Below are 115,343 nucleotides of genomic sequence, written 5' to 3' on the forward strand. Positions count from 1 at the left end.
GGACGTCCGAGAGCCGCTTCGACAGGCGGTGCGCCAGGAAGACGGGCAGCGGCATCAGGGTCGGCGTCTCGTCGGACGCGTAGCCGAACATCAGGCCCTGGTCGCCCGCGCCCTGCTTGTCCAACTCGTCCTGCTCGCCCGTGGCGGCACCCTCGACACGCGACTCGTACGCCGTGTCGACGCCCTGCGCGATGTCCGGGGACTGCGCGCCGATGGAGACGGAGATGCCGCAGGAGGTGCCGTCGAAGCCCTTGGCCGAGGAGTCGTAGCCGATGCCGAGGACCGTGTCGCGCACCAGCTGGGCGATGGGTGCGTACGCCTTGGTGGTGACCTCGCCGGCCACGTGCACCAGGCCGGTGGTGATGAGCGTCTCCACGGCGACCCGGGAGGACGGGTCCTCGCGGAGCAGCGCGTCGAGGATGGTGTCGCTGATCTGGTCGGCGATCTTGTCGGGGTGACCCTCGGTCACGGACTCCGAGGTGAACAGGCGGCGGGACATGGTCGTTCCTCCAGGGAAGCGGGGCAGCAGGGCGGCACGGGAGAAGGGCAAGGGGGAGGGCGGGACTGCGGGGCGGGCTCGTGGCCGCTCAGTCGTGGTGGGTGAAGCGGTGGCGGGCCGTCCAGGCGCCGGGGGCGCGGTAGCGGGTGCCGGGGGTGTACGGGGACGGGCTCGCCGGAGCGGGCCGGTGCGGGTGCGCCGCTCCGGGCGGGGCCGGGGTCGTGGCGGACGTACGAGACGACGGACCTGGTGCCGGTGCGGGGCCGGGCGGGTGCGGAGGACCGCGAGCAGGGCCACCGTGGCGGCGGCCAGCTCGTCCGCGCCGGGCCGGCCGCGCACAACCCTGAGCAGGGGGCGGGCGGGCCCGGCGGGGGGCATGCGGCTTGTCATGGGTACCGCGGGGCGCGTCATCGGCCCTGCGGAGGTCGTCATCGGTCCTGCGGGGCGCGTCATCGGCCCTGCGGGGGTCGTCATGGTTCGCCTGCCGCGGGGTCAGGCGGCCCAGACCAGGCCGGCCGGGGCGGGGTGGTCACGGGTGTCGTCCGTGGCACACAACAGGACCGGCGCGTCCGGGAGTTCGTGCAGTACCCGGGCGAGGGCCAGGGTGGCCAGGGCGCCGCGGGGCGCGGCATCGCCGTCACCGCCGGGGGTGGCGTCGGCGTCCAGCAGCGAGAGGACGCCGACCGGGCCGGTGTCGGCGATCCCGGCGGCGAGTGCCTTGACGAGCGACTCCTCGTCGCTGCCGAGGTCGACGTTCTGGACGGTGACCTGGGCGCCCTCGGCGCCCAGGGCCTCGACCGCGGCCGTGACGAACGGGTCGTCGCCGAAACCGTCCGGTACGAGCGCGAGCCAGCCGCCGTCCCGGGGAGCGGACGGGCGGGCCACGGGCAGCCAGTCGACCGACCGGCGCTGCCGTACGGTCCGCTCCGGGGCGCCGAGCCAGTAACGGTCGTGCTGGAAGGCGTAGGTCGGCAGATCGAGGGGCTCGGCGGGCGGCAGGGGGGCGCCCACCGCGGTCCAGTCGACGTCGGCGCCGTTGGCGTAGGCGTGCAGCAGGCCGGTGAGGACCGAGCCGCCGGGCAGCAGTTCGACGTAGGTGACACCGTCGCCGGTGTCCTCCGGGCCCTGGCCGGCGGGGGTGCGCAGCCACAGCCAGGTCGGCTGGGCCGGGTCGGGCTCCTCGCCCAGGGCGGCGGCGCGGGCGGCGGCGTCCAGACCGAGAGCGCCCGCGAGACAGGCGGCCGCCGGGCCGTGCACCGGGTCGCCGGCGAAGGCGTCCACGCGGACGCCCAGCTTGCGCCAGGTGCGGACCAGCGCCACCGTCACAGCGAACAGCGCACAGCGGGCGGCCGGTTCGGCGGTGCCGGACGGCACGCTCACGGAGTCGGCCCACTGGGCGCGTACGTCCCCGATCCGCAGATGCGGGCCGAGCCCGGTCAGGCAGGCGTCGAGATGCTCGGCGAACACCGGGCAGGAGTCGAGGAGTTCACGGGTCGCACGACGCCAGGGGCCGGCCGGGTCGGGCAGGACGTATCCGACGCGTTCCTCGCTCTGGACGCCCTGGACCAGGTGCGGGGAGTCCTGGCCGTCGGCGAGGGCGGCGAGTCCCGCGAGCAGTTCCCCGCGACCGGTACCCGTCACGACACCACGGTGGGACAACGCCGCACGACCCGTCGCCAACGCCCGCCCCACCGCGCCCGGTTCCAGCTCAGCGCACCGCTCGGCGAACTCCAGCAACCGCGCCGCCTGCGCCCGCAACGCCTGCGCACCCCGCGCCGACACCGGCCACACCCACGGCACCGAACCCAGCACACCCTCCGCCACGCCATCCCCGCCCTGCGCCTTTGGCGCCTGTTCGAGGATCACATGCGCGTTGGTACCACTGATCCCGAACGACGACACCGCCGCCCGACGCACCCGGCCGGCCTCAGGCCACGCCCGCGCCTCCGTGACCAGCTCCACCGCACCCGCCGACCAGTCCACATGCGGACTCGGCTCACCCACGTGCAGCGTCGCCGGCACCACACCGGCCCGCAGCGCCATCACCATCTTGATCACACCACCCACACCGGCCGCCGCCTGCGTGTGCCCGATGTTCGACTTCAACGACCCCAACAACAAAGGCCGTTCAGCCGGACGCCCCTGACCGTAGGTCTCGATCAACGCCTGCGCCTCGATCGGATCACCCAGCTTCGTCCCCGTACCGTGACCCTCGACCACGTCCACGTCTGCGGTGGTCAGCCCGGCGCTCTCCAGGGCGCTGCGGACCACCCGCTTCTGGGCGGGGCCGCTGGGCGCGGTCAGGCCGTTGCTCGCGCCGTCCTGGTTGACCGCGCTGCCCCGCACCACGGCCAGCACCCGGTGCCCGTTGCGCACCGCGTCCGACAACCGCTCCAGCACCAGCACACCGACACCCTCACCCCAGCCGGTGCCGTCCGCGTCCGCGGAGAACGCCTTGCAGCGCCCGTCCGGAGCCATCCCGCGCTGCCGGGAGAACTCGACGAAGATGCCGGGGGTCGCCATGACGGTGACCCCGCCGACGAGGGCGAGCCCGGTCTCGCCGGAGCGCAGCGACTGCATGGCCAGGTGCAGGGCGACCAGCGAGGAGGAGCAGGCGGTGTCCACCGTGACCGCCGGGCCCTCCAGACCCAGGATGTAGGAGATCCGGCCGGACAGGACGCTGGCGGTGCCGCCGGTGAGGAGGTGGCCGTCGGCACCCTCCCAGGGCTGGTGCAGGGGCGGCCCGTAGTCCTGGGCGATGGCGCCGACGTACACCCCGGTGCTGCTGCCGCGCAGCCGGGTGGGGGCGATCCCGGCCCGCTCCAGCGCCTCCCAGCCGGTCTCCAGCAGCAGCCGCTGCTGCGGGTCCATGGCGAGGGCCTCGCGCGGGGAGATGCCGAAGAAGTCGGCGTCAAAACCGGCGGCGTCGCGCAGGAACCCGCCCTCGTGGGCGTAAGAGGCGCCGGGGCGGTCCGGGTCCGGGTGGTAGAGGTTCTCCAGGTCCCAGCCGCGGTCGTCGGGCAGGTCCCCCACGACGTCGCGGTCGCCCGCGACCAGTTCCCACAGCGCTTCGGGCGAGCCGGCGCCGCCGGGATAGCGGCAGGCCATACCGATGATCGCGACGGGTTCGCTGTCGCGTTCCTCGGCCTGGCGCAGCCGCTTCTTCAGGTCGCGCAGCTCGGTGGTGGCCCGTCGCAGATAGTCGCGGAGCCGGTCCTCAGTTCCGGTGCCGGGTGCCGGATGCTCGTCGGCGCCGCCGTGCGCCGTGGCCCCGGCGGCGCCGGGGGTGTTGCTCGAAGTCCCCATGGGGGTGTCACCCTTCTTCGCGTGCAGCGGTCTGGAGGCCGTCAGGACAGGCCCAGTTCCTCTTCGAGGGCCGCGAACAGTTCGTCGTCCGTCGCCTGCCCCAGGTCGGTGTCCGGCGGGGTGTCGGTGGTCTCCGGCGCGCAGCGGCGCAGCAGCCCACGCAGCCGGTCACCGATGCGGCGGCGCTCCCCGGCGTCGGACGCGGTGATCAGCAGGGCCTCGAACTCGGCCTCCAGCCGCACCAGTTCGTGCTCCTCCACACCGCCGGACGACAACACCGCGGAGTTCGCCGGTTCCGGGCCGCCGGCCAGTGCGGGAGCGAGGCGTTCGTGCAGGTGGTCGGCGAGGGCGGCCGGGGTGGGGTGGTCGAAGACGAGGGTGGCGGACAGTTTGAGGCCGGTGGCGTCCTTGAGCCGGTTGCGCAGCTCGACCGAGGTGAGCGAGTCCGAACCGAGCTTGCGGAACACCTGGTTGGGGCCGATGTCCGCGGGTGCGGCCAGCCCGAAGACCACGGCCGTGTGCTCTCGCACCAGGTCGAGGAGGGCCTGTCGCCGCTCCGCCTCGGGCAGGGCCGCGAGCCGCTCGGCGGGGGCGGGCCCGTCGGCGAGGGTGCCCGCCCTGCGGCGGGTCGCGGGGCGCCGGACCAGGGCCCGCAGCAGGGGCGGTACGTCGGTTCCGGTGCGGGACGCGGTGGTGAGCCGGACCGGGACCAGGTCGGCGCGGACCGCGGCGAGCCCGGCGTCGAGCAGGCCGAGCGCCTCGGGCGTGGGCAGTGCGGCGACGCCGGTGCGGCCGAGCCGTTCGAGGTCCTGGGCTCCGAGGGCGCCGGTGAGTTCGCTGGCCTGCGCCCACAGCCCCCAGGCGAGGGAGACGGCCGGCCGGCCCTCGGCCCTGCGCCGCCGGGCGAGGGCGTCGAGGAAGGCGTTGGCGGCGGCGTAGTTGGCCTGCCCGGCGGTGCCGAGGGTGCCGGCGGCCGAGGAGAACAGCACGAACGCGGACAGGTCGTGGTGACGGGTCAGCTCGTGCAGGTGCCAGGCCGCGTCCGCCTTGGGCCGCAGCACCCGGTCGATCCGGTCGGGGGTGAGCCGGTCGACGGGGGTGTCGTCCAGGGTGCCGGCGGCGTGTACCACGGCGGTCAGCGGGTGCGCGGGGTCGATGCCGTCGAGCACCGCGGCGAGCGCGGCACGGTCGGCGCTGTCGCAGGCGACCACGTCGGCCCGCGCGCCGAGCCCGGCCAGCTCGGCCACCAGGGCGTCCGCGCCCGGTGCTGCGGGGCCGCGCCGGCTGGTGAGCAGCAGTCGGCGGATGCCGTGCGTGGTCACCAGGTGCCGGGCGACCAGGCCGCCCAGGGTGCCGGTGCCGCCGGTGATCAGGACGGTGCCGCCGGTATCGAGCGGGCGGGGCACGGTCAGCACGAGCTTGCCGGTGTGCCGGGCCTGGCTCATGTGCCGGAACACGGCCGGGGCCTGGCGCAGGTCCCGGGCGGTGGTGGGCAGCGGACGGCAGCTACCGTCCGCGAACCAGGCCATGACGTCGGCGAGCATCTGCCGGACGCGGTCCGGGTCGACCAGGTTCAGATCGTAGGCGTGGTAGGTGATGCCGGGGTGGCGGGCGGCGATCCGCTCGGGGTCGCGGATGTCGGTCTTGCCCATCTCCACGAACCGGCCGCCGGGGGCGAGCAGGCGCAGCGAGGCGTCGACGAACTCGCCCGCGAGGGAGCCGAGGACGGCATCGACCCCGCGGCCGCCGGTGGCCTCGTGGATCCGGTGCTCGAAGTCGAGGGTGCGCGAGTCGCAGATTCGGTCGTCGGGCAGGCCCATGGCGCGCAGGGTGTCCCACTTGCCGCGGCTCGCGGTGGCGTACACCTCGGCGCCGAGGCGGCGGGCCAGCTGTACGGCGGCCATGCCGACGCCGCCGGCCGCGGCGTGGATCAGCACGGTGTCGCCGGGGGCGAGGCCGGCCAGGTCGGTCAGGCCGTAGCAGGCGGTGAGGAAGGCCACCGGCACACCGGCGCCGCGGGTGAAGTCCCAGTCGGCGGGCAGCCGCGTGAGCAGCCGGGCGTCGGCGACGGCCAGGGGTCCGAAGCCGTCCCGGACCAGGCCGAGCACTCGGTCGCCGGGGGCCAGGGCGTCGACCCCGGGCCCGGTCTCGACGACGACGCCCGCGGCCTCGTAGCCGAAGCGGTCCTGGTCCTCCTCGATCATGCCGAGGGCGAGGACGACGTCGTGGAAGTTCAGCCCGGCGGCCCGCACCGCGATCCGCACCTGACCGGGGGCGAGCGCGGCCGCGGCCTCCGGGGCGGGGGCGAGGGCGAGATTCTCCAGGCTGCCCTTGCCTTCGCTGACCAGCTTCCAGGTGGCCGTGCCGGCCGGCGCGGACAGTTCGCCCGCACCGGTCGCCCGCGTCAGCCGGGGTATGAGGAACCGGCCTTCGCGGACGGCGAGTTCGGGCTCGTCGGCGAGGAGCGCGGCGAGTCCGTCGGGCAGCGTGTCCGGGTCGTCCAGGTCCAGCAGCACGAACCGGCCGGGGTGTTCGCGCTGCGCCGAGCGCACCAGCCCCCACACGGCCGCGTCCACCGGGGCGGGCAGCTCGTGCGGCCCGGTGGCCACGGCCCCGCTCGTGACGAGGACCAGCGGCACGTCCTCGAACCGCTCCTCGGCGAGCCAGGCGCGCAGCAGCTCCGTCACCGTCCCCAGTCGGTCGCGTACGGCGCCGAGCAGGCCCGTGCCGCCGGGGCCGCCCTCGGGGTCCGGGGGCGCCGGGGCGGTGAGGACCGCGGCGGGGCGCGGGCCGGAGCCGAGGGCGTCGAGCAGGTGCGGGACATCGGCGTGGGTGGGCAGCGGCCAGTGGCCGCCGAGGGCGACCGGCCCGTGGTCGGGACCGGCTCGCGGCACGTCCCGCACCGGCAGCCAGTCCACCGCGTACAGGGAACGCCGGGCGGCGGCGCCCGCCGCGGTGAGCGCGCCGGGGGCGAGCGGGCGGACGGTGAGCCCGTCGGCGGTGAGGACGGTGGCACGGTGGCGCCCGCCGGGTCCCAGGCCGTGACCGCCACGGTGTCCGGGCCGCGCCGGGCGAGCCGGACGCGCAGCGCGGTGGCGCCGGTGGCGTGCAGCCGGACGCCGGACCAGCCGAAGGGCAGGACGGCCTCCCGCTCGGGCTCGTCGGGGCCGCGCACGATCAGCGGATGCAGGGCCGCGTCCAGCAGCGCCGGATGCAGGGCGAAGGCGGCCGCGTCCTTGTGCCGGTCGGCGCCGAGCGCGACCTCGGCGTACAGGTCGTCGCCGTGCCGCCAGGCGGACTTCAGGCCCTGGAAGGCGGCCCCGTAGGCGTACCCGGACGCGGCGAGCCGCTCGTAGGCGCCCTCGGTGGGAATCCGCTCGGCACCCCGCGGCGGCCATACGGCGGGCGCGGCCTCCTCGGAAGCGGCCGGGCCCGGGACGAGCCGGCCGACGGCGTGGCAGGTCCATTCGCCGTCCGGGTCGTCGTCACGGCACGCGTGCACGCCGGCGTCGCGGCCGCCCGAGGCGTCGGGCGTGGACACGGTGACTTGGATCCGGACCCCGCCGTCCGCCGGGAGGGCCAGCGGAGCGGCCAGGTCGAGTTCCTCGACGCCCGCGCAGCCCACCTGGTCACCGGCGCGCACCAGCAGTTCCAGCAGGGCGGTGCCGGGCAGCAGCACCGTGCCGGACACGGCGTGGTCGGCGAGCCAGGGGTGGGTGCGCAGCGACACCCGGCCGGTGAACAGGGTCGTACCGTCCTCCGCGCAGGCCACGGCGGCGCCCAGCAGCGGGTGGTCCAGGGCCTCCAGGCCGAGTCCGGCGGCGTCCCCGGCCGCGGCCGGGGCGTCCAGCCAGTAGCCGGCGTGCTGGAAGGCATAGGTGGGCAGCTCTGCGGGGTCGGCCGACCGGCCGCCGCCGAGGACGGCGCGCCAGTCGACCGGCGCGCCGTGCACATGGGCGCGCGCCAGGGAGTGGCTGAGCCGGGCCGTTCCGCCGTCGTCGCGGCGCAGTGTCTCCAGGGTGACGGCGGGCAGGTCCGCGGCCTCGGCGATCTCCTGGACGGCGGAGGTGAGCAGCGGGTGCGCGGTCGGTTCGACGAACACCCGGTAGCCGTCGGCGAGCAGGGCGCGGGTGGTGTCGGCGAAGCGGACGGTGGAGCGCAGATTGCGGTACCAGTACGCGGCGTCCAGGGCGGTCGTCTCGTACGCCTCGCCGGTGACGGTCGAGTAGAAGGGGATCCGGGAGCGGCGCGGCGCGACCGGGGCGAGCGCGGCCAGCAGTTCCTCCTCGATCGCCTCGACGTACGCGGAATGCGAGGCGTAGTCGACGGGGATACGACGGGCCCGTACGCCCTCGGCCTCCCACTGGGCGAGCAGCGCGTCCAGCACCTCGGGGGCGCCCGCCACCACGGTGGCCGCGGGGCTGCTGACGGAGGCGATCTCGACCGGCTCGGGGTGGGTGGCGAGCTGCTCGGCGACGCGGTCGGCGGGCAGCGCCACCGAAGCCATCGCGCCGGTCCCGGCCAGCCGGTCGCGGGTGATGAGGCTGCGCAGCGCCACGATCCGCACGGCGTCCGTCAGGCTGAGCGCCCCGCACACGTAGGCGGCGGCGATCTCGCCCTGGGACTGCCCGATCACGGCGGCGGGCCGCACGCCCGCGGCCTGCCAGACCTCGGCGAGCGCGATCATCATGGCGAAGATCGCGGGCTGGACGACGTCGACCCGCTCCAGCGACGGCGCGCCGGGGGTGCCGCGCAGCACGTCGGTGAGCGACCAGTCCACGAAGGGGGCCAGCTCGCGGGCGCAGTCCTCGATGGCGGTCCGGAACACCGGTGAGGTGTCGAGGAGTTCGCGGGCCATGCCGGTCCACTGGGAGCCCTGGCCGGGGAAGACGAAGACGGTGCGGCCGCCGGTGGCCTCGGTGGCGCTGGTGACGAGGTGCGGGGAGTCCTGGCCGTCGGCGAGGGCGGCGAGTCCCGCGAGCAGTTCCTCGCGACCGGTACCCGTCACGACACCACGGTGGGACAACGCCGCACGACCCGTCGCCAACGCCCGCCCCACCGCACCCGGTTCCAGCTCAGCACACCGCTCGGCGAACTCCAGCAACCGCGCCGCCTGCGCCCGCAACGCCTGCGCACCCCGCGCCGACACCGGCCACACCCACGGCGCCGAACCCAGCACACCCTCCGCCACGCCATCCCCGCCCCGCACCTCGGGCGCCTCTTCGAGGATCACATGCGCGTTGGTACCACTGATCCCGAACGACGACACCGCCGCCCGACGCACCCGGCCGGCCTCAGGCCACGCCCGCGCCTCCGTGACCAGCTCCACCGCACCCGCCGACCAGTCCACATGCGGACTCGGCTCACCCACGTGCAGCGTCGCCGGCACCACACCCGCCCGCAGCGCCATCACCATCTTGATCACACCACCCACACCGGCCGCCGCCTGCGTGTGCCCGATGTTCGACTTCAACGACCCCAACAACAAAGGCCGTTCAGCCGGACGCCCCTGACCGTAAGTCTCGATCAACGCCTGCGCCTCGATCGGATCACCCAGCTTCGTCCCCGTACCGTGACCCTCGACGGCGTCGACGTCCTCGGGTCCGAGGCCCGCATCGGCGAGCGCCTGGCGGATCACGCGTTCCTGGGCGGGGCCGCTGGGCGCGGTCAGGCCGTTGCTCGCGCCGTCCTGGTTGACCGCGCTGCCCCGCACCACGGCCAGCACCCGGTGCCCGTTGCGGACCGCGTCCGACAGCCGCTCCAGCACCAGCACACCGACGCCCTCACCCCAGCCGGTGCCGTCCGCGTCCGCGGAGAACGCCTTGCAGCGCCCGTCGGGGGCCAGGCCGCGCTGCCGGGAGAACTCCAGGAAGATCGTCGGGGACGGCATCACGGCCGCGCCGCCGGCCAGGGCGAGTCCGCACTCGCCGCGCCGCAGCGCTCGCACCGCCATGTCCAGGGCGACCAGCGAGGAGGAGCAGGCGGTGTCCACCGTGACCGCCGGGCCCTCCAGGCCCAGGACGTAGGAGATCCGGCCGGAGGCCACGCTGGAGGAGCCGCCGGTGACGCCGTAGCCCTCGTACTCCGCGGGCAGCGGGCCGATGCGGGCGGTGTAGTCGTGGTACATCAGGCCGATGAACACGCCGGTGGCGGTGGAGCGCAGGGCGGTCGGGTCGATACCGGCCCGCTCCAGCGCCTCCCAGCCGGTCTCCAGCAACAGCCGCTGCTGCGGATCCATCGCCGTCGCCTCACGCGGCGAGATCCCGAAGAAACCCGGATCGAACTCGGCCGCCGAGCGCAGGAAAGCACCCTCACGGACATACGACTTCCCGGCCCGGCCGGGCTCCGGGTCGTACAGGTCCGCCAGGTCCCAGCCCCGGTCCTCGGGGAACCCGCCCACCGCGTCACCACCACCGACCACCAGCCGCCACAGATCCTCCGGGGAACGCACATCACCCGGGAAACGGCACCCCATCCCGACGATCGCGACCGGCTCCTGGTCGCGCTCCTCGCGCTCGCGCAGCCGCTGCCGGGTGGCGTGGAGGTCGGTCGTGACCTTCTTCAGGTAGTCGCGGAGTTTGTCCTCTTGAGACATCCGGCCAACACTCCTCATGAGATGCCGAGTTCGCTTTCGATGAACGAGAAGATTTCGTCGTCGCTGGCCGACGCCAGCTGCTCCAGGACCGCTTCCGTTTCCGGCGCCCCGGAGGCCGCGGCGGGCAGCAGCCGGTCGAGCACCCGGTCGGCGACGGCGGCCGGGGTCGGGCAGTCGAAGAGCAGGGTGGTGGGCAGCCGCAGGCCGGTGGCCGCGTTCAGCCGGTTGCGCAGTTCCACCGAGGTGAGCGAGTCGAAGCCCAGCTTGGCGAAGGCCCGTTCGGGGTCGACGGCGTCGGGGCCGCCGTGTCCGAGGACCACCGCGGCGCACTGGCGGACCAGCTCCAGGACGGTGTGCCGGCGGCTCTCCGGATCCAGGCCGCGCAGCCGCTCGGCGAATCCGTCCGGGCCCTGCTCGACGCCGTCCGCCCGGCCTGCGGCCCGTTCGGCGCGTCGGGCCGGTGTCCGCACCAGGCCGCGCAGCATCGGCGGTACGGCCTCGGCGGCCGATCCGGAGCGCGGCGCCGCGGTGTCGAGGGCGGCCGGCACCAGCAGCGGGGCGTCGCCCACGAGCGCGGTGTCGAGCAGTCGCAGCGCCTCGCCGGTGGGCAGTGGCGCGACGCCTGAGCGGGCCATCCGGGCCAGGTCGGCGTCGGACAGCGCGCCGGTCATGCCGCTGGCCTGCTCCCACAGGCCCCAGGCGAGCGAGACCGCCGGCAGCCGCTCGGCCCGTCGGCGGTGCGCGAGGGCGTCCAGGAAGGCGTTGGCCGCCGCGTAGTTGGCCTGACCGCCGAGGCCGAGGGTGCCGGCCACGGAGGAGAACAGCACGAACGCGGACAGGTCGTGGTCACGGGTCAGCTCGTGCAGGTGCCAGGCCGCGTCCGCCTTGGGCCGCAGCACCCGCTCCAGCGCACCCGGGGTGAGCGCGGGCACGGTGGCGTCCTCCAGCAGTCCGGCGGCGTGCACGACGGCGGTGAGCGGGTGCGCGGCGTCGATGCCGTCGAGGGTGGCGCGCAGCGCGTCCGGGTCGGCCGCGTCACAGGCCACGGCCCGCGCCCGCGCACCGAGCCGGGCCAGCTCGGCCACCAGTTCCGGGGCCCCGGGCGCGGCCTCGCCACGGCGGCCGGCCAGCACCAGGTGCCGTACCCCGTGCTCGGTGACCAGGTGGCGGGCGATGAGCGCGCCCAGGGTGCCGGTGCCGCCGGTGACCAGGACGGTGCCGTCCTGGTCGAGCACGCGGCGGGCCGGGTCGGCGGGGGGTGTGGCGTGCGTCAGACGCGGGACCGCGGCGCCGCCGTCGCGCAGCACGAGCTGCGGTTCGGCCAGGGCGAGCGCGGTGGTCACCGCCCGGGGCAGCAGGGCGGCGGAGGCGTCGTCCGTGTCCAGCAGCAGGCAGCGGCCGGGCGTCTCGGTCTGCACGGTCCGCAGCAGGCCCCAGGCGGCCGACTGGGCGAGTGCGGGGGTCCCGGCCTGGGCGGCGGTGGCCACGGCGCCGGAGGTGACCGCCACCAGCCGGGTCCGGGCCAGCCGTTCGTCGGCGAGCCACCGCTGGACCGTCTCCAGCAGCCATCCGGTGAGCCGGTGGGTGGCGCTGACGGGATCGGGGGCGTCGTCGCCGGGCAGCGCGAGGAGCAGCAGCTCGGGCGCGGCGGCACCGGCGTCCAGGGCCTTCAGGAGCCCGTCCATGCCGGCGTGCGCGGTGGTGTGCGGCAGGGCGGCGGGCGCGGTGCCCGGGTGGCACAGGGCCACGGCGGTGCCGGGCGCGTACGGTTCGGCGGCGAGCGGTACGGGCGTCCAGTCGACGGTGAACAGCGCGTCGGAGCGGTGTCCGAGACCGGCCAGCCGACGCGGGTCGACGGGCCGCATGACGAGACCGTCGGCGCTGAGGACCGGCTGTCCTGCGGGGTCGGCGAGGGACACCGCGACCGCGTCGTCGGCGCGGGTCAGCCGGACGCGCAGGGTACCGGCGCCCAGGGCGTGCAGGCGGACACCGGTCCAGACGAAGGGGAGGAGGGGGGCGGGGGCGCCCTCGGTGCCGGACCCGGCCGTCGGCCCGGCGCCCGGCAGCAGCCCGATCGCGTGCAGCGCCGCGTCCAGGGCGGCCGGATGGATGCCGAAGCCGTCGGCGGCCGGGGCCGAGGCGTCGAGGACGACCTCGGCGAAGACGTCCTCCCCGCGCCGCCAGGCGGCCGTCAGGCCCTGGAAGGCGGGGCCGTACTCGTAGCCCTGGGCGAGCAGGGCGGGATAGCGGTCGGTGAGGTCGAGCGGGGTGGCGCCCTCGGGCGGCCAGGCTCCGCCGTCCGGTGCGGCGGGCGCCGCGGCGGCGAGGCGGCCCTCGGCGTGCCGGGTCCACGGCCGGGCGGTGCCCGTCCCGTCCGGCTCGGGGCGGGAGTGCACGGAGACCGGGCGGCGGCCCTCGTGGTCGGCGTCCCCGACCAGGACCTGGAGCTGTACGGCCGTGTCGGGGGTGAGGGCCAGGGGGGTGTGCAGCACCAGTTCGTCCACCGCGGGCAGGCCCACGGCCGCGCCGGCGTGCAGGGCGAGGTCCACGAACGCGGTGCCGGGCAGCAGCACGGTGCCGAGCACGGCGTGGTCGTTCAGCCAGCGGTGCTCGCGCGGCCGGATCCGGCCGGTGAAGACGGCCGGGCCGCCGTCGGCCAGATCGACACGGGCGCCCAGGAAGGGGTGCCCGGCCCGCTCCACGCCGAGGTCGCGCGGGGCCGCCGACCGCCGTTCGGGCAGCAGCCAGTACGGGGCGGACTCGAAGGCGTACGTCGGCAGGTCCACCGGGGCCGGGTGATGCTCCCCGTACAGCGCGGCCCAGTCGACCGGGGCGCCCCGCACCCACGCCTCCGCGGCCGAGCCGGCGAACCTGCGCGGACCGCCGTCGTCACGGCGCAGCGAACCGACGGCGAACACCGGCTCGGCGCCGGTCGCGGCCTCCACCGTCTCCTGGACGGCGGCCGAGAGCACCGGGTGCGCGGACGCCTCCACGAAGCAGCGGTGGCCCTCCTCGGCGAGCAGCCGCACGGTTTCGTCCAGGCGGACGGTGCCGCGCAGGTTGCGGTACCAGTAGTCGGCGTCCAGCGGCTCGCCGTCGATGCGGGTGGCCGACAGGGTGGAGTAGAAGGGGATCTCGGGAGTCATGGGGGTGATGGGGGCGAGCGCCGTGCGCACCTCGTCCTCGATCTCCTCCACGTGCACGGAGTGCGAGGCGTAGTCGACGGGGATCAGACGGGCCCGTACGCCCTCGGCGGCGCACCGCTCGACGAGTTCGGCGACGGCCTCGCGCGGGCCGGAGACGACGGTCGTACGGGGGCTGTTGCGGGCGGCGACGCCCACTCCCCCGCCGACGGCGGCGATCCGGCTCTCGGCCTCGGCCGTCGGCAGGGCGAGGGACGCCATCGCGCCGCGCCCCGCCAGACCACGCGCGATGACCCGACTGCGCAACGCCACCACCCGCGCCGCATCCTCGAGCGACAACGCACCCGCCACACACGCCGCCGCGATCTCACCCTGCGAATGACCCACCACAGCCGCGGGCTCCACACCCCACGACCGCCACACCGCCGCCAACGACACCATCACCGCGAACGACACCGGCTGCACCACATCCACCCGCCCCAACCCCGGAGCACCCGCAACCCCCCGCAACACATCCACCAACGACCAGTCCACGAACGGCGCCAACGCCGCCTCACACAAACCGATCCACTCACCGAACACCGGAACCACGTCCAACAGCTCCGCACCCATCCCCACCCACTGCGCCCCCTGACCCGGGAACACGAACACCACACCCTCACCCACACCGGAAACCACCCCACCACGCACCACCGCGACCGACTCCTCACCCCCGGCCAACGCCCGCAAACCACACTCCAGTTCGGCACGCCCCTCACCCACCACCACCGCACGCCGCTCGAACACCGAACGCGACGACACCAGACCACACGCCACATCCACCGCCGACACCTCCGGACGCGCCGCCCACCACCGGAGCAACCGCCCGGCCTGCGCCCGCAACGCACCCTCAGAACGCCCCGACAACGGCAGCACGCGAACAGGGTGGGCGGGCTCCGGGCCGGTCGTGGGCGTCGCGGGTTCGGGACCCTGTTCCAGGACGACGTGCGCGTTGGTGCCGCTGATCCCGAACGAGGAGACCGCGGCCCGGCGCACCCGGCCGGTCAGCGGCCACGGCCGCGCCTCGGTGACCAGCTCCACCGTGCCCGCCGACCAGTCCACGTGCGGGGTCGGTTCGGCGGCGTGCAGGGTGGGCGGTACGACCGCCTCCCGGACGGCCATCACAGCCTTGATCACTCCGCCGATGCCGGCGGCGGCCTGGGTGTGGCCGATGTTGGACTTCAGCGAGCCGAGCAGCAGCGGGCGCCCGGCGGGCCGGTCGCTGCCGTAGGTCGACAGGAGCGCCTCCGCCTCGATGGGGTCGCCGAGGCGGGTGCCGGTGCCGTGCGCCTCGACCAGGTCGACATCGGCGGGGCCGAGGCCCGCGTCGGCGAGCGCCTGCCGGATGACCCGCTCCTGGGCGAGCCGGTTGGGGGCGCTGAGGCCGTTGCTCGCGCCGTCCTGGTTGACCGCGCTGCCCCGCACCACGGCCAGCACCCGGTGCCCGTTGCGCACCGCGTCCGACAGCCGCTCCAGCACCAGCACGCCGACACCCTCACCCCAGCCGGTGCCGTCCGCGTCCGCGGAGAACGCCTTGCAGCGCCCGTCGGGGGCCAGGCCGCGCTGCTGTGCGAACTCCACGAACATGCCGGGCGAGGCCATCACGGCCGCGCCGCCCGCCAGCGCGAGCGAGGACTCGCCGGAGCGCAGGGACCGTACCGCCAGGTGCAGGGCGACCAGCGAGGAGGAGCAGGCGGTGTCCACCGTGACCGCCGGGCCCTCCAGGCCCAGGACGTAGGAGATCCGGCCGGAGGCCACGCTGATGGTGCCGCCGGTGAGCAGGTGCCCCTCGGTGCCTTCCTGGGGCTCGTACAGCCGGGGGCCGTACTCCTGGGCCATGGCGCCGATGAACACGCCGGTGGCGGTGGAGCGCAGGGCGGTCGGGTCGATACCGGCCCGCTCCAGCGCCTCCCAGCCGGTCTCCAGCAACAGCCGCTGCTGCGGATCCATCGCCGTCGCCTCACGCGGCGAGATCCCGAAGAAACCCGGATCGAACTCGGCCGCCGAGCGCAGGAAAGCACCCTCACGGACGTATGACTTCCCGGCCCGGCCGGGCTCCGGGTCGTACAGGTCCTCCAGGTCCCAGCCCCGGTCCTCGGGGAACCCGCCCACCGCGTCACCACCACCGACCACCAGCCGCCACAGATCCTCCGGGGAACGCACATCACCCGGGAAACGGCACCCCATCCCGACGATCGCGACCGGCTCGTCGGCGGGGCGCTCGACGGCCGTGCCGGTGCCGGGTTCCGCCGCCGGTGCCGGCGCGGGGGCCGCCGGGTCGCCGAGTGCGTCCGCCAGATGACCGGCCAGATCGCGCGGGGTGGGGCGTTCGTAGACGAGGGTGGTGGGCAGGGTCAGTCCGGTGGCGGCGCACAGCCGGTCCCGCAGCTCGACGGCGGTGACGGACTCCAGACCCTGGCTCTTGAAGGGGAGGGCGGGCTCGACCGCGTCGGGACCGTCCAGACCCAGCACGGCGGCCGCGGCGGAACGCACGAGCCGCAGCAGGTGCCGCCGCCGCTCGGCGGGCGCGAGGCCGGCGAGCGCGGAGCGCGGGGAGGAGTCCTCGGCGGTCTCGTCCGGGAAGTCCGCCGGGGACCCGGTGGCGGCGGATCCGCTGCCGCCGTCCGCGGGCAGGGCCGTCTCCGGCTCCGGCAGGCCCGGCAGCCAGTGCCGGCGGCGCTGGAAGGGGTACGTCGGCAGGTCCACGATCCGCCCGCCCGCCACGTACGGCGAGAGGTCCACGGGCAGGCCGAGGGTGTGGGCCCGGGCGAGGGTGCGCAGCAGCCGGTCCGGGCCGCCGTCGTCGCGGCGCAGGGTGCCGGTCACGGCGACGGGAAGGTCCCGCTCCCCGGCGATCTCCTGGACGGCGGCGACGAGGATCGGGTGGGCGCTGCACTCCACGAAGGCGGCACGGCCGTCGGTGAGCAGCGCCTCGACCGTGTCCTGGAAACGGACGGTGCCGCGCAGGTTGCGGTACCAGTAGTCGGCGTCCAGCGGCTCGCCGTCGATGCGGGTGGCCGACAGGGTGGAATAGAAGGGGATGTCGGGAGTCATGGGGGTGATGGGGGCGAGCGCCGTGCGCACCTCGTCCTCGATCTCCTCCACGTGCACGGAGTGCGAGGCGTAGTCGACGGGGAGGCGGCGCACCCGCACACCGGTGCGCTCCAGGTCGGCGGCGAGGGCGTCGAGGGCGTCGGGCCGCCCGCCGACGACGGTGGAAAGCGGGCCGTTGACCACCGAGATCTCGGCACCGGCGTACCGCTCGTCGCGCAGCAGCTCGGCCACCTGCCCGGCGGGCAGGGCGAGGGACGCCATCGCGCCGCGCCCCGCCAGACCACGCGCGATGACCCGACTGCGCAACGCCACCACCCGCGCCGCATCCTCAAGCGACAACGCACCCGCCACACACGCCGCCGCGATCTCACCCTGCGAATGACCCACCACAGCCGCGGGCTCCACACCCCACGACCGCCACACCGCCGCCAACGACACCATCACCGCGAACGACCGCACGCCGCTCGAACACCGAACGCGACGACACCAGACCACACGCCACATCCACCGCCGACACCTCCGGACGCGCCGCCCACCACCGGAGCAACCGCCCGGCCTGCGCCCGCAACGCACCCTCCGAACGCCCCGACAACGGCAGCACGCGCATGGCCGGAGCGGGGGGTGCCGGGGTGGCCGGGGTGGCCGGGGACAGGGTCGCGGGGGCCTCGGAGACGATCAGGTGGCAGTTGGTGCCGCCCATGCCGAAGGAACTGACGCCGGCGTGGCGCGGGCGGTCCGGCCGGGCGGGCCAGGGGGCCGGGGCGGTGGGGACGCTCAGGCCGAGCAGGTCCAGCGGAATCGCGGGGTTCGGGGTGTGGTGGTGGAGGGTGGCCGGGACGGAGCCGTGGGTCAGGCACAGGACCGCCTTGACGAGTCCGACGATGCCCGAAGCGCCCTCCAGATGGCCGACGTTCGTCTTCGCCGAGCCCACCGGGAGGGGGCCCGCCGCGCCGCGCGCGGTGCCGAGCACGGCACCCAGGGCGGCGGCCTCGACGGGGTCACCGGCCGGAGTACCGGTGCCGTGCAGCTCGACGTAGCCGATGTCCTCGGGGGTGACGCCGGCGCGCCGCAGGGCGGCCCGGATCACGTCCTCCTGGGCGGCGCGCTCGGGTGCGGTGAGGCTGGTGCCGCCGCCGTCGTTGTTGACGGCGCCGCCGCGGATGACCGCGTGCACACGGTCGCCGTCGGCGAGGGCGTCGGCGAGCCGCTTGAGGACGACGACGGCCCCGCCCTCCCCGCGGACGTAGCCGTCGGCGCCGGCGTCGAAGGTGCGGCAGCGGCCGTCCGGGGACAGGGCGCCCATGCGTTCCATGCCGAGGGTGCTCTCCTCGGCGAGGATCAGGTTGACACCGGCGGCCAGGGCGAGGCCGGACTCGCCGCGCCGCAGGCTCTCGCAGGCCAGGTGGACCGCGACCAGCGAGGAGGACTGGGCGCAGTCGACGGTCAGGCTGGGGCCGCGCAGTCCCAGCAGGTAGGAGACGCGGTTGGCGACCATGCCGCGGTGCAGACCGGTGGCGGTCAGGCCGGAGACGGCGGCCGGGCCGGTGCGGCGCACCAGGGTGGCGTAGTCGTCGTTGATGACCCCGGCGAAGACGCCCGTGGGGGTGGCACGCAGGGTGGCCGGGACGATCCGGGCCTCTTCCAGCGCCTCCCAGGCGAGTTCGAGCATCAGCCGCTGCTGCGGATCCATGGCGGCGGCCTCGCGCGGGGAGATGCCGAAGAACGCCGCGTCGAACCGGTCCTTGTGCGCGATCCGGCCGGCCCGGCGCCCGGTCGCCTCGTCACGGCCGACCGCGTCCGTGCCGCTCGCCAGCAGTCGCCAGAACTCCTCCGGCGAGTCTGCGCCCGCGACCCGGCAGGCCATGCCCACGACGGCGACGGCCTCGTTCTCGACGCCGTGCCCGGGGGGCGTGGTCCCCTCTCCTGTACGCATCTGAACTCGTGTCCCCTTGGCTGTCGTGGGCTTGGCTGTGGTGATGGGTGCGCGGGTGGTACCGGGCGACGGAGGTCCGGTCAGCTGGACAGGACCGCCTTCAGCACCGACTGTCCTGCGACGGCGCTCAGGGCCGCCTCGTGCTCGGCCAGCGGGAAGGAGGTGACCAGCGCGCCCAGGTCGAAGCGGGCGGTGAGGGCCGGCAACAGCCGGACGTACTCGGTGAGATGGGCGCCGGTGAACGCCCAGGAGCCCACCACGTCCAGCTGCCGGTACACGATCTGGTGCGGGTTGAGCAGGGTGTCCCCGGCATCCGTGTACTGGCCGATGATCAGGTACGAGCCGCCGCGCCGGGCCAGCGTCAGCCCCTGGGCGACGGCCGCGGGCACGCCCGCGCACTCGATCACCAGGTCCGCGCCCCGCCCGCCGGTCTCGGCGAGCACCCGCTCCAGCGCGGCCTCGACCCCGCCGGGCCCGGTGATGTCGATGTGCACATGGCCGATGCCGGCCCCGGCCGCGAGGGCGCGTGCCCGCCTGGGTCAGCTTCCAGTTGGTGACCGCGAAGTCGGCCGGGTCGAGGGTCTTGTTCGCGGTGACGTAGTCGATCATCATGGCGCCGCCGACCACGATCACCTTGGCGGCGCCGGCCAGCTGGGCGAGCGCGGCGGCGGCCAGGCCGACCGGGCCCGCGCCCTGGACCACGACGGTCTCGCCGAGCCGCACCGGGCGCCGCTCGTACAGGGCGTGCACCACGGTGGGTCCGGCGCAGGCGAAGGCCATGGCGGCGAGCGGGTCGACACCGTCGTCGAGCCGCACCACGGTGGCGCCCTCGTGCAGCACGATCGCCTCGGCCCAGGCGCCGGCGAGCGAAGAGCCGTCGGCGAGGGCGCGGTTGACGCCGTAGGTGCGCCGGTTCTCGCACAGCGTCGGCTCACGGTGGAGCCGGCAGGGCACACAGGTGCCGCAGGCGATGGAGGACGCCCACATCACCGTGTCGCCCGCGCGCAGTTCGGCGCCGGCGGCGTCCCGGTGCGGGGTGCCGGGCCCGAACTCCTCGACGGTGCCCAGTCCTTCGTGGCCGAGGACCAGCGGGGTGGGGATGGCGAGGTGGCCCTGCTGGAGGTGCAGATCGGTGCCGCAGATCCCGCCGTGCCGGCAGCTGACGAGCATGCCGCCCGCGGGTGGCTCCGGGACCTCGAACTCCCGCAGCCGCAGCGGTTCCCGGAAGCGCTCCAGCACGACCGCGCGGGCCTTGTCCCCGACCTTGCTCATACGAGGGCCCCCTCGAGCGCGTCGAGGAAGCCGGCGGCCAGCGGGACCAGCGGTTCGGTGTCCCGGCCGACCACGTACTCGGGGCGCGGCTCGCCCGACCAGCTGGGCAGGTTGGCGGTGGAGTTGTACGTCATGATGGCGAGCCGGCGCGGCGACGGCGACATGTTGGGGGCCGAGCCGTGCACGATCTCGGAGGAGAACAGCACCACCGAGCCGGCCGGGCCCTTGGGGCTGGCCATGCCGCGCTCGGCGACCAGGCCGGCCAGCTGCTCGGGGGTGAGGGAGATGTCGTCCGGGTCGAGGTGCTGCTCGGAGCGGGTGGCGTGCCGGCCGGACTGGACGAGTCCGGAGCGGTGCGAGCCGGGCAGGAAGATGACCGGGCCGTTGAACTCGTCGACGTCGTCGAGGAAGATGGCCACGTTGACCTGGCGGGGGGCGGGCAGGTTGTCGGCGATGCGCCAGGCCGCGTAGTCCTGGTGCCAGGCCCACTTCTCACCGCCGAAGGCCGGCTTGGCGTTGATCTTCAGCTGGTAGAGGTAGACGTCCTCGGCGAGCAGCTGGTGCGCCGGGACGAGCAGCCGGGGGTCGCGGATCAGGCCGGCGTACTCCGGCTGGCGCTGGTGGGAGGCATAGACGGCGCGGACCCGCTCGCCGTCCTCCTCGACGACACGCTGCGGGCCGGGGACCGCGGCGTCCCGTTCGAACGTCGCGCCGAGCACCGCGGTCTCGTCGGCTGAGAAGAGGGATTCCAGCAGAAGGAATCCGTCCTCGTGATAGCGGTCTGTCTGTTCCTGGGTCAGACGCATGGAAATCCTCTCCGAGCATTGGCGGAATTCTTTGGCGAGGTGAGCGGGCGGGCCGTTCCAGGGAATTCGGGGAGCGGCGGCTATCCCATGAAATTCCCGCCGTCCACGATGATCTGCTGGCCGGTGACATAACCGCTCGTGGCGGTCACCAGGAATTCCAGGGCATCGGCGACGTCCTGTGGGGTGCCGATGCGCCCGGCGGGGATCGTGCGCAGGATCTCCGCGCGCCGGCCCGGATCGTCGAGGCGGTAGCGCTCCACGACCTCGGGGGTGTCGGTGAAACCGGGGATCAGGGCGTTGACCCGCACGGTCGGGGCCAGTTCCAGTGCCAGGCACTTGGTCAGCTGCAGCAGTCCGGCCTTGGCGGCGCAGTAGTTCGCGCCGTTCGCACGGGGCCGGATCGCGGTGGTGGCACCCACGTTGACGACGGTGCCACCGCCTGCGGCGAGCATCGCCGGGGCCAGCGCCCGGGTGAGCCGGAACGGGCCGGACAGGTTGACCGCGAGGACCTCCTCCCAGTCCTCGTCCCCGAGGTCGAGGAAGGGCCGGTCGCGGTTGACGCCCGCGTTGTTGACGAGCACCTCGGGGGCGCCGCCCGCGGCGAGGATCCGCTCACAACCCGCCCGCACCTGCTCGGGCCGGGCCACGTCCAGGCGTACCGGCTCGATCCGGCCGCGGCCGGCGGCCGCCGCCTCGTCGGCGGCGGCCTTGTCTCCGCGGTAGAGGGCGTAGACGTGGTGGCCGAGCCGGGCGAGGCGCAGGCTGAGGGCCAGCCCGAGGCCCCGGGTGCCGCCGCTGACCACCGCTGTGCGCCGTCCGGTCATGTCAGGACCAGTACGTGAGCGTGCCGTCGGCGGTGAGGCCGAGGAAGAACGACAGGGCGACCCGGCGGCCGGGGCCCTCGTTGCCGCGCACCGTGTGGTAGTTGCGGGGGTCGAAGAACACCGCGTCGCCGGCGCGGGGGGTGACCACGACGCCGGGCTCGCGCTCGGCGAGTTCCTCGGCGTAGCCGTAGCCGTCGCGGTAGGCCTCGTCGCCCGGCAGCCAGCGGCGGCGGAAGATCTTGGTGGAGCCGCCCGCCGCGGGCATGGACAGGTACCAGTTGAAGCCGAGCTGCGCGATGACCGGCTCGTCGAGGGTGCCGGGCATCTCACGGCCGATCTCGTCCCAGTGCATCTTCATGCCGCCGGTGGTCTCGCGGATCATCCCGGCGTACATCTCGCGGCCGTCCGCGGTGGCGGGGCGCATCGCGCCGCCCCAGGCACGGTGGATGCGGTCCACGGCCGGCCGCACCGGGTCGCCGCCGTCGAGCAGGACGGAGCGGTGGCGCGCGGACTCCTCGGCGTCCTGCCAGTAGGCGCCGCCCAGTCCGTGGGCGTCGTAGTGGTCGTACGCGGCCGGGCCCAGCTTGGGGATCCGGGGTACGACGATCTCCTCGTCGTAGGAGCCCATGGGGCAGGTGTCGAGACCGCGCAGGACCCCCGCGTTCTCCTCGGCGGAGGCGAAGTTCCGCACGACGACCGCGCCCAGGGTGCCGGCGGCGAGCCGGACGAAGTGATCACGGGTCAGTTTCTCGGGGGATTCGACGGTTTCCGCGTCGAAGAGGACGTAGATAGGGGTTTGATTGCTGCTGACGTTTTCCCGCCCCGGGGCGGTGGCTGTTCCCACGTGTTTCTCCAGGATGATTACTCAAGGAACAGGTCTTCGAGTGGTCCGTTGTTCCGACCGTACGAGGGGGTGTTTGACGGCCACACCCCTATCCCGCCCCTAGGTCGTCGCCCGCAGGGCGTCGACGTGCGCGGTGACGGTGGCGAGGACCGCGTCGAGCTGTTCGCTCAGATAGAAGTGGCCGCCGGGGAAGACCCGCAGGGCGAAGCCGGCGGTGGTGTGGTCGTGCCAGGCTGCCGCCTGCTCGGCGGTGACCCGCGGGTCGCTGTCGCCGAGCAGGGCGACCACCGGACAGCGCACGGCGGCGCCGTCCTCGGGGGTGTAGGTCTCCACGGCGGTGAAGTCGGCACGGACGGTGGGCATGACCAGCTGGATCAGTTCCGGCTCTTCGAGCATGCGGGCGTCGGTGCCGCCGAGCCGGGTCAGCTCGGCGAGCAGCTCGGCGTCGGGCAGCCGGTGGATGCCGTCGTCGCGGCTGAGCGCGGGCGCCCGGCGGCCGGAGGCGAAGAACAGATCCGGGGAGCGGGGCGCGCGGAAGCGTTCCAGGTGCCGGATCGTCTCGAAGCCGACGACGGCGCCCATGCTGTGCCCGAAGAGGACCAGCGGCCGGTCCGCCGGCACGGTCGCCGCCAGCTCGGCGGCGAGGGCCCCGGCGAGGGCCCCGATCTCGGTGAGACAGGGTTCGCGGTGCCGGTCCTGACGGCCCGGATACTGCACGGCGAGCACGTCGTAGCGGGCCGACAGGGCCTCGGACCAGGGGTAGTAGAAACTGGCCGAGCCGCCGGCGTGCGGCAGGCAGACCAGGGTGGCCGCCGCCCGGACCGGCCGCCCGTGGTAGCGGCGCAGCCAGGGTCCGGGGTGGTCGAGGGGCAGCGCCCGCCCGGGGGCGGGCAGGGGGGCGCCGATCATGAGGCGACGAGGTCACCGCGCAGCAGCGGGGCGCCCTCGGGTACCTCGGCCGGGTCGGAGCCCTGGTGCAGCACCCGGTTGTCGCGGTCCACGAACACCACGTGGGGCTTCAGGGCGCGGGCCTCGGCGTCGGTGACGGTGGCATAGGCGATGAGGATGACCAGGTCGCCGGGGCTGATCAGGCGGGCGGCGGCTCCGTTGATACCGATGACGCCGGTGCCGCGCGGGCCCTCGATGACGTACGTGGACAGGCGGTTGCCGTTGTCGATGTCCACGATGTCGACCTTCTCGCCGGGCAGCAGGTCGGCCGCCTCCATCAGGTCGGCGTCGATGGTGACGGAGCCGACGTAGTGCAGGTCGGCCTGGGTCACCGTGGCCCGGTGGATCTTGGACTTGAACATGGTCCGGTACATGGGTGTCGTCTCCTGTTGTCCTTGGCGAAGCGGTCAGGCGGCGCTCATGCGGCGGCGCAGGCTCGCCGGGCGCAGATCGGTCCACTCGGCGGCGATACGGGTCAGGCACTCCTCCCGGCTGCCGGTGAAGCCGAGGGTGCGCCAGCCGGCCGGGGGTTCGCTGTCGGCCGGCCAGACGGAGCGCTGCTCCTCGTCGTTGACGACGACGGCCCAGGTGGTGACGGCGGTGCTCATCGGGCGTCACCGCCCGGCTTGGTGCCGGAGAACATGAAGAACACCAGCATCATGGAGGCGTCGGGGCGGGCCACGAACTCGTCCATGGCGTCCGCGACGATCTCGCAGGGCCGCTCGGCGGCCGGGTTGACGGAGACCATGGCGTGCGTGCGGGAGCGGATGTCCAGCTGGGGCGCGAGTACGTCCATGCCGACCTCCTCGCTGGAGATGGCGACGGCCTCGACCTTGATGTCGGTGAACCCGGCGTCCCGCATCAGGCCGCCCAGCTCCCGGCCGATCAGCCGGTTGCCGCCGCGGCTGGCCTGCAGCTCGATACGCAGCCGCACCACCTCGTCGAACTCGGGCAGGTCGGGCTGCGGGTGCAGCAGCCCCCACAGGGCGTCGTCGACGTCGATGACGGCGAGCCGGCCGCCGGGGCGCAGCACCCGGTGGGCCTCGGCGAGCACGTCCGGGGTGCCGGGCACGTGCTGGAGGACCAGCCGGGCGTGCACCAGGTCGAAGGAGTCGTCGGGCAGCCCGCTGTCCAGGACCGAGCCCTGCACCAGCCTCAGCTGGTCGGGGCGGGCCGGGGTGAGGTGGCCGCGGGCGTGCTCGATCAGGTCCTCGTTGAGCTCCAGGCAGGTGAGGGTGCCCTGCGGCACCTCCTGGAGCAGCCGCTCGGTGATGTAGCCGGGGCCGGAACCGACCTCCAGCACGTCGGAGGACTCGGTCAGCCCGAACTCGCGCAGGACGCGCAGCTCCTTGTTCCAGGACGCGGCGACCTGCTGGCGCAGCCGGTGGATCTCGTTCTGGGGCGCGTGGTGCTCGCCGGGCTGGTAGTAGGAGGACGGGCGCTCCGGGTCCGCGCCGGGGGTCTGGGCGAGGTCGGCGGCGGCGGGCGGGGTCACGGTGGTCATGGGTCTTCTTTCCGGGTCGTCGTTCTGGTGGTCGATCGGGACGTACTGGGCCGGGACCGGCGGCTCCGCCGGTCCCGGCGGCCGGTCAGCGGGGTGCCGGCAGATAGCCGGAGGAGGCGAACCAGCGCAGGTAGGTGCGGATCAGGTCCGCGTCGAGCGGCGGGCAGCCGATGCCGGTGCCGGGCAGCAGGGCCCGGGTGGCGTCGTCGGCGAACCGGACGGCGGTGAAGCCGCCGCCGGCCGGGTCGAAGAGGCTGAGCAGCGGGTACGCCGCGTTGTCCGGGTCGGCCTGGATCCGCGCGACCCAGTCCACGAGCGGGAGTTCGTCCAGTCGGTAGCCGAAGTCCCTTACCCGGCCGAGGAGTTCGACCAGCGACACGGGGCGGGTGTTGACCTGGTGGTGGATGCCGCCGAGCGCCTCGGGCCGCTGGGCGACGGCGACGATCGCGCGGGCCACGTAGTCGACGGGCACCAGGTCGGCCTCCGCGGTCAGCCCGGCCGGGGCGGCCCCCGCCTGGACGCAGCCCTTGACCACCCGCCACAGCAGATCGTCGCTCTGGCAGGCGCCCGTGGCCGTGTGCCCGGCGATCCGGCCGGGCCGGTGCACGGTGACCGGCACGCCGCGCTCCCGGGCGACGGCGATGAGCTGCTCGGCGACCCACTTGCTCTGTGTGTAGCCCTGGCGCAGCAGTTCGGGCGGCCCGGCCACGGCGGTCTCGGTGACCGGGGCCCCGTCGGCCGGGGGCCCGGCGAACACGCCGACCGTGGACACATGGTGGACGGCGGCCCGACCGGAGGCGGTGGCCAGGCGCAGCACCTCGCGGGTGCCGTCGACGGTGGCGGCGCGCAGCTCCTCGTACGGCAGCACCAGATTCACGGCGGCGCCGCAGTGGTAGATCGCGTCGATCCGGCCGGCCAGCGCCCGGTAGGTGTCGTCGTCCAGGCCGAGCCGGGGCGCGGCCAGATCGCCGGTCACCACGCGGACCCGGTCGGCGCGAGCGGGGTCCCACAGGCCGTAGCCGGACAGCGTCTTCTCCAGCCGCCGTCGCGCGCTCACCTCGTCCTCGGCCCGCACCAGGCAGTGCACGGTGGCTCCGGTGGCGCGCAGCAGCTCGTCCAGGAGGAAGGCGCCGAGGAATCCGGTGGCGCCGGTGAGCAGGACGTCCCGGACGCCTCCCGGCCGCTCCGGGGCGGGATAGCCCGCGATGCCGACGCCGAGGTGGATGTCGGCGCGCATGGCTGCGACGGGTGCGGCGGCCGGGGCGCCGGCACCGGCCTGGTCCAGGACCGCGGCGATCCCGGCGACGGTCGGCTCGGCGAACAGCACCCGCAGCGGCAGTTCGGTGGCGAACTCCTCGCGCAGCCGGAACACCAGCCGGGTCGCCAGCAGCGAGTGGCCGCCCAGGTCGAAGAAGTTGTCGTCGGCGCCGACCGCGTCCAGGCCGAGCAGTTCCCGCCAGACGGCGGCGACCCGCTCCTCGGTGGAGGTGCGCGGGGCGGTGAACGCGGTCCCGGCCGCCGTACGGACCGGCTCGGGCACCGGGAGCCGCTTGCGGTCCACCTTGCCGTTGACGGTCAGCGGCAGCGCGTCCAGCACCACCACGGCGGCGGGCACCATGTAGGCGGGCAGCCGGTCGGCGACGTGTGCGCGCAGCAGCGCGGCCGTCTCCTCGGGATCCGCACCGGCGCGGGCGTCGGGCTCCAGGGTGACGTAGCCGTACAGGCGCGGTTCGCCGTCGCCGCCGGGCCCCGGCCGGACGACCGCCGCGTGCACGTCCTCGTGGTCGAGCAGGGCGGCCTCGATCTCACCGGTCTCGATGCGGTAGCCGCGGATCTTCACCTGGTGGTCGGCCCGGCCGACGTACTCGAACTCGCCGCGCGCGGTGAGCCGGGCCAGGTCGCCGCTCTTGTACAGGCGCGCGCCGGGCCGGCTGTCGAAGGGGTGCGGCACGAACCGGTCGGCGGTCTTGTACGGGTCGCCGAAGTAGCAGCGGGCGAGTCCGGGACCGCCCACGTACAGCTCGCCGGTGACGCCGATCGGGACCGGCTGGAGCCGCTCGTCCAGGGCGTACAGCTCGGTGTCGGGCATCGGCCGGCCGATCGGGCTGCGCCGGTTGAGACGGACGTCCTGGAGGGTCATCTCGCGGATGGTGACGTGGATGGTCTCGGTGATGCCGTACATGTTCACCAGGCGCGGCGAGCGGTCGCCGTGCCGCTCGAACCAGCTGGCCAGGGTGCCGGACTCCAGCGCCTCGCCACCGAAGATGATGGCGCGCAGCGGCAGTTCGTCCGGTTCGTGCCGGGCGTCGACGGCGGCGAAGTGCACGAACGCGGACGGCGTCTGGTTGAGGACGGTGACGCCCTCCTCGCGCACCAGGGCGTAGTACGCCTCGGGGTCGCGGGCGGTCTCCACGGGTACGACGATCAGTCGGCCGCCGTGCAGCCACGCGCCCCACATCTCCACCACGGAGACGTCGAAGGCGTAGGAGTGCAGCATCGGCCACACGTCGTGCTCGTCGAAGTCGTAGGCGGGGGTGGCGGTCATCGCGGCGAACATCCGGGCCACGGTGGCGTGGCTGACCTGGACGCCCTTGGGGGTGCCGGTGGAGCCGGAGGTGTAGATGACGTAGGCCGCGTTGTCCGGGGCGAGCGGTGCGGGGTCGCGCTCGGGCACCGGTCCTGCCGGGTCGGGGAACGGCAGCTCCGGCCGGTCCAGCACCAGCAGATGGCCGTCGTACCCGGGCAGTTCCGCACGCAGCGAGGCGTGGGTGATCAGCACGTGCGGGGTGGCGTCGGCGAGGATGCGGGCGAGCCGCGCGGCCGGGTACAGCGGGTCCATCGGGACGTACTGGCCGCCCGCCTTGAACACGCCCAGGATCGCGACGGCGGTGTCCGGCGAGCGTTCCAGGAACAGGCCCACCCGGGTCTCGCGGCCGACACCGGCGGCGCGCAGCCGGACCGCGAGCGCCTCGGCGCGGGCGTCCAGCTCGGCGTAGCTGAGGTGCTCGCCGCGGCAGCTGAGGGCGATGGCGTCGGGCCGCCGCCGGGCGTGCCGGGCGAACGTCTCGTGCAGACACTCGGTAACCGGGAACTCCGCGGTGTGCCGCCCCAGTTCGAGGACCTGGCGGCGCTCGGTGCCGCTCAGCAGCGGCAGCCGGGACAGCGGGGTCTGCGGCGCCTCGACGGCGCCTTCGAGAAGGGTGACGTAGCGGTCGACCATCCGCTCGGCGGTGCCGCGTTCGAACAGGTCGCTGTCGTACTCCAGGGTGGCCGCCCAGCCCTCGGCCCGCCGGCCGACGATCAGCTGGAGGTCGAAGCGGGAGGTGCCGTTGTGCGTCTCGACGGTCCGCACGCTCAGACCGGGCAGTTCCAGGGTGCTGGTGGTGGCGTTCTGCAGCACGAACATGGTGCCGAACAACGGGGTGAGGTGGCTGCCCCGGTCCGGCCGCAGGTCCTCGACGATCCTCTCGAACGGCGTCGCCTGGTGGGCGTAGGCGCCCAGCGCGGTGGCCCGGACCCGGCGCACCAGGGTGGTGAAGTCGGGGTCGCCCGTCAGGTCCAGGCGCAGCGGCAGGGTGTTGACGAAGAGCCCGATGAGTTCCTCGGTGTCCAGGTCGGTGCGGCCGGCGATCGGGGTGCCGACCAGGATCTCCTCGTCGCCGGTGCAGCGCCGCAGCAGGGCGGCGTAGGCGGCGAGCAGCACCATGTAGGGCGTGACACCGCGTGACTTGGCGAGGGCGCCGACCCGTTCCACGAGCGCGTCGGGCAGGGCGCGCCGCACCCGGGCGCCACGGTAGCCGGGCTCCTCGGGGCGGGGGTGGTCGGTGGGCAGTTCCAGGGTGGGCAGCGCCCCGGAGAGCCGGTCGCGCCAGTAGTCGAGGTCACCGGCCGGCTCGCCGGCGTCGAGGCGGGCGCGCTGGACGCGGGCGAACTCGGCGTAGCGCACGGCGGGCGGGCCCGGCTCGGGCTCGTCGGCGCCGGTGACAAGCCGGGTGTAGGCGGCGCTGAACTCGCGCACCAGGATGTCCAGGGACCAGCCGTCGCACACGATGTGGTGGACCGTCACGGACAGTACGTGGTCCTCGTCGCCGAGCCGGGCCACGGCGGCGCGCAGCAGCGGGGGCCGGTCGAGCGCGAAGGGGCGGGTGGCCTGCTCGCGCAGCCATTCGGCGAGGGTCCCCGCAACTCCGGTGGTGAAGTCCGTGAGCGGCACGTCGACCTCGGCCGCCTCGGCGGGGCGCACGGTCTGCCCGGGGCTGCCCTCGCGGACCCCGAAGGCGGTGCGCAGGGTGTCGTGGCGGCGCACCACGGCCCGGAACGCGCCGCGCACGGCGTCCAGGTCGAGTCGTCCGGTGAGCCGTACGGCCAGCGGGATGTTCTGCAGCGCGGTGCCCGGCACCAGTTCTTCCATGAACCACATGCGCTGCTGGGCGAAGGACAGCGGTTCGAAGGTGCCGGGCCCGCCGGTGGCCGGCGGGGCCGTCGTCTCGGTGATCTCGGTGGTCACTGTTGCACCGCCTCGGCAGTGTCGTGGGTCTGGGCGCGGACGGCCAGTTCCGCCATCCGCCGTACGGTCGGTTCGTCCAGGAACTCCTCCAGCGGCAGCTCGGCACCGAAGTGCCGGCTCGCCCGGGAGATCAGCTGGGAGGCGTTCAGGGAGTCGCCGCCGAGCATGAACAGGTCGTCGTCGGGGCCGATGCCTTCGATGCCGAGCAGTTCCTGCCAGAGGGCGGCGACGCGCGTGGCGGGGTCGCCGGGGGTGCCGCCGTCCGGGACGGGGTGCTCCGGGGCGGGTCCGGCCGGGGCGGTACCGCTCGCCGTCGCACCGGCCGGGCGCGGTCCGGTGGCCGGCTCCGGGCGGTCGTGGGGCGGCCAGATCGGAAGAGCGAGGCCATCGGCGCCACGCTGTCCAACGCGGTGCCGATCGTGCTGATCACCGCGGTCGTGATGGTGCTCGGCCTGTTCATCCTCGGCGTGGTCACCCACACCCTGGCCCGCCAGCTCGGCGGCGCAGCATCGGGTGACCGGGCAGGTCCGCCACCCGGGGCCGGGCGTCCGGTGTGCCGGTGTCGCCCGGCGCGTCGGGCAGTTCGACCGGGACGCCGCGCGTCCACGCCTGGCCCAGGGCACCCAGCAGATACCGCCGGTCGGAGCCTTGCTGCCGGGCGCCGCGCAGCACGGTCACGGGCCGTACGGCGGGCCCGGCGACCTGGGCGGCGAACCGGCCCAGCGCCCGGCCGGGGCCCAGCTCCAGGAGTACGGCGTCCGGGGTGGCGGCCAGCAGCTCGCTCACCCCGTCGCCGAACCGCACGGCGGCACGGGCCTGGCGGGCCCAGTACGCGGGGCTGGTGGCCTCGGTGTCGGTGATCCAGGTGCCGGTGACGTCGGATATGAACGGGATGTCCGGGGTGCGCAGCGGCACCCGGGCGACCAGTTCGGCGAACGGCCCGGTCATCGGGTCGAGCATCGCCGAGTGGAAGGCGTGCGAGGTGTCCAGTCGGCGGGTCTGCACCCCGCGTCCGGCCAGTCGTGCCTCCACCGCGCGCACCGCCTCCTCGGTGCCGGACAGGACACAGCGCCGGGGCGCGTTGAGCGCGGCGATGCCGAGATGCGGCCCGGTCAGTTCGGTGGCCTCGGTCTCGCTCAGCTCCACCGCGAGCATGGCGCCGCGCGGCAGCTCCGCCATCAGCCGCCCGCGGGCCGCGACCAGCCGCACCGCGTCGGGCAGGGTGAACACCCCGGCCAGACAGGCGGCCGTCCACTCCCCCAGGCTGTGCCCCAGCAGGGCGACCGGGTGCGCGCCGCGCGCCTGCCACCAGCGGGCCAGCGCGTACTCGACGGCGAACAGCGCGGGCTGCGCCAGCCGGGTGTCCACCAGCGGGTCGGCGGTGCCCTCGGCGGCGGGCGGGTCCAGCAGGGCGCGCAGCTCGATGCCCTCGGCGGCCAGCAGCGCGCCGACCTCGTCGAGGTGGCGGGCGAACTCCGGCTCGGTGCGCAGCAGTCCGGCGGCCATGCCCTGGTACTGGGTGCCCTGGCCGGGGAAGAGGAAGGCGACCGGGGCCGTGCCGCGCGCGTGCTCCGCGGCGGCCCGGCGCAGGGCGTCGGCGGCCTCGGCGGGGCCCTTTGCGACCACGGCGGCGCGGTGCGGGAAGCGGCGGCGCCGGTGGGCGAGGGTATGGGCGACGTCCCGCAGGTTCCGGCCGTCCCCCGCCGCCGCCTGCCCGGCGGCCGGCGCGAGGGCGTCGGCGAGCCCGGAGACGGCCCGGCTCAGCGCCTCCTCGCTGTGCGCGGAGACCACGAGGAGCTGCTCGCCGCCGCACTCGGCGGCCCGCGCGCACGGCGGCCGCGGCGGCTCCTCCAGCACCACATGGGCGTTGGTGCCGCCCACGCCGAAGGAGCTGACCCCGGCCCGGCGCGGGCCCTCGCCGGCCGGCCAGGGGGTGAGCCGGTCGACCACGGCGAACGGCGACTTCTCGTTCGTGCGGGGGTTGCGCCGCCGGTAGTGCAGGCTCGCCGGGAGCAGGCCCTCGCGCACCGCGAGCACGGTCTTGATCAGGCCGATGACGCCCGAAGCGGCGTTCAGGTGACCGATGTTGGTCTTCACGGAGCCGACCGGGACCGACTCGGGCGCCATCCCGTGCGGGGCGAACACCTCGTCCAGCGCCGCCAGTTCGACCGGGTCACCGATGGCGGTGCCGGTGCCGTGCGCCTCGATGTAGCCGATGGTGGCGGGGCTGACCCCGGCCGTCGAGTAGGCGTCGTGCAGCACCTGGACCTGGCCGTCGACGCTGGGCGCGGTGTAACCGGTCTTGCGGGCACCGTCGTTGTTCACGGCCGCGCCCAGGATCACCGCGTGCACCCGGTCGCCGTCGGCGAGGGCGTCGGAGAGCCGCTTGAGCGCGACCACGCCGACCCCGCTGCCGAAGACGGTGCCCGCGGCGTCGGCGTCGAAGGCCCGGCAGTATCCGTCCGGGGACTGGATGCCGCCGGTCTCGTGGACGTATCCCCAGTCCTGCGGCAGTTTCAGGGAGGCACCGCCGGCCAGCGCGAGGTCGCACTGGTAGTCCAGCAGGGCGCGGGCCGCCTCGGCGACCGCCACCAGCGAGGTGGAGCAGGCGGTCTGCACGGTGACGGCCGGTCCGGTCAGACCGAGCCGGTGGGCGACGCGGCTGGTCAGGTAGTCCTTGTCATTGCCGTGCAGCAGGGCCGCCGGGTACTCGCCGAGCAGCTTGTCCCGGTCGAGTCCGGGCAGCACGTTGAGCACCAGGTAGGAGTTGAAGGAGGTACCGCCCCACACCCCGATCCGGCCCTCGGCCCGCTCCGGGTCGCAGCCGGCGTCCTCCAGGGCCGCCCAGCACTGTTCCAGGAACAGCCGGTGCTGCGGGTCGGCGAGCTCCGCCTCGCGCGGTGTCATGCCGAAGAACCGGGCGTCGAAGTCCTCCGCACCGCGCAGCGGGGCGACGGCCGGGACATAGCCCTCCGGCGCGTCCTGCCGTACGGCGGTGCGCTCGATGGACTCGACCCCGTGTGTCAGGTTGCCCCAGAACCCGGCCACGTCGTCCGCGCCCGGGACCCGGCAGGCCAGGCCCACGACCGCGATCCGCTCGATGTCCTCGGACCCACCGGACTCCGCGTGCTCCGAGTGCTCCTCGTACTCCTCCATGGTCTTTCTCGGTCCCCCCGGTTCAGCCATCAGTCCGTCCCTTTCTCATGCGGCGGCGCCGGTCGGCGGCCCGGCGGGCCCGCTCGTCCGCCTCCCGGCGCGGGGCGTCCGCCCGTGGCACGGCCCTCGCGGCGGTGTCCGGGGCGCCGGTGAGGCCGTCCAGGTGGCGGGCGAGCGCGGCGAGCGTGGTGTGCCGCATCAGGTCCACCACCGGTACGTCCACGCCGAGTTCGGCGCGCAGCCGCAGTTGCAGCGCCACGAGTTGCAGCGAGTGGCCGCCGCGGCCGAAGAAGGTGTCGTCGGGGCCGATGTCCTCGGCGCCGAGCAGTTCCCGCCACAGGTCGCGCATCCGCCGCTCGGTGCCGGTCGCCGGGCGGCGCGCCGGTGCGGGGGTGGCCGCGGTGCGGGCCCGGGCGTGCAGCGCGGCCACGTCGGCCTTGCCGTTGGCGGTCAGCGGGATCGCGTCGACCGGGTCGACACGGGCCGGTACCGCGGCGGCGGGCAGCCGGTCGGCGAGATGGGCCCGCAGCTCCTCCCCGGTGACCGGACGGCCGGTGACCGCCCACGCGGCCAGCAGGGTCTCGCCGGTCGCGTCCCGGACCGCGGTGACCACGGCGTCGGTGACGGCGGGGTGTGCCCGCAGGACGTGCTCGACACCGGCCGGGTCGACGCGGTGGCCGCGCACCTTGACCTGCCGGTCGGCGCGGCCCGCGAACACCACGGTGCCGTCGGTCCGGTGGCGGCCCAGGTCACCGGTGCGGTACAGCCGTACACCCGGCCGACCGGCCGGATCCGCGGCGAACCGGCCCTCAGGGTCGCCGTCCAGATAACCGTCCGCGAGGTACGGCGAGCGAACCACGATCTCGCCCAGTTCCCCGGCGGCGGCCGGCGTGGTGCCGCGCAGCACGAGGAGCTGGGTACCGTCGACGCCGCGGCCCAGCGGCACGGACTCGTCCGGGGCCGTCTCGCCGACCGGGTGCCAGGCGGGGGCCTGCGGGGTCTCGGTGGCGCCGTAGAAACCGACGAGCCGGACATCGGGGGCGAGCCTGCGCAGCACGGCCGTCTCACGGCCGCCGAGGACGTCACCGCCGAGGAACGCGTACCGCAGATCGGGCAGGCAGCCGTCGCCGAGCCCGCTCAGGAAGCGCACGGTCGGCGGGGTCAGGTGCAGCACCGTGATCCGCTCCCGGCGCAGCCACGCCCCGTACGCCTCGGGCGTCGCCAGATCACCGGCGCCGGGGATGTGCAGCCGGGCGCCGAGTACCAGCGGCACGAACAGGTCGCGCAGCAACGGGTCGTGGCTGAGGCCGGAGGACAGCGCGAACCGGTCACCCGCCGTGACGTCGAAGGTGGCGGTGTACCAGTCGGCGAAGTGGGCCAGCGGACCGTGCGGGCCGACGACCCCCTTGGGCGTTCCGGTGGTTCCGGAGGTGAAGGCCACGTACGCGGTGTCCGCCGGGTGGGCCGGGACGTCCGCGGCCGGCGCGGGGCGCGGCGCGGGGCCCGCGCCGGAGCGGCGCGGCCGGGTCGGGCAGCGCGGCGCCGCGGGGCGCGTCCGTACCGGCCGGGGTCCGCTCCGGGTCGGTGGCGGCGGCGCTCAGCAGCGCCTCGAACTGGTCGAGGAAGGCGGCGATCGTCGGGGCGTCGAACAGCGCGGCGTCGTAGACCAGGTCCAGGCCGAGCGAGCCGTCGGCGGCGGGCTTGACGTACAGGGTCAGGTCGAAGCGGGCGGCGAGGTCCTCGCTCTCCACCAGCCGGGTCCGCAGGCCCGGCACCGGCGGCAGCGAGTCGTCCAGGTTGAGCATGTTGAACAGCACCTGGAAGACCGGCGTGCGGCGAGTGTCACGGGCGACGGACAGCCGCTCCACGATCCGCTCGAACGGCACCGCCTGGTGCGCGTCGGCGTCCAGGGCACCGCGCCGTACCCGGTGCAGCAGCTCCCGGAAGGAGGGCGCGCCGGACAGGTCGGTACGCACCGGCACGGTGTTGACGTACAGGCCGACACCGTCCTCCAGGTCCCGGCGCACCCGGCCGGCCACGGGCATGCCGACCACGATGTCGTCCTGCCCGGACCAGCGGGCGAGCAGCGCCTTGTACCCCGTCAGCAGGGCCATGGACAGGGAGGCGCCCTCCGCGCCGGCCAGGGCGCCGAGCCGTCCGGCCAGGGGGGCGCCGAGGGTGCGGCGGGTCCGGGCGGCCGGTCGCACGGCCTGGTCACGGCGGGGCCGGTCGGTGGGCAGCGACAGCTCGTCCGGTGCCCCGGCGAGCGCCTTGACCCAGTGCTCCAGCTCGGCCGCGCCCTCGGGGCCGTCCTGCCGGAAGCGCTGCCAGGCGGCGAAGTCCGCGTACTGCACGGGCGGTTCGCCCAGCGGTACGGCCTCGCCCCGCACCCGCGCGGTGTAGCAGGCGGTGAGTTCGCGCACCACGAGCCGCATCGACCAGCCGTCGGCCGCGATGTGGTGCACGGACAGCTGTACGACGTGATGGTCGTCGGCCAGCTTGAGCAACTGGGTGTGCAGCGGGGTGCGGGTGAGATCGAACGGACGGGCGCCGAAGCGCTCGGTGTGCTCGGCGCGGGCGCTCTCGCGGGCGTGCGGCGCGTGTCCGGACAGGTCCACCAGGGGCAGTACGTCCGCCGGGTCGGCTTCGGTGACGACCTGGCGTGGGGTGCCGTCGAGGGTCGTGTAGACCGTGCGGAGCACCTCGTGGCGCCGGATCACGTCATGCAGCGCGGCGCGCAGGGCGTCGGTGTCCGCCGGGCCCTCCAGGTGCAGTTCGCCGGCGATGCGGTAGGCGAGCCCGCCGGGCGACAGCTGCTCGACGAACCACAGCCGGGTCTGCGCGGAGGACAGCGGCAGCCCCTCGGGGCCGCGCGGCAGCACCGGCAGCGGCTCCTGGCTCCCCGGGCCCGGCCCGGCGGTGCCGGACCCGGCGGCGAGGGCGTCGACGCGAGCGGCGAGCGCCGACAGGACGGGCGCGTCGAACAGGTCCCGCAGCGGGAGTTCCACACCGGTGCGCTCCCGCAGCCGGGCGGCGGTCCGCACGGCGAGCAGGGAGTGCCCGCCCAGCTCGAAGAAGTGGGCGTCCGCGCCGATCCGGTCGGTGCCGAGGAGTTCGGCCCACACCTCGGCGACGGCCTTCTCGGTGGGCGTACCCGGCGCGCGCACCGGCGCGTCGGGGTCCTCGGCGAGTTCCTCGGGCGCGGGCAGCAGGGCCCGGTCCACCTTGCCGTTCGGGTTGAGCGGGAAGGCGTCCAGAAGGAACAGATGGGTGGGGATCATCGCGGAGGTGAGCCGCTCGGCGAGATGGGCGCGCAGGGCCGCCACGGTGGCCGCCTCGGGGCCCGAGGGCTCCCGCAGGGCGTAGCCGACCAGGGTCAGCCCCCCGTCCCGGCCGGGCCGGGCCAGCACCACGGACTCGCGCACCCCGGGGTGGCTGTCCAGAGCGTCCTGCACCTCCGCCGGTTCGACCCGGACCCCGCGGATCTTCACCTGGTGGTCGGCGCGGCCCAGGTAGTGCAGCCGGCCGGTGCGATCGAAGCGGACCCGGTCGCCGGTGCGGTAGACGCGGGCGCCCGGCACCGGCGAGAACGGGTGCGGCACATACCGGTCGGCTGTCAGGTCGGGCCGGTTCTGGTAGCCGCGGGTGACCCCGGTGCCGCCCAGGTACAGCTCGCCGACGACACCGGGCGGCACCGGGCGCAGCCCGGCGTCCAGGACGTACAGCTCGGTGCCCGGCAGGGCACGCCCGACGGGCGGTACGCCGCCGTCGGGCACGCAGACCTCGGTGGTGCAGAAGACGGTGATCTCGGTGGGGCCGTAGGCGTTGACGATCCGCCGTCCCGGTGACCAGGCGCGCACCAGGTCGGCGGAGATGGCCTCGCCGACCGAGGTCAGTTCGGTGACCGTGGGCAGGTCGGCGGGGACCATGGCGGCCAGCACCGACGGGGTGGCGCTCAGTGTGGTGATCCGCTCGCGGCACACGGTGTCCGCCAACGGCGGTCCGGGGCGGAGCCGTTCGCGGGGCGCGACGACCAGGGTGGCGCCGGTGGTCAGCGCCATCATCCATTCCCAGGTGCTCACGTCGAAGCTGACGGAGGCGTTCTGCAGCACGCGCCGGCCGGGCCGCGGCGGCATGGCCTCGCGGTGCGCCAGGTCGAAGTCGACCAGGCCGGCGTGCTCCACCATCACTCCCTTGGGCCGGCCGGTGGAGCCGGAGGTGTAGATGACGTAGGCGAGCCGGCCGCCGTCCGGTGCGGGCAGCGCGGGCGCGTCGGCCGGCGGTTCGGGGACGTCGTCCAGGTGCAGCACCGGTACGTCCACGGCGGGCAGCCGGTCCACCACGGCGCGCTGGGCGAGCAGCAGCGCCACGGCGGAGTCCTCGATCATGTACTCCAGGCGCTTGGCCGGGTAGGTCGGGTCCAGCGGGATGTAGGCGCCGCCGGCCATGAGGACGGCGAGCAGTCCGACGAACAGCCGGGGGGTGCCGTCGCCGGTGAGCCCCACCTTGACCTCGGGACCGACCCCGCGCGCCCGCAGCACCAGCGCCAGATCCCTTGCCTGGTCCGCCAGTTGACGGTACGTCAGCTCTTCGTCGCCGCAGGCCACGGCGATCGCGCCGGGGGTGCGGGCGGCCTGCTCCAGGACCAGTTCGTGCACACCCCGATGGGCCGGGGGGACCGCGTCGCCGGGCCTGCTCCACTCGGTGAGCACCTGCCGGCGCTCCTCGGGGGCGAGCATCTCCAGCGTGTCGTGCGGCGCGTCGGGGCGGGCGGCGCAGGCGGCGGCCAGGGCACGGAAGTGCCGGCCGAGCGCCTCGGCGGTGCGCGGCTCGAACAGGTCGACGGCGTAGCGCAGGGAGCAGCTGACCCGTCCGTCGACCTCCTCGGCGAAGACGGCGAGGTCCTGCTCGCTGCCCTGCACCGGCACCGGGTACGGGCGCATCTCCAGGTCGCCGACGGCCAGCCGGGCGCCGGCCGCGCCGGTGGCGAACAGGGACAGTCCCTGCTCGGCCTCGACCGAGGTGGACTCGTAGTAGAAGGCCACGTCGAACAGGCCCGTGCCGGCGCTGCCCTGGGCGACCCGCTCGGCGACCAGCGGGTAGGGGTGGTCCTGGTGCTCCATCGCGTCCAGCGCGGTCTCCCGCACCTGCTCCAGCAGGTCACGGAAGCTCTGCCGCCGCTCGATCCGGGTGCGCAGCACCATCAGGTTGGCGAAGTAGCCGACGACCTCTTCGAAGGCGGGCCGGCCGCGGCCGGTGGCGACCGAGCCGAGCCAGATGTCCTCCTGGCCGGTGTAGCGGTGCATCAGCAGGTTGAAGACGGTGAGGACGGCCGTGTACAGGGTGCCGCCGGTCTCCCGGGCGAGCGCGCGCAGCGCGGCGGTGACGTCCTTGTCCAGGGTGAAGACGTGCACGGCGCTGCGGTGTCCGGGCCGGGCCGGGCGGGCACGGTCGGCCGGCAGCTCCAGCCGGGGGATCTCGCCCGCGGGCCCGGTGTCCAGGGCCTTCGCCCAGTGCGCGGCGCTCGCCCGGCCGCGCGGCCCGGCGACCAGTTCCCGCTGCCAGCTCACGTAGTCCCGGTAGTCGGCGGCGGGCGCGGGCAGCCGGACCGGGCGCCCGGCGCGGACCGCCGGGTACGCCCGCTGGAGGTCGCGCAGCAGCAGCGAGAACGCCCACAGGTCGGCCGCGATGTGATGCGTGCCGATCAGCAGCACCTGCCGGCCGGTCCCGGCGCGCAGCACCTCGCAGCGCAGGAAGGCACCGGCGGCGAGGTCGTAGGGCCGCTCCACGAAGGCGGTCACGGCGGTGTCGAGGCCGTCGTCGGAGCCCTCGCCGAGGTCCCGCTCGGCGAAGTCGAGGGCGATACCGGTGCGCACCCGCTGCACCAGCTCGCCGCCCTCCTGGAGTACGGCGGTGCGCAGCACCGGGTGGTGGTCGAGGATGCCCTGAAGCGCGGTGCGCAGGGCACCGGCGTCCAGCGGGCCGGTGACCTCGGCGGCGAAGCACAGGTTGTAGGCCGGGCTGCCGGGGTGCATCTGGTCGAACAGCCAGAGGGCGCGCTGGCCTTCGGAGACGGGCGCGGTGGGGGGAAGGGGGGCGCGGTCCGCCTGGCGGGTGCCGGTCGGGATGCCGGTGGCCCGGATGGCGGGTGCCTGGGCGGCGTTCGCCCGGGCGCGGCGCAGCAGGGCCTCCTTGAGGAGGGCGCGGCGGGCCTCCGCCGGATCGGTGACCCCTGTGGTGGGCGGTTCCTGGTGTGTCGTCATATCTCACTCGCCGCGTCGTCGGTCAGCCTGCCCAGCAGCGAGTCCACCTCCTCCGGGGAAAGCGCGTCGAGGTCGTCGAGAAGCCGCTCGATGTCCGCGGGATCGTCAAGGTCGAGGGCGGCCCGCGTGGGCACGGCGGTGGCGGGCCCGGCGTCCGGCTCGGCCGTCAGCCAGTCGGACAGGTCCGCGGCCAGGTCGGCCGGCGTGGCCCCGCGCAGCAGTCGTACGACGCTGATCTCGGCGCCGAAGACGGCCGCGACCCGGCGCCGCAGCTCCAGGCCGATGACGGAGTCCACGCCGAGCCGGTTGAGCGGCTTGAGCGCCGGCACCCGGTCCACACCGGTGCGCAGCAGCGCGGCGGACGTCTCGCGCACCCACTCGGTCAGCACGGCGAGCCTGCTGTCGGTGGCGGCGGCCCGCAGCGCCGCCAGGTCGAGGGCGCCGGCCCCGGCCGCCTCGCCCGTCCGGTCCGGGACCGCGGCCTCGCCGTCCGGTCCGGGACCGCGGCCTCGGGGCCCGCGGCCGTCCGGCTCCGCCAGAGCGAACGTCCGATGTGCAGCACGGCCCGCCCGTCGGCGTCCAGCACGGCGGTCCGGGCCGCTCCCGCCCCGTCGCGCCGGACGTGCACGTACGCGGCGGGGCCGCCGTCGTGGCCGGTGATGCCGTGCAGGGCCGTCGGGGCGTGGGCGTCGAGGACCGCGGCGGTGACACGCAGCGCGAGCTCCAGACGGGCGCGCGGTCCGGTACCGCTGCCCGGCCGCAGGCGGACGAGGACGTCGTCACCGTCCTCGGCGGCGGATTCGACGGCGGTGTCCGCGACGTACCGGTGCACGGCACAGCGGGCGGTCAGCTCGGCGAGGTCCGGCAGCGGGGATGCGCAGCCCGGGCCGGCGCCGGGGCGGCCGGCGTCGTGGTGGCCGAAGGCACGGCAGGCCGTGGCGAGGCGGAGCCAGCCGGTGTGCGGGGTGCGGGCGTGGACGGCGACGGTGTCCGCGCCCGGTGCGGCCGGGGTGGCGAGCACCGAGGTGTCCTCCGGCACCAGGTCGTCGGCGCTGTCCCAGGTCACGGTGACCGGACCGGCCGGGTCCAGGGCGGACAGCGCGGCGGCGGCCACCTGCCCGGCGAACTGGGCGGCCCGCCCGCGCAGCGCCGGCCGCGGGGCCAGATCGGAAGAGCGTCCGGCCGCGGGGCCGCGTCGGTGACGGCCGCGAGGAACCGCACCCGGTGCCCGCCGGTGGGCGGCACCGCGCCGGCGCGCCGCAGCTCCCACAGGGTGCGCAGCACGCTCTCCTGCTCGGCGGAGCCGCGTCGCAGTGTCGGCAGCACCAGCGGCGTGATCCCGCGCGCGGCACAGCAGTCGGTGAGGGACGGTCCGAGCGTGGGGTGCGGGCCGACCTCGACGAAGGTGCGGCAGCCCAGCTCCAGCAGGGTGTCGACGGCCTGCGCGAACCGCACCGGCGCGCGCAGGTTGGCGCCCCAGTGGGCGGCGTCCGCGCGGGAGCCGTCGAGCAGCGCCCCGGTGACCGTGGAGACCAGCCGCTCCCCGCAGTCCCGCGGGCGGGCCAGCTCGCGGGCGGCCTCGGTGAACTCGGCGCGCAGCGGCTCCAGGCAGCGGCTGTGGAAGGCGATGTCGCCGCGCAGCACACGGGCGAACACCTCGCGGCCGGTCAGCTCCGCCACGATCGCCTCGACGGTACCGGCGTCCCCGGCGACGAGGGTGGCCCCCGGGGCGTTCCAGGCGGCGATGTCGGCGGCGCCTCCGTACGCCGCGATGAGCGCCTCGGCCTGCTCGGCGGCGACGCCGAGCAGGGCGGTACGGCCGGTGCCCACGGCCTTGCGCATCAGTTCGCCGCGCAGCCGGGCCAGGCGCAGCGCGCCGGGCAGGTCCAGCGCGCCGGCGGCCGCGGCGGCGGCGATCTCACCGAGGCTGTGGCCGACGAAGTGGTCCGCGCGCAGGCCGCGTTCCGCGAGCAGGCGGGCCAGGGCGATCTGCAGCGCCACCAGTGCGGGCTGGAGGACGGCGGGGTCCGCCAGCCGCGACTCCCCTTCGGCCGCGGCGAGTTCGTCGAGCAGGGACCAGTCCGTGCCCGCCCGCAGTACCTCGTCCGCCTCCTGGAGGACCGCCCGCACGGACGGTTCCCGGGCCATGAGGTCGCGCCCCATGCCCAGCCACTGGTTGCCCTGGCCCGAGAAGACCAGGGCGGTGCGGCCCCCGGCGGGGCCGTGCGGTGCGTCGGCCGCCACCCTCACGTGGCCGGCCGGAGTCGTCGTAGTCACCGGTACGCTCCAGGCCCCTCAGTCGCCGTCGATGACGGAAAGGGCCTGCTGCGGGTCCCAGTAGTTCTGGGCGCGGTAGATCTTCCCGTCCTTGAACTGGGTCTTGCCGGTGTACGTCAGCGTGAAGGACTTGCCGGTGGGCTCGCGGTCGAAGATGTAGCCCTGGTGGGTCACGCTGGTCTTCCAGGCGAGGTGCGCGATGTCGTCCTCCCAGCGGACGACCTCGGCGCCGTAGTGCGGGGCGAGCTTCTCGCGGACCTCGACGAGACCGGCCTTGATCCCCTCCAGGTCGGCGCCGTCGTTCTCCAGCGCGAGCGCGGACTCATCGGTGAAGTGACGGAACTCCGGGTGGATGAACTCCTCCAGAAGCTCGTCCTTGTGCCCGTTGAGCACCTCGTCGACGTAGCGCCGCAGAATGCCTTCCAGCTCTTCCTGGGTCTGCTGGGACTTGCTCATGGGACGGATTCCCTTCGAACGGTTGTCTGCCCGAACGACGCTATGGGCCCCCGCGATCCGGCAGCACCCCTATCCGTCCCCTACGCCCCCGCCGACCCCGATACGGCGCCTCGGGGACCCTTCCGACCTGCGCGTACACCTGCCGCCGCGCACGGCGGGGGACAACCGGCGGATCACGTTCCAGCCAGACCGCCGGGAGCGGGGGCGCGCAAAAGGCAGGTCGCCCACGCGTGGGTGTTCACGCGTGGGCGACCTGCCCATGGGGGGTGGCACATGCCCGGCGGGCGGGCGACAGAGCCTTCGTCAGACGGTGGCCTCCCGGGCCGGCGGCCGCCCGGAACCGCCTGCGGCCCCGGACTCCGCCCCCTCTTCGGCCGGCGCCACCACACGCGGCAGCAGCACCGCCGCGAGTACGGCGCCGAGCACGGCGACGCCGGCGCACACCGCCTCGGAGGCGGTGAAGGCGTGCGCGAAGGCGGCCTTCGCGGCGTGCACGGTGCTCGAAGCGGCCGGGTGGGGCAGGGACTTGGCGGCCTCGATCGCCTGGTCCAGGGAGCGCTTCGCCTGCGCGGGTCCGGACGGCGCGTAGGTCGCGGCGTAGCGCGAGGCCAGCACGCTGCCGACGATGGCGACGCCGAGCGCCGAACCCATCTCCTGCACGGTGTCGTTCATGGAGGACAGCAGCCCGGACTGCTCGGCCGGACCAGCCGTCATCAGCACGTCGTTGACCAGCGGCTGTGCCAGGCCCATGCCGACACCGACCAGGGCCATCGCGACGACCATCGCCGGGTAGCCGTCGTCCTTGGCGAACAGGGCGAACACGCCGTATCCGGCGGCCAGGACGAGCAGCGCGACGACGACGGCGCCGCGCACCCCGATCGCCTTGGACAGCACGGGCGCCAGCGGCGAGCAGATCATCAGGGCCACCGCCATCGGCAGGATCGCGGCGCCGGCCAGCAGCGGCGAGTAGCCGAGCACCAGCTGGAACTGCTGGGTGAGCACGAACAGGCTGCCGGTGAGCGCGAACATCAGCACGGCCATGGTGCCGCTGGAGCCGAGGAAGCGGTGGTTGCGCACGATCGCCAGATCGATCATCGGATGCCGGGCGGTCTTCTGCCGCAGCATGAACAGGCCCATGACGACGACACCGCCGATGAGGCCGGCCAGCACCCGGGACGAGGACCAGCCGAAGCGCGGCTGCTCGATCACGCCGTACACCAGGGCGCTGATGCCCACGATGGACAGGACGGCGCTGAGACCGTCGAGCGGGCGGGCGGCCGGGTCGGTGGACTCCGGTACCAGTGCGGTGGTACCGAGCACGGCGACGGCGACCACGACGACGTTGACGAGGTAGAGCGAACCCCACCAGAAGTGTTCCAGCAGCACACCGCCGATCAGCGGTCCGGTCACGGCGCCCAGCGCGGTCACCGCGCCCCAGATGCCGATGGCCTTGGGCCGCTCGTCCTCGGAGAAGACGTGCACCAGGATGGAGAGGGTGCCCGGCATGAACGCGGACGCGCCGGCGCCCATCACCGCGCGGGCGGCGATGAGTTCCCAGGAGTGCGTGGAGAAGGCGGCCGCCACGGAGGCGAGGCCGAACAGCACGAGACCGGCGACGAGCAGCTTCTTGCGCCCGAACCGGTCCGAGAGGCTGCCGGTCAGCATCAGCAGACCGGCGAGCACGAGCGAGTAGGCGTCCACCATCCACTGCAGGTCACTGGTGCCGGCGTCCAGTTCTCTGGCCAGCGTGGGCAGCGCCACGTTGAGAATGGTCGAGTCGATCGACACCACGAACACCGCGACGGCCAGCACCGCGAGAATCGCCCACCTGCGCGGGTGTCCGCGACTGGCTCCCTTGTTTTCCACCACAACTCCTCACGTGCGGCACGGGAGCGCCGCTCGACGACGGTCTGTCGTCATGACGGTATGAGGGAGCGGAAACCGGAACAACGCGTGTGCGCGCGAATTAGGGGACCCCTATCTCCGGCGCCCGCCCCTGTCCTGGGACGCGCGGACACCCGCACCCCGTTCTACGGTGAATGCGGCGCGGCCACCGACACGGCCCGGGAAAGGCTACCGTCATGTCGTCACAACTACCCATGAACGCCCATGATTTGACGTCACATCAGGCGGCAGGGTCGGAACCGGCGCAAAGGCCGGCGCCAGCCGCGGTGCAGCTCGCTCTCCATGACGACCCCGGCCGTTTCCTCGCGGACCTGCTGGCGGCACGGGGGCCCGGCGCGCCGGACGACGGGACGCTCGCCGTCACCCGGACCTTCGTGTGCGACCCGCCGTTCTTCGGCGGCGGCGACATCGGGCGGCTCGCGGTGTGCGGCACGGTCAACGCCCTCGCGGCCCGGGGCGCCGAGCCCCGCGCGCTGACCCTGGGCCTGACCGCCGAGGCCGGGCTGCCCCGGGACAGGCTGCGCCAACTGGCCGATTCGGTGCGGCAGGCGGCGGCCGAGGCACGGGTCACGGTGGTCGACGTGCACGGCCGGACGGTGCGGGCCGGGGACGCGGACCAGGTGTATGTGACGGCCACCGCCCTCGGCACGGCCACGCGGTACCGGCCCCCCGGCCCCGGCGCCGCCCGGCCCGGCGACCACATCGTGGTGACCGGACCGCTGGGCGACCACGAGGCCCATCTCCTGTCGCTGCGCGCGGGCTTGGGCTACGAGCACCACATCGACAGCGGCTGCGCGCCGCTCTCCGACCTGGTCGCCCTGGCCCTCGCCACCGCCGGACCGGGACTGCGCACGGTCCGCGAACCGGCCGAGGGCGGACTGGCCGCGGTTCTCACCGAGGTGGCGACGGAGGCCCGGCTCACCGCCCGGATCGAGGAACCGGACCTGCCCGTGCGGCGGATCACCCGCCTCGCCCTCGACGATCTCCACCGCACCCCTTGGTCGGCCGCGAGCCCCGGCACCCTCTGCCTCGTGGTGGCCCCCGAGGTGTCCCCCGCCCTGCTCACCGCCCTGCGCGGCCAACCCCGCGCGCGCCGGGCCGCCGTGGTGGGCACGCTGCGCCGGGAAGCGGAACACCGCCTCCTCCTGCGCGCCGGGGACGGCAGGACGCGGCCGGTGCGGGCCGGGGAGACGGGGGCCGCGCGGGTGCTGTGACGCCCATGGCCGGCGGCGGAACCGGATGGGCGGGCCACCGGTCAGGGGCGCGCCGGGACGCCCGCGGGGCGGTGGCCGCGCAGGGACAGGGTGCCGGCGACCGTGGCGAGGAGCGGCAGCAGCGCCAGGCCGAGGAGGATGCCGAAGCGGGCGGTGCCGCTCTGGTGGACGGTGTGCCCGGCGGCGGAGACATAGCCGGACGCGGCCAGCACCAGTCCGTAGCCGAAGGGGGCGAGGGCCAGCCCGACCGCCTCCCCGGTGGCGAACACCCCCGACAGCAGTTCGCCGCGGTCACCGCCGGCGGCGGCCTCCTCGGCGACACAGCCCGGCAACAGGCCGTACAGGAAGACAAGTTGGCCCGCGTGCCCGGCACCGGCCAGCAGCATCGCGGCGAGCAGGAACCCGGGGGCCACCACGGGCGCGGCGAGGAAGCCGAGGCAGCCGGCCGCGAACAGGGCACCGGCCAGCGCGTAGGCCCGCCGCGTGCCCACGCGGGCGCCGAACCGGGCCCACAGCCGCGCGGCGAGCAGGTCCGGTACGACGAACACCACCACCAGGGCACTGGTCAACGCCGGATCACCGAGCACCTGCCGCGTGGCGTACGGCACCCCGGCCAGCAGCACTCCGGTGGCCAGCGACTGCGCGGCCGCCGCACCGAGCAGGGCGCGGAAGGGGCGGTTCGCCAGGATCTCCTTGACCGCCGGCCGCACGGGGGTGGCCGTCAGGGACGTCCGAACGGCGGCGGACGACGGAGCGCGGCGCGCGCGGGCGGCGGCCCGCCCGGCGGGCGTGCGCCGGCGGGCGTGCGGCGCATGACCAGGGCCACGCCCAGCGTGCCGAGAGCGATCACCGCCGCGCCGAAACAGCCCGCCCAGCGGTATCCGGACGACGGGCCGCCGGACGACACCAGCGCGGGACCCGCCGCGCCCACGGCGAGCGCGGCCACTCCCAGGCCGGCCACCCGGCCCGCGGCCAGGCGGAACCGATCGGCCGGGCCGGTGGCGAGATCGGCGGGCAGCGCGGCGTAGGGGACCTGGAAGCAGGCGAACGCGGTGGCCGTCAGCAGGAAGCCCGCCTCCGCGCAGTACGCGCCGCCCGTGCCCGGCACCACCGAGGCGAACATCAGCGCGCAGGCCACCGCCATCGCCGCGCCGCCGTACCGGATCAGCCGCCGGCGCGCCCGGGCTCCACGGGCGTACCCGCCCACCAGCGGATTGACCACCGCCGCCCACAGCTTGGGGACGAGCACGGCCGCACCGGCGAGGGCCGCGCCGACGCCGAGCGTGTCGGTGAGGTACGGCAGGAGCAGCAGCCCCGGCAGGGTGGTGAACGTACCCGAGAGCAGGGCCCCGGCGCCGTAACCGGCCACGACCGGGCCGGAGACGGTCCGCGCGGACCCGGCCCGGCCGGGAACGCCTCGCCCCGGGGCGGCGGCACCCGGCCCCGGCCCGGCAGGGAACGCCTCGCCCCGGGGCGGCGGCACCCGGCGCACCGGGGCGGCGCTCACCGGCCGTGGTGCGCTCCGGCACTGCGGACGTGGTCATGGTCTGTCCCCTTCGTCGACCGCGGACGGCCCGTCGGCCGGACGGGGGATCGAAACCGGCCGACGGGCCCCGCCCATCCTGCGGACCCCGCCCTGAGATTCGCTAAAGGCGAGCCGGGCACCCCCCACGGACCGCCGGGCGCCCCCGCCGCACCGCAGTTGCGGTCATGCAACTTGCTGCCATCGGGCCGCGCTGGCCTCCACCCGGACCGTTTCGCACGCTGGACGGCAGCGTGTTCGAAAGGCAGCCAGGGGGGACACATGACGGAATCCATGACGGTGAGACGCGGCGCGGACACCCCTGCCGGCGAGCCGTCCGGGACGGCCCCGTTCGGGACCGCCCGCCACCTCATCCACTGCCCGCTCTCGTGGGGCAACTGCCTGGACACTCCCGGCCTCGGCGAAGAGCACTTCGTGCTCGCCGACCGCCTCCCCCGGGACCACCCGCTGTTCAACGACGGTCCCGCGCACTTCCACGACATGCAGGTCGTCACCGAATCCGTCCGGGAGGTCGGCGAGTTCGTCGGCCACCGCTATTTCGGTGTCCCCACGGAGCGCACCGGCCTCTTCTACCGGTACGACCTGCGCCTCACCGACCTCGCCCCCTGGCGCGCCCGCCCGGGCGGCGGCTCCCGGCTCAGTACGCGGCTGCGGGCCGTCCCCACGCACGTCGTCAACGGCATCCCGCGAGGGGTGGAGTTCCACACCGAGGTGAGCATCGACGGGACACCGTGCGCGGTCGGCTCCGCGAGCCTCGTCTTCCTCACGCCCGCGCTCTACCGGAACCAGCTCGCCTTCGCGCAGCCCGGCCGGACCGCCCCCGAGGAACACGGCCGTGCGGCGGTCACGGCCGCCCCGACGGCGGCGCACCGGGTGCCCGCCGCCGAGGTGGGCCGCTCCGACGCCGGGAACGTGCTGGTGAGCGACCCCGAGCGGCTGCCCTCCGGCCGGCTGTCCACCTGGGTGCGCACACAGCACGTCGCCCCGGTGTTCACGGGCCGGGAAGGGCGACTGGCCGGACTGCACGTCCTGGAGGCGCTGCGGCAGAGCGCGCTGCTCTCGGCCGGCCGACGGCACGGACTGGCCTCCGCGCGCTGCACGCTGGCCGCCTCACGGGTCCACTTCCGCGGCTCGGCGGACGCGGGACCACCCTTGCGGTGTGTCGCCGTGGCGGGTGAGGTCGAGCCCGATCCGGCCGGCCGGGCCCGGGTGCCGGTGACCCTGACGCTGACCCAGGGACGCAAGGCCGTCGCGGAGGCGACCGCCGTCGTGGTGCAGGATCTCTGAGGGGCCGGGAGATGAGGTTCCGGATCCTGGGCCCGCTGGAGATCACGGGCGATCCGGACCCGGGCTCCGCGGGCCCGCGCCCGCTCGGCGCGCCCAAGCCGCGCACGGTGCTCGGCGCCCTGCTCACCCGCCCCGGCGGTGTGGTCTCCGTCGACGAGCTGATCGACGAGCTGTGGCCGGACGGGCCGCCGCGCACCGCGCTGACCACGCTGCACGTGTACGTCTCGCAGATCCGCAAGGCGCTGGCCGCGGCGAGCCCCCGCGAGGGCCGCGCGCTGCTGGTCACCCAGCGGCCGGGCTATGTGCTGCGCGTGGACCCCGAGGACATGGACGCGACGGTGTTCGAGCGGCTGCGCGGGCCCGCCCGGCGGGCCCTGGCCGAGGGCGACGTCGGCCGTGCGGCGGAGCTGGCGCGCCGCCGTGCGGCGGAGCTGGCGCGCCGCGCGGACGCGCTGTGGCGTGGTCCGCTGCTGGCCGGTACGCCGCACGGCCCGCTGCTGCGCGCCGCCGCGGCCCGCCTGACCGAGGTGCGCCTCGAGGTGACGGAGCTGCGCCTGGAGGCCGAGCTGCTCCTCGGCCATCACCGTGACGTCCTGCCGGAACTGCGCGCGTTGACGATGCGGCACCCGTTGCGCGAGGAGTTCCACGCCCAGTTGCTGACCGCCCTCGCCCACACCGGGCGGCACGCGGAGGCGCTGGAGGCGTACGCCCGTCTGCGCGGCCTGCTCGCGGAGGAGCTGGGCACCGAACCCGGCGCCCGCCTGCGCGCCCTGCACCAGCGTCTGCTGCGGGAGGGGGGCGCGGGAGACGCGGTGCCGGAACCGCCCGTGCGAACGCTCCCGGGCCCGCGGGAGTGGCCGCCCCCCGTACCGCCCGCCCTCGATGGCGAGCTGATCGGCCGGGACGAGGAGAGCGAGGCGGTGGAGCGGCTCGTGCGGGGCGCCGCGCCCGGTGCCTGGACGGCCGTCACCGGGCCCGTGGGCGCCGGCAAGACGGCCCTCGCGCTGGCCGTGGCACACCGGGTGGCCGACGCCTTCCCGGACGGGGTGCTGTTCGTGGACCTGCGCCCCACCGCCGGTCCCCGTACGGCCCCGGAGGCCGCGGCCCGGCTGCTGCGCGTGGCCCGCTCCGGCACGACCGGCACGACCGGAGCGACCGGCTCGGACCCGGACCACCCCGGCCCCGACCCGGTCGCCGCGCTGCGTGCCCTCACCGCCCGCCGGCGGCTGCTGCTGGTGCTGGACGGCGCCGGTTCCCTCGCCCAGGTGCGGCCCCTGCTGCCCACGGCTCCCGGCAGCACCGCGCTGGTGACCGGACGGCTCGCGGCGGCCGCGGCGGCCGGAGCGCGCGTGGTGCCGCTGGGGCCGCTGGGGCGACTGGCCGTACGACGGATGCTGCCCGGCGTCCCGCCCGACATCGCGGACCGCGTCGGCGAGTTGTGCGGGGGGCTGCCGCTGCCGCTGCGGGCCGCCGCGCTCACCCTCACGGCCCGCCCGCACTGGGACGGCGTGACCCTGCTCGCCCGGCTGCGCGAGGAGGCCACCCGTCTCGACGTACTCGGCGCCGGTGAACCCGACGTACGCGCGCGCCTGCTCGGGGCGTACGACGACCTCCCGGCCGAACAGCGCCGGGCGCTGCGGCTGCTGGCGCTGCTGCCGCGCGGGGAGTTCGGCAGCGGCGCGGCGGCGGCCGTACTGGATCTCGGGCGGCATCCGGCCACGCTGCTCCTGGACGCCCTCGCCGACCGCCAGTTCCTCCTCGCGCACGATCCGGAGACCTATCTGCTGCCGGAGCCGGCACGGCTGCTGGCCGCCGATCGGCTGCGGACCCTGGAACCCACGGACTCGGTGCGCGCGGCGACCGTCCGGATGTGCGAGGCGTACGCGGCGGCGGCCGCGGCACCGGGCGGCGCCCCGCGCACCGTCGCGCAGACCCGCGGACTGGCCGGGGTGCTGCGCACGGCGCACGCGGCGGGCCGGTGGTCCACCGTAGTGCGGCTCGCCGAGGCGCTCACCGCGCCGCTGGAACGCACCGCCGACTGGGCCACCTGGGACACCGCCCACACGCTCGCGCTGGACGCGGCCGAGCGTCTCGGGGACCGGCGCGCGCGGGCCCGGCTGCTGACCTCGCTGGGTGATCTGGCCTGGCAGCAGCGCGACGACGAGCGCGCCACCGAGCGCTACGGCCGGGCGGCCGAGATCGCGGCCGGCCCCGGCCTCGCGGACGAGATCGCGGCCGGCCCCGGCCTCGCGGACGAGCGGGCCCGCGCCCTGGCCGGCCTCGCCGAACTGCGCCTGGAACACGGCGATCCGGACCGGGCCGCCGCGCTGCTGGGCGTGGCGCCCGAGTCCGGCGGTGAGGTGGGCCGGTACGAGGTGCAGCGGGTGCGGGCGCTGGTGGCGCTGCAGACGGTGGGCGGGCGGGCCGCGGCCGGGCCGCTCACCGAGTGCGTGACCCTCGCCGCCGCCCTGGGCGACCGCCGTCGCGAGGCGCACGCCCACCGCGCCCTCGGCGCCGTCCACGAGCCGCGCCGGAGCACCGAGGCGCACCGGAACTTCGAGGTGCGGCCCGGTGTCTGGCGGCTCGCCCCGCCCGGCCGCCCGGGCCCGCCCCGACCATGAGGATGGACATGCTGCTGACCCACGGAGCACGGCCGGACGCGGCGCGCGCGCACCGCCGGCCGACCGACACCGACCTGATCGGGCGGACGGAGGAACTGCGTGTCCTCCATGAGTGGTTGCGCGATCCCGGCGTACGGCTGGTCACGCTGACCGGCACGCCCGGTGCGGGCAAGAGCCGGCTGGCCGGGGCGGCCGCCGAGGCGGTGGCACCGGCGCGTACGGGGAGCACAGCCGGTTCGGATGCGGTCCCCGGCGCGGTCGTCACCGCGGTCGTGGACTGCGATCCGGCGGACCCGGGCGCGGCGGTGGCCGCCTCGGTGCGCGCCGGCGCGGCGGGGGGTGGCCGCCTCGGTGCGCGCCGGCGCGGCGGGGGGCGGCCGGGTGCTGCTGCTCCTGGACGGCTGCGACCACGAGGCCCGGCCGGCGCCCGTGGACGTGACGCGCCTGCTGGACACCGGCCCTGGTGTCGTCGTGCTCGCCACCGCCCTGGAGCCGCTCGGCGTCCTGGGCGAGCGGCTGTTCCCGGTGCCCCCGCTGCCGGTACCCCCGGACGGGGAGTACGACGAGGACACCGATCTGGAGCGGCTGTGCGCGGTACCGTCGGTGGAGCTGTTCACGGTGTGCGCGGCGCGGGCCCGGCCGGGTTTCGCGGTGACCGGGGAGAACGGGCGGGCCGTCGCCGGGCTGTGCGCCCTGCTGGACGGGCTGCCCGCCGCGCTCGAACTGGCCGCCGCCCGCACCCGCTGGTACGAGCCCGCCACCCTGCTGTCCCGGCTGCGCGACCGCCCCGGCCAATTGCACGGCGGCCCGGCCGGCGCCCCGGAACGGCACCGCTCGCTGACGGCGCTCGCCGAGTACGGCTGCCGCGGGCTGCCCGCCGCGGAACGTGCCCTGCTGGACCGGCTGTGCGTGTACCGGCCGGGGTTCGGCACGCATGCCCTCGAACGGGCGGACGAACCGGCCGTCGACGGCCTGCTGGACCGGGGCGTCCTCGCGCTGACCGACCGCGCCGGGGCGGAGCCGCGGTACGCGGTGCGCGAGCCGTTCCGCTCGTACCGGGGGGCCGCGCTGGAGGGGCGCGGGGAGCTGACGGCGGCCCGGGACGAGCACGCCGAGCGCTACCACCGTCTGGTGACGGCGGCGGCGCCCCGGCTGGACGGCACCGAACAGGCGCGCTGGCTCGCCGTACTGGGCGCGGAGACCGCCAATGTCCTGGCCGCGCTGGAGCACTCGCACGCGCGCGGCGCGACGGAGCGAGCGGCGGCGCTGGTCCTCGGCTGCCGGCAGATGTGGCCGGCGCGGGGTCTGCTGCGGGAGGGCGTGGCCTGGTGCGACCGGCTGGCGGCGGGGGTGCCGCAGGCGGCGGCAGCACGGCTGACCGACCTGGGCGGCGAGCTGACGGCGGCTCTCGGCGATCCCGCCGAGGCGGTGCGCCGGCACCGTACGGCGCTGGCGGACGGCAAGCGGCTGGGCGACCGCGGGCTGAGCGCGCGGATCACCGCCCACCTGGGCGCGGCCCTGCTCGCCACGGGCGCACCACCGCGCTGGCCGCGGCGCAGCACGCCCTCGGCCACTCCCGGCGGGCCGCCGACCTCCTCGACCGGGCCACCGCCGCCCTGCGCCGCCTGGGCGATCTGCGCGGCCTGACCGAGGCGCGGTACGTCGCCGCGCTCCTCGCCATGAGTTCGCCCGACAGGCCGGACGCGGACGAACCGGCCGCCGACGCGGCCCTGCGCGAGGCGCTGGAACTGTGCCGGGACACCGTCGACCTGAGCGTCCTGCCGCGGCTCGCCGAGGAGTTCGCCTTGCTGGTGCTGCGGCGTACCCCCGCGCAGCAGCCCCGGGTGGTCCGGCTGATCACCGCCGCCCGGACGCTGCGCGGGCGTACCGGGTCCACGCCCCCGCCCGCGCACCGGGCCGCGCTGGAGGAGGCACTGACGGGCATCCGTTCCCGGCTCGGCTGGTCCCCGTACGCCCTGGCCGCCGCCGAGGGCCGGGCCCTCGACGCCACCGGTCTGATCGCCGAGGCCCTTTCCGCGCCCCCCGCGCCCCCCGGCAGGGCCACCGGCACGGGCGAGAAGCGTCTGACCGCCCGTCAGCTGCAAGTGGCCCTGCTCGTCTCGGAGGGCCTGACCAACCGCCAGATCGCCGCTCGCCTCGGCCTCTCCGAGTGGACCGTGGTCAACCACGTCCGCCAGATCATGCGCCGCCTGGACTGCACCTCCCGCGTCCAGGTCGCCTGGGCGATCGGGAAGTGGACGTGAACGCCTCCGGCGCGGCACGGCCACAGGCGGCGGCCCCGCGGCCGGACGCCGACGCGGTGCTCCCGGCTCCGGCCGACGAGGTGGCCCGGGCCTATCGGGTGCAGGGCTGGTGGCGGTCGGGGGAGACGTTCGCCACCGATCTGCGCCGGGGCGCCGCCCGGCACCCGCGGCGTGCCGCCCTCGTGCAGCACCATGCCCTCGCGCCCGAGGGGCGGCGCCTCACGGCGCTGAGTTACGGCCGGCTCGACCTGTATGTCGACCGGTTCGCCGGGGCGCTGGCCGCGCTCGGGGTGCGGCCGGGTGATCCGGTCGCGTACCAGTTGCCGAGCCGCTGGGAGACGGCCGCCCTGTTCCTGGCCTGTGTCCGGCTGGGCGCGGTGGCGGTGCCGGTGCTGCCCGGTTTCGGTGTGCGCGGTCTCGGCCAGGTCCTGGCCCTGTCGCAGGCGCGGGTGTGCGTCGTACCCGATGTGTGGGAGGGCGTGCCGTACGCCGGACCGCTGGCCGCTCTGGCCGCCGAACTGCCCTGGCTGCGCCACCGGGTGGTGCTCGCCACCACTCCGTCGGACGTGCCGACGGCGGCCTCCCGGACCGGGGCCGTGGACTTCGGCCCGCACTTCCTGCGCACCCCGCACGAACGCGGCCCCTACCGGCCCGCCGGCCGTCGGCTCGGACCGCGCGACCCGGCGGACCGCGTCTGCCTCCAGGTCGCGGTGCGGGGCCCCGGCGACGCCTGCTCCCTGGTCCTGCACTCGGCGAACACCCTGTACGCCGGCTGCCGCGCGCTGGCCGCCCCGGTGCCGCCCGGCACGGCGCGGGCGGACGAGGAGAGCCACCGCGTCTCCTACTCGGCGCTACCGCTGACCTCACTGGCGTCGATCCTGTTCACGGTGTGCCGGCCGCTCACGGTGGGCGGCACCGGCGTCCTCCAGGACGTATGGGCGCCGGGCAGCTGTCTGGACCTGCTGGCCGACACCGGCGCGGGACACGCCTACGCGGCACCCGCGCAGTGGGCCGAGGTGGACGCGGAACAGCGGCGCGCGCCCCGCCCGTTGCCCCGGCTGCGACTGGTGCTCTCGGGTGGCCGCACCAGCACCCCGCCGGAGCTGCTGGCCGCGCTGCCGCAGGCGCTGGGCGCGCCGGTGCGCGGGGTGTGGGGCGCGCCGGAACTGGGGCTGGGCATCGTCGCCCGCGGGGACATCCCGGCTGAGCGGGCCGGGCGGAGCGACGGCATGCCGGTGCCGGGCCTGGAGGTCTCCGCCCTCACGGACCGTGCCGCGCGGACGGACGGGGAGGATCGGCTGCGGGTGCGCGGTCCCTCGGTGTGCCTGGGGGTACGACGGGAGGACGGGGGCGCGCCGGAGGCGACCTGGGGGCGGGCCGGCGGCTGGGTCGACGTCGGGGACCTGGCCCGGCCGGACGGCCTGGGCGGCGTCCATGTCACCGCGCGGGCGCACGGCCGTACCGGCGCGTTCTTCCTGGTTCCGGTGGACCGGCTGGAGGCCGCGCTGCACGCCCACCCCGGGGTGCGGGAGGCGGTGGTCGTCCCGTGGACCGACGCCGAGGCGGGCGAACGCCCCTGCGCCGTCGTCGTACCCGCCGCCGAGGACGTGCCGCCGGCCCTGCCGGACCTGCGCGCTCATCTCACCGCGCAGGGCATCCCGGACGCGGCCCTGCCCAACCGGCTGGAGCTGGTCGGCTCCCTCCCCCGCGACGACCAGGGCCGGCTCCGCCGCGACGGTCTGCGCGGCTGGCTCGAACGCCTCCGCCCCGGCCGCCCCCGCAGCACACCGTGACCGCTCACGCGCAGTGCGTGGCGCCCAGGTGCGAGGCCCAGGACGCCAGTTCGGCGTGCCAGTCGGAGGGGAGGCGCGCCGGGGCCAGGGCACGGGCGGCGTCCTCGGCGAGTTCCCGGGTGCGGGCCTCGGCGGACCGGCGGCCCTCCGCGTCGAACAGTACGTCGCGCAGGAGTTCCGCCTCGTCGTCGTAGTCCGGGCCGCCGCTGAGGAAGCCGCGCAGCCGCCACGCCGCATGCAGCCGTACTCCGTACTCCGCATAGACGTCGGCGAGTTCGGGCCGGTCCGCGAGCAACGCGCCAAGGCGCAAGGGGTGGTGGACGGCGTACGCGCCCGCCGCGCACCCCGGCGAACAGGCCAGCGCCAGGCACCCGGCCGGCCAGGGGTCGTCCTGGTAAGCCGCCGCGGCGACCGTCGCCTCGTACGCCCCGAGCGCCCGCTGGGTACGCAGGTTCTCCCACTCCCGGCGGGCCGCGCCGGACAGCGCGCGGGCGAGCCGGTCGGCGTAGCCGAACGCGAGGTCACCGGCGAGCACGGACGTGGTGTCGCCGAACCTGCGCGACTCTCCGCGCCAGCCGTTGCGCTCGTGCTCGGCGGCATGGCTGACGTGCAGCGTCGGCAGCCCCCGGCGCAGCGCGACGCCGTCGCGGGTGTCGGCGCGCACGGCGAGGGCGGCGTCCAGCATCTCCAGGGACGCGGCCGTGTCCACGGCGCGCGCGGCACCGGGGTCGCCGCCCGCGGCCAGGTAGCCGGTGAGGAAGAGCCCGGCACGGATCCGGTCGTCCGCCGAGCGCACCACCGCGGCGACATCGCTGACCAGCGAGGCCGACCGGTGGCCCGCGGCGGCCCAGCGCCGGTGCTCCTCCGTGAGGAGGCCGCCGATCCGCCGCTGGACGCGCTCCAGCATCCGGTCCCGTATCGCCATCCGGTCCGCATCCCGTCCCGTGTGCTGATGCGCCGTCATGTCACTGCCCCCTTCGCCGGCCGCTCCTTTCCTCAGCGTGCCCGGCGATGCCGCGGCGGGACCCGCGGCACCGGGACGTGGCGCGGAACGTACGCGCGGTGGCCGGGAGAGATGGCTGTCTCCTGCCGGGTACCGGCGGCGCCCGCGGGCCCTTGCCATCCGCCTGCCATGCGCGCCTTCCGCGCCCTCGGCCCTACGACCGCGCGTCATGCCTCGCTGAGCATCAGCTGGAGCTCCACCGGAAGGTGCCGACGCGAGGTGACGCCCAGCTTGCGGTAGGCGCGGGTCAGATGCTGCTCGACCGTGCTGACCGTGATGAACAGCTTCCCCGCGATCTCCCGGTTGGTGTCCCCGTGCACGGCCAGCGCGGCGACGCGCCGTTCGGAGTCGGTGAGTTCGGCCAGACGCGCGCGGGACGCCGACCGGGCGGGCAGGGCGACCGGCGCGGCGGGCGGGGCGGGGACCGGGCCCGCCGACTCCACGGTGTCCCGCAGCGGGTACGCCCCGCACTCGTCGGCCAGGTGCCAGGCGGTGCGGTTGACCATGGTGGCCCGGGCGGTCTCCCCGCACTCCTGCAGGGTGCGGCCGAACTCCACCAAGGTGCGGGCGAGTTCGTACCGGTCGCCGGACCGGCGCAGCGCCTGCGTGGAGCGGTCGAGCAGCGTCTTGCGGCGCCGGGGTTCCTGAAGGGCGGCCCGCTGGCGCAGGGAGACGCCCTGCACCCAGGCGTCCGCGGCGTCGGGCAGCGCGAGTTGCTGGGTGACGAAGCGGTCCGCCTGCCGGGCCTCCCCGAGGCCGAGCAGCGCCTCGGCCGCGTCGGTGCGCCAGGGCAGGACGACCGGCCGGTCCAGCCCCCAGCCGCGCATCCGGCGGCCGATCTCCAGGAAGTCGGCGAGGGCCGCGTGACAGCGTCCCGCGGCCAGGTGGAACCGGCCGCGCGCCCGCAGGTACGCCAGCCCCGGGACGGTGGCGTGGCCGGACTCCGCCACGGGCCGGGCCAGTTCGGCGGCGGCCACATCGGCGCGGCCGCGCGCGAGCAGCACCTGCGCGAGGATGCCGACGGTTCCGGTCACCACCGTGCTGCCGGCCGAGCGGGGCACCAGTTCCAGGGCGGTACGGGCAGCGGCCTCGGCGCCGGGCAGGTCGCCCTGCCGGAACAGTGCCTCAGCGTGCACGGTGCGCACCATCGCCGACCATCCGGGCGCGGCGCACTCCCGCGTCCGCTCGGCGAACTCCGCGCACCAGGGCAGCGCGCGGGCCGGGCCGCCGAGGTGGAGCAGGGTGCGCAGGGCGTGCAGCACCGGCTCGATGGCCGGACAACCGCCGAGCGCCGAACGCAACTGCGCCTCGGCACCGGCGACGGCGCCCCCGGCCCGCTCCTCCAGCCACCAGGGCCCGGCCCACACCGCGGCATCGCGTCGGCCCGGACGGCAGCCGTCCGTGAAGCCCCCGGTCTCCGCGAGGCCACCGCCGATGGCGGCGGTGGCCCGGCCCCTGGCGGAGCCGGTGTCCGCAAGGACCCGACTCGTGTCGAACCCGGCCCCCGCGCCACCGACGCCCCGGTCCCCGGCCCGCCCGGCCGTCGCACCGCCGAAGGCTCCGCTACCGGCACGAGCGGCACCCGGCTGCGCGGAGCGCCCGTACCAAGGGGGCGGCAGCTGCGCCGGAATGGCCACCCGGCCCGGGGCGGTACCGGCGTCCGGCGCCGCATCCGCACCGTCCCCGTCCCCGTCCCCGGTCACCTCCGTGTCCTCACGCGCCCCGGCCGCGGCCGCCAGGTCCCGTGCTTCCCGGGCCTCGTCCAGACGGCCGTGCACCGCCAGCAGCCCGGCCAGTGTGTTCAGGTCGGTCGCGGTCAGGTGGCCGGTCCTGGCCTCGGCCAGGAGGGCGGCGAGGCGCAGCTCGGCGTCCTCGGGGTCGACGCGGGCCGCGGCCTCCGCGGTGCGCAGGGTGTTGCCGGCCCGGCGGCGCGGGTCGGTGAGCGCATCGCCCGCGAGGCGCAGGCACGTGTGCTCTTCCGATCTGGGCGGTCGAGCAGCGCGGCGACGGCCCCGGCCGAGGCATGTCCGTCCAGCGCTCCGGCGGCCCGCGCCACCGCACCGGCCGCCGCCCCGACCCTCGCCACACAGGCGACCAGAGCCTGTGCGTAGGCGCCGTCGGACCGCGGCTCCAGAGCCCCGCCCCCGGCCGCGAAGTCCGCCAGCACCGCCCGCAGGAGCAGCGGGTTGCCGCCGGTCAACCGGTGGGCCAGCCGACGGCTCGGGCCCTCGGTGATCCCGGCCTCGTCCAGCAGCGTGTCCACGCCGGCCGGGCTCAGCGGCGCCGCGCGCAGCCGGAACGACCCGGACAGACGCAGCAGTTCGGTCTCCAGCAGCGGGTCCGGGACGGTGGCGGGCAGGGCGCGGGCCAGGACCACCAGGATCCCGGCGCGCCGCGAACCACGGGCCAGGTGCAGCAGCTGCGTACGGGAGACGTCGTCGGCGTGCTGCCAGTCGTCCACGCAGATCAGGACCGGACCGCTCGCGCCCAGCCGCCGTACGGCCGCGCCGAACGACTGCGTGGACTCCCGCAGGGCACCCGGCACCCGGCTGACCGCCGCGGCGAGCAGACCGGGCGGCCCGCTCGCGGCGAGCTGGCCGAGTACGCCCAGCGGGAGCGCGTGTTCCTCGGCCGCCCCGGTGGCGCGCAGCACCACCCAGCCCCGCCCGGTCGCCCGGTCGATCGCCTCGGAGACCAGTTCGCTCTTGCCGCAGCCGACCGGGCCTTCCACCAGAACGACTCCGCCGTGTCCGGCCGCACAGTCGTTCAGCGCGGAATCCAGCGATTCAAGTTCCGCTGCCCTTTCAATGATATTCACGCAGCATCCCCCCGCGATCACGCAATCACTTTGTCCGGGCATACCGACCTTCGGCCGCCTGCCGGAAATACGTCATCCGAGAATTGTGTAATCCATTTTAGGAGAGTTCCGTTCACCCGACGGTGACCAGAACCTGCACGGCAGTAAATCGCGGGGCCCGCGCAGCCCGGCTCCGGCTGCCCATGGCAAGGGCATGGCAGGACCGGAGGGGCTTGCCCGTCGCTCCGGGGCAAGGGGCACCGCGCGGACCACCCGGCATGACAGCCGGCTGCCGTCCGCGCCCCCGTTCCGGCTCCCGTCGGCCCGCGCCGCGCCGTCGCCGCTCGCCCGCGGAGCCCGCTCGCTCGAAGGCTGGAACCAATTCCCCTCCGGCCCCGAGCGAATCGAGGACTCCATGCTGGCCGAGCTGTTGCCGTCGACCGTCGCCGCGGTCGAGGTGCGGACCGATCCCGTCGGCATCCCCCTCTTCCCGGAGGAGGAGGCGCATGTGCGCGACGCGGCACCCAAGCGGCGCGCGGAGTTCACGGCGGTCCGCTGGTGCGCCCGCCGCGCGATGGCCAGCCTGGGCCTGCCGGCGGCGCCGGTGGTGCCGGGGCGGCGCGGCGCCGGTGGTGCCGGGGCGGCGCGGCGCCCCGGGCTGGGGTCCCGGGCTCGCCGGCAGCATGACGCACTGCGCGGGCTTCCGGGCCGCGGCCCTCGCCCGGCACAGGGACGTGCGCTCGCTCGGCATCGACGCCGAGCCGAACACGTCCCTGCCCACGGGCATCCTGGAGGAGATCTCACTGGGCCCGGAGCGGCGGCAGATCGCCGCCCTGCGGCACGCCCGACCGGAGATCGCCTGGGACCGGCTGCTGTTCAGCGCCAAGGAGTCCGTCTTCAAGACCTGGTACCCGACGACCGGTCTCGAACTGGGCTTCCATCAGGCCCTGATCACCTTCGACCCGGACCAGCGGGGCTTCCGGGCCCGGCTGCTCACGGCGGCGGCCGGTGGCAGCGCGCCGCGTTCCTACACGGGCCGCTACGGCGTGGAGGGCGGCATTCTGGCCACCGCGATCGCGCAGCTGGCGCCCGCCCTCGTCCCGGCCTGAGCCCCGGCCGGCCGGATCAGGTCCAGCGGTCGTCACACGGGCTGACACCGTTCGCCGCCGCGGAGACGCTCTGAGTGGCCGGGCCGGCCGACACCGCGGCGCCGACAGCCGCGTGGCCGGGTGCGACCTGGGCGCCGCCGACGGCAAGGACGGCCGCGGCGCACGCACCGATCAGAACAGCGGTCACCGCAACCCGTCGACCACGAAAAGAAATCCCCACGATTTTCCCCCCATTCAACCAAGGCCCGGCAACGAAACAGTAAACGGTGATGTTCGGGGATTCGAATCGCCCCGCCCGTTCCTTGCCGCGTCCGCTTCCTTCCGACGGACTTAAGACTGCCCTTTGTCGCCCCTCACGACCAACCTGCCCACGGTGTCGTAAAGTTGCATGACAGGTATTTCGCCTGACCGGGGGGAGCAGGACTAGTGGCCGGAATCGAATATTCCGCCCTGGGTTTCGACGAGCTGGACGACTTGAGCGCGTCGGCGTACGGCCAGGCAGTGCGGCTGGGTCGCTTCGAACACGAGACCATCGCCGTCAGGCTGGGCCTTTCCGCACCCGAGGTCGAACGCGCCGAACAGACCCTGCGCCATCTGCGCCTGCTGCAGCCCATGCCCGGCGAGCCGACCGCGCTCGTCCCGGTGGGCCCCGACGCGGCCGCCGCCGACCTGGTCGGCGCGGCCGAGCGCCAGGTGCACGATCTCCAGCAGGCCATCACCGAGGTCCGCGCCAAACTGCTCTCGCTGACCCCGCTGTACTTCGAGGGCCGCCGCGAGCGGAACCGGCTCGAGGCGTTCGACCTCATCGCCGACGCCGCGCTCGTGCAGTCGATGATCGACGAGCGCCGTCAGCTGTGCCGCAGCGAGGTCCTCATGATCCAGCCCGGCGGCCCGCGCCCCTCCCAGGTGCTGCCCGCCGCCCGGGAGGCCGCCCAGGAACTGCTGGAGCGCGGGGTGCGGATGCGTACCCTCTACCAGCACACCGCCCGCAGCGACCTGCCCACCCGCGCCTACGTCCGGGACGTCACCGCGGCCGGCGCCGAGGTCCGCACCGCCGACGAACTCATCGACCGGCTCTTCATATACGACCGTGAGATCGCCTTCCTGCCCGAACGCACCTCCTGCGGCGACCAGCCGCCCGGCGCCGCGGTGGTGCGCGAGCCCACGCTCGTCTCCTTCCTGTGCCAGGTCTTCGACTACCTCTGGGACAGCGCCACCCCCTTCGAACCGGACACCGGCAAGGCGCCCACCACCGGGGACGACGTGAAGCACTCGATCCTGCGGCTGATGTCGAAGGGCTACAAGGACGAAATGGTCGCCCGCCGGCTCGGCATGTCCGTGCGCACCTGCCGCCGGCACATCGCCGAGATCACCGAGGAGCTGGAGGCGACCAGCCGGTTCCAGGCCGGTTTCAACGTGGCCAGGTCCGGCATGCTCAACGGCCTCCCCGCCGAACAGCACCTCAGTCCCCCGGAGCCTGCGGGTCGTTGAGCGCCTCCTCGATCGCGTCCACGCAGTCCTGGTCCAGCATGGTGGCCACGTCCGTCTGGGCCGTCGTGCCGAACCCGGCGTCGTAGACGGCGGCGCTGACGCAGTACGCGTCGTCGATGACGAAGCTGCGAAAGCCCCACTCGTCGCCGGTGCCGACGGTCCCGTCCGGGCGCTGCACCTGCACCGGGCGGCCATCGGGGCCGAAACCGAACTCCGTGAAGCGGAAGTTCATGCCCTGCCCGATGGCCTTGCTGTACGCCTCCTTCAGGGTCCACAACCGCACCAGACTGGGGTTGCGCTCCCGCTCGTCCAGCATGGAGAGCGTGATCAGTTCGTACGGTGTGCAGACATGCCGGCCGAGACCGCTGCCGTACATCTGCCGGTCGACCCGCTCGGCGTCCACGCCGATCAGCCCGCGCGTGGTCAGCCCGACCAGCAGCACGTCACCGGTATGGCTGAGACTGATGTCGATCTGGTCGTAGCCGCGTAAATACGGCCGCCCGGTGGGGCCGTAGGCCAGTTCCAGCTGCTCCGGGTCGCTGCGCAGCACCGCCCCGGCCGCGCATTTGAGCAGCAACCGGGAAGCCGCGTAGCGGCGGCGCACGTCCTCGTGACTCAGCTCCAGATAGCGGGACCAGTCCCGGCCCAGCACCTCGCGCAACGCCACGTCCTGCGGGAGCTGCTCGCCAAGCGCGGACAGCCGCGCCCACAGCAGCGCGGACCCGCTCTCCAGCAGATCCCGGCGGACCTGCTGCCACGCCGAGTCGCGGAAGTCCGCCACCTCCACCGGAACGGTCAGCGAAGGCCCGATCGCCGATCCCTGGGGGGCCGTCATGCCTGCTCCTTCACACACGCGTGGATGTCCCCGAATGTCCGCGCTGTCAGGAAAGGCTGTATGGACAGCCGCCGTCCGGTCTCTTCCTCCAGAACCGTGAGCAGGCGGAGCAACAGCACCGAGTCCCACTCCGGCACGTCCGCCAGCCGGGTGGCGGCGTCCCGTCCGCGCAGGTCGATGCAGCACTCATCATGAAGCAGTCGGAGAAAATCGTCGAGGCAGCCAAGATCCATTGACATTCTTTCCAGCCAGGTTCGCGGTCATGCGGATGTGCGGGGGCACCGAAGGGAGTGCGGAGAGAACGTGCCGGTAGTGCGTGCCCCCGTGCGCGGGGGCACCGGGGGTGCGAGGGCCGCCGGGCTCTGTCTCAGTGAAGCCGAGTTCCGGGTAGAAGGAGCGGGCCGGCACGTTCTTGGCGGTCTCGGTGAAGCAGGCGCGCACCTCCCGGCAGCCGGTGGCACACGCCTCGGCGAGCAGGGCGGCGAGGCATGCCTGCTCGATGCCGCGGGCCAGCACCCGGCAGCTGAGCCAGACGTTCACCACCTCGGTCACAGACCCGGTCCGCCGGGTCAGTACGGCACCCACCAGGCCATGCGCGCCGAACCGGTCGGCGGTACGGGCCACCAGCAGCCGTTCGCCCCGGGCACCGCCGGTCGCGGCGGCGACCTCGGCCTCGGTCAGCCGGATGCCGGTCAGGTTGAACCGGTTGGTGCGTTGCGTGAGTTGGGCGGTCCGGGCGTACTCGTACGGCAGCGGCGGCCCGAAGTCGACGGTGGTCGCCAGGTCGGCAAGGTACTCCTCGGCACTCCCGGCGTCGCCGCGCAGCCGCTCCCGCCGCGCCTCGGCCCGGTACCGGCCGGGGCGCTCGCGGTCTTCCTCGGTGAGGCCCGGCTGGGTGAACCAGCCGTCACCCAGCAACCGCTGCGCGTGCAGGGCGGGTTCGTCGTCCAGGCGGACGACGGCCACCTCGGGCAGCGCGGCGCGGATCAAGGTGCACTCGGCCGGGGAGTCGTCGGCGAAGACCAGCGCGTCGGTACCGATCCCGGCCCGCGCGGCGATCTCCCGCAGCGCCTCGTCCTTGGGTCCCCATCCGGCGGCGATGTGCACGAAGTCGTCCTCGGACACCCGCATGTCCGGGTGGCCCCGCAGAACCCGCCGCACGTCCTCGGGATCGTTGCGGCTGCTCACGGCGAGCAGCACCCCCTGGGCCCGCAGCTGGAGGGCCAGCCCCTGGAACGCCCCGAAAGCCTCCGCGCGCGAGGTGCCCGCCGCGGCGATCCCGTCGGGGCCGTCCTCCGCCAGCACCCCGTCCCACAACGTGTGGTCGAGGTCCAGCACCAGGCACTTCCGCGTCATGCCGGACAAGGACCGGGCCAGATGGCCGACTTCCCGGGCGTACGCGGCGAGCAGCCCGGCGCCCAGGCGGGCACCGGCGTGGTGGGCCAGCCGGGCGTCGCACAGCGGACCGTCCTCGGCCAGCAGCGGATCGAGGTCGATCACCACGACGCCGTCGGACTCCTCCGGCAACCGCAGCAGGGCCGCGTTGAACTCCCGCCACAGCACGCCCAGCCGGGCCCGGGACCGCAGGTCCACCAAGCGCCGGCTCCACGCGGCGGCCAGCGGCAGGGTGTTGAGCACCAGCGTCCCGCCGAGCCGGGCACGGTGCCCGGCCACGACCGTGCGCAACAGCTCCAGCACCTCCCCGCAGGCGCGCGCCACGTCGTCGGGGCACCAAGTGCCCGGTACCCGCTCGAAGACGGACTCGGCGTCGAGCAGGCACAGGGTCAACGCCGGGCGCAGTCCCTCGAATCGCCCGCCGGGAGCGGTCAGATCCGCTACGAACGCGCCGTGATCGCCGAGCACGGCCCGCAACGCCATTCCGTGCCGGGCGAGTTCGGCGGCGAGGGGATCGAGCACCGGGGCCACCGTGGACTGGCCGGTGACGGCCACGGTCAGTACGGGCACGCCGGGGTGGTGGGCCGCCACCCGGTCCGGGTCGGCGCCGGACAGCAGCCGGCCCACCCGGCGCAGCGCCGCCGGGTCATCGGCGACCTCGTGCCGGGCGAGCAGCGCGGGGACAGTGTCGTACGACTCTTCCAGCTGCCCCTCGTCCCGCAGCAGCCGTAGCCGCTCGACGGCGCCGGAGGCGGGGGCGGGGGCCGGAATCGGCGCGTCCAGGGGCTCAGACCTTCTCAAGGCACACCCCCGTACTGATCCATTTGCTGGACTCCACCGCCAGGGCGAGTGCCCGTTCGCCGGGCCGGGCCTCCTCGGCGACGCGGTCGAGCTGGTGGAAGGGCAGCGCGTTCCCGGTGTTGCCGGTGTCGGTGACGCAGCTGATCTCGCGGGCCGCGGGCAGGGCGAGCCGGTCGAGGATCCGCCGGGTCATGTTCCGCGACAGCTGGGGCGGCAGCAGGTAGTCGACGTCCCCCGGCTCCCAGCCCGCCAGTTCCAGCATCTCCCACAGTGCCACGGCGGCCATGTCCGGCACGGACTCCTCGATCGCCTTGTAGTCCTCGGTGACGGCGGGGCCCTCCTGCGGGGTGGCGCTCGCGCCGTACCAGTTGACGATCTGGCCGGGCGCGCGGCCCTGCCCGGAGAACCGATTCAGCACCGCGCGCACGGCAAGCCGGTCGCCGAGCGGTTCCGCGGTGAGCGCGGCGGCGCCGGCGCCGTCCCCGAACAGCACGTAGTTGACCAGTTCGGCGGGCGGACGGCGGGCCGCTCCCGGGCGCAGATCCAGGTGCCGGTGCGTGACGTCGCCGCCGATGACCAGGCCGGCCGCCGCGTCACCGGCGAGCAGGGAACGGCCGAGCCGCAGCGCTTGCAGCGCGCCGGAGCAGCCGGCCTGGAGCTGGTAGACGGGCAGGTGGCCGAGGCCCAGCAGGTCGGCGACCTCGGTGGCCGTGGTGGGCAGCAGCCGGTCCGGGGTGGCCGTGGCCAGGACGAGGAAGTCGACGTCGGCGGGATCGAGTCCGGCCCGGTCCAGCGCCTCGTCCGCCGCCCGGGCACACAGCCCGGCCAGGCTGCCGCGGACCTCCCCGGTGTCCAGGTCGCGGGCGAAGTGCCGGAAGCGGGTGCCGACGAATACGTCCATCCACTCCGCGCTCACGCCCAGCGCACGGCCGAGCGTTTCGTTGTCCACGGGTTCGCCGGGCAGCGCGGTCCCGGTCCCGGCGATGAACACGGACGACACGGATCACTCCTTTCCCGGCGTCGCGCCGGCCGGGACGAGCCCGGCCAGATGCACGGCCAGGGAGTCGATGGAACGCAGCGCCGGAATCAGATCCGGCACCGCCAGCTCGCCCACCTGGGGCAGCCGCGCCTCGATCCGGTCCTTCAGCTGCATGATCATGACCGAGTCGAACCCGAGGTCCTCGTAGAACCGGGCCCCCCGCGTCAGCTCGCCCGCGGGATATCCACCGACCTCGGCCACGGCCCCCACGACCGCCTCGACGACGACCGGCTCCGCCCCCGGGCCTCCCCGGCCGCCTTCACCCCGATCGCCCCCGTCCGGACCCGGCCGGAGGCGACCCCGCTCGGCCCGCTCTCCCCCGGCCCCGTGCGCCGTCCCCGCCTCGGCGCCTTCCCCGCCGCCGTCGTCGACCGCTTCGCCCGCCGCCACTCGCGCCTCAGTGCGCGGGAAACGGGGGCGGTCGTCGAAGGCGTAAGGGGCCAGGCGTTCCGGACGGCGGTGTTGCGGGGCGTAGAGGGCGGACCAGTCGGGGTCGAGGCCCGCCCGGTACAACGCGGCGACCACGTCGGCCAGTTCACGGCCGGTCGCGGCGGGGCCGGGGCATGGATGGAGGCAGTCGACTCCCGCGCCCAAGCCCGCGCGCCCCACAAGACCCAGCAGTTGCGGGCGGGGACCGAGCTCCACCAGATGGGTCGGCGCGAGCTGCCCCACCAGCGCGCTCAGCGCGTCCCCGAAGAGCACCGGCTCGGCGGCCTGCGCACCCCAGTACGCGGCGTCCAGCGGCTCGTCCCGCAGCAGCCTCCCGTACCGGGTGGAGGCGAACGGCACCTCGGGCGCCCGTACGGCCGCCCGCGCCGCTGCCTCGCGCAGCAGCGGTACGACGGGCGCGACGGCCGGAGAGTGGAAGGCGAGCGGCGCGTCCAGAAGGCGGGCGCGCAGGCCCTGTCCGGCGAGCCTGGCGGCGGCACGCTCCAGCGCGGGGCGCCCGCCCGCCAGCACGGTGTCCGCGGGGCCGTTGACGACGGCGAGCGCCAGCTCTGGTTCCCCGGCGAGCAGCGCGTCGACCGCCTCCCGCTCCCCACGCACCGCCAGCATCCCGCCGCCGGGCAGCTCGGCCATGAGGGCGGCGCGCGCGGCGACCAGCGCGGCGGCGTCCGCGAGACCGAGCGAGATCCGGCGGCGTCCGCGAGACCGAGCGCGCCGGCCGTGACCGCCGCCGCGTACTCGCCCACGCTGTGCCCGAGCACCGCCGCCGGGCGCACCCCCAGCTCGGTGAGCGTCCGGGACAGCGCGTACTCCACCGCGAACAGCGCGGGCTGCGCCAGCCGGGCGCCGGTGATCCGCTCGTCCCCGGCGAGCAGCAGCTCGGTCAGCGACCGGCCGGTGTGCGGCGCGAGCGCGGCGTCGGCCTCGTCCAGGTGCCGGCGGTAGGCGGGCAGATCCCGGTACAGCCCGGCGGTCATGCCCGGGTAGGGGCTGCCCTGCCCGGTGAACAGGAACCCCACGACCGGGGCCGCCGACGGCCGTACGGCGTCCCGCGCGGGCCGCTCCGCGTCCCGGCGCAGCGTCCCGGCCAGTTCCTCGGCGTCCCGCGCGGTGGTGGCGTAGCGGTACGGCAGTCCCGTCTTGGCGCGGTTGCTGCTCCAGCACAGGGCGGACACCGCGCGGCCGCGCCCGGCCACCGCGCCCGCCTGCGCCAGCAGATTGCGGCGCAGCCCCTCGGCGGAGTCCGCGGTGACCGTGAACACCCCGGCGGCCGAGGGAACACGCCCCGGCCGGGGCGGCGCGGGCGCGGACGCCAGCACCACATGCGCGTTCGTGCCGCCCATCCCGAAGCTGCTCACGCCCGCCACCGTCTCACCGCGGGGCAGCCGCAGCGGCGCCTTGATGAGCCGCAGCCCGCGCTCGGCCATCCGCAGCCGCGGGTTCTCGCGGTCCGCGTGCCGGCTCGTCGGCACCACCCGGTGGTGCAGCGCGAGCGCCGTCTTGATCAGCCCGGCGATCCCGGCGGCGCCCTCCGTGTGGCCGAGGTTGCCCTTCACCGAGCCGATCGCGCACGGCTCGTCACGCGGCACCCCGTGCACCGCGCCGAGCGCCGCGCACTCGATGGCGTCGCCGAGCACCGTCCCGGTGCCGTGCGCCTCCACGAAGCGCACCCGGTCCGGGGTGACGCCGGCCCGGTGGTAGGCGGTCGCCAGCACCTTCTGCTGGGACCAGCGGCTGGGTGCGGTCACGCCGTTGCTGCGCCCGTCCTGGTTGACGGCGCTGCCCCGGATCACGGCGTAGACCCGGCTGCCCTCGGCGAGCGCGTCCCGCAGCCTGCGCAGCACCACCACGCCCACCCCGTCGGCGCGGCCGATGCCGTCCGCGTCGGCGGCGAACGGCTTGCAGCGCCCGTCCGGAGCGGCGAGCCCGAGCTGCTGGTAGACCAGGCCGAGGGTCGGCGAGAGCACCAGGTTGACGCCGGCCGCGACGGCGGTGGAGCACTCCTCGGTGCGCAGCGCCTGGACCGCGAGGTGCACCGCGACCAGCGAGGAGGAGCAGGCCGTGTCCACGGCGAGGCTCGGCCCGTGCAGGTCCAGGTGGTACGAGACCCGGTTGGCGATCATTCCGGCGCTGCTGCCCGCGCCGAGCTGGGGCGTGGGCCGGTGCTGCCCGGACAGCGTCAGCCGGCCCCACTCGCCGCCCATCACCCCGACGAAGACCCCGGTGTCGCTGCCGGCGAGGGCGCTCGGGGATGTCCCGGAGTCCTCGATCGCGCGCCACACACTGGGCAGCAGCAGCCGCTGGTGCGGGTCCATGGCGGCGGCCTCACGCGGCGGTACGGCGAAGAAGGCGTGGTCGAAGCCGTCGATGCCGTCGGCGAAGCCGCCCCGCGCGACGCCGGGGTGGGCGGCCGGGTCCCAGCGGTCCGGCGGCACCTCGCCGATGGCGTCGCCCGAGCCGAGCAGCAGTTCCCAGTAGGCGTCGACGCCGTGCGCGCGCGGGAAGAGGCAGTCGATGCCGACGACGGCGATGTCGTCGCCCATCAGCGGTCCCGTCCGGCGAAGACCTCGGGGTGGGCGGCCGGCAGATGGGCCAGCAGCCGGCCGACGGTGGGGTGGTCCCACAGCAGGGTCGGCTCGGCCACGACGCCCCACTCGTCTTCCAGGTCGCCGCAGAGGCTGAACGCCACCACCGAATCGGCACCGTAGTCGGCCAGCGGCACGGCCGGGTCGATGGTCTCGGCCGGCCGGTGCAGATAGGCGGCGAGCCGGTCCAGCAGCCACGGTCCGAGGGCGGTGTCGGGGGCGGTGGGCCGGTGCGCGGGTGCGGTCATGGTGGGACTCCTTCGCGAGCCTGCGGGGGTGGTCAGCCGCTCACAGGGGTGGTGTAGAGGTCGTAGCTGAGCTGGGCGCCGTAACGAAGCTGCACCTCGTGCCGGATGCGGGCCGCGCACTGCGGGGGCGGGTCGGCGACCTTGAGGCCGAGCCGGCGGGCCAGCCGGTGCAGGGCGGCGGCGGCCCAGGACGCTTCGGCGAGGAAGGGATCGCCGGCGCGCCCGGCCTGCCGCCACACACCGAGCACCGCGGCGGCGGCCAGCAGCAGCGCGTACCGGTCGACCAGCGCGAACCCGGCGGCCGGCCAGACACCGGTGCGGGCGTCGCGCTCCAGGCCGCGGACCCGCGCGCGCAGTTCGGCCAGTTCGGCCGCGAGCGCCCGCGCGTATCCGGCCAGGGCCCGCTCGGCCGGTCCGGTGCCGGTGATGTCGTCGGCCGCGAGCGGCAGGCACGCGGTGAGCGCCTCATGCCCGGAGGCGAGGCTGAGCCGGGCCGCGGTGGCGGGCGGTACCGGCGTGCCGGGCCTGAAGAGGGCGTCGGGCGGCGGTTGCGCGCCCTGCCAGGAGGTGCGGGCGAGCCGGGGCAGCTGGGGGATGACGGTGGCCTGGCAGGCGGCGGTGCCGGCGTGGCCGAGACTGAGCACCGGTACGTCCCTGATGTGCTTCTGGAAGATGCCGAGCGAGCCCTCGCGGGTGTAGATGCCGGAGCCGAGCACGGTCGACAGGTCGTACATGGTCTCGATGAGCACCTTCGGCAGCAGGTACTTCAGCGCGGCCGAGTAGACACTGGTCTGTTCCGGCAGCAGGTGCAGGGCACGCAGCGCGAACACCGCGAGGCTGTCGTACATCAGCAGGTTGACGAAGGCGCCGGTGGTGGCGGCGGAGGCACGGACCGCGTCGGCGGTGTGGCCGGCCCGCGCGGGCAAGGACCGCGACTGCTCGAACATCACCGCGGTGCGCAGCACGGTGTCCACGGCGGCGACCGCGCAGGAGGCGATGACCGTGCGGCTGAGCTGGAAGGAGCGCAGCGCAGTGGCGACGCCGGTGCCCTCCGGGCCGAGCAGGGCGCTCGCCGGTACGGGGCAGCCGTCGAACTCGATCCCGGCGAACCGGCAGCCGCGCAGGCCGACGGCGACCCGGCGCGGCAGCAGCGCGGCGCCCGGGGCGGGCAAGGCGTCCGGGCGCAGCAGCAGCGCCGAGTGGCTGCGGCTGCCGGCGGTCTCGCCGGTACGGCAGAACAGCACCAGGGCGCGGGCCCGTTCCAGGTTGTTGATCAACGGCTTGACGCCGTTCAGCGACAGGCCGTCAGCGGTGCGCCGGGCCGTGACGCCGCTGCGCACATAGTCGTTGCTGTGGGCGGTCTCGTGCTGGGCGATGGCTGCCTTCTGCCCGTCGAGCAGCAGTCGGGCGAGCCAGGCCCGCTGTTCCTCCGTGCCGGCCAGCCACACGTCGGAGGCGGCCATCCAGCTCATCATGCCGTAGCCCATGGCGAGCCCGACGTCCCGCCGGAACACCGGCCGCATCACGGCCACCAGGTCCTCGTACGAGTCCAGCCGGCCGCCGAGTCCGACCGGCACGAACTCGGCCGGCATGCCCAGGGAGTCGAGCAACTCCTCGCCCCCGTGGAACCGTTCGGCCAGCCGGTCGGCGGCGAGCAGCGCGGCGTACCCGTAGGGGTTGGCCGGGTCGGCGGGATCGCCGAGCGCCGACTCGACGCGCGCGGCACGGACCCGGCCCGGCTCGGCGCTCACCGACGCGGACCGGAGCGGACCGGAGCCGACGCCCGGCGGGGACGCGCCGTCGGCCACCGCGGGCGCCGTGCTCACCACCGGCCGCCCCCACCGGCCGGCGCGGGCAGCAGGAGATCCTCGCCGAGGGCGGTCCGGCGGGCGCCCACCAGCTGGTGGACCGCCGGGTCCAGGACCTGGTGCAGGGCCGGCAGCTCACCGGCGAGGAACAGCCGCCGGGTCTCGGCACGGCGCACCTTGCCGCTGGTGGTGCGGGGCACCGCACCGGGGCCGACCAGCAGCACGTTGGCGAGGGGGGCGTTGCAGCGGGCGCCGACGGCCTCTTGGACCAGCCGGACCAGCCGTTCGGCGCGTTCCTTGTCGTCGAGGTCGGCGCGGGACTCCAGGACCAGCGCGAGCTGCTCGCGACCGCCGGCGTCGACACAGAACGCGGCGGCGGCGCCGGGCCGCAGCGCGCCGGCCGCCTCCCGCACGGTCCACTCGACGTCCTGCGGATAGAGATTGCGGCCGTTGAGGATGATCAGCTCCTTGAGCCGGCCGGTGACGTACAGCCGGCCGTCGGCCAGGACACCGAGGTCGCCGGTGCGCAGGAAGCCGGTCTCGCCGTCGTCCAGGGTCGCCCGAAACGTCTCCTCGCTCTCCTCGGGGCGCTTCCAGTACCCCTGGGCGACGCTGTCGCCGCGCAGCCAGATCTCCCCGACCCGGCCGGCCGGCAGCTCCCGGCGCCGCTCGGGCTCGACGATCCGCACGTCGTAGCCGGTGACCGGCCCGCAGTCGACGAGTTCGCGTGCCGTGTCCGCGCCGGACGGCCCGGTCAGCCGCCCGTGCTCCAGCGCCTGAGCGTCCGCGGGACGGGTGGACCAGGGCGCGCCGGGGGTGCCGCCGGAGACCAGCAGGGTGGCCTCGGCCAGTCCGTAGCAGGGATAGGCCGCGGTGGCGCGCAGCCCGGCGCCGGCGAAGTGCTCGGTGAAACGGCGCAGGGTGTGCGGGCGTACCGGCTCCGCGCCGTTGAGCACCAGCCGCCAGCTGGAGAGGTCGAGGGTGGCGGCCTCCTCGGCGGAGACGCGGTCGACGCACAGGTCGTAGCAGAAGTTGGGGCCGCCGCCGACGGTCACGCCGTACTCGTCGATGGCACGCAGCCAGCGCATCGGCCGGCGTACGAACGCCTCGGGCGCCATGCACACGGACATGCCGCCCAGCCAGACGGGGTGCAGCAGATGGGCGATGAAGCCCATGTCGTGGTAGTGCGGCAGCCAGCCGCCGAAGCGGTCCCGCGCCGTGGTCCCCAGCACGTCCTGCAGGAGCCGCTGGTTGTCCATCAGGTTGCGGTGGGACACCATCACGCCGCGCGGCTCACGCACCGAACCCGAGGTGTACTGGAGGAAGGCCAGGTCGTCCGGGCGGGTGCGCACCGGGCGCCAGGCGTCCGCATCGCCCAGCTCGGGCCGGTCGGTGGCCAGGCAGTCGACGCCGTCGCGCAGCGTATCGGCCAGCCAGCGGGAGACCTCGGGGGCGCTCGACGCCTCGGCGAGCACCAGCCGCGCGCCGGTGTCGTCCAGCATCGCCCGGACCCGGCCCGCCCGCCGACCGTGCCCGCCGGCGCCGTCCGGCAGCGGCGCCGGCACGGCCACCGCGCCCGCGTACAGGCAGCCGGCGTAGGCGCTGAGGAACTCCGCCGTGGAGGTGTACAGCAGCAGCACCGGCGTCCCGCCGGCCCGCCGTTCCTGGAGCATCGAGGCGATTCTTCGGGCCCGCAGGTCCAGTTCGCCGTAGGACAGCCGCACCGGGTGCACCCCGGCCCCCCGGTGCCGCAGCTCGACATGCGCCTCGGCCTGCGGGCGCTCGGCACCGCGGGCACGCAGCACATCGGTGAAGGTGGCCGGTTCGGCGCTGGACAGGTTCGGCATCGCTCCCCCTTGCGACGGGGGCCACCGCGCACTCGTCCGCGGGCGGCCCTTTACCTGCCGAACATGCTCGAACAGTTCGCTAAAGAGACGCTTGCGGCGGTTAAGCCGTGCGCGTCGGGGCGCGCGGGGCGGCGACGCGGTCGTCGCACGCCGTCAGATGGAATCCGGTCAGCCCCGTGAGCCGGGCGGTGCTCGTCCCGCTTCCCGACATATGACGCAATACGGCACCAAACCTGCTATTTCGCAGGTCAGGTGCCGTGGGAGCAGAAGTGCCCGGAGCCGGACTTGAACCGGCACGCCCGCGAAGGGGCAGCGAGGTTTAAGCTCGCCGTGTCTGCATTCCACCATCCGGGCAGGCCATGGGCTCCGCTTCGAGGGTCCGAGCCTATCGGGACACATCCCCCGAACAGCGGAACGTCGGACCGATGTTGTCTTATTTTATTGACGTCTGAGGGTGCATCAGACCACGGAACTCGCCATCCGCACTTGCCAGTAGCGTGACGTGACGCATGTGCACCTGTATGTGAAATGACGGAATTTCACCGTCCGAAGAAGGGCGCTCCCCCTGTTCTTGCCGCCGGGGTCCCCCCACCGGTCTCAGGGGCCGGGGTCCTCCCCAGGTATGACACGGCACCCGCCCGGTCCGTCCCGAGTCGCCCCCGGGAACCGGAACAGCGGCTGACTTCCCGGGCCCCGGGCACCGGGACGATAGAGAAGTCCCCACGACCTATCGTCCCGAGGAGCACCGTCCCGTGACCACCACACCCACCGCAGGCACGGCCACCGCCGTGGCCGCCCGCGCCACGGAGCTGTCGAAGATCTACGGGCAGGGTGAGACCCGGGTGGTCGCCCTGGACCGGGTCTCCGTCGACTTCCGGCAGGCCGAGTTCACCGCGATCATGGGCCCCTCGGGCTCCGGCAAGTCCACCCTGATGCACTGCGTGGCCGGCCTCGACACCTTCTCCTCCGGCTCCGTGCGCATCGGCGACACCGAGCTGGGCTCGCTGAAGGACAAGCAGCTCACCAAGTTGCGCCGGGACAAGATCGGCTTCATCTTCCAGGCGTTCAACCTGCTGCCGACCCTGACCGCGCTGGAGAACATCACCCTCCCGATGGACATAGCCGGGCGCAAGCCCGACAAGGCGTGGCTGGACCAGGTCATCTCGATGGTGGGCCTGTCCGGGCGGCTGAGCCACCGGCCGTCCCAGCTCTCCGGCGGCCAGCAGCAGCGCGTCGCCGTCGCCCGCGCCCTGGCCTCCAAGCCGGAGATCATCTTCGGTGACGAGCCGACCGGAAACCTCGACTCGCGCTCCGGCGCCGAGGTCCTCGGCTTCCTGCGCAACTCCGTGCGCGAGCTGGGCCAGACGGTGGTCATGGTGACCCACGACCCGGTGGCCGCCGCCTACGCGGACCGCGTGATCTTCCTGGCCGACGGCCGGATCGTGGACGAGCTGTACGGCCCGACCGCCGACTCGGTCCTCGACACCATGAAGCAGTTCGACGCGAAGGGCCGGACCAGCTGATGTTCCGCACCGCCCTGCGCAACGTCCTCGCGCACAAGGCCCGGCTGCTGATGACGGTGCTCGCCGTCATGCTCGGCGTGGCCTTCGTCTCCGGGACGCTCGTCTTCACCAACACCATCTCCGACGCCTACCAGAACAGCTCCGCCAAGGGCTTCGATCACGTCGACGTCGCCGTCGTACCGGAGTACCAGGACTCCGAGGGCGACAAGATCGGCAAGCTGTCGGACCTCACCCAGGCCACGCTCGACAAGGCCGCCAAGGTGCCCGGCGCCGCCTCCGCCACCGGGGTGGTCAGCGGCTTCACCGCCGTCGCGGACAAGCACGGCAAGCTCGCCGGGGGCAACTGGCAGTCCACCGGCGGCAATTACTGGGGCACCAAGGACGCCCGGTACCCGCTGACCAGCGGCCACGCGCCGCACGGCGCGAACGAGGTGCTGCTCGACGCCAAGACCGCCCAGCGGGCCGGCTACCGGGTCGGCGACACCGTGCGGCTCTCGGTCGACGGCCCGGTGCTCACCCCGACCGTCGCGGGCATCTTCACCACCGACGACGGCAACGTGACCGCGGGCGGCAGCCTCGCCCTGTTCGACACGCCGACCGCGCAGAAGCTGTTCGGCAAGCACGGCACCTACGACGAGATCGACGTCAAGGCGAAGCCGGGCACCGGCCAGGCCGCGCTCAAGGACGCGCTCGACGCGGCGCTGCCCGCGCACCAGGTGAAGACCACCACCGGCCGGCAGCTCGCCGACGACCAGGCGAAGACGATCGCCGAGTCGATGAGCGGCCTGAAGCAGGGCCTGCTGGTGTTCGCCGGGATCGCCCTGTTCGTCGGCACGTTCATCATCGCCAACACCTTCACCATGCTGGTCGCCCAGCGCACCAAGGAACTGGCCCTGATGCGCGCGGTCGGCGCCTCCCGCCGCCAGGTCACCCGCTCGGTGCTGATCGAGGCGTTCGTGGTCGGCGCGGTCGCCGGTGTGGCCGGCCTGGTCGCCGGTATCGGCATCGGCGCGGGCCTGCGCGCCCTGGTGGGCTCCTTCGGCGCGAGCATGCCCGACGGGCCGCTCGTGATCAGCCCGGGGACCGTGGTGGCCGCCCTCGCGGTCGGCATCCTCATCACCATGCTCGCCGCCTGGCTGCCCGGCCGCCGGGCCGCCAAGATCCCGCCGGTGGCGGCGATGAACAGCGTGCACGCCACGGCGACCACCAAGTCGCTGGTGCTGCGCAACACGATCGGCGCGCTGTTCACGGCGGCCGGTGCCGCGGTGATCGTCGCCGCCACCTCGATGGACGCCTCCTCCGGCGAGGCGCCGATGGGACTCGGCGCCGTCCTGCTGATCATCGGCGTGTTCGTGCTGACCCCGCTGCTGTCCCGCCCGCTGATCGCGGCCGTCGCCCCGCTGCTGCGCGCGTTCGGTGTCGCGGGCAAGCTGGCCCGCCAGAACTCGGTGCGCAACCCGCGCCGTACGGCCGCCACCGCCTCCGCGCTGATGATCGGACTGACTCTGATCACCGGCATGACGGTGATGGCGGGCAGCCTCCAGTCGTCCATCGACAAGATGGCCGCCTCCGCGATCCGCGCCGACTACGTGGTCTCCATGGCGAACGGCTCGCCGCTCTCCCCTGACGTGGCGCGGAAGATCGCCGCCACCGACGGCGTGAGCGCCAGCAGCCCGCTGCGCAACGCCGAGACCCGCATCGACGGCACCACCGAGTTCGTGACCGGGGTCGACGGCGCGTCCATCGCCGAGCTGACGGACCTGAAGGTCGACCGGGGCAGCTTCACGATCGGCGGCGACCGCGTCGTCGTGGACAAGGTCCGGGCCGAGGAGTACGGCTGGAAGACCGGCTCGCGCTTCACCGCCCACTTCGAGGACGGCAAGGCACAGACCCTGACGGTCGCGGGGATCTACGACGGCAACGACATGATCCGCGGCATCATGCTCGACAACAAGGTGCTCACCCCGCATCTGAGCAAGCCCACCGACATGCAGGTCATGGTCAAGACGGCGAACGGCGCCTCGACCGCGACCAAGGACCGGCTGGCGAGCGCCCTGGGCTCCAACCCGGCGATCAAGATCCAGGACAAGAAGGACATCTCCGACGGCATCGCGCAGATGTTCACGATGATGCTGAACATGGTCTACGGCCTGCTCGGCATGGCGGTGATCGTCGCGGTCCTCGGTGTCATCAACACCCTGGCGATGTCGGTGTTCGAACGCTCCCAGGAGATCGGCATGCTCCGCGCGATCGGCCTGGACCGCAAGTCGGTCAAGCGGATGGTCCGCCTGGAGTCCCTGGTGATCTCGCTCTTCGGCGGTGTGCTCGGCATCGGTCTCGGCGTGTTCTTCGGCTGGGCCGCCGGTGAGCTGCTCGGCACCAAGATGCCCACGTACGAACTGGTCCTGCCCTGGGGCCGGCTGGTGCTCTTCCTGGTGCTCGCGGGCCTGGTCGGCATCCTGGCCGCCCTGTGGCCGGCCCGCCGCGCGGCCAAGCTGAACATGCTGACGGCCATCAAGGCCGAGTAGCGCCCGGCAGCGGCAAGGGCCCCGTTCCGTCAACCGGAGCGGGGCCCTTCGTCGTACCGAGGGGATCAAACCTGCCAGGTGCGGGTGCGCGGGGGCAGTACGGAGGCGCCCGAGGGCGGGGTGCGGACCGCGAGGACCTGGTTGACGCCGATGCGGTTGTGCTCGAAGGCGAGCGCGGAGGCGGCCATGTACAGCTGCCACACGCGCGCCCTGCCGGGGCTGGTCAGCCGGACCGCGCGGTCCCAGTCGGCCTCCAGATTGGTCACCCACGCGCGCAGGGTGCGGGCGTAGTGCTCGCGCAGCGCCTCCACGTCGCGCACCTCGAACCCGGCGTGCTCCAGCTGGGTGACGGTGGTGCCGATGGGGGCCAGTTCGCCGTCCGGGAAGACATAGGCGTCGATGAACTCGTCGACGCTGTAGGCCGATTCGTCGGTCTGCGGGCGGCGGGCGATCTGGTGGTTGAGCAGCCGTCCGCCGGGCTTCAGCAGGCCGTACAGCTGACGCGCGTACTCCAGGTAGCGTTCGGCGCCGACGTGCTCGGCCATGCCGATGGAGGAGATGGCGTCGAAGGGGCCGTCGGAGACGTCCCGGTAGTCCTGGACCCTGATCTCCACCTTGTCGGTCAGGCCCTCGTCCGCGATGCGCTTGCGGGCGTAGCCGGCCTGTTCCTGGGAGAGGGTGACGCCGACGACGCTCACGCCGTGCTCACGGGCCGCGTGCAGGGCCATGGAGCCCCAGCCGCAGCCGACGTCCAGCAGCCGCTGGCCCTCCTGGAGGCCGAGCTTGCGGCAGACCAGTTCGAGCTTGTCGCGCTGGGCCGCCTCCAGGGTGGCGTCCTTGTCGAAGGTCTCCCAGTAGGCGCAGGAGTACACCATGGAGGGGCCGAGGACGAGTTCGTAGAAGTCGTTGCCGACGTCGTAGTGGTGGCTGATGGCCCGTCTGTCGCTGTGCCGGGTGTGCAGATGGCGGGGCCTGCGGACCTCCTCCTGCGGCGGCGCGGGCGGCAGCGGCGGCCCGGCGAGCTTCAGCAGCTCGCGGCCCGCCGCCCGGACGGCCGGGTCGCGCAGCGCCTGGAGGAGCGTGCGGCTGTCGTCGTCGCGCTCCCAGATCAGTCCCGACATGGCGTCCAGCGCCGTGTAGAGGTCGCCCTCGATGGCCAGGTCGCCGGAGACCCAGGCGCGGGCCAGGCCCAACTCCCCGGGTTTGAAGAGGATGCGACGCAGAGCGCGCCGGTTGCGCACGACGAGCGTGGGGGCGCCCGGGGGCCCGGCCTGCGATCCGTCCCAGGCCCGCAGCCGTACCGGGAGCGGAACCCCCAGTACCTGCTCGGCAAGACTGCTCAGCCGCGACGCGGCGTCTGCCATGACGCACACCTCCAAGACGAGATCCCGGATGCCGGATACCACGTAAACACCGTGGCGCCTTCCGCACAGTCCCGCGAAGGAGTTACGACTGGGCAAAATAGTTGCAGTAGCCACCTGGGTGGGCGCGGAACGGCGGAGGAGCGGCCGGGAACGCCGAAGGACCTCCCGCACCACGGATGGCGGGAGGTCCTTCGGGTCATGCGTCGAACAGCGGCTGACCTGGGGTCAGGAAGCCTTGGCCTCGGTCTTCGCGGCGGCGACCGGCGCCGGCTTGGCGGCCTCGTAGAACTCCTCGCGGGGGTTCTCCATGGCGCCGAGCGACACGACCTCGCGCTTGAGGAACATGCCCAGCGTCCAGTCGGCGAAGATACGGATCTTGCGGTTCCAGGTCGGCATCGCCAGACCGTGGTAGCCACGGTGCATGTACCAGGCGAGACGGCCCTTGAGCTTGATCTTGGTCTTGCCCAGGACGATCATCGCCACGCCCTTGTGCAGGCCGAGACCGGCGACCGCGCCCTTGTTGGCGTGCTCGTACTCCTTCTGCGGGAAGCCCCGCATGCCGGAGACCACGTTGTCGCCGAGGGCCTTGGCCTGGCGCAGCGCGTGCTGGGCGTTCGGCGGGCACCAGGCGTTCTCATTGCCCGCCTTGCGGCCGACGAGGTCCGGGACCTGGGCGTTGTCGCCCGCGGCCCAGATGTAGTCGGTGCCCTTGACCTGGAGCGTGGGCTCGCAGTCGACGTGGCCGCGCGGGCCGAGGGGCAGACCGAAGCGGGACAGGGCCGGGTTCGGCTTGACGCCGGCGGTCCACACGATCGTGTTGGAGTCGACCTCGAGGCCGTTCTTGAGGACCACGTGGCCGTCGACGCAGGAGTCCATGGAGGTGGAGAGGTAGATCTCCACGCCCCGGCTCTCCAGGTGCTCCTTGCCGTACTGGCCGAGCTTCGGGCCGACCTCGGGAAGGATCTTGTCCGCGGCGTCCACGAGGACGAACCGCATGTCCTCGCGGGAGACGTTCTTGTAGTACTTGGCGGCGTCGCGGGCCATGTCCTCGACCTCGCCGATGGTCTCCGCGCCCGCGAAGCCACCGCCGATGAAGACGAAGGTGAGCGCCTTGCGGCGGATCTCCTCGTCGGTCGTGGAGTCAGCCTTGTCCAGCTGCTCCAGGACGTGGTTGCGCAGGCCGATGGACTCCTCGATGCCCTTCATGCCGATGCCCTGCTCGGCGAGGCCGGGGATCGGGAAGGTGCGGGAGACCGCGCCCATGGCGATGACCAGGTAGTCGAACGGCAGCTCGTACGCCTCGCCCACGAGGGGGGCGATCGTGGCGACCTTGCGGTCCTGGTCGATGGTGGTGACCCGACCGGTGAGGATCTCCGCCTTCGGCAGCACGCGTCGCAGCGGGACGACGACGTGGCGAGGGGAGATGCTGCCGGCGGCGGCTTCGGGGAGGAAGGGCTGGTAGGTCATGTACGACCGGGGGTCGACGACCGTGACGGTCGCCTCGCCGTAGCGCATCTTCTTGAGAATGCGCCGAGCTGCGTACAGGCCTACGTACCCACCGCCTACTACGAGGATCCTGGGACGCTCCGTGGTGCTCATGGCATCGAGTATCCACCCGCTCAAGGGGGGTGGCTCGTGCGCCCCTTCACAAGGTTCTGGAGGGGCTGTGCTAAACTCCGCGGCCCGCGTGATGCAGATCATGTCGCCGAGGAGGAACCGCGAGGCGGTTCGTACCGTTGTCAAGGCCGTGTGAGCTGCTGGTCCGAGTCTTCGAGGTGATCGTAGAGACTCCGGGGCGACCCGCGGAACCCCTCCTTCCGGCCATCTTTGCGCGCCTCATCTGAACATGTTCAAACGGGTTTTGACCCCCCGCAAGGGCCAAGTGGTCCCCTTCGGGAAGCAGTCAGCACCCATTTCCTTGTGAAGAACTTCACGAAGGTTTCCGCCGGGGTGCGAACGAGGGGCCCCTGGGGGCCCCTCGAAGACGCTCAAACGTTATCCGACCTGCTCAGCCGGATGCTACTGACGGGTAACAAAAGAGAGCTACGCCACCGACCAGGCGATGCCGTCGAGGATGTCGTGCTCGCTGACGACGACCTCCTCGGCGCCCGTGCGTTCCATGATCGCAAGGAGTACCAGGGAGCCCGCGCCGATGACGTCGACCCGGCCCGGGTGCATGGAGGGGATGGTGGCGCGTTCGGCGTGGGTGGAGTGCAGCAGGTGCTCGGTGATCTCGCGGACGCGGGCGCGCGAGACCCGGGAGTGGTGGATGCGCGCGGAGTCGTAGTCCGGCAGGTCCTGGGCGATCGCGGAGACCGTGGTGACCGAGCCGGCGAGGCCGACCAGGGTGCGTGCCTCGCGCAGCGGGACGGTCTGCTCGGCCAGGTCCAGCGCGGCCTCGATGTCGGCGCGGATCGCGGCGATCTGCTCCTCGGTGGGCGGATCGGAGACCTCGCCGCCGTGCACCAGATGCCGTTCGGTCATCCGCACACAGCCGATGTCCACGGAGCGCGCGGCGCGCACCTTCTCGTCGCCGACGACGAACTCGGTGGAGCCGCCGCCGATGTCCACCACCAGATAGGGCCTGGCGAGATCCGTACGGCCGGTGAGCTCCCGGGTCGCGCCGGTGAAGGAGAACTCGGCCTCCTGGTCGCCGGTGATGACCTCGGGCTCCACACCGAGGATGTCCAGCACGCCGCGCACGAAGTCCTCGCGGTTCTCGGCGTCCCGGGAGGCGGAGGTGGCGACGAAGCGCAGCCGCTCGGCGCCGTGCTCCTTGATGATCCCGGCGTACTCGCGGCACGCGGCGAAGGTGCGCTCCAGCGCCTCGGGGGCGAGCCGGCCGGTGCGGTCGACGCCCTGGCCGAGCCGCACGATCGTCATCCGGCGGTCCAGGTCGACCAGTTCGCCCGTCGCCGGGTCGGCGTCCGCGACCAGCAGCCGGATGGAGTTCGTACCGCAGTCGATCGCGGCGACCCGGGTCACTGCGCCTCCCCCTCGGGCTCCCGCGCGAGCGTCACGCACGCGCCCTTGCGCCACCACTCGGGCAGCATCGCGATCGCCTCGTCGCCGAGCGGGTTGACGCCGGGTCCCGCGGCCAGCGAGTGGCCGACCAGGACGTGCAGGCACTTCACCCGGTCCGGCATGCCGCCCGCGCTCGGGAAGCCCGCCAGGACCTCGATCTCGTCGCGGCGCCGAATGTAGTCCTCGTGCGCGGCCCGGTAGGCGGCGGCCAGCTCCGGGTCGCTCTGCAGGCGCTCGGTCATCTCCTTCATGACGCCGTTGGCCTCCAGCGTGCCGATGGCCGAGGCGGCCTTGGGGCACGTCAGGTAGTACAGCGTCGGGAAGGGGGTGCCGTCGGGCAGGCGCGGCGCCGTCTCCACGACGTCCGGCTGACCGCACGGGCAGCGGTGCGCGATGGCGCGCAGGCCCCGCGGGGGGCGGCCGAGCTGCTGCTTGAAGGCCTCGACGTCCGCGTCGGTGGGCTCGGTGCGCGGGGTGGGCGGCGGAGGGGTTTCCATGACTGCTTTCAGATTTGCTTTCTGTGGGTCACCGGACGGGGCCGGATCACTGGTCGGGGCCGGGTCACCGGTCGGGGCCGGTCACTGGTCGGGGCCGGGTCCCCGGTCAGGGCCGGTCACTGGTCGGAGGCGTCGGACTTGTCGACCCCGTCCCAGATGTTCGTGTACCAGGGCCGGTGGGCGGCCTTGAGGTCGGTGCGGGACTGCCGGGCCGCGCCCGGGTCGACCACCACGTACCCGGTCTCGCCGGGCATCACATAGTGCAGACGTTTGCGGATCTGCTGCTCCGCATAGGCGTCGTCCTGCCAGCGCGCCTTGAGGTCGCGCAGCTGTTCGACGCGCTTGCGGGCATCGGTCTGCTGCCGCTGGAGGTCGGCGATCTGGGCGCGCTGCGAGACGTACTGCCGCATCGGATAGGCGAGCGCGACCACCAGCGAGCACAGCACCAGCGCGAGCAGCGCGGCGCGGCCGGTCAGCCGGGAGCGGCGCGCCTGCCGCTTGGTCTGCGAGCGGTAGACCCGGGCCGCCGTCTGCTCGCCGAGCAGCCGCAGCCTGGTCGCGGTGGAGAAACGGTCCCGGTCCCTTGCGGCCATGTCGGCTCTCCGCCTCCCCTTTCACGCCCTCCTCGGGCGGTCGCACACGTGCGTACGTCCCCGGACACGGTACGGGACCGGGTACGGGGACGTACGTACGACTGGCCAAGAGGTGGCCCGGGCTGGGTCAGCCCTCGCTGTGTCCAGTTCGCGGAGCGCTGTGTCTACTGGTTCGCGGAGCGCTGTGTCTACTGGTTCGCAGAGCGAAACCGCGGGAAGGCGCTGCGACCCGCGTACACCGCGGCGTCGTCGAGGATCTCCTCGATGCGCAGCAGCTGGTTGTACTTGGCGACGCGCTCGGAGCGGGCCGGGGCGCCGGTCTTGATCTGGCCGCAGTTGGTGGCGACGGCCAGGTCGGCGATGGTGACGTCCTCGGTCTCACCGGAGCGGTGGGACATCATGCACTTGAAGCCGTTGCGCTGGGCCAGCTCGACGGCGTCCAGGGTCTCGGTCAGCGAGCCGATCTGGTTGACCTTGACCAGCAGGGCGTTGGCGGAGCCCTCCTCGATGCCGCGGGCCAGGCGCTCGGGGTTGGTCACGAACAGGTCGTCGCCGACGATCTGGACCTTGTCGCCGAGGCGGTCGGTGAGGACCTTCCAGCCGCTCCAGTCGTCCTCGAACAGCGGGTCCTCGAGGGAGACCAGCGGGTAGGCCGCCACCAGCTCCTCGTAGTACTCCGTCATCTCGGCGGCGGAGCGCTCCTTGCCCTCGAAGAGGTACTTGCCGTCCTTGTAGAACTCGGAGGCGGCGACGTCGAGGGCGAGGGCGATCTGCTCGCCGGGCGCGTAGCCGGCTTCCTTGATGGCCTCGAGGATCAGGTCCAGGGCCTCGCGGTTGGAGCCGAGGTTCGGGGCGAAGCCGCCCTCGTCGCCGAGACCGGTGGCCAGGCCCTTGCTCTTCAGGACCTTCTTGAGGGTGTGGTAGACCTCGGCACCCCAGCGCAGCGCCTCGGAGAAGGACTCCGCGCCGATCGGGGCGATCATGAACTCCTGGATGTCCACGTTAGAGTCGGCGTGCGAGCCGCCGTTCAGGATGTTCATCATCGGCACCGGCAGCAGGTGCGCGTTGGGGCCGCCCAGGTAGCGGAAGAGCGGCAGGTCGGACGCCTCGGAGGCGGCGTGCGCGACGGCCAGGGAGACGCCGAGGATGGCGTTGGCGCCCAGCGAGCCCTTGTTGTCGGTGGCGTCCAGGTCGAACATGGCCTGGTCGATCAGGCGCTGCTCGGTGGCGTCGTAGCCGACCAGCTCCGGGCCGATCTGCTCGATGACGGCGAGGACGGCCTTCTCGACACCCTTGCCCAGGTAGCGGTTGGGGTCACCGTCGCGCAGCTCGATGGCCTCGAAGGCGCCGGTGGAGGCGCCGGACGGGACGGCGGCACGACCGGTGCTGCCGTCGTCGAGGCCGACCTCGACCTCGACCGTGGGGTTGCCTCGGGAGTCCAGGATTTCCCGGGCTACGACGACGTCGATGGACGGCACGAGCATCTCCTTCTTGGATGTGACGCTGGAAGTGCGGGGCGGCGGCCGTACGGCTGCGCCTTGCGACTAGAGCCTAACCGTCCCGGGGTCGCCGACCACCGACCGACCGTCTGGTGGGCGACGGGGACATGCAGACGGTACCCATTGTTCACCACCGGAACAAAGGGGTTCGCGGATGAGAGCTGACTGAAGTCCGGGAAAACGCAAGACCCCGCCCCGGCGCGAACGGGGGAAACGCGCCGGGGCGGGGTGCTCGGGGGGGGCGGGTGCCCGGGAGAACCGTGGGGGGAGCGGGCCCCTGGGCCGTTGGGGGTCGGTCACCGGGGGCGGGTTCTCGGGGCTTGCCGCGGGCGGGTCGGCAGGCGCCTCGAAGGGAGGTGCCTGCTCCCGTGGGGACGGGGCGAGTCCTCGGGGGTACGGCGAGGAGGGGCGCCGTACCCCTTCGGGTCGGACTACTTGAGGTGGAGCTGCTGGCCCGGGTAGATCAGGTCGGCGTTGTCGACGATGTCCTTGTTCAGGTCGAACAGCTTCTTCCAGCCGCCGGCCACGTGGTGCGCGGCGGCGATGGAGCTGAGGGTGTCGCCCTTGACCACCTTGTACTCGCCGTCACCCTTCTTGACCTTCTTGCCGGTCGGGGTGGTGACGGTCTTGCTCTTGCTCGTGGACGAGCCGGTGGAGGTGCCCGTGGACTTGGTCGGCGCCGGGGTGGTGCGCTCGGTGGAGCGCGTGGCGGCCTGCTGGTCCGTGGAGCGGGTGGCGGTGCTGTCCGACGACGAGGGGGTCGTCGAGCCGGAGCCGCTGTACGGGGTGCTGCTCAGACCCGTACCGCAGACCGGCCAGGCACCCTTGCCCTGCGCGGCGAGGACCTTCTCGGCGACGGTGATCTGCTGGGACTTGCTGGCCTGGTCGGCGGTCGACGCGTAGGCGGTGCCGCCGTACGCGGCCCAGGTCGAGGCGGAGAACTGGAGGCCGCCGTAGTAACCGTTGCCGGTGTTGATGGACCAGTTGCCGCCGGACTCGCACTGGGCGACCGCGTCCCACTGGGAGGCGGTGGCGGCGGAGGCGGTGCCGGTGGCCATCAGCGGCGCGGCCACGGCGGCACCGGTGACACCGGCGAGCGTGACGACGCGGACGGCCTTGGACGGACGACGGTGCTTGCCCTTGCCGGAAAACAGCATGGAACGATCCCCTCACCGACGCCTGCGAGGTGAGCTGTCGGGTTCGGGCCGGTTGAGTTGCCCGGCCACCCCTCCTCGTGGAGGCGTGGCTTCACCCCAAGCCGGTCCGGCATCAACTGCCGGGCCCGGCACTTACCTTGGGTCCCCCGCTCCTGCCTGCGGCGCGTGACGCGACGACTGTTCCCGGGCAGCCGCTGGCAGGATTCGGCGTTGCGGCCGCCGGGGCTCGTGGTGACGAGCGGCCTTGACCGTAGCCACGTGATCGACGGAATTTCAAAGACGATCAGGGCTTCTGAGACTCATCCCACACTTTCGCCAAATCGGACATTTAGCGATCAAGTAGGGCGTCAACTAGCCCTGGTCCGCGTCCGTTTCGTCACTGACTTTCAGGGTCTGACCGGCGGTGATGTGGTTCGGGTCGGCGCCCACGACCTTCTTGTTCGCGACGTAGAGCGCGTGCCATCCGCCGTCGACGTCGAGCGAGTCGGCGATGGCGCTCAGCGAGTCGCCCGCGCGGACGGTGTAGCTGCCCGGCTCGCGGGTGGCGTGCCGACCGGAGTTCGAGTCGTTCTGCCCGTTTGCCGTGCTTTCGTCCGCGTTGCCGCCGCGGTGGCGGCCGCCGGTGAGGGCCCCGGTGTCGACCAGGTTCCAAGAGCCGACGGTCTGCTGGGGGTTGTCCGGGGTGCCGGTGGACGGCGCGGGGGTCGCGGAGCCGTCGGCGGGCGCGGACGGCGTGGCCGGGACGGAGGGGTCCGCGGAAGACGGGTCGGACGGGTCCGGGCTGGGGGTGCCGGTCCCGGGCTTGCCGGTGTGCTTGCCCGGGTTCGGGCTCGCGTGCTTGCCGGTCTGCTTGCCGGAGCCGTGGGTCGGCGAGGAGGAGGGGTCGGTGGATCCCTTCCCGGAGCCGGTACCGGTGTCCGAACCCTTGCCGGTGCCGGTGCCGGTGCCGGTGCCGTCCTGGTCGCCGCCCTGCGTGCCCGCCGGGGCGGAGGGGTCGGGCAGTCCGGACGGGTCGGTCGTGTCGCCGCCCTGGTCGCCGCCGCCGTCGCCGACGCCCGGATCGACGCTCACCGAACCGGAGTTCGAGGTCAGTCCGGACAGCAGGGCGCAGGTGGCCCAGGGCGAGGTGCCCTTGTCCTTGAGGATCTTCTCGGCCACGGCGATCTGCTGCGAGCGGCTGGCCTGGTCGGCGGAGGAGGCGTACCGCGTGCCGCCGTACGCGACCCAGTCGTCCTGGGATATCTGGAGGCCGCCGTAGTACCCGTTGCCGGGGTCGGCGCTCCAGGCGCCGCCGCTCTCGCAGTTGGCGACCTTGTCCCAGGTGGTGCCGTCGGCCGCGTGGGCGCTCGCGGCGCCGAGCAGCGGGATGGCGATGGCGGAGCCGGTCACACCGGCCGCGACGAGGAGGGCCGGAGCCTGACGGGGGCGGCGGTGACGACCGTTCCCGGAGATCATGCGGAAGCCTTTCGTACGACGGCGGGGGCCGGCGCGGCGGGTGGTGCCGGGTCGCCGCGCTGAGGGGTGAAGGTAGCGGCACACGATCACTTGTCACAAGTTCATGCCGCGCGGATAACGCGAAGATCACAGGATTGAACGTCCGTCCCTCCGCTCCGTCACGTCCCGTTTCACCCGTCGGGCACGGCGGCGCCTCATCCTCGGGGCGCGGGGCTCCCGGAACCATGGAACCGACCTGATTCCGGGGGGCTGTTCACCCAGGAGGACACAAGATGCGGCACACCCGGTTGCACGGTGAGTCCGCGGAGTACCTCGCCGCCCGCGAGGAGCTGCGCCGCGCCGAGATCGAGCTGATGCGCGAGCGCGAACGGGTCGCGGCCCTGCGCCGGTCGCTGCCGCCGGGGGCCGAGGTCGACGACTATGTCCTCCTGGAGGGCCCCGCCGACCTGGACGCGGGCGACGCGCCGGAGCGCGAGGTTCGCCTGAGCGAACTGTTCACCGGGGGCCCGGAGCGGCCCCTGCTCGTCTACCACTTCATGTACGGCAAGCGGCAGACCGACCCCTGCCCGATGTGCACCCTGTGGATCGACGGCTTCGACGGCGTCGCCCGCCATGTCGCGCGCAACGCCGACCTGGTGGTGGTGGCCGCCGCCGACCTGCCCACCCTGCGCCGGCACGCCCGCGCCCGCGGCTGGTCCCGGCTGCGGCTGCTCAGTGCCGGGGACAGCACCTTCAAGTACGACCTGGGCAGCGAGGACGAAGACGGCGTCCAGGACTCGACGGTCTCGGTCTTCACCCGGGACGCGGACGGCACGGTCCGGCACTTCTACTCCGCGCACCCCCGGATGGCCGAGGACATCGACCAGCGCGGCATCGATCTCCTCAGCCCCGTGTGGCATCTGCTCGATCTGACCCCGGGCGGCCGGGGCGACTGGTTCGCGGGCCTGGACTACTGAGCGGGCGGGGTGAACTCCACCGGCAGGGTGCGCAGGCCCCGCATGATGAGCCCGCCGCGCCAGCGCAGCTCGTCCGGGTCGGCGGCGAGCCGCAGATCGGGCAGCCGGGTCAGCAGGGTGGCCAGCGCGGTCTGTCCCTCCAGGCGGGCGAGCGGGGCCCCCAGGCAGTAGTGGATGCCGTGTCCGTACCCGAGGTGCTGGTTGTCCCGGCGGCCGAGGTCCAGTGTGTCCGGGTCCTCGAACCGCTCCGGGTCCCGGTCGGCGGCGGCCAGCACGACGAGCACCGGGTCGCCGGGCGCGATCTCCTGCCCGCCGATGGTGAGCGGCTCGGTGGCGAACCGCCAGGTGGCCAGCTCCACCGGGCCGTCGTAGCGCAGCAGCTCCTCCACCCCGGTCGCCAGCAGCTCCTCGTCGCCGCGGGCGAGGGCCGCTTGCAGGCGGTGGCGCTGCTCGGGGTGGGTGAGCAGGGCGTAGGTGCCGTTGCCGATCAGATTGACGGTGGTCTCGAAGCCGGCGAACAGCAGGATGAAGGCCATCGCCGCGGCCTCGTTCTCGGTGAGGTGCTCGCCGTGGTCGGACGCGCGGATGAGGCCGGAGATCAGGTCCTCGCCGGGCGCGGGCTCGGCGGGCAGCGCCTCGCGCTTCTTGTGGATCAGCTCGGCGAGGTAGCCGCGCATCTTCTTCACCGACCGGGCGACACCGCCCCGGGGTCCTCCCCCGTGCCGGATCATCATGCCCGCCCAGTCCCGGAAGTCGTCCTGGTCCTCGCGCGGGACGCCGAGCAGGTCGCAGATGGCGTAAATAGGGAGGGGAAAGGCGAACTCGTGGATGAGGTCGGCCGAGCCGCGCTCGGCGAACCGGTCGATGAGGTCGTCGGTCAGCTCCTGCACCCGGTCCGCGAACTCGGCGACCCGGCGGGGCGTGAACGCCTTGCTGACCAGTCGGCGCAGCCGGGTGTGGTCCGGCGGGTCGATGTTCAGCAGATGCGTCATCAGCTCGGCCTTGCGCTCGCCGGGGATGCCGGTCTTGCCCCTGGCGTGCTCGGGCTCGTCGTGATGCGCCGGGTTCTTGCTGAGCCGCTGGTCCGCGAGCGCCTGCCGGGCATCCGCGTACCGCGTGACCAGCCATGCCTCCACCCCGCTGGGCAACCGGGTCCGCCGCACGGGCGCGTGCTCGCGCAGCCACGCGTACGCCGGGTAGGGATCGGCGGCGAACTCCCAGGTGAACAGCTCGGGAGCGGCGGGAACGGTGTCATCGGGGGGAAGCTGGTCGGTCACTCCTCGACGGTATCCGGCAGCCCCTCCGCCTTCCGTATCGCGTCCCGGTACGTCCGGGCCGCGGCGCGCAGGGCGGTCTCGGGGTCGGTGCCTGCGGCTTCGGCCCGGGCGGCGAGGGCGAGGAGGGTGTAGCCGATGTCGTCGCCCTCGGGGAGGGGGACGTCGAGACCGGCGACGCGGGCGCGGGAGGCGAGCTTGGCGGCGAGGGCGAGGCCGGGCTGGCCGAGGGGGATGCCCTCGGTGACCGAGGTGCGGCGCTTCTCCTCGGCCTTGGTGCGCAGCCAGTGCGCCTTGACGTCCTCGGGGGTCTCGGCCACCTCGTCGCCGAAGACATGGGGGTGGCGGTGGATGAGCTTGGCGACGATGCCGCCCGCCACGTCGTCGACGGAGAACGGTGTCTCGGGGTGCTCCTCGGCGATCCGGGAGTGGAAGACGACCTGGAGGAGGACGTCGCCCAGCTCCTCCCGCAGCTCCGCGCGGTCTCCGGCCTCGATCGCCTCGACCAGTTCGTACGCTTCCTCGATGCCGTACTTGGCCAGGCCCTCGTGGGTCTGCCGGGAGGACCAGGGGCATTCGACGCGGATGCGGTCCATGACCTGGACGAGGTCGAGCAGCCGGGCGCCGGGCAGATCGTACGAGGCGGGCAGCAGCTCCAGCTCGGGCATGCGGACCCGGCCGGAGCCGGCCAGCCGGGCCAGGCCGTCGGTGAGGGCGGGCTCCCCCTCGCCCGTGGCCACGACCACCACCGTGTGCCCGCCGGCGCAGGCGTCGATCAGCTCCTGCGCGGTGGGCGCCGCCTCGGACACCTCTATACCCGCCTCCCGCAGATATGGCAGCTGCGGGTGGGCGCCGTCCGCGCACAGCACGGCGTCCGCGGCGCGCAGCGCCCGCCACGCGGGCCAGGACAGCAGGCCGGGGGCGACGCGGTGGCTGGTGGTGAGGAGGACGATGCGGCCGGGGCCGGCGGCGGGGCTGGATGCGTTCACGATCCGAAAGTAACCCACCGCCGCGACGAGTGGATCCGGTTATCCACAGGGGCATCCGAGTCGTGTGATCGTACGACCTGCGCCGTCGCCGGTCCGTCTGTCTACGCCGTGACCGGGGCGCCGCCCGCCACCGCCGTGACCTCCCGCACCCACGGTGTCTTCGCGTCCACCCGGCTGCTCTTCTGCACGTCCCAGGTGCCGTAGCGCGGGTTGACGTCGATGTGCAGTTCCCCAGAGGCCTTGGACAGGGCCTTCCAGAAGGCGGGCTGGGTGGTGTCGGTGCCGAGCCGGGCCGCGAGCTTCTGTGCCTCCAGCTGGAGGCGGAGGTTCTCGTCCAGGTGCGCGGGGGCGATGCCGTACTTCTGGAGCCAGGTGGTCCGAAGGCCCTTGGAGCCGCCCGCCTGCTGCTCCAGGCTCGCGCGCAGCTGCTGCACCTCCTTGCGGGTGACCGAGACGCCCTCGTCCCGCGCGGCCCGGTGGATCACCCGGTCCAGGACCATGTTGTGCAGGGTGTCGCGGGTGAGGCTGCTGGTCTGGGCGAGCACCTGCTGGTACTGGCCCTGGTCGGGCACCGCGGCCCGCTGGGCCTCGCGGACCTCGCCGACCCGGTTCTCCAGCTGCGCGACGGTGATCCGCTGTCCGCCGACGACGGCGGCCGCGCCCGGGTGCGCTTCGCTTCCGCAGGCGGTCAGCAGGGGGGCCGCGGCGGCGATCGCGGCGGCGAGGACGAGCGCGGTGCGACGGCGGCGGTGCAAGGGGACCTCCAGGGGAGATTGCAAGGACAGGTGCGGCGCGCCAGCGCCTCCGCCAGGGGTGGTGGTCGGGCGGCGGGCGGGCGCACAAAGTCTTGCGGTGATCGATGGTAGGCAGTGGCACTGCTCCGGCCAACCCATTCGACCAACGATTCACCGCGACTTCGGGCACCGGCGCACCCCCGCGAGTTCGCCGGTCAGCCCGTGATCGCGACCGGCCCGTCCCACGCGTCGCGGTCCACGGTGAGGGTCACCCCGCCGTGCGCCTCCTTGCTGTTGACCATGTACTGGTGGCCGCGGCTGTGCCCGGTGTACTGCTTGGCGCCCCACGGCCAGTCCGTGGTCGTGGTGTTCTGCTTGTCGTACAGCGCGTACCAGAGGTTGCCCGGCAGATCCGTCTTGTCGGAGGCGGTGGCGATCGCCTTGGCGCTGGAGCTGGTGAAGCCGTAGAACCCGGCCCGGTACGTCTTGGCGTGCAACTGCTTGTCGAACGCGCGCACATACGTCAGTACGGCGGTGTTGCACGACGTGTTCGCGGTGTCGTACCCCTCCATGTCGAGGTAGATCGGGCTGCCCGCCTTCATGCCGAGGGCGGCGGCCTTGGCGACGGCGTCGTTGGCGTCCTGTGTGCCGAGGGTCGCGGCGTTGGAGGCGGTCATCTTCTCCGGGTTGGCGCCGGACTGGCAGGGCGGCTGGGCGCCGACGTAGAGCGGGACGAGCTTCCAGCCGAGGGAGCTGACGGACTTCACCCAGGACGCGGTGAGGTTGGGCTGGGCGCAGCCGCGGTTCTTGCCGCCCACGTAGACGGCGGCGGCGCCGTAGAAGCCGGTGTGCCATGCCTTCATGGTGGTCAGCGAGGGCGCGGTGCAGGCGTCGAACGCCCGCCCGGTGAAGGTCTTCTGGGCCGGCCAGGTGGTGGCGGCAATGGAGGTCTGCGCGGCGAGACCGGCCCCCGCGACGACGGCGGCGCCCGCCACCGCCCAGGTGATGTGTCTGCGCTTCTTGGACTGCCGGTGTCCGGCCATGGTGCCCACCCCTGATGGCTCTCTGTGCGATGTCCGTACGACGTCGGTGCGACGCCTGTGCCACGTCTGTGCCACGTCTGTGCGAATGGCTGAATGTGCCGGACGACTCTAGCCGCGTACCTGGCCCAGCCAGTGCAGGGTGCGGCGGATCTCGACGGCCATCGGGTGGCCGGGGCCGCCGAGGCGTTCCACGTCCAGCACCAGGCGGGCGAGGGTGTCGTGCGCGGCGGGCCGGTCGCCGAGGGCGAGCAGCAGATGGCCGATGCGCCGGCGGACCTCGTGGGCCTGCTGCGGATCGCCGGAGACGTACTGGTTCTCGTAGTACGGCAGCAGGGCGCGGTACTCGGCGAGGGCCGCCGCGGGATCGCCCAGCTGTTCGAGGCATTGCGCGGCGTCGTAGCGGAAGCGCAGGGACGCCGGGTCGGCCTGGCCGGCCTCGGCGGCGCGTTCGTCGGCGAGCCTGCGCAGTTCGGGCAGGGCGCGCCGGTACTGGCCGTCGTCCATGAGGGTCGCCGCGTACTGCTTGCGCAGGGTGCGCACCACCGGGGAGTGCTGGCCGTGCTGTTCGGCCGCGGCGGGCAGGATCGAGCCCAGGATGTCGACGGCCTGGGTGATCCGGCCCTCCCCCAGCAGCCGCTTGACCTCGTCGACGGCGGCGGCGACATCGGGCTTGCCGGTGGCCGGGGCCGCGGGTGCGGCGGGGGCCGGCCGGGGCGCGGGGGTGCGGGCGCGGCCGGGGCGCGGGGGTGCGGGCGCGGTCGGGCCAGGGGGCGTGCGGGCGCAGGAAGGGGCGCGTGGGGTCCAGGGGCGCTCCGCTGGGCATGCCGCGCGCGGGCAGCAGCGGCGCCAGCTGCTCGTACACCTCCTGCGCGGAGGCCGGCCGGTGCTGCGGGTCCTTGGCGAGCAGGCGCAGCACCAGGCTCTCCAGCGCCTCCGGGACCTCGGGGCGGATCCGGCGCACGGGCAGCGGCGGCTCGTACAGGTGCCGGTGCAGCACGCCGAGCGCGGTGGCGCCGGTGAACGGCACGTCGCCGCTGAGCAGTTCGTGCAGCAGCACCCCGAGCGCGTACAGGTCGGTGTACGGGCCGACCGCGCCGCCCATCGCCTGCTCGGGCGCCATGTAGGCGGGCGAGCCGATCGGGGAGCCGGTGTGGGTGAGCCGGGTGGTGTCGGTGTCCATGACGGAGGCCACGCCCAGGTCGAGCACCGTGACCAGGCCGTCCTGCTTGACCATCACATTGCGCGGCTTGAGGTCGCGGTGGACGATCGGCACGGCGTGCACGGCGCTGAGCACAGCGCACAGCTGCGCGGCCACCGCGACCGCCCACGGCCAGGGGTAGGGGTCGTGCTCGGCGAGGTGGTCGGCGAGGTCGGCGCCGTCCACGTACTGCATGACCAGGAACAGTTCCTCGCCCTCGCTGCCCGCGTCGTGCACGGTGACCAGGCCGGGGTGGTCGACCTGGGCGGTCACCCGGCACTCGCGCTCGAAGCGGCGGCGCAGCTCGTCGGCCTCCTGGCCCGCGACCTTGTCGGGGCGCAGCAGCTTCACGGCCACGCGCCGGTCGAGCCGCTGGTCGTACGCCGTCCACACCTGGCCCATGCCGCCCTGGCCGATGAGGGTGGAGAGTTCGTAGCGGCCGGCGACGAGACGTCCTGTCGCCACGGTCACCTTCCGCTTCCGTCCTCACGTCGGCCGTCGTGCTGCCCGTCGTGCTTGCGCAGATAGTCGCTGAGTTCGTCCAGCTCGGCCCGCACCTGGTCGATGCGCGCGGGGGCGGGGCGGTGCGGGGGCGGGGCGATGGGCGGCGGGCCGGGCACGGGGGTGTGCGGGGCCGTCGGGGGCGGGGTGGGCAGGCCGGAGAGGACGGGGGCGGCGGGCATGGCGGGTATGACGGGCGCGGCGTACGACGGAGCCGCCGGGCCCGGGTAGCCGTACGCCGGTGCCGACCGGGCCTCGAACTCCCGTGCCCGGCGCCCGTAATGCCGTATCTCCGCGACCAGGTAGTACGTGGTCACGGCGACCAGCGTGAGGAGCACCAGGGACATGCCGAGGGTGCCGCCGGTGCCCGACGCGTCCTCGGACGGGTCGTTGCCCACCAGGACGATGGCGGCGATGTCGATGAACAGCGCGGCCACGAACAGCCCCCAGTCCAGGGGCCTGCGGGTGACGGCGACCAGGCGCAACAGCATCGCCCAGGCCAGGAAGCCGATGCTGAGGAAGCCGACCGCCACGAACAGCACGCGCAGCAGGACCAGCACCGCGAGGTGCGGCGGCCTCTTGGCCGGCTGTCCGTGGCCGTGGCCCTGCATGGCTGCTCCTGTTGCCCGAAGTCCCTGGAACTGACGTGTGGATCGAGCATATGGCCCGGCGCCGACAACACCTCCGGGATGTATCAAACCGTTGTCAGGGATCAGTCGGGGGCGACGGTGCCGTCCGTCAGGCCGTCGTACATCCCGCGCACCAGATGGTCCCCGAGCCGGCTCGCGTGCCGCAGCGCCCGCTCGAAGTCGTCCAGGGCGTGGAACCGGGCGCCGTAGCGCCGCTGTTCCGCCAGCGGCAGCCGGGGCAGCTGGAGGCGGCGCACATCGAGCCGGGTGGCGGTGGAGGCGTAGCTGCTGGCCTGCCGGTTGTTGGCGGTGCCGCGCAGGAATCCGGCGAGGAACCAGGGGTCGAGCGCCGTGGGATCGGGGCGCAGGAGAACGAGGTTGCGCCCCAGGGCGGCGCCCGCCGTCGCCTCCTCGATCACGCGCGCCACGGAGCCGCCGCCGAGCACCGGTACGACGACGTCGCCCGGCTCGGTCAGCACGGCCTCCTCGTCGCTCTCGGGCAGCGTGCCCGAGGGCGCGGCCGCCGAAAGGACGTCGGTGTCGGTGAGTACGGGCAGGCGCGCGTGGCCGCCGTTGCCGCCGGTACGCATCACCAGGGCGCCGGCGCGCGCCAGTTCGCCGATGGTGGTGAGCGGCCAGCGCACGGGCGGCGCCGGGTCGGCGGCCGGTGGGGTGAGGTCGGTGGTCAGGCGCAGGGTCTCGCCGAGGCGTTCGCGCACCGCGGCGAGCTGCTCGGCGCCGTCGGCCACGGCGGGCGGCGGCAGATGGCGGGCGGGCGCCAGGTCCACGTCGTCGTCGAGGAGTTCGATGACCGGCACCGAACGGGCGAGGCCCGGCCGCTCCGCCAGCCGTCCCGCGCGGGTGAAGGCACGCCAGGCGTCCAGGACGGCCTCGCGCACCGCCGCCCAGTCCGGGCCGCCGCGCCCCTCCCCGGCGAACCGTCCGGTGTCCATGAGCAGCACCTGGGGGGAGGCCGGGTTCCGCTCGGGCCGGCGCAGCACCCAGACGTGCAGCGGGATGTTGTACGGCGGCGCCGCCCCGACCGGGAGCGCGAGCACCGCCCGTAGCGCGCCCCGGCGCAGCAGGTCGGCGCGGATCCGGCGCCCGGAGCGGCGGGAGGCGGCGGCCGGGGGCATCAGCAGGACGGCCGTGCCGCCGTCGGTGAGCCGGGCCAGGGCGTGCTGCACCCAGGCCAGCTCGGACTCGGTGCGGGCCGGGAAGCCGTACTCCCAGCGGGGGTCGTAGGCGAGTTCGTCGTGGCCCCAGTTGCGCTCGTTGAACGGCGGGTGGCACAGCACCACGTCGGCGCGCAGCTCCGGGAAGGCGTCGGCGCGCAGGGCGTCCCCGGCGGCGGCGCGCACACCGGCGCGCGAGTGCAGCGCGAGCCGCAGTGCGGTGAGCGCGGCGAGGTCGGGGGCGCTGTCCTGGGCGTGCAGCCACTGCTCGGGGCGGGTGTCCACGGCCCGCAGCAGGGCGCCGGTGCCGCAGGCCGGGTCCAGGACGGTACGGGCCGGACCGGCCAGGTCGGCCATGAGGGCGGCGAGTTCGGCCGGGGTGAGCGTGTACTGGCGGGGATTGGCGTCCAGATGCCGGCCCAGCAGGAACTCGAACGCCTGCCGCGCCCCCACCTCGGCGGCGAGTTCGGCGGCGCCGCGCAGGAGGGGGACGGAGGGCAGGAGGGGGGCGGAGGGCAGGAGGGGGGCGGAGGGCAGGAGCGGGGGCGGGGTGTCCGGGGTGGCGGAGGAGTCGGGGACGTTCACACCGGGGTTCGTCGGCGCGGTGTTCACACCCGGGGCCTTCGATCCCCTGTCCGCCGCCTGGGAGTCGTTCGACGTGTTCACATCACCGGGCGCCCCGACCCCGGGCATCAGCACTCCCGCCAGCTCGCCGAGCCGGGGGGGCAGCACCTGTGCCAGCGCGCCGGGCAGCAGCCGGGCCAGCCGCTCGTCGGGGCCCGTGCTCGCCGCCAGCCAGAGGGTGGAGCGCTCATGGATCAGCAGCAGCGCGCACCCGGCGTGCACCAGCGCGGTGAGCGGGCCCTCGGGATGCCCCGCGAGCTGCTGCCAGACCCTTTCGCGCAACGGGACTTCGGCGAGTTTCCCCTGCTTGCGCAGCCACGCCTCGACCTCGGCGAGCGCGAAGGAGGGGCTGGTCTCGGTACCTCCGACCGGCTTGGGGAAATCGGCGTGCCGACGGCGCCAGTTGCTGACGGCGGCCCGGCCCACTCCGGCGAGCCGCGCGATACCGGCCGCGGTCACCTCTGTCGCCTGATCCTGCACCGGCCCCGCTCCCCTCGTCCCGTTTGTGCCGAGCATACCGGCGTACACAAGATCCCTTCATTCACGGCGTGTTCATTGCGGAACCCTGTGAACCATGTTGACTCGGTTCACAGGCTCTGCTGTTATTGACCCAGCGAACGCTCATCCGTTCGGCATTCCACCAGCCCTGAAGGACTGTCATGCGTCTCTCGTCCCGTGCCGCCACGCTGCTCGCCGTCGCCGCGGCCCTGCCCCTGGCCCTCACCGCCTGCTCCACCGGCTCCACGGACGCCTCCGCCCCGAGCGCGAAGCAGACCAGGGCGAAGGACCCGAACGCCGGCCTGCTCACGGGTACGCGGCTGACGAAGCTGCTGGCCCCCGCCTCCGCCTTCCCGGCCGGTTACACCGTCGAGGACGACAACACCGCCGACAGCGGCGCGAAGCTGCTCTCCCCGTCCGCCCGGAAGACCACGAAGCCGGACTGCGTCAACCTGGAGAGCACGTCCTGGATCCAGGTGACCGGTTACGAGAACAGCGCCTCGTTCGCGCAGAACGACTACGTGAACGCGCAGAAGACCGAGGAGATCGCCCAGGAGATCGACGAGTTCCCGCTCACCCAGGGGAAGGACGTGATGAAGCGGTTCGCGACCGTCGCCGCCCAGTGCGCCACGTACACGGACACCGACGCGCACGCCAAGGTGAAGGTCACCGGCAAGGCCGTCGCCGGGCTCGGCGACGAGGCGTACACGATGACGCTGACGAGCGGCCGTTGGCAGAACGGCACCACCCTCGTCGCGGCCCGCTCCGGCTCCTCCGTCGTCACCGTGCTGTCCACGGCGGGCACCGACAACGGGGCCGCTTCCGCGAAGAAGCTGACGACGACGCTCCTCGCCGGTCTGAAGAAGTAGCCCGCCCGCCGTCCTCCGTCCCGTCCTCCTGGAAGGGTGCCAATGCGAAGGGTGCCGATGCGAAGGGTGCCGATGCCTCTCCGTCCCGCCGGTCCTGCACCCTCCGGGCCGGCCGCGGGGCGCGGCGCGCCGGGCGCCTCCCTGCGTGCCGCGCTCGCCCTCGGGCTGCTGCTCGGGTTCTATCTGCTGGCCCTGTCGCTGCTCGTCGCCGTGGCGGCTCTGGACGTCGTGCTGGTCCGGGGCACGTTCACCGTCGCCACCGTCGAGGGCTGCCTCGGCTCGCTGGCCGTCGCCTGGTGCGTGCTGCGGGTCGTCGTGCTCAGCCGACGGCCCGAGGAGGGGCGGGAGGGGCCGCCCGGGCTCTCGCTGACGCCGGGGGAACAGCCGGAACTGTGGGAGCGCGTACGGCGGCTGGCCGAGCGGGTGGGCACCCGGCCGCCCGCGGAGATACGGATCGTCCCGGGCGCCGTCGCCATGGTGCGGGAGGACGCCCGGTGGCTCGGCCTTGTCCCGGGCGAGCGGCGGCTCTTCCTCGGCGTGGCCCTGCTGCTGGGTCTGCCCGAGGCCGAACTGTCCGCCGTCCTCGGGCACGAGCTGGGCCATTACGCCCACCACGACACCCGGTTGGGCCATCTGGTGGCGGCGCTGCGCGGCCGACTGGCGCACACCGTCGGCACGCTGACGGAGCGGGCCGCGCGCGAGGAGGCGCAGGAGCGGGCGGAGTTCGCCGCGAAGGCCGCCCGGCGCCGCGCGGAGGGCAGGCCGCCACCGCTGAAGCGGGGCCGTACGCGAGGGCCCGACCACTACCTGACGCTCGTCTTCACCGCGTACACGAGGCTGTGCCTGCGCCTGACCGAGGCGGTCAGCCGTCGCCAGGAGTACGCGGCCGACCTGGTCGCGGCCGAGATCGCCGGGCCCGCCACCACGGCCGCCGCCCTGCGCCGCGTCCCCGCGCTGGAAGCGGCCGACGAGCTCTATCTCAACCACTACGCCCTGATGGGCTGGGACGCCGGACTGCTGCCTCCCGAAGGGCAGTTCTACGGCGGGTTCGCCCTGCTGCTCGCGGACGACACCCGCCGGGCGCAGCTGACGGCTCTGGCGCGCGAACCGCTGCCTCAGGAGCCCGGCGAGGACCGGTCCCCGTACGCCTCCCATCCACCCACGGCCGACCGGATCAGGGCGCTGGAGTCGCTCCCCGACGACGGCCGGGCCCCCGCCCTCCCGCGCCGTCCGGCCGCCGCCCTGCTCCGGACGCCGGACCGGCTCCTGGCCGACCTGGAACAGGCCACCCTGAGCACGGAAGCGCTGTCCAGACACCGGGTCCCCTGGTCCGAACTCCCCTGGCGGACACGCCGGGAGGCCTTCGCGCGGGAGGCGGCACCGCTGCTCGCGGCCATGGCCGGGCCGACCGGTGCCCCGGCCGCCCCCGGCGCCAGCGCACTGGGCCACCTGCTCGACCTGCTCGACCTGCTCGATCAGGGCCTGCTGGACGAGCTGGCCGCCCGGCTGCCGCGGTCCGGGCAGGCCGCCCGCAGCAGCGGGCGGGCGGCGCGCGAGTTCGCCCGTACGGCCTTCCGCTCGGCCCTGCGCCAACTGGCGCTGGGCGCCGCGCTGGAGACGGGGCTGTGCCGGTGGGAGCTGTGCTGGGCGGGGCCCCCGGTGCGGCAGTCGGCGCCCGCGTGGTTCACCGAGGACCTGCCGACGGCGCTGGACCGGGCGGTCGCCGAACCGGCCGTGACCGCGCCCCTGCGTACCCTGCTGCTGCGCGGCGGCGCCCATGGACCGCTCGACGGCACCGGGCGGGCACCCCACACCCTGGCCTGACGGCCGCTCGCCCGCCCTCCCCGGGCACCTCCCCGAGGCGGCCCCGACCACCCGAAAGACCCCGTTCATGAACGTCCTGATCGACATAGCCGGTGTCGGCGTCCTCGCCTACGCGGCCGTCACCATCCCGCGCAACATCCGCAAGGCGCGCGCCCAGAAGGCCGAGGAGAAGGCCAAGGCGCCGGTCACCATCAACGCGGCCGCCTACGGTCTGGTGCCCGCCGCACAGCTCGACAAGCGGTACGCGGGCCCCGATCCCGAGGCCGACGCGGTGGCCGCGGCCGCGCTCGCCGGTGACTGGCGGCGGGCCGCCGGTTACCTCGCGGACGCGGGCCGCGACTGGGATCTGCGCTGGTACCGGCTCGGCATCCTTGTGTACGCCGCCGCCGAGGACGACACCTGGGTCAAGGCGTGGCGGACCGAGTACCCCGACGACCCGTCCGCCGCGCTCGTACACGCCGACGCGCTCATCGTGCTCGCGGGCAGGGTCCGCGGCGCGAAGCTGGCGAAGCACACCACGGCCGAGCAGTTCGAGGGCTTTCACCGGCTGCTGGCCGAGGCACTGCCCGCCTGCCAGGAGGCCGCGCGGATGGCGCCCGAGGACCCCTGCCCCTGGATCGCGCAGCTCAGCATCGCCCGAGGGCTCGGCTGGTCGCACGAGGACTTCAGGGCGCTGTGGGGCGAGATCACCGCGCGCGCCCCGCACCACTTCGGCGCCCACGTCAAAGCCCTGCAGTACTGGTGTGCCAAGTGGCGCGGCTCGCACGAACTGATGTACGCGTTCGCCGAGCAGGCCGCGGCCGCCGCCCCGCCCGGCAGCCTGCTGCCCGTGCTGCGCCTGTACGCGTTGTTCGAGCACGCCTGCCGGGAGGCCAAGGGGCCGGTGTACGACCAGCCGTTCGTGGACTCGGCCATCGACGCCACCCTGGACGCCGTGGCCCGGGTCCCGGCCGGACACCACCGGCTGCCGCTGGTACGGCATCTGCTGGCCAAGATGCTGTTCGAGAGGAAGCGGTACGCGGAGGCGGTGGAGCAGTTCCGGGCGGTCGGCGAATACGTCGGCAGCGTGCCGTGGACGTACTCCGGCGACCCGGTGAAGGCGTTCGTGCACGCCCGCACCAACACCTTCGTCGGCTGGGAGAAGGCGGGCCGCCCGGCCCCGCCGTCGCGTGTGCGCTGACGGCGGGGGCGCCCCTCGGCCGGGGACCTAGCGCGCCTTGAAGCGCGCGGGGGCCTCGGTCGGGTTGCCGCCGGAGGGCAGCTTCTGGTTCGGGCAGGCGGTGAGGACCTTCTCCATCGCCGCCTGCTCACCGGAGGTGACCCACAGGCCGTACTTCTTCTTCACCGCCACCTGCGTCGCCACGTACGAGCAGCGGTAGTCCTTGTCCGGCGGCAGCCAGGTGGCCGCGTCGCCGTCGCCCTTGCCGCGGTTGGCGCTCGCGTCGACCGCGATGAGGTTGAGCGGGTCGTTGGCCAGCGCGATCCGCTTGTTCGCGTCCCAGTACTTGGCGCCCTTCTGCCAGGCGTCCGAGAGGGCGACGACATGGTCGATGTCCACCTTGCTGGCGCCGCGCCGGTAGGTGATGTCCTTGCCCGAGTACGGGTCCGGGTCCAGCAGCCCGTAGGTGACCTTGCAGGTGCCACCGGTGAACTTGACGTCCTTCAGGTCGCGTTTGAGGATGTCGTCCCGGGTGTCGCAGGAGTTGGAGTCCGTGTCCGCCCACGCGCTGCCGAACCGCTCCCGGGAGTAACCGGTCTTCGGGGCGCGGCCCTTGACGGGCAGCGCTTTCGCGGCGGTCAGTACGACGCCGCCGCCGCTCTTCGGTTCGGGGCCCGAAGCCCCCTTGTCCTGACCCGACTTGCAGCCGGTCGCGGCGGCCAGTACGACCACCGCACAGACCGTCGCACTCTTCAGACGCGTCATGCCACGCCCCCCTTGCTCGCCCTGTGGGTCCGCCCTCGGAAGCGGGGCGGATCGTTCCACCCCTTACGGTAACTGCCCGCTTCGGAGCGGCAGATGGGTCCCAAAGGGAGGATTCAGGGGCAAGCGGGGCGTGAGGTGGGGCACACGGCGGCCGTAGAACGGCGCACGGACCGTTCGTCCGTGCGCCGGCTCACTCCCGGGGTGGGATCGGGGTCGGACCGGGGTCGGACCGGGGTCGATCAGGATCAGGACCCCAGCACCGAGGCGAGGAACTCCCCGACCCACGCGAGCAGTTCGCGCCCGACCAGCGGCTTGCCGCCCACCTTCGCGGTCTTCGGGCGGGGCACCAGCACCTGGTGCACGGCCGGCTTGATGACCGTACCGGGGTACAGCCGCTTGAGGCGCAGCTCCTGCGACTCGCGCAGCTCGACGGGCGCGAAGCGGATGTTGGTGCCCTGAAGGACGATCTCGCCGACCCCGCAGGCCCGCGCGAGCATCCGCAGCCCGGCCACCAGCAGCAGGTTCTCCACCGGCTCGGGCAGCTTGCCGTAGCGGTCGGTGAGTTCCTCGCGGACGGCCTTGATGTCCTCCTCCGAGTTGGCGGAGGCGATGGCGCGGTAGGCCTGGAGGCGCAGCCGCTCGCCGGGCGCGTAGTCGTGCGGGACGTGCGCGTCGACGGGCAGCTCGATCTTGACCTCCAGCGGAGCCTCCTCCGCACCTCCCGCCGAAGGCTCCCCGCTCTCCAGCTGCCGCCGGTAGTCCGCGACCGCCTCCCCCACCATGCGCATGTACAGGTCGAAGCCGACGCCCGCGATGTGCCCGGACTGCTCGCCGCCGAGCAGATTGCCGGCGCCGCGGATCTCCAGGTCCTTCATGGCCACGTACATGCCCGCGCCCATCTCGGTGTGCTGGGCGATGGTCGCGAGCCGCTCATGGGCGGTCTCGGTGAGCGGCTTCTCCGGCGGGTACAGGAAGTACGCGTACCCGCGCTCGCGGCCACGCCCGACCCGGCCGCGCAGCTGGTGCAGCTGGGAGAGGCCGAAGGTGTCGCCGCGCTCCACGATCAGGGTGTTGGCGTTGGAGATGTCGATGCCGGACTCCACGATGGTGGTGGAGACCAGCACATCGAACTTCTTCTCCCAGAAGTCGACCACGACCTGCTCCAGGGCCGCCTCCGACATCTGTCCGTGCGCGGTGGCGATACGGGCCTCGGGCACGATGTCGCGCAGCCGGGCCGCCGCGCGGTCGATGGACTCGACCCGGTTGTGGATGTAGAAGACCTGGCCCTCGCGCAGCAGTTCACGCCGGATGGCGGCGCCGATCTGCTTCTCCTCGTACGGCCCCACGAAGGTGAGCACCGGGTGGCGCTCCTCGGGCGGGGTGGTGATGGTCGACATCTCGCGGATGCCGGTGACCGCCATCTCCAGGGTGCGCGGGATGGGGGTGGCGGACATGGTGAGCACGTCCACATTGGCGCGCAGCTTCTTCAGCTGCTCCTTGTGCTCGACGCCGAAGCGCTGCTCCTCGTCCACGATGACCAGGCCCAGGTCCTTGAACTTGGTCTCGGAGGAGAACAGCCGGTGGGTGCCGATGACGACGTCCACCGCGCCCTCGCGCAGCCCCTCCAGGACGGCCTTGGCCTCGGTGTCGGTCTGGAACCGGGACAGCGCCTTCACGCTCACCGGGAACTGTCCGTACCGCTCGGAGAACGTCCCGAAGTGCTGCTGCACCAGCAGCGTCGTCGGCACCAGGACCGCGACCTGCTTGCCGTCCTGTACGGCCTTGAAGGCGGCCCGCACCGCGATCTCGGTCTTTCCGTAGCCGACGTCGCCGCAGACCAGGCGGTCCATCGGGACCGTCTTCTCCATGTCGTCCTTGACCTCGGCGATGGTGGTGAGCTGGTCCGGGGTCTCGGCGTAGGGGAAGGCGTCCTCCAGCTCGCGCTGCCAGGGCGTGTCGGCGCCGAAGGCATGGCCGGGGGCGGCCATCCGGGCGCTGTAGAGCCTGATCAGGTCGGCCGCGATCTCCTTGACGGCCTTCTTGGCGCGCGCCTTGGTCTTCGTCCAGTCGGCGCCGCCCAGGCGGTGCAGGGTGGGTGCCTCGCCGCCGACGTACTTGGTGATCTGCTCCAGCTGGTCGGTGGGGATGTAGAGGCGGTCGCCGGGCTGGCCGCGCTTGGCGGGCGCGTACTCCACGACCAGGTACTCGCGGGTGGCGCCCTGCACGGTGCGCTGCACCATCTCGATGTACCGGCCCACGCCGTGCTGTTCGTGGACGATGTAGTCGCCCGGCTCCAGGGTGAGCGGGTCGATGGTCTTGCGGCGGCGGGCCGGCATCCGGGCGCCCTCGCGGCTCGCGGTGCGCTGCCCGGACAGATCGGTCTCGGTGAGCACGGCGAGCTTGAGCCCGGGGTCCACCAGGCCGTACTCGATCGAGCCGCAGGAGACATGCACGACGGAGGGGCTCAGCTCGCCGAGGTCGGTGTCCAGGCGGGCGGCGATGCCCTCGCCGCCGAGCACCTCGACGGTGCGGGAGGCCGGGCCGTGGCCCTCGGTGACGAACACCGTGCGCCAGCCGTCGGCGAGCCAGCCCTTGGTGTCGGCGAGCGCCCTGGCGGTGTCGCCGCGGTAGGTGTCGGGCGCGTGCATGCCCAGCTTCAGGGTGCCGGCGTCCAGCTCCTCGTCGGCGGCGAAGGGCGAGACGGACCACCACATCATGTCCAGCTCGCGCGCCCGGTCACGGACATCGGCGATGGACCACAGGGAGGCCGCGCCGACATCGATCGGGGCCTCGCCGCCGCCCGCGGTGGCCGCCCAGGACGCCTGGAGGAACTCCTGGCTGGTGGCCACCAGGTCGGCGGCGCGGGTACGGACCCGCTCCGGGTCGCAGACCACGGCCATCGACCCCTGGGGCAGCACGTCCAGGAGCAGCTCCATGTCGTCGACCAGGACCGGGGCGAGGGACTCCATGCCCTCGACCGCGATGCCCTCGGCGATCTTGTTCAGGAGTTCGCCCAGCTCCGGGTGCTCCTCGGCGAGCAGCCGCGCGCGCTCGCGCACCTGGTCGGTGAGCAGCAGCTCGCGGCAGGGCGGCGCCCACAGTCCGTGCTCGGCGACCTCCAGGGAGCGCTGGTCGGCGACCTTGAAGTAGCGGATCTCCTCGACGTCGTCGCCCCAGAACTCGATGCGCAGGGGGTGTTCCTCGGTGGGCGGGAACACATCCAGGATGCCGCCGCGCACCGCGAACTCGCCGCGCTTCTCCACCAGCTCCACGCGCGCGTACGCCGCCGCCGCGAGGGCGTGGACGATCTCGTTCAGATCGGCGTTCTGACCGGTGCGCAGGGCCACCGGCTCCAGGTCGCCGAGGCCCTTGACCTGCGGCTGGAGCACGGATCGCACGGGGGCGACGACGACGGAGACCGGGCCGGTCTCGGGGTCGTCGGCGCGGGGGTGGGCGAGGCGGCGCAGCACGGCGAGGCGCCGGCCGACGGTGTCGCTGCGGGGGCTGAGGCGTTCGTGCGGCAGCGTCTCCCAGGAGGGGTACTCCACGACGCCCTCGGCGGGCAGCAGCGAGCGCAGCGCCGCGGCCAGGTCCTCCGCCTCGCGGCCGGTCGCGGTGACCGCGAGGACCGTACGGCCGGATTCGCGGGCGAGACCGGCGAGGGCGAGGGGGCGGGCGGCCGGGGGGCCGACGAGGTCGACGTGCATACGGTTGCCGTCCGCGGCCGCCGTGATCGCTTCCGCGAGGGCGGGGTCCTTGACGATGGCGTCGAGCAGACCGTGCAGGCTCATGGGGCTTTCCGTCCAGGGTGGGCAACGCAAGCAGCCCGGCGCGGGGCGCGACCGGGGGTGTCCAGCGTACGACGCCGTCGGCTCGGCCGTCGGAGCCTGTGGACAAGTGACCCCGCGCTGCCGTCACCGCACCGCGTTCCCGAAAAAACGAAAAACAGCGAACGGCAAAACCCGGTACCGAGAAGTCCCCCAAGACTCCTCGGTACCGGGTGCTCCCCCCGCAACCCCCGTATGCGGTGGTCGTCGGCCGAGCCAGCGGCTAGTCCGTGGCGATGGCGTTCAGGATGTTCATACGGCCCGCGCGGAAGGCCGGGACGAGGGCGGCGAAGAGGCCCACGAAGGCGGAGCCGATGAAGACGCCGATGATCGTCGGCCAGGGGATGTCCAGGACGTTCAGCCCCTGGAGGGCGAGGAGCCGCTGGGCGGTCGCGCCCCAGCCCATGCCCAGGCCGAGGCCCAGCAGCGCGCCGAAGACGGCGATCACCACGGACTCCAGGCGGATCATGCGCCGCAGCTGGCGGCGGGAGAGACCGATGGCCCGCATCAGGCCGATCTCCCGGGTCCGCTCCACCACCGACAGGGCCAGGGTGTTCACCACGCCGAGGACCGCGACGATGATCGCCAGGGCCAGCAGGCCGTAGATCATGTTGAGGAGCTGGCCTATCTGGTCCTTGAGCACCTTCTTGTAGTCGGTCTGGTCGCGCACGGTCAGTGCCGGGTCGGCGCTCAGCGTCCGCTTCAGCGACGCGTAGGCGGCGGCCTGCTGCCCGTCCTTGGCGGTGGCGAAGACCAGCTGGTCCAGCGGCATCCTGCTCGCCGGAACATACTTCGCGGCGGTCGCGATGGACGCGTACATCGCGCCCTTGTCGATCACGACGTCGTCGCTGGTGATGGCGCGGACCGTCAGCTTGGCGGCCCGGCCGTCCTTGAAGCCGACCGTGACGGCGGAACCGAGCCTGATGCCGTGCTCCTTGGCGAAGCCCTCGAAGACGGACATGGAGTTCGGCCGGTAGGCGTCGGCGAGGTCACCGGCGACCGTCTTGGTCCGCAGGTCCTTCGCGTACGTGGCGTCGGCTGCGTTGATCGTCTCGTTCTTGGAGACCTTGCCGTCGGGCGTGCTCAGCGTGGCGTCGAGCAGCTTGTACTCGGTGACCCGTTCGAGGCCGGGCGTGGCCTTGATCTGCTGGACCATCTGCGGCTTGACGAAGGTGAACTCCTGGTCGCCCTGGATGATGAAGTCCGCGCCGACGGTCTTGTCCAGCTGGTCGGTGGCCGAGGCCACCATCGAGGAGCCGACCACCGACAGGCAGGCCACCAGGGCGAGGCCGATCATCAGGGCGGCGCCGGTGGCACCGGTGCGGCGCGGGTTGCGCAGCGCGTTGCGCTCCGCCATCCGGCCGACCGGGCCGAAGACCCGCAGGATGATCGCGCCGAGGACGCGGACCACACCGCCCGCGAGCAGCGGGCCGATCACCACGAAGCCGACCAGGGTGAGCAGCACGCCGATGCCCAGCAGGCCCGAGCCGGACGTGGCCTTGTCGGCGGTCCCCGCGGCGTACAGGCTCCAGCCGCCGGCGCCGGTGAGCACCAGACCGAGCACGGCACGCACGGCACCGGCCCTGGCGTCGATCGGGGCACCGGAGTCGCGCAGGGCGGCCATCGGGGAGACCTTGCCGGCCCGGCGGGCGGGCAGATAGGCCGCGAGGACGGTGACCACGACACCCAGCAGCAGACCGAGCGCGGGCGTGGTCCAGGCGATCGTCAGGTCGTCCGTGGACAGCTCCATGCCCATGCCGCTCATGAGCTTCATCAGGCCGACCGCGATGCCGACGCCCGCGCCGACGCCGAGCACGGAGCCGATCACACCGAGCAGCAGCGCCTCGATCAGCACGGACCGGTTGACCTGCTTGCGGGAGGAGCCGATGGCCCGCATCAGGCCGATCTCGCGGGTGCGCTGGGCGACCAGCATGGAGAAGGTGTTGATGATCAGGAAGATGCCGACCAGGAAGGCGATACCGGCGAAGCCGAGCATCGCGTACTTCATGACGTTCAGGAAGCTCTCGACGCTCTTCTGGTTGGCGTCGGCGACCTCCTTGGCGGTGCGCACCTTGTAGCCGTGGCCGAGGGCGGCCGTCACGTCCTTCTTCAGCTGGTCGTCCGTCACGCCCTTGGCGGCGGTGACATCGACGTCCGTGTAGACACCGGTGCGCCCGATCAGGGTCTGCTGGGCGGTCCTGGTGTCCAGGTAGAAGATGGCCGCCCCGGGGTTGGTCACCTTGAAGGCGGCGATGCCGGACACGCGGGCGTGGTGCGTGCCCACGACCGAGATCATGCCGATGTCGTCGCCCAGCTTCAGATGGTGCTTGGCGGCGGTGTCCTTGTCGACCATCACCTGGTCCGGGCCCTTGGGGGCCGTGCCGGTGGTGATCTCCATGGTGCGGGCGTCGTTGCCGTTCCAGCTGCCCACGATGGTCGGGGCGCCGCTGGTCGGCGACAGCTTGTCCTTCTTGGCGTCGATCACGGTCACCGAGGTGGAGAACACCGTGCCCTCGGCCGACCGCACGCCCCGCGTCCCGCGGACGGTGGAGACGACGGAGGCCGGCATCACCGGCGGTTTACCGGTGCGGGAGGTGGTCAGGCTGGTGTCGGAGGAGCCCTGGGCGCTGACCGTGACGTCCGAGGCGGTCGCCTGGAACAGCTTGTCGAAGGTGGTGTTCATGGTGTCCGTGAACACCAGGGTGCCGCAGACGAAGGCGACCGACAGCAGGACCGCAACCGCCGAGAGCGCCATGCGGCCCTTGTGCGCGAAGAAGTTGCGCAGGGAGGTTCTGAGCACGGTCATGACGTACGTCCCCGGGCGTCGAAGTCCTTCATGCGGTCCAGGACCTGATCGGCCGTCGGCTGGTACATCTCGTCCACGATCCGGCCGTCGGCCAGATACAGCACCCGGTCCGCGTACGAGGCGGCGACCGGGTCGTGGGTCACCATGACGATGGTCTGGCCGAGTTCGTCCACCGAGCGGCGCAGAAAGCCCAGCACCTCGGCGCCCGCCCGCGAGTCCAGGTTTCCGGTCGGCTCGTCACCGAAGATGATCTCCGGCCGGGCGGCGAGCGCGCGGGCCACGGCGACGCGCTGCTGCTGACCGCCGGACAGCTGGGTCGGCCGGTGCTTGAGCCGCCCGGCGAGGCCGACGGTCTCCACGACCCGGTCCAGCCAGGCCCGGTCGGGCTTGCGGCCGGCTATGTCCATCGGCAGCGTGATGTTCTCCAGGGCGTTAAGCGTCGGGAGCAGGTTGAACGCCTGGAAGATGAAGCCGATCCGGTCCCGGCGCAGCTGGGTGAGCTTCTTGTCCTTCAGGCCGGTGATCTCGGTCTCGGCCAGATGGATCTGACCGCTCGTCACGGTGTCCAGGCCCGCGAGGCAGTGCATCAGCGTGGACTTGCCGGACCCCGAGGGGCCCATGATCGCGGTGAACCGGCCCTTGGTGATGTCCACGTCGACGTGGTCCAGGGCGACGACACGGGTCTCCCCGGATCCGTACGCCTTCACGACCTGCCGCGCCCGCGCGGCAACGGCCGTCAGCCCTCCAGTGCCCCCGTGCCTGGGAATGGTCACAGCCGTTGTCACGGTATGTCTCCTATATCGGTCGGCAGGTGCGTGTGCGATGCCCCGGTGTTCCGGTGCACGCGGGTTCCGGCCATGTCCCTACGCGGTGCTGTCCGCGTCGAGCGTGGTCCCGGCCACATCGATGAGTCTCGCGTCCGGCGAGGGTGCGGCGCGCTGGTGCGGAGCCCCCTCTTCAGCAGGGGGAAAACCCCACCCCTCCGGTCGGGACGGCCGCCCCCCAGCGGCGTAAAGCCAGCTTAAGGAACGCCCCCGCCCCAGCTCGTCCTCCGCCGGGACGAGCCCTCCCCGACCCCTTCTACGGAGATACCCCTAGGGGTCCCCCACCCACGGGTGGACCCGCTCTCAGGGTTCCTCTCCACCCCGGGGCAGGGCGGTCTCCACCCCGGGGCGGGACCGTCTCCGCCCCGGAGCGAGGATGTCTTTGCCGCCCGGTCGCTACTCCACGACCGCCTGACCGGTCAGCGCCGTCAGCTTGCTGCGCACATGGTCCATGTGGGCCTGCACGTCGTCCCAGGTCGCGCTGTGTCCGCGCAGGATCCGCTCCGTCTCCTGGGCGATGCGGTCGGCGCGGGCGTGGGCCTCGGCGACGATCGTGGCCGCGCGGGCGTGCGCCTCCTCCTCGCACCGGCGCCCGTACTCCTCCGCCGCCTCCACGGCCCGTTCCGCGGCGGCCACTTCCTCCTCCGCGCGGGCCACCAGCCCGGCCTCGCGCGCGCCTTGGGCCGCCGCCTCCCCGGTCTCCGCGCGCTCGGCACCGGCCCAGTGCTCGGCCTGCTGCCGGGACCGCTCGGCGAGCAGGTCGGCCGTGCGCCGCCGTACCTCGCGCAGCGCCTCCAGGGACTCCTTGCGGTCCTCCTTCACCGCGCGCCGCGCGCCGACCCGGAGATCGTCGGCCTCCGCACGGGCGGCGAGCAGCAGTTGGCGGGCACGTTCGTCGGCCTCCGCGCGCAGCGCGTCCGCGTCCTCCTGCGCGGCCAGGCGCACGCCCTCCGCGTCCGCCACCGCCCGCGCGACCCGCTCACGCGCCTCGCACCGCGCACGCTCCCGCAGTTGCCGCGCCTCCTCCAGCGCGAGCTGGAACAGCCGGCGGGCGCCGTCGTCGAGCGTGTCGTACTCCTGCGGCCGGAGCCGGGAAACCACCTCGCGCAGCCGCGCCGCCTCCGCCGCCATGTCCTTGGCCAGCACGGTCAGCCGCGCGGCACGCTCCCACGCGGCGTCCCGGTCCCCGGACAGCGCCTCCAGGTACGCCTCGACCTGCTCGGGGCGGTACCCGCGCCCCCGGCCGGTCGCGAAGCCGTCCGGCGGCATCCATGCGCAGCTCACTCGGGAACCCCTCTCCGACGGACATGCACGACAGCAAGAGTTCGCGCACATCGTGACGGATATGTCACGGGCGGAGTGCCGCGATTCACCGTCCCCGGGGTGTTCCCGCGGTCCTGGCTACAGCAGCCCGTCCCACATCTGCTCCAGCAGCACCGACCACCAGCTCTCCGGCGAACCCAGCGCCGCCGGGTCCAACGCGGCCAGCTGCGCCTGGAAATCGACGGTCCAACGGCCCGCCTGCTCCTGGTTCAGCCCGTACCGCAGCCGCCACATCCGGCCCAGCAGCGCCAGGCAGCGCACGAACTCCGGCAGCCCGGTGTTCACGAACTGCGGCGGCACCGGCGCACCACCCGGACCGGCCTCCACCGGCACGGCCACGATGTGCGCCGTCCCGTACTGCACACACAGCGCCTTGCCGAAGTCCGTACCCATCACCAGGTACGACCCCGCGTCCGCCGCGGGCGCCACCCCGCGCTCGGCCGCCAGCTCCGCCAGCGTCGGCACCGGACGGCCCGGCTGCGCCTGCGCCCAGAAGAACGGGCCCATGTCCACCGGCAGTCCGGCCACCACCAGGGTGTGCGCCACGACCGGCGGCACCCCCTGCCGGGACACCGCCTGCTGCTCGAACCGGACGACCCCCGGCCCGAACGCCGCCGCCAGCTCCTGCCCGGCGGCCTCCGGCGGCACCGGCGGCGCGGCCTGCTCTTCCGATCTCCGCGCGCCTTCTTCGGCGGCGGCGCGGCCTTGCTCGTCGCGGCGTCCGCGATGTCCCCGGCGTTCGGCGCGAACGGACGCTCGGCCGCACCGGGACCGGCGGCCGGAACCCCCGGACCACCCGGAGCCTGCGGCGCGTTCGGACCGCCCGGCGCCTGCGGATAACCCTGCGGCGGAACGGCCGGCGGCGGCGTGCTGCCCGGCGGAGGAGCCCCAGGGCCCGGGGCCGGAGGACCTACCGGGGCCGGAGGGGTCCCAGGGCCTGCCGGGGCCTGCGGATAGCCGTAGGCCGAAGCGCCCGGAACCGGCGGCGGAGGCGGCGTACTCCCCAGCGGCACGCCCGGCGCACCACCCGGAACCGACGAACCACCCGGCACGCCCGGCGCGTTCGGCAGATCCAGCGCCGGAGCGACCGCCGTACGCGGCAACTGGCTGCCGCCCGACATCAGCGCCGTCTTCGCATCCGGCACCGAGACCGGCGGCCGCGGCGCGTCGTCGTCGGAACCACCGAGCGGCGGCGCGAACACCGTCGCGGGCAACGGCACCGAACGGTCGTCGTCCTCACCGACACCCCCGTTCGTGTCCGTACCGGCCCACGGCGTCGCCCCGACAGGCACCTCGGCGGGAGCGGGAGAAGGCGCGGGAACCGCAGGGACGGCGGGAGCCGACGCAGGCCCGGCCTGCGTCCGCGCCGGATCGCCCCCGGCCGGGACCCCGGCCCCCTGCGAAGCACCCGGACCCACGACCCCGGACCCCTGCGAGGCACCGGAATCCGCGGCCGGCTGCCGCCGCTCCCCTATCCCCATCTTGTCCGCCGCCTCCTGCAACCACTCCGGAGGAGTCAGCAGGAACGACGTCTGATTCAGATCCAACCGCGCCGCCGCCGGCACCGGCGCCGCGTCCTGAGGCCCGTCCGGACGGCCGTACTCCTCCTCGTACCGGCGGATCACCTCACCCACCGGCAACGCGGGCCACAACGTGGCCTCACCACTGTCCCGGGCGATCACCAGCCGCTGCGCACCCGCACCCGACCGCGGCCCCTCCGCCCGGTCCTCGCCCCACACCACGAACCCCAGCTCGAACTCCCGCACCCGCACCTCGCGATGCTGATACGCGGGCACATCGCCGTTGATCCACTCCTCGGCGCGCTCCTGCGCCTGCGCGTACGTCACCATCGCCAGCTCACTCCCCCACCGGGCCGGAAGACACCGGGACGACACGCGCGAAACCGCCGTCCACCATCAGATTCGCCACCGTCTCCAACTCCGGCGGATTGCCCGCCAGATGGGACAGGAACGCGTCGAAATCATCACCGCACGGCAGCAGCAGACGCTCCACCCGCTCCGCCGGCGGCCACGACGGATCCACGTCCCGCACATCGTCGTACGCGCAGAACCACACCGAACCGAGCCGCTCGCCCTTCACCTTCACCGCGAGCAACCCACCCTGCACGAACGACACCCCGAGATAGTCCTTCGTCAGGTGGTCGCGCAGACACTTGTTCACATAGACCAGGTCATTGACCGCGGCCTCGTCCCGCACCGTGAAGAACGGCTGGTCCAGCAGCAGCCCCAGCTCGGCGACCAGCGCCGTACCCACCGGAGCACAACCGCCCGCCGCCTTCAGGAAGTCACGATAGGCACCCGGCAACCGGTACCCCAGATCCTCCTCGACCCCCTGCACCTGCGCCTCGGTCACCGCCACACCCGACTTCGGCAGACCGAAATGCGCGGGCCGCGTCTCCTGCAACGGCCGCGTACCCCGCTTGCCGTGATCCACCGGAGCCGTCGCCACCCCACCGTGATGCCGCAGCAACGCCTTCACATCGACCGGGACCAGCTCCAGACGCCGCGTACCCGCCACGTGATGCCACGTCCAGCCATGCGGCGTCGCCACATCCGGCACCGTGTCCCACCACTCGTGCCCCGCCGCCGCCAGCGCCGCATTCGCCGACACATAGTCCGTCAGCCGCAACTCGTCGACGCCGAAACCCTCCGGCGGCTCCGCGATCTCCACCGCCACCCGCGCATACGGCGAGAAATCCGGGAAACCCCGCTCGTCCACCCGCACCCCACCAGGGTGACGCGCCGCCCGCACCGGATCCGGGAAATGCACGACCTGCCCCGAGTACGCCGCGTTCGGCGGCACGGCCGATCCCCCCTGGCGGCCGGGAGGTGTCCCCAGCCCGAGCCGACCTGTCGTCATGGCGGTTGCCCCCTGAGGCGTTCTCTTAGGCCTGAACGGCGGTGTCCATCGCGGATGCCGACAGCCTAAGCCGTACCCGAACCCCGGTCACCGGCCCACCGCGTCCCCGCGACACACACCACAACCGCCACCCACCACCCCCACCCCACCTCCGTGACCAGCCGTCACCCCACCGTGACCGACCCCACCCATCACGGGCGTGTCGCACCGCCCCAGCTTCCGCACGACCCACGGCATTTGGCACCCTGTGTCCTTCGGGGGACAGCCCGGGGAGGGAAAGCCAACATGAATACCTTGCAGACCGGAGGTACCGACGTGCGCGCCGGCGACCCGCGCATCGACTGGAGCGGCACCGAGGCACCCGCCGCACCCACCCTGCGGCAACGCCGCGACGGCATCCTGCCCACCGTCGCCGCCGCCCTCTCTGTCCACGGCACCACCCTCACCGGCACCGCCGCCCGCGGCGAGGAACCCCCCACCCTGCACCCCCTCGTCCAGGACTTCCTGGACACCCTCCCCAGCGCCCAACGCGACCGCTTCACCGGCCGCTGCGCCGAAACCATCCTCATCTCCCGGCACCTCGCCGCCGCCGACGCCACCCGCAGCAAACGCGCCTCCCGCAGACCCATGACCAACGGCGAGGCCCGCAAAGCCCTCAAGCACGCCAAACTCACCGCCCGCCGCATACGCGAGGACGGCGACCCCCTGCACGGCAGCTTCGCCACCCCCTGCCGCGCATGCAGCGCCCTCACCTCCCACTTCGGCGTCCGCGTCGTCGACCCCACCACCACCGACTGACCCCGCGGACACCGCAGACCCCGCGGACACCCCGCACCACCCCGTCGGCACGACGGACAAGCACGACGAACGAAGGGCAGATGCACGCCGACCGCACCTCCACCACGCGCTTCCCCGTCCCCGTCGACGCCGCCCTGCGCGCCGCCGGCTGGCAACCCGGACGCTGGGACATAAAGCAGGCCGAGATCTGGGCCGACACCCTGCGCGAACACACCTCACCCGCCGGACACCGGCACACCGTCTTCCCCGCCGCCGTCGAAGCCTGGGCCGAATTCGGCGGCCTGCACATCGCCCCCGGCGGCAGCGGACGCCAGATCGCCCCCGCCACCCTCCACCTCGACCCCCTGCACGGCCGCCACCTCGCCCGCACCCTCGGCGACCTCGGCCGCGCCCTCGGCACCGAACTCTGCCCCCTCGGCACCGAGACCGACACCGCCGCCGCCCTCGCCATCGACACCGAGGGCCGCGTCTACGGCCTCGACCACACCGGCGACTGGTACCTCGGCCCCGACATCGACCACGCCCTGGCCGCCCTCATCACCGGAACAGAACCCGCACGGCTCACCGCGGGCTGAGCACCGGAACCCCCGGAAACCCCCGCCCTAAGCCGCCGGAATCACCGCCGACACCCGGAAACCCCCCGCGTCCGTCGGACCCGACACGAACACCCCGCCCAGCCCCAGAACCCGCTCCCGCATCCCCAGCAGCCCATTGCCGCCCGACGGCAGACCCGCCGCCGACGCCGAGCCCGGCTCCGACGGCGGCTCGTTCTCCACCTGCATCGCGATCTCCGACACCCGGTGCGCCAACCGCACATGCGTCTTCGCCCCCGCCGCATGCTTGTGCACGTTCGTCAGCGCCTCCTGCACCACCCGGTACGCCGTCTGCTCCACCTCCGCCGCGTACGGCCGCACCTCCCCCTGCACCGACAGCTCCACCACCATCCCCGCCGCCGCCGACTGCCCCACCAACTCCTCCAGCTCCGACAGACACGGCCCCTCACCGGCCTCCTCGACCACCCGCGAAGCAGCGGCAGCGGCCGCCGCGGCCGCCTCACCCACCGCCGCCAACGGCACCCCCACCGGACGCCGACCCGCCCCCGCGTCCGCCTCCCCCGCCCGCAGCACCCCGAGCATCTCCCGCAACTCCGTCAACGCCTGCCGACCCATGTCCCCCACCAGCGCGGCATTGCGCACCGCCTTCTCCGGATCCTTACGGGCCACCGCCTGCAACGCCGCCGCATGCACCACCATCAGACTCACCCGGTGCGCCACCACGTCGTGCATCTCCCGCGCGATCCGCGTCCGCTCCTCGTTACGCGCCCACTCCGCCCGCTCCTCAGCACGCTCCGCGAGCAGCTGAAGCTCCCGCTCCAGACTGTCCGCCCGCTCCCGCAGACTCTCCATCAACCGCCGCCGCGCCCCCACGTACAGCCCCAGCAGCACCGGCGGAGCCGTCAGCCCCAGCGCCGTCGCCACCGCGGCGAACGGCACGAACCAGTCACCGAGCGTCAGATCGCCCCGCGCCATGTCCTGCCGGACCCGTACGAACGTCACCACCGCCGTGCCCACCAGCGACATCCCCGCCAGCGCCCCGATCACCCGGCGCGGCACCTCGGCCGCGGCCAGCGTGTACAGGCCGACGATGCCCAGCAGGAAACCCATCTGCGCCGGGGTCACCGCGATCGCCACCAGCACCACGGCGACCGGCCACTTGCGCCGCACCAGCAGCACGACACCGGCCAGCGCCCCGAACAGGACGCCCGCCCAGAGGGGGATCCCCGCGTCCCGGGCGAAACCGATCCCCTCCGCGCCGCACTCCAGCGCGGACGCCAGCGCCAGCGCGCCGTCGAACACCGCGCTGCGCCGCCGTGGCCACCACCAAGGGCCGGTCAGCCCCCTGGCGTGCTCTTCCCCCGTCATGGTCATGCGTCCAGCCTACGGGCGACGCGTGCGGCTTTTCCGGTGACTTTCACCTACCTCCACACACCACACTCCGTGACCGACCGGCGTCGAAACCTCCCCCTATCCCTCGAACTAGTGAACTCCACGCGTTCGATCCCGGAACCCCTCATTCCGCCCGGACGGTATGCCTATGGCACATACGCACGGCAAACACACCGACTTCGAGGGCCTGCGGGAACAGGCGGTGGCGCTGCGGCGGGCGGGCCACAGCCTCCGCCAGATCCGCGACCAGCTGAAGATCTTCAACAACGACCTCCTCAACCAATTGGTCAAGGGCGAGCCCCCACCCGCCTGGACGAAGCGCCCGAACGCCAAGGACGACCTCCGGGAACGGGCCAGGGAGCTGCGGCTCCAGGGCTGGACCTACAACGAGATCCGGGCCGAGCTCGGATGCTCCAAGAGTTCGGTCTCCTTGTGGGTACGGGACCTGCCGCATCCCGAGCCGAAGTGCACACCGGAAGAACAGCGGGCCCGGATGAACGCGGGGCTGGCGAGACTGCGGGCGTCCCAGGAAGAAGAGAGGGCGGCGACGAAGCAAGCGGCAGCGGCCGCGATCGGCGAGCTGTCGGACCGGGAGCTGTTCATCGCAGGCGTCGCCCTCTACTGGGCGGAGGGTGCCAAGTCCAAGCCCCACCGCCGCGCCGAGGTCCTTCAGTTCATCAACAGCGACCCGAATGTGATCAAGCTCTTTCTGCGCTGGCTGGACCTACTGGGGGTGACACGGGACCACCTCACCCTTCGCGTCTGCATTCACGAAACCGCAGACGTCGAAGCCGCCGAGAAGTACTGGGCAGACATCGTCGGCGTCGACGTGTCCGGGTTCAGCAGGGCCACGCTGAAGAAGCACAACCCGCGAACCGCCCGGAAGAACACGGGTGACAGCTACCGCGGTTGCCTCACGATCTATGTCAGGCAGAGCGCCGCCTTGTACCGTCGCATGGAAGGCGCTTGGTACGGCATAGTAGGAGGCGCCGTTCGACAGCCGGACTGAATGTCCGGTTTAGTCGAATATGTTCCCCCGTGGTGTAATTGGCAGCACTGTGGCTTTTGGTGCCATCTGTCCGGGTTCGAGTCCTGGCGGGGGAGCAACTGCCAAGTTCGGGTCCCGACCGGCCGACGCCCCCTCAGGCCCCGCCCCCATATCCCCCAAACCCCGCCCCGGTATCCTGCGGCTGTTCCCCACCCTCAGAGCCGAAGGGCAAACCGTGAGTGCCATCCGCCCGGCAGCCGTCGTCGTTCTCGCAGCGGGTGAGGGCACCCGTATGAAGTCGGCCACACCCAAGGTGCTGCACCAGATCTGCGGCCGCTCCCTCGTGGGCCATGTGCTCGCCGCCGCCCGCGAGTTGAAGCCCGAGAACCTGGTCGTCGTCGTCGGCCACGCCCGTGAGCAGGTCACCGCGCATCTGACGGAGACCGACCCCGCCGTCCGCACCGCCGTGCAGGAGCGGCAGAACGGCACCGGACACGCCGTACGGATGGGTCTGGAGGAGCTGGGCGGGACCGTGACCGGCACCGTCGTCGTGGTCTGCGGCGACACCCCGCTGCTGACCGCCGGGACCCTGCGCGGCCTCGCCGAGACCCATCA

General features: G+C 73.9%; 75 protein-coding genes, 2 tRNA genes, 8 pseudogenes and 1 riboswitch (1 of these 86 running past the window's edge). Of the genes and pseudogenes, 21 read left to right on the forward strand and 64 right to left on the reverse strand.

Going from position 1 to position 115,343, the window contains the following annotated elements; genetic code table 11:
• From ACLF5H_RS10295 to ACLF5H_RS10380, 18 genes and pseudogenes are all read right to left on the reverse strand, one after another.
• A partial coding sequence (locus ACLF5H_RS10295; RefSeq protein ID WP_421675762.1) for an S-adenosylmethionine synthetase N-terminal domain-containing protein occupies nt 1-499 on the reverse strand: 499 nt, incomplete at its 3' end.
• Nucleotides 500-991: 492 nt separating this feature from the next.
• Nucleotides 992-3,727: pseudogene (locus tag ACLF5H_RS10300) on the reverse strand (beta-ketoacyl synthase N-terminal-like domain-containing protein); the annotation flags it as partial.
• 119 nt (nt 3,728-3,846) lie between these two features.
• Nucleotides 3,847-5,250, reverse strand: coding sequence for an SDR family NAD(P)-dependent oxidoreductase (locus ACLF5H_RS10305; RefSeq protein WP_421676169.1), 1,404 nt, complete (start codon nt 5,248-5,250; stop codon nt 3,847-3,849).
• A 24-nt stretch (nt 5,251-5,274) separates the two neighbouring features.
• Nucleotides 5,275-6,492: pseudogene (locus ACLF5H_RS10310) on the reverse strand (SpnB-like Rossmann fold domain-containing protein); the annotation flags it as partial.
• Nucleotides 6,489-10,370, reverse strand: coding sequence for a type I polyketide synthase (locus tag ACLF5H_RS10315; protein ID WP_421676170.1), 3,882 nt, complete (start codon nt 10,368-10,370; stop codon nt 6,489-6,491). The gene ACLF5H_RS10315 and the pseudogene ACLF5H_RS10310, both read right to left, overlap by 4 nt.
• Nucleotides 10,371-10,414: 44 nt before the next feature.
• Nucleotides 10,415-17,077, reverse strand: a complete 6,663-nt coding sequence (locus ACLF5H_RS10320) for an SDR family NAD(P)-dependent oxidoreductase (RefSeq protein ID WP_421676171.1) — start codon at nt 17,075-17,077, stop codon at nt 10,415-10,417.
• Nucleotides 17,004-18,569, reverse strand: coding sequence for a beta-ketoacyl synthase N-terminal-like domain-containing protein (locus tag ACLF5H_RS10325; protein WP_421676172.1), 1,566 nt, complete (start codon nt 18,567-18,569; stop codon nt 17,004-17,006). Before ACLF5H_RS10325 ends, ACLF5H_RS10320 begins: the two co-directional genes overlap by 74 nt.
• Nucleotides 18,570-18,649: 80 nt before the next feature.
• On the reverse strand, nt 18,650-19,063 hold the full coding sequence (locus ACLF5H_RS10330) for a zinc-binding dehydrogenase (RefSeq protein ID WP_421676173.1): 414 nt from the start codon (nt 19,061-19,063) through the stop codon (nt 18,650-18,652).
• Between the two features lie 325 nt (nt 19,064-19,388).
• A pseudogene (locus ACLF5H_RS10335) lies at nt 19,389-19,841 on the reverse strand (alcohol dehydrogenase catalytic domain-containing protein); the annotation flags it as partial.
• Nucleotides 19,838-20,647: a phytanoyl-CoA dioxygenase family protein gene (locus ACLF5H_RS10340; RefSeq protein ID WP_421675763.1), complete on the reverse strand. Its 810-nt coding sequence runs from the start codon at nt 20,645-20,647 to the stop codon at nt 19,838-19,840. The gene ACLF5H_RS10340 and the pseudogene ACLF5H_RS10335, both read right to left, overlap by 4 nt.
• Before the next feature lie 80 nt (nt 20,648-20,727).
• Nucleotides 20,728-21,471 (reverse strand): SDR family NAD(P)-dependent oxidoreductase, encoded by a 744-nt coding sequence (locus tag ACLF5H_RS10345; RefSeq protein ID WP_421675764.1) that lies wholly within the window; start codon nt 21,469-21,471, stop codon nt 20,728-20,730.
• Between the two features lies 1 nt (nt 21,472).
• Nucleotides 21,473-22,315: a hypothetical protein gene (locus tag ACLF5H_RS10350; RefSeq protein ID WP_086807228.1), complete on the reverse strand. Its 843-nt coding sequence runs from the start codon at nt 22,313-22,315 to the stop codon at nt 21,473-21,475.
• Nucleotides 22,316-22,414: 99 nt separating this feature from the next.
• A complete protein-coding gene (locus ACLF5H_RS10355; RefSeq protein ID WP_421675765.1) occupies nt 22,415-23,224 on the reverse strand; it encodes a thioesterase II family protein in 810 nt (269 codons plus the stop codon).
• Entirely contained in the window at nt 23,221-23,637 is a 417-nt protein-coding gene (gene panD, locus ACLF5H_RS10360) for an aspartate 1-decarboxylase (protein WP_086807897.1), read from the reverse strand. Before panD ends, ACLF5H_RS10355 begins: the two co-directional genes overlap by 4 nt.
• A 33-nt stretch (nt 23,638-23,670) precedes the next feature.
• The gene (locus ACLF5H_RS10365) at nt 23,671-23,871 is read right to left on the reverse strand and encodes an MbtH family protein (protein WP_421675766.1); all 201 of its coding nucleotides are present in this window, start codon (nt 23,869-23,871) and stop codon (nt 23,671-23,673) included.
• Entirely contained in the window at nt 23,868-24,767 is a 900-nt protein-coding gene (locus ACLF5H_RS10370; protein WP_421675767.1) for a class I SAM-dependent methyltransferase, read from the reverse strand. Before ACLF5H_RS10370 ends, ACLF5H_RS10365 begins: the two co-directional genes overlap by 4 nt.
• 85 nt (nt 24,768-24,852) lie before the next feature.
• Nucleotides 24,853-29,274: a non-ribosomal peptide synthetase gene (locus ACLF5H_RS10375; protein WP_421675768.1), complete on the reverse strand. Its 4,422-nt coding sequence runs from the start codon at nt 29,272-29,274 to the stop codon at nt 24,853-24,855.
• Nucleotides 29,271-29,645, reverse strand: coding sequence for an acyl carrier protein (locus ACLF5H_RS10380; protein WP_421676174.1), 375 nt, complete (start codon nt 29,643-29,645; stop codon nt 29,271-29,273). The genes ACLF5H_RS10375 and ACLF5H_RS10380 overlap by 4 nt, the downstream gene beginning before the upstream one ends.
• On the opposite strand from ACLF5H_RS10380, the pseudogene ACLF5H_RS10385 reads away from it, so the two are divergent.
• Nucleotides 29,619-29,777 (forward strand): annotated as a pseudogene (locus ACLF5H_RS10385) (YIP1 family protein); the annotation flags it as partial. The gene ACLF5H_RS10380 and the pseudogene ACLF5H_RS10385 sit on opposite strands and share 27 nt — an antisense overlap.
• Here the strand turns inward: ACLF5H_RS10385 and ACLF5H_RS10390 are convergent.
• The 8 genes from ACLF5H_RS10390 to ACLF5H_RS10425 all read right to left on the reverse strand — a co-directional run bounded on the left by ACLF5H_RS10390 (nt 29,746) and on the right by ACLF5H_RS10425 (nt 43,292).
• Nucleotides 29,746-32,460: a type I polyketide synthase gene (locus ACLF5H_RS10390; protein WP_421675769.1), complete on the reverse strand. Its 2,715-nt coding sequence runs from the start codon at nt 32,458-32,460 to the stop codon at nt 29,746-29,748. The pseudogene ACLF5H_RS10385 and the gene ACLF5H_RS10390 overlap by 32 nt on opposite strands.
• Nucleotides 32,453-33,871 (reverse strand): non-ribosomal peptide synthetase, encoded by a 1,419-nt coding sequence (locus ACLF5H_RS10395; protein ID WP_421675770.1) that lies wholly within the window; start codon nt 33,869-33,871, stop codon nt 32,453-32,455. The genes ACLF5H_RS10390 and ACLF5H_RS10395 overlap by 8 nt, the downstream gene beginning before the upstream one ends.
• Nucleotides 33,759-38,693: an amino acid adenylation domain-containing protein gene (locus ACLF5H_RS10400; RefSeq protein WP_421675771.1), complete on the reverse strand. Its 4,935-nt coding sequence runs from the start codon at nt 38,691-38,693 to the stop codon at nt 33,759-33,761. Before ACLF5H_RS10400 ends, ACLF5H_RS10395 begins: the two co-directional genes overlap by 113 nt.
• The gene (locus tag ACLF5H_RS10405) at nt 38,690-39,082 is read right to left on the reverse strand and encodes an acyl carrier protein (RefSeq protein ID WP_421675772.1); all 393 of its coding nucleotides are present in this window, start codon (nt 39,080-39,082) and stop codon (nt 38,690-38,692) included. Before ACLF5H_RS10405 ends, ACLF5H_RS10400 begins: the two co-directional genes overlap by 4 nt.
• Nucleotides 39,076-39,807 (reverse strand): hypothetical protein, encoded by a 732-nt coding sequence (locus ACLF5H_RS10410; RefSeq protein ID WP_421675773.1) that lies wholly within the window; start codon nt 39,805-39,807, stop codon nt 39,076-39,078. The genes ACLF5H_RS10405 and ACLF5H_RS10410 overlap by 7 nt, the downstream gene beginning before the upstream one ends.
• A complete protein-coding gene (locus ACLF5H_RS10415) occupies nt 39,756-40,970 on the reverse strand; it encodes an acyltransferase domain-containing protein (protein ID WP_421675774.1) in 1,215 nt (404 codons plus the stop codon). The genes ACLF5H_RS10410 and ACLF5H_RS10415 overlap by 52 nt, the downstream gene beginning before the upstream one ends.
• Before the next feature lie 18 nt (nt 40,971-40,988).
• On the reverse strand, nt 40,989-41,426 hold the full coding sequence (locus tag ACLF5H_RS10420; protein WP_421675775.1) for an ester cyclase: 438 nt from the start codon (nt 41,424-41,426) through the stop codon (nt 40,989-40,991).
• 303 nt (nt 41,427-41,729) lie between these two features.
• The gene (locus tag ACLF5H_RS10425) at nt 41,730-43,292 is read right to left on the reverse strand and encodes an MFS transporter (RefSeq protein WP_421675776.1); all 1,563 of its coding nucleotides are present in this window, start codon (nt 43,290-43,292) and stop codon (nt 41,730-41,732) included.
• 305 nt (nt 43,293-43,597) lie between these two features.
• Between ACLF5H_RS10425 and ACLF5H_RS10430 the strand changes: the two genes are divergently transcribed.
• Nucleotides 43,598-44,545 carry an AIR synthase-related protein gene (locus ACLF5H_RS10430; protein ID WP_421675777.1) on the forward strand — a complete coding sequence of 316 codons (948 nt, stop codon included), beginning with the start codon at nt 43,598-43,600 and terminating at the stop codon, nt 44,543-44,545.
• 41 nt (nt 44,546-44,586) lie between these two features.
• Here the strand turns inward: ACLF5H_RS10430 and ACLF5H_RS10435 are convergent, their stop codons facing one another.
• Both ACLF5H_RS10435 and ACLF5H_RS10440 read right to left on the reverse strand, forming a co-directional pair.
• Complete coding sequence (locus ACLF5H_RS10435; RefSeq protein ID WP_421675778.1) at nt 44,587-45,255, reverse strand: MFS transporter; 669 nt, start codon at nt 45,253-45,255, stop codon at nt 44,587-44,589.
• A gap of 11 nt (nt 45,256-45,266) precedes the next feature.
• Entirely contained in the window at nt 45,267-46,052 is a 786-nt protein-coding gene (locus ACLF5H_RS10440; protein WP_421675779.1) for an MFS transporter, read from the reverse strand.
• A gap of 309 nt (nt 46,053-46,361) precedes the next feature.
• On the opposite strand from ACLF5H_RS10440, the gene ACLF5H_RS10445 reads away from it, so the two are divergent.
• The 5 genes from ACLF5H_RS10445 to ACLF5H_RS10465 all read left to right on the forward strand — a co-directional run bounded on the left by ACLF5H_RS10445 (nt 46,362) and on the right by ACLF5H_RS10465 (nt 54,053).
• A complete protein-coding gene (locus ACLF5H_RS10445; RefSeq protein ID WP_421675780.1) occupies nt 46,362-47,375 on the forward strand; it encodes an AfsA-related hotdog domain-containing protein in 1,014 nt (337 codons plus the stop codon).
• An 11-nt stretch (nt 47,376-47,386) separates the two neighbouring features.
• On the forward strand, nt 47,387-49,996 hold the full coding sequence (locus tag ACLF5H_RS10450; RefSeq protein WP_421675781.1) for a BTAD domain-containing putative transcriptional regulator: 2,610 nt from the start codon (nt 47,387-47,389) through the stop codon (nt 49,994-49,996).
• Between the two features lie 351 nt (nt 49,997-50,347).
• Nucleotides 50,348-51,643 carry an ATP-binding protein gene (locus ACLF5H_RS10455; protein WP_421675782.1) on the forward strand — a complete coding sequence of 432 codons (1,296 nt, stop codon included), beginning with the start codon at nt 50,348-50,350 and terminating at the stop codon, nt 51,641-51,643.
• 32 nt (nt 51,644-51,675) lie between these two features.
• Entirely contained in the window at nt 51,676-52,260 is a 585-nt protein-coding gene (locus ACLF5H_RS10460) for a helix-turn-helix transcriptional regulator (RefSeq protein WP_421675783.1), read from the forward strand.
• Entirely contained in the window at nt 52,257-54,053 is a 1,797-nt protein-coding gene (locus ACLF5H_RS10465) for an AMP-binding protein (RefSeq protein WP_421675784.1), read from the forward strand. Before ACLF5H_RS10460 ends, ACLF5H_RS10465 begins: the two co-directional genes overlap by 4 nt.
• 4 nt (nt 54,054-54,057) lie before the next feature.
• On the opposite strand, the gene ACLF5H_RS10470 is transcribed toward ACLF5H_RS10465, so the two are convergent.
• The 3 genes from ACLF5H_RS10470 to ACLF5H_RS10480 form a co-directional block, all read right to left on the reverse strand.
• Nucleotides 54,058-55,017 carry a hypothetical protein gene (locus tag ACLF5H_RS10470; RefSeq protein ID WP_421675785.1) on the reverse strand — a complete coding sequence of 320 codons (960 nt, stop codon included), beginning with the start codon at nt 55,015-55,017 and terminating at the stop codon, nt 54,058-54,060.
• 206 nt (nt 55,018-55,223) lie between these two features.
• Nucleotides 55,224-56,834: a LuxR C-terminal-related transcriptional regulator gene (locus tag ACLF5H_RS10475; protein WP_421675786.1), complete on the reverse strand. Its 1,611-nt coding sequence runs from the start codon at nt 56,832-56,834 to the stop codon at nt 55,224-55,226.
• Nucleotides 56,835-56,872: 38 nt separating this feature from the next.
• Nucleotides 56,873-57,916 (reverse strand): AAA family ATPase, encoded by a 1,044-nt coding sequence (locus tag ACLF5H_RS10480; protein ID WP_421675787.1) that lies wholly within the window; start codon nt 57,914-57,916, stop codon nt 56,873-56,875.
• Nucleotides 57,917-58,268: 352 nt separating this feature from the next.
• Here ACLF5H_RS10480 and ACLF5H_RS10485 point away from each other — a divergent pair.
• The 3 genes and pseudogenes from ACLF5H_RS10485 to ACLF5H_RS10495 all read left to right on the forward strand — a co-directional run.
• Nucleotides 58,269-58,421: pseudogene (locus ACLF5H_RS10485) on the forward strand (4'-phosphopantetheinyl transferase); the annotation flags it as partial.
• A gap of 115 nt (nt 58,422-58,536) precedes the next feature.
• Complete coding sequence (locus ACLF5H_RS10490; protein ID WP_421675788.1) at nt 58,537-58,962, forward strand: 4'-phosphopantetheinyl transferase family protein; 426 nt, start codon at nt 58,537-58,539, stop codon at nt 58,960-58,962.
• Between the two features lie 426 nt (nt 58,963-59,388).
• Nucleotides 59,389-60,453, forward strand: coding sequence for a LuxR C-terminal-related transcriptional regulator (locus ACLF5H_RS10495; RefSeq protein WP_421675789.1), 1,065 nt, complete (start codon nt 59,389-59,391; stop codon nt 60,451-60,453).
• On the opposite strand, the gene ACLF5H_RS10500 is transcribed toward ACLF5H_RS10495, so the two are convergent.
• From ACLF5H_RS10500 to ACLF5H_RS10545, 10 genes and pseudogenes are all read right to left on the reverse strand, one after another.
• Complete coding sequence (locus ACLF5H_RS10500) at nt 60,425-61,288, reverse strand: 4'-phosphopantetheinyl transferase family protein (protein WP_421675790.1); 864 nt, start codon at nt 61,286-61,288, stop codon at nt 60,425-60,427. The two genes, ACLF5H_RS10495 and ACLF5H_RS10500, sit on opposite strands and share 29 nt — an antisense overlap.
• On the reverse strand, nt 61,285-61,521 hold the full coding sequence (locus ACLF5H_RS10505) for an acyl carrier protein (protein ID WP_421675791.1): 237 nt from the start codon (nt 61,519-61,521) through the stop codon (nt 61,285-61,287). Before ACLF5H_RS10505 ends, ACLF5H_RS10500 begins: the two co-directional genes overlap by 4 nt.
• Nucleotides 61,478-63,484, reverse strand: coding sequence for an HAD-IIIC family phosphatase (locus ACLF5H_RS10510; RefSeq protein ID WP_421675792.1), 2,007 nt, complete (start codon nt 63,482-63,484; stop codon nt 61,478-61,480). The genes ACLF5H_RS10505 and ACLF5H_RS10510 overlap by 44 nt, the downstream gene beginning before the upstream one ends.
• Nucleotides 63,471-64,484, reverse strand: coding sequence for a 3-oxoacyl-ACP synthase III family protein (locus ACLF5H_RS10515; RefSeq protein ID WP_421675793.1), 1,014 nt, complete (start codon nt 64,482-64,484; stop codon nt 63,471-63,473). The genes ACLF5H_RS10510 and ACLF5H_RS10515 overlap by 14 nt, the downstream gene beginning before the upstream one ends.
• Before the next feature lie 3 nt (nt 64,485-64,487).
• Complete coding sequence (locus tag ACLF5H_RS10520; protein ID WP_421675794.1) at nt 64,488-65,603, reverse strand: acyltransferase domain-containing protein; 1,116 nt, start codon at nt 65,601-65,603, stop codon at nt 64,488-64,490.
• A gap of 116 nt (nt 65,604-65,719) precedes the next feature.
• Nucleotides 65,720-67,513, reverse strand: a pseudogene (locus tag ACLF5H_RS10525) (type I polyketide synthase); the annotation flags it as partial.
• A complete protein-coding gene (locus ACLF5H_RS10530; protein ID WP_421675795.1) occupies nt 67,513-67,803 on the reverse strand; it encodes an acyl carrier protein in 291 nt (96 codons plus the stop codon). The pseudogene ACLF5H_RS10525 and the gene ACLF5H_RS10530, both read right to left, overlap by 1 nt.
• Before the next feature lie 32 nt (nt 67,804-67,835).
• The gene (locus ACLF5H_RS10535; protein WP_421675796.1) at nt 67,836-69,629 is read right to left on the reverse strand and encodes an acyl-CoA dehydrogenase; all 1,794 of its coding nucleotides are present in this window, start codon (nt 69,627-69,629) and stop codon (nt 67,836-67,838) included.
• On the reverse strand, nt 69,626-71,458 hold the full coding sequence (locus ACLF5H_RS10540) for a fatty acyl-AMP ligase (RefSeq protein ID WP_421675797.1): 1,833 nt from the start codon (nt 71,456-71,458) through the stop codon (nt 69,626-69,628). The genes ACLF5H_RS10535 and ACLF5H_RS10540 overlap by 4 nt, the downstream gene beginning before the upstream one ends.
• Before the next feature lie 270 nt (nt 71,459-71,728).
• Nucleotides 71,729-71,812 (reverse strand) — tRNA-Leu (locus ACLF5H_RS10545).
• 398 nt (nt 71,813-72,210) lie between these two features.
• On the opposite strand from ACLF5H_RS10545, the gene ACLF5H_RS10550 reads away from it, so the two are divergent.
• Together ACLF5H_RS10550 and ACLF5H_RS10555 are read left to right on the forward strand one after the other, a co-directional pair.
• The gene (locus tag ACLF5H_RS10550; RefSeq protein WP_037653710.1) at nt 72,211-72,981 is read left to right on the forward strand and encodes an ABC transporter ATP-binding protein; all 771 of its coding nucleotides are present in this window, start codon (nt 72,211-72,213) and stop codon (nt 72,979-72,981) included.
• Nucleotides 72,981-75,509, forward strand: coding sequence for an ABC transporter permease (locus ACLF5H_RS10555; protein WP_421675798.1), 2,529 nt, complete (start codon nt 72,981-72,983; stop codon nt 75,507-75,509). The genes ACLF5H_RS10550 and ACLF5H_RS10555 overlap by 1 nt, the downstream gene beginning before the upstream one ends.
• A gap of 65 nt (nt 75,510-75,574) precedes the next feature.
• On the opposite strand, the gene ACLF5H_RS10560 is transcribed toward ACLF5H_RS10555, so the two are convergent.
• The 8 genes from ACLF5H_RS10560 to ACLF5H_RS10595 form a co-directional block, all read right to left on the reverse strand.
• Nucleotides 75,575-76,873: a class I SAM-dependent methyltransferase gene (locus ACLF5H_RS10560; protein WP_421675799.1), complete on the reverse strand. Its 1,299-nt coding sequence runs from the start codon at nt 76,871-76,873 to the stop codon at nt 75,575-75,577.
• Between the two features lie 225 nt (nt 76,874-77,098).
• Nucleotides 77,099-78,472, reverse strand: a complete 1,374-nt coding sequence (locus tag ACLF5H_RS10565; protein WP_421675800.1) for an NAD(P)/FAD-dependent oxidoreductase — start codon at nt 78,470-78,472, stop codon at nt 77,099-77,101.
• 444 nt (nt 78,473-78,916) lie between these two features.
• Nucleotides 78,917-79,858: a Ppx/GppA phosphatase family protein gene (locus ACLF5H_RS10570; protein ID WP_182775874.1), complete on the reverse strand. Its 942-nt coding sequence runs from the start codon at nt 79,856-79,858 to the stop codon at nt 78,917-78,919.
• A complete protein-coding gene (locus ACLF5H_RS10575) occupies nt 79,855-80,394 on the reverse strand; it encodes a DUF501 domain-containing protein (RefSeq protein WP_421675801.1) in 540 nt (179 codons plus the stop codon). Before ACLF5H_RS10575 ends, ACLF5H_RS10570 begins: the two co-directional genes overlap by 4 nt.
• 116 nt (nt 80,395-80,510) lie before the next feature.
• Nucleotides 80,511-80,987 carry an FtsB family cell division protein gene (locus tag ACLF5H_RS10580; RefSeq protein WP_421675802.1) on the reverse strand — a complete coding sequence of 159 codons (477 nt, stop codon included), beginning with the start codon at nt 80,985-80,987 and terminating at the stop codon, nt 80,511-80,513.
• 188 nt (nt 80,988-81,175) lie between these two features.
• Nucleotides 81,176-82,471, reverse strand: coding sequence for a phosphopyruvate hydratase (eno, locus tag ACLF5H_RS10585; protein WP_037653719.1), 1,296 nt, complete (start codon nt 82,469-82,471; stop codon nt 81,176-81,178).
• Between the two features lie 446 nt (nt 82,472-82,917).
• Nucleotides 82,918-83,643, reverse strand: coding sequence for a transglycosylase family protein (locus tag ACLF5H_RS10590; protein WP_421675803.1), 726 nt, complete (start codon nt 83,641-83,643; stop codon nt 82,918-82,920).
• A gap of 4 nt (nt 83,644-83,647) precedes the next feature.
• Nucleotides 83,648-83,817: riboswitch (cyclic di-AMP (ydaO/yuaA leader) on the reverse strand.
• A gap of 177 nt (nt 83,818-83,994) precedes the next feature.
• A complete protein-coding gene (locus tag ACLF5H_RS10595; RefSeq protein WP_421675804.1) occupies nt 83,995-85,098 on the reverse strand; it encodes a transglycosylase family protein in 1,104 nt (367 codons plus the stop codon).
• A gap of 272 nt (nt 85,099-85,370) precedes the next feature.
• Between ACLF5H_RS10595 and ACLF5H_RS10600 the strand changes: the two genes are divergently transcribed.
• Nucleotides 85,371-86,054: a DUF899 family protein gene (locus tag ACLF5H_RS10600; RefSeq protein WP_421675805.1), complete on the forward strand. Its 684-nt coding sequence runs from the start codon at nt 85,371-85,373 to the stop codon at nt 86,052-86,054.
• Here ACLF5H_RS10600 and ACLF5H_RS10605 read toward each other — a convergent pair.
• From ACLF5H_RS10605 to ACLF5H_RS10635, 7 genes and pseudogenes are all read right to left on the reverse strand, one after another.
• Nucleotides 86,048-87,331 carry a cytochrome P450 family protein gene (locus ACLF5H_RS10605; protein ID WP_421675806.1) on the reverse strand — a complete coding sequence of 428 codons (1,284 nt, stop codon included), beginning with the start codon at nt 87,329-87,331 and terminating at the stop codon, nt 86,048-86,050. The genes ACLF5H_RS10600 and ACLF5H_RS10605 overlap by 7 nt on opposite strands.
• Complete coding sequence (locus ACLF5H_RS10610) at nt 87,328-88,317, reverse strand: nucleoside triphosphate pyrophosphohydrolase (RefSeq protein WP_421675807.1); 990 nt, start codon at nt 88,315-88,317, stop codon at nt 87,328-87,330. The genes ACLF5H_RS10605 and ACLF5H_RS10610 overlap by 4 nt, the downstream gene beginning before the upstream one ends.
• A 101-nt stretch (nt 88,318-88,418) precedes the next feature.
• A complete protein-coding gene (locus ACLF5H_RS10615; RefSeq protein WP_421675808.1) occupies nt 88,419-89,072 on the reverse strand; it encodes a SurA N-terminal domain-containing protein in 654 nt (217 codons plus the stop codon).
• Nucleotides 89,073-89,266: 194 nt separating this feature from the next.
• The gene (locus ACLF5H_RS10620) at nt 89,267-90,094 is read right to left on the reverse strand and encodes a glycoside hydrolase domain-containing protein (RefSeq protein ID WP_421675809.1); all 828 of its coding nucleotides are present in this window, start codon (nt 90,092-90,094) and stop codon (nt 89,267-89,269) included.
• A gap of 108 nt (nt 90,095-90,202) precedes the next feature.
• A pseudogene (locus ACLF5H_RS10625) lies at nt 90,203-91,694 on the reverse strand (protein kinase domain-containing protein).
• Nucleotides 91,695-91,759: 65 nt separating this feature from the next.
• Nucleotides 91,760-92,404, reverse strand: coding sequence for a hypothetical protein (locus ACLF5H_RS10630; RefSeq protein ID WP_421675810.1), 645 nt, complete (start codon nt 92,402-92,404; stop codon nt 91,760-91,762).
• 101 nt (nt 92,405-92,505) lie between these two features.
• Nucleotides 92,506-94,701, reverse strand: coding sequence for an N-6 DNA methylase (locus ACLF5H_RS10635; protein WP_421675811.1), 2,196 nt, complete (start codon nt 94,699-94,701; stop codon nt 92,506-92,508).
• A 179-nt stretch (nt 94,702-94,880) separates the two neighbouring features.
• Between ACLF5H_RS10635 and ACLF5H_RS10640 the strand changes: the two genes are divergently transcribed.
• From ACLF5H_RS10640 to ACLF5H_RS10650, 3 genes are all read left to right on the forward strand, one after another.
• On the forward strand, nt 94,881-95,588 hold the full coding sequence (locus tag ACLF5H_RS10640; RefSeq protein WP_421675812.1) for a hypothetical protein: 708 nt from the start codon (nt 94,881-94,883) through the stop codon (nt 95,586-95,588).
• A 72-nt stretch (nt 95,589-95,660) separates the two neighbouring features.
• On the forward strand, nt 95,661-97,412 hold the full coding sequence (locus tag ACLF5H_RS10645; RefSeq protein ID WP_421675813.1) for a M48 family metalloprotease: 1,752 nt from the start codon (nt 95,661-95,663) through the stop codon (nt 97,410-97,412).
• Nucleotides 97,413-97,479: 67 nt separating this feature from the next.
• Complete coding sequence (locus tag ACLF5H_RS10650) at nt 97,480-98,592, forward strand: hypothetical protein (protein ID WP_421675814.1); 1,113 nt, start codon at nt 97,480-97,482, stop codon at nt 98,590-98,592.
• Nucleotides 98,593-98,619: 27 nt separating this feature from the next.
• Here ACLF5H_RS10650 and ACLF5H_RS10655 read toward each other — a convergent pair whose 3' ends face one another.
• The 7 genes and pseudogenes from ACLF5H_RS10655 to ACLF5H_RS10685 all read right to left on the reverse strand — a co-directional run bounded on the left by ACLF5H_RS10655 (nt 98,620) and on the right by ACLF5H_RS10685 (nt 110,996).
• Entirely contained in the window at nt 98,620-99,336 is a 717-nt protein-coding gene (locus tag ACLF5H_RS10655; protein WP_421675815.1) for an HNH endonuclease family protein, read from the reverse strand.
• A 245-nt stretch (nt 99,337-99,581) separates the two neighbouring features.
• Nucleotides 99,582-103,127 (reverse strand): transcription-repair coupling factor, encoded by a 3,546-nt coding sequence (mfd, locus tag ACLF5H_RS10660; protein WP_421675816.1) that lies wholly within the window; start codon nt 103,125-103,127, stop codon nt 99,582-99,584.
• Nucleotides 103,128-103,386: 259 nt separating this feature from the next.
• Nucleotides 103,387-105,969, reverse strand: a complete 2,583-nt coding sequence (locus ACLF5H_RS10665; RefSeq protein ID WP_421675817.1) for an ABC transporter permease — start codon at nt 105,967-105,969, stop codon at nt 103,387-103,389.
• The gene (locus ACLF5H_RS10670; RefSeq protein ID WP_421675818.1) at nt 105,966-106,754 is read right to left on the reverse strand and encodes an ABC transporter ATP-binding protein; all 789 of its coding nucleotides are present in this window, start codon (nt 106,752-106,754) and stop codon (nt 105,966-105,968) included. Before ACLF5H_RS10670 ends, ACLF5H_RS10665 begins: the two co-directional genes overlap by 4 nt.
• Nucleotides 106,755-107,189: 435 nt before the next feature.
• Nucleotides 107,190-108,077, reverse strand: coding sequence for a cellulose-binding protein (locus tag ACLF5H_RS10675; protein ID WP_421675819.1), 888 nt, complete (start codon nt 108,075-108,077; stop codon nt 107,190-107,192).
• A gap of 117 nt (nt 108,078-108,194) precedes the next feature.
• Nucleotides 108,195-109,183, reverse strand: a pseudogene (locus ACLF5H_RS10680) (SUKH-4 family immunity protein); the annotation flags it as partial.
• 790 nt (nt 109,184-109,973) lie between these two features.
• Nucleotides 109,974-110,996, reverse strand: a complete 1,023-nt coding sequence (locus ACLF5H_RS10685; RefSeq protein ID WP_421675820.1) for an SMI1/KNR4 family protein — start codon at nt 110,994-110,996, stop codon at nt 109,974-109,976.
• A 285-nt stretch (nt 110,997-111,281) separates the two neighbouring features.
• Here ACLF5H_RS10685 and ACLF5H_RS10690 point away from each other — a divergent pair, with 285 nt between their 5' ends.
• Together ACLF5H_RS10690 and ACLF5H_RS10695 are read left to right on the forward strand one after the other, a co-directional pair.
• Nucleotides 111,282-111,794, forward strand: a complete 513-nt coding sequence (locus tag ACLF5H_RS10690; RefSeq protein ID WP_421675821.1) for a YwqJ-related putative deaminase — start codon at nt 111,282-111,284, stop codon at nt 111,792-111,794.
• 80 nt (nt 111,795-111,874) lie between these two features.
• Nucleotides 111,875-112,369 (forward strand): SUKH-3 domain-containing protein, encoded by a 495-nt coding sequence (locus ACLF5H_RS10695; protein ID WP_421675822.1) that lies wholly within the window; start codon nt 111,875-111,877, stop codon nt 112,367-112,369.
• Nucleotides 112,370-112,396: 27 nt separating this feature from the next.
• Here the strand turns inward: ACLF5H_RS10695 and ACLF5H_RS10700 are convergent, their stop codons facing one another.
• A complete protein-coding gene (locus tag ACLF5H_RS10700) occupies nt 112,397-113,722 on the reverse strand; it encodes a sensor histidine kinase (RefSeq protein WP_421675823.1) in 1,326 nt (441 codons plus the stop codon).
• A gap of 166 nt (nt 113,723-113,888) precedes the next feature.
• Here ACLF5H_RS10700 and ACLF5H_RS10705 point away from each other — a divergent pair, with 166 nt between their 5' ends.
• The 3 genes from ACLF5H_RS10705 to glmU all read left to right on the forward strand — a co-directional run.
• Nucleotides 113,889-114,749, forward strand: coding sequence for a terminase gpP N-terminus-related DNA-binding protein (locus ACLF5H_RS10705; RefSeq protein WP_421675824.1), 861 nt, complete (start codon nt 113,889-113,891; stop codon nt 114,747-114,749).
• A 23-nt stretch (nt 114,750-114,772) separates the two neighbouring features.
• Nucleotides 114,773-114,844, forward strand: a tRNA-Gln gene (locus ACLF5H_RS10710).
• Between the two features lie 119 nt (nt 114,845-114,963).
• Nucleotides 114,964-115,343: the start of a bifunctional UDP-N-acetylglucosamine diphosphorylase/glucosamine-1-phosphate N-acetyltransferase GlmU gene (gene glmU / locus ACLF5H_RS10715; protein ID WP_421675825.1), read on the forward strand. Its footprint extends 1,069 nt past the window's final position; the window shows 380 of its 1,449 coding nt (coding positions 1-380); it begins with the start codon at nt 114,964-114,966; its stop codon lies beyond the right edge, outside the window.

This window comes from Streptomyces sp. LaBMicrA B280, assembly GCF_049222185.1.
Classification (GTDB): Bacteria; Actinomycetota; Actinomycetes; order Streptomycetales; family Streptomycetaceae; genus Streptomyces; species Streptomyces murinus.

Coding starts and splice junctions, on each gene's coding strand:
- ACLF5H_RS10305 (WP_421676169.1), bottom strand. CDS start 5,250: ATGAGCCAGGCCCGGCACACCGGCAAGCTCGTGCTGACCGTGCCCCGC.
- ACLF5H_RS10320 (WP_421676171.1), bottom strand. CDS start 17,077: ATGGTGTCGTTGGCGGCGGTGTGGCGGTCGTGGGGTGTGGAGCCCGCG.
- ACLF5H_RS10325 (WP_421676172.1), bottom strand. CDS start 18,569: ATGCGTACAGGAGAGGGGACCACGCCCCCCGGGCACGGCGTCGAGAAC.
- ACLF5H_RS10340 (WP_421675763.1), bottom strand. CDS start 20,647: ATGCGTCTGACCCAGGAACAGACAGACCGCTATCACGAGGACGGATTC.
- ACLF5H_RS10345 (WP_421675764.1), bottom strand. CDS start 21,471: ATGACCGGACGGCGCACAGCGGTGGTCAGCGGCGGCACCCGGGGCCTC.
- ACLF5H_RS10355 (WP_421675765.1), bottom strand. CDS start 23,224: ATGATCGGCGCCCCCCTGCCCGCCCCCGGGCGGGCGCTGCCCCTCGAC.
- panD (WP_086807897.1), bottom strand. CDS start 23,637: ATGTACCGGACCATGTTCAAGTCCAAGATCCACCGGGCCACGGTGACC.
- ACLF5H_RS10365 (WP_421675766.1), bottom strand. CDS start 23,871: ATGAGCACCGCCGTCACCACCTGGGCCGTCGTCGTCAACGACGAGGAG.
- ACLF5H_RS10370 (WP_421675767.1), bottom strand. CDS start 24,767: ATGACCACCGTGACCCCGCCCGCCGCCGCCGACCTCGCCCAGACCCCC.
- ACLF5H_RS10390 (WP_421675769.1), bottom strand. CDS start 32,460: ATGGCTGAACCGGGGGGACCGAGAAAGACCATGGAGGAGTACGAGGAG.
- ACLF5H_RS10400 (WP_421675771.1), bottom strand. CDS start 38,693: ATGACGACACACCAGGAACCGCCCACCACAGGGGTCACCGATCCGGCG.
- ACLF5H_RS10420 (WP_421675775.1), bottom strand. CDS start 41,426: ATGAGCAAGTCCCAGCAGACCCAGGAAGAGCTGGAAGGCATTCTGCGG.
- ACLF5H_RS10445 (WP_421675780.1), top strand. CDS start 46,362: ATGACGGTGAGACGCGGCGCGGACACCCCTGCCGGCGAGCCGTCCGGG.
- ACLF5H_RS10450 (WP_421675781.1), top strand. CDS start 47,387: ATGAGGTTCCGGATCCTGGGCCCGCTGGAGATCACGGGCGATCCGGAC.
- ACLF5H_RS10460 (WP_421675783.1), top strand. CDS start 51,676: ATGAGTTCGCCCGACAGGCCGGACGCGGACGAACCGGCCGCCGACGCG.
- ACLF5H_RS10470 (WP_421675785.1), bottom strand. CDS start 55,017: ATGACGGCGCATCAGCACACGGGACGGGATGCGGACCGGATGGCGATA.
- ACLF5H_RS10480 (WP_421675787.1), bottom strand. CDS start 57,916: ATGCCCGGACAAAGTGATTGCGTGATCGCGGGGGGATGCTGCGTGAAT.
- ACLF5H_RS10490 (WP_421675788.1), top strand. CDS start 58,537: ATGACGCACTGCGCGGGCTTCCGGGCCGCGGCCCTCGCCCGGCACAGG.
- ACLF5H_RS10500 (WP_421675790.1), bottom strand. CDS start 61,288: ATGACGGCCCCCCAGGGATCGGCGATCGGGCCTTCGCTGACCGTTCCG.
- ACLF5H_RS10505 (WP_421675791.1), bottom strand. CDS start 61,521: ATGGATCTTGGCTGCCTCGACGATTTTCTCCGACTGCTTCATGATGAG.
- ACLF5H_RS10520 (WP_421675794.1), bottom strand. CDS start 65,603: ATGGCCGAGCTGCCCGGCGGCGGGATGCTGGCGGTGCGTGGGGAGCGG.
- ACLF5H_RS10530 (WP_421675795.1), bottom strand. CDS start 67,803: ATGACCGCACCCGCGCACCGGCCCACCGCCCCCGACACCGCCCTCGGA.
- ACLF5H_RS10540 (WP_421675797.1), bottom strand. CDS start 71,458: ATGCCGAACCTGTCCAGCGCCGAACCGGCCACCTTCACCGATGTGCTG.
- ACLF5H_RS10555 (WP_421675798.1), top strand. CDS start 72,981: ATGTTCCGCACCGCCCTGCGCAACGTCCTCGCGCACAAGGCCCGGCTG.
- ACLF5H_RS10560 (WP_421675799.1), bottom strand. CDS start 76,873: ATGGCAGACGCCGCGTCGCGGCTGAGCAGTCTTGCCGAGCAGGTACTG.
- ACLF5H_RS10565 (WP_421675800.1), bottom strand. CDS start 78,472: ATGAGCACCACGGAGCGTCCCAGGATCCTCGTAGTAGGCGGTGGGTAC.
- ACLF5H_RS10575 (WP_421675801.1), bottom strand. CDS start 80,394: ATGGAAACCCCTCCGCCGCCCACCCCGCGCACCGAGCCCACCGACGCG.
- ACLF5H_RS10580 (WP_421675802.1), bottom strand. CDS start 80,987: ATGGCCGCAAGGGACCGGGACCGTTTCTCCACCGCGACCAGGCTGCGG.
- eno (WP_037653719.1), bottom strand. CDS start 82,471: ATGCTCGTGCCGTCCATCGACGTCGTCGTAGCCCGGGAAATCCTGGAC.
- ACLF5H_RS10590 (WP_421675803.1), bottom strand. CDS start 83,643: ATGCTGTTTTCCGGCAAGGGCAAGCACCGTCGTCCGTCCAAGGCCGTC.
- ACLF5H_RS10595 (WP_421675804.1), bottom strand. CDS start 85,098: ATGATCTCCGGGAACGGTCGTCACCGCCGCCCCCGTCAGGCTCCGGCC.
- ACLF5H_RS10600 (WP_421675805.1), top strand. CDS start 85,371: ATGCGGCACACCCGGTTGCACGGTGAGTCCGCGGAGTACCTCGCCGCC.
- ACLF5H_RS10620 (WP_421675809.1), bottom strand. CDS start 90,094: ATGGCCGGACACCGGCAGTCCAAGAAGCGCAGACACATCACCTGGGCG.
- ACLF5H_RS10630 (WP_421675810.1), bottom strand. CDS start 92,404: ATGCAGGGCCACGGCCACGGACAGCCGGCCAAGAGGCCGCCGCACCTC.
- ACLF5H_RS10640 (WP_421675812.1), top strand. CDS start 94,881: ATGCGTCTCTCGTCCCGTGCCGCCACGCTGCTCGCCGTCGCCGCGGCC.
- ACLF5H_RS10645 (WP_421675813.1), top strand. CDS start 95,661: ATGCCTCTCCGTCCCGCCGGTCCTGCACCCTCCGGGCCGGCCGCGGGG.
- ACLF5H_RS10650 (WP_421675814.1), top strand. CDS start 97,480: ATGAACGTCCTGATCGACATAGCCGGTGTCGGCGTCCTCGCCTACGCG.
- ACLF5H_RS10655 (WP_421675815.1), bottom strand. CDS start 99,336: ATGACGCGTCTGAAGAGTGCGACGGTCTGTGCGGTGGTCGTACTGGCC.
- mfd (WP_421675816.1), bottom strand. CDS start 103,127: ATGAGCCTGCACGGTCTGCTCGACGCCATCGTCAAGGACCCCGCCCTC.
- ACLF5H_RS10665 (WP_421675817.1), bottom strand. CDS start 105,969: ATGACCGTGCTCAGAACCTCCCTGCGCAACTTCTTCGCGCACAAGGGC.
- ACLF5H_RS10685 (WP_421675820.1), bottom strand. CDS start 110,996: ATGACGACAGGTCGGCTCGGGCTGGGGACACCTCCCGGCCGCCAGGGG.
- ACLF5H_RS10690 (WP_421675821.1), top strand. CDS start 111,282: ATGAATACCTTGCAGACCGGAGGTACCGACGTGCGCGCCGGCGACCCG.
- ACLF5H_RS10695 (WP_421675822.1), top strand. CDS start 111,875: ATGCACGCCGACCGCACCTCCACCACGCGCTTCCCCGTCCCCGTCGAC.
- ACLF5H_RS10700 (WP_421675823.1), bottom strand. CDS start 113,722: ATGACCATGACGGGGGAAGAGCACGCCAGGGGGCTGACCGGCCCTTGG.
- ACLF5H_RS10705 (WP_421675824.1), top strand. CDS start 113,889: ATGGCACATACGCACGGCAAACACACCGACTTCGAGGGCCTGCGGGAA.